The sequence below is a fragment of the Streptomyces sp. NPDC107500 genome (assembly GCF_055582785.1).
Genome location: NZ_JBVJPF010000002.1, coordinates 1,138,872 through 1,253,430 on the forward strand (window position 1 = coordinate 1,138,872; position 114,559 = coordinate 1,253,430).

Annotated in this window: 94 protein-coding genes, 1 tRNA gene, 1 rRNA gene and 1 riboswitch (1 of these 97 running past the window's edge); of the genes, 32 read left to right on the forward strand and 64 right to left on the reverse strand. The window is 71.9% G+C overall.

From position 1 onward, the window contains the following. From ACZ67M_RS11120 to ACZ67M_RS11135, 4 genes are all read right to left on the reverse strand, one after another. A protein-coding gene (locus tag ACZ67M_RS11120; RefSeq protein ID WP_307015492.1) for a GntR family transcriptional regulator crosses the window boundary here: on the reverse strand, positions 1-24 show its 5' portion. It extends 672 nt beyond the left edge of the window; the window shows 24 of its 696 coding nt (coding positions 1-24); it begins with the start codon at positions 22-24; its stop codon lies beyond the left edge, outside the window. A 159-nt stretch (positions 25-183) separates the two neighbouring features. Continuing rightward, positions 184-948, reverse strand: a complete 765-nt coding sequence (locus tag ACZ67M_RS11125; RefSeq protein ID WP_469850611.1) for a M23 family metallopeptidase — start codon at positions 946-948, stop codon at positions 184-186. 12 nt (positions 949-960) lie between these two features. Next, positions 961-1,123: riboswitch (cyclic di-AMP (ydaO/yuaA leader) on the reverse strand. A 191-nt stretch (positions 1,124-1,314) separates the two neighbouring features. Beyond that, the gene (locus ACZ67M_RS11130) at positions 1,315-2,703 is read right to left on the reverse strand and encodes a M16 family metallopeptidase (RefSeq protein ID WP_392012656.1); all 1,389 of its coding nucleotides are present in this window, start codon (positions 2,701-2,703) and stop codon (positions 1,315-1,317) included. Then, positions 2,700-4,052, reverse strand: a complete 1,353-nt coding sequence (locus tag ACZ67M_RS11135; RefSeq protein WP_386935381.1) for a M16 family metallopeptidase — start codon at positions 4,050-4,052, stop codon at positions 2,700-2,702. The genes ACZ67M_RS11130 and ACZ67M_RS11135 overlap by 4 nt, the downstream gene beginning before the upstream one ends. A gap of 312 nt (positions 4,053-4,364) precedes the next feature. Between ACZ67M_RS11135 and ACZ67M_RS11140 the strand changes: the two genes are divergently transcribed. Further along, entirely contained in the window at positions 4,365-6,821 is a 2,457-nt protein-coding gene (locus tag ACZ67M_RS11140) for a DNA gyrase/topoisomerase IV subunit A (protein WP_385798915.1), read from the forward strand. On the opposite strand, the gene ACZ67M_RS11145 is transcribed toward ACZ67M_RS11140, so the two are convergent. Continuing rightward, positions 6,818-7,909 (reverse strand): CobW family GTP-binding protein, encoded by a 1,092-nt coding sequence (locus tag ACZ67M_RS11145; RefSeq protein WP_469850614.1) that lies wholly within the window; start codon positions 7,907-7,909, stop codon positions 6,818-6,820. The genes ACZ67M_RS11140 and ACZ67M_RS11145 overlap by 4 nt on opposite strands. A 318-nt stretch (positions 7,910-8,227) precedes the next feature. Between ACZ67M_RS11145 and ACZ67M_RS11150 the strand changes: the two genes are divergently transcribed. Together ACZ67M_RS11150 and ACZ67M_RS11155 are read left to right on the forward strand one after the other, a co-directional pair. Beyond that, on the forward strand, positions 8,228-8,779 hold the full coding sequence (locus tag ACZ67M_RS11150; protein ID WP_469850616.1) for a DUF6082 family protein: 552 nt from the start codon (positions 8,228-8,230) through the stop codon (positions 8,777-8,779). Positions 8,780-8,901: 122 nt separating this feature from the next. Beyond that, positions 8,902-9,138: a hypothetical protein gene (locus ACZ67M_RS11155; protein WP_122618478.1), complete on the forward strand. Its 237-nt coding sequence runs from the start codon at positions 8,902-8,904 to the stop codon at positions 9,136-9,138. 136 nt (positions 9,139-9,274) lie between these two features. Here the strand turns inward: ACZ67M_RS11155 and ACZ67M_RS11160 are convergent, their stop codons facing one another. Then, complete coding sequence (locus tag ACZ67M_RS11160) at positions 9,275-10,468, reverse strand: citrate synthase/methylcitrate synthase (RefSeq protein WP_469850617.1); 1,194 nt, start codon at positions 10,466-10,468, stop codon at positions 9,275-9,277. Between the two features lie 110 nt (positions 10,469-10,578). Here ACZ67M_RS11160 and ACZ67M_RS11165 point away from each other — a divergent pair, with 110 nt between their 5' ends. The 4 genes from ACZ67M_RS11165 (at position 10,579) to ACZ67M_RS11180 (ending at position 15,318) form a co-directional block, all read left to right on the forward strand. Beyond that, positions 10,579-11,838 (forward strand): citrate synthase, encoded by a 1,260-nt coding sequence (locus ACZ67M_RS11165; protein ID WP_469850618.1) that lies wholly within the window; start codon positions 10,579-10,581, stop codon positions 11,836-11,838. A 54-nt stretch (positions 11,839-11,892) separates the two neighbouring features. Beyond that, positions 11,893-12,837 (forward strand): sucrase ferredoxin, encoded by a 945-nt coding sequence (locus ACZ67M_RS11170; protein WP_469850620.1) that lies wholly within the window; start codon positions 11,893-11,895, stop codon positions 12,835-12,837. Positions 12,838-12,949: 112 nt separating this feature from the next. Beyond that, positions 12,950-14,641 (forward strand): ATP-binding protein, encoded by a 1,692-nt coding sequence (locus ACZ67M_RS11175; RefSeq protein ID WP_469850621.1) that lies wholly within the window; start codon positions 12,950-12,952, stop codon positions 14,639-14,641. Then, entirely contained in the window at positions 14,638-15,318 is a 681-nt protein-coding gene (locus tag ACZ67M_RS11180; protein ID WP_385798928.1) for a response regulator, read from the forward strand. The genes ACZ67M_RS11175 and ACZ67M_RS11180 overlap by 4 nt, the downstream gene beginning before the upstream one ends. A gap of 29 nt (positions 15,319-15,347) precedes the next feature. Here the strand turns inward: ACZ67M_RS11180 and ACZ67M_RS11185 are convergent, their stop codons facing one another. From ACZ67M_RS11185 to ACZ67M_RS11210, 6 genes are all read right to left on the reverse strand, one after another. After that, a complete protein-coding gene (locus tag ACZ67M_RS11185) occupies positions 15,348-16,940 on the reverse strand; it encodes a solute symporter family protein (RefSeq protein ID WP_392012671.1) in 1,593 nt (530 codons plus the stop codon). After that, the gene (locus tag ACZ67M_RS11190) at positions 16,937-17,515 is read right to left on the reverse strand and encodes a DUF485 domain-containing protein (RefSeq protein ID WP_361365724.1); all 579 of its coding nucleotides are present in this window, start codon (positions 17,513-17,515) and stop codon (positions 16,937-16,939) included. The genes ACZ67M_RS11185 and ACZ67M_RS11190 overlap by 4 nt, the downstream gene beginning before the upstream one ends. Positions 17,516-17,584: 69 nt before the next feature. Further along, positions 17,585-18,268, reverse strand: a complete 684-nt coding sequence (locus tag ACZ67M_RS11195; protein ID WP_361365727.1) for a response regulator transcription factor — start codon at positions 18,266-18,268, stop codon at positions 17,585-17,587. Further along, the gene (locus ACZ67M_RS11200) at positions 18,265-19,419 is read right to left on the reverse strand and encodes a sensor histidine kinase (RefSeq protein ID WP_392101294.1); all 1,155 of its coding nucleotides are present in this window, start codon (positions 19,417-19,419) and stop codon (positions 18,265-18,267) included. Before ACZ67M_RS11200 ends, ACZ67M_RS11195 begins: the two co-directional genes overlap by 4 nt. Continuing rightward, a complete protein-coding gene (locus ACZ67M_RS11205; RefSeq protein WP_469850624.1) occupies positions 19,416-19,553 on the reverse strand; it encodes a hypothetical protein in 138 nt (45 codons plus the stop codon). Before ACZ67M_RS11205 ends, ACZ67M_RS11200 begins: the two co-directional genes overlap by 4 nt. A 205-nt stretch (positions 19,554-19,758) precedes the next feature. Continuing rightward, entirely contained in the window at positions 19,759-21,882 is a 2,124-nt protein-coding gene (locus ACZ67M_RS11210; RefSeq protein ID WP_361365737.1) for a DNA gyrase/topoisomerase IV subunit B, read from the reverse strand. Positions 21,883-22,322: 440 nt separating this feature from the next. Between ACZ67M_RS11210 and ACZ67M_RS11215 the strand changes: the two genes are divergently transcribed. Beyond that, positions 22,323-22,553, forward strand: a complete 231-nt coding sequence (locus ACZ67M_RS11215) for a DUF7455 domain-containing protein (protein ID WP_122618489.1) — start codon at positions 22,323-22,325, stop codon at positions 22,551-22,553. A 102-nt stretch (positions 22,554-22,655) separates the two neighbouring features. On the opposite strand, the gene ACZ67M_RS11220 is transcribed toward ACZ67M_RS11215, so the two are convergent. The 6 genes from ACZ67M_RS11220 to ACZ67M_RS11245 form a co-directional block, all read right to left on the reverse strand. Further along, complete coding sequence (locus ACZ67M_RS11220) at positions 22,656-23,534, reverse strand: S1 family peptidase (protein ID WP_392101296.1); 879 nt, start codon at positions 23,532-23,534, stop codon at positions 22,656-22,658. Between the two features lie 133 nt (positions 23,535-23,667). After that, positions 23,668-25,206, reverse strand: coding sequence for an RNA polymerase sigma factor (locus ACZ67M_RS11225; RefSeq protein WP_385798940.1), 1,539 nt, complete (start codon positions 25,204-25,206; stop codon positions 23,668-23,670). A 429-nt stretch (positions 25,207-25,635) separates the two neighbouring features. Further along, complete coding sequence (whiH, locus tag ACZ67M_RS11230) at positions 25,636-26,523, reverse strand: sporulation transcriptional regulator WhiH (RefSeq protein WP_361365746.1); 888 nt, start codon at positions 26,521-26,523, stop codon at positions 25,636-25,638. Positions 26,524-26,684: 161 nt separating this feature from the next. Continuing rightward, entirely contained in the window at positions 26,685-29,105 is a 2,421-nt protein-coding gene (locus ACZ67M_RS11235) for an ABC transporter ATP-binding protein (protein WP_469850628.1), read from the reverse strand. A gap of 68 nt (positions 29,106-29,173) precedes the next feature. Continuing rightward, positions 29,174-29,932: an NUDIX hydrolase gene (locus ACZ67M_RS11240; protein WP_161328819.1), complete on the reverse strand. Its 759-nt coding sequence runs from the start codon at positions 29,930-29,932 to the stop codon at positions 29,174-29,176. 162 nt (positions 29,933-30,094) lie between these two features. Beyond that, the gene (locus ACZ67M_RS11245; RefSeq protein WP_469850630.1) at positions 30,095-31,615 is read right to left on the reverse strand and encodes a DUF4192 domain-containing protein; all 1,521 of its coding nucleotides are present in this window, start codon (positions 31,613-31,615) and stop codon (positions 30,095-30,097) included. A 153-nt stretch (positions 31,616-31,768) separates the two neighbouring features. Here ACZ67M_RS11245 and ACZ67M_RS11250 point away from each other — a divergent pair, with 153 nt between their 5' ends. Together ACZ67M_RS11250 and ACZ67M_RS11255 are read left to right on the forward strand one after the other, a co-directional pair. Further along, positions 31,769-33,934 (forward strand): RecQ family ATP-dependent DNA helicase, encoded by a 2,166-nt coding sequence (locus tag ACZ67M_RS11250; RefSeq protein WP_469850631.1) that lies wholly within the window; start codon positions 31,769-31,771, stop codon positions 33,932-33,934. Positions 33,935-34,183: 249 nt separating this feature from the next. Then, complete coding sequence (locus tag ACZ67M_RS11255; RefSeq protein WP_382809587.1) at positions 34,184-34,798, forward strand: hypothetical protein; 615 nt, start codon at positions 34,184-34,186, stop codon at positions 34,796-34,798. A 201-nt stretch (positions 34,799-34,999) separates the two neighbouring features. Here ACZ67M_RS11255 and ACZ67M_RS11260 read toward each other — a convergent pair whose 3' ends face one another. The 3 genes from ACZ67M_RS11260 to ACZ67M_RS11270 all read right to left on the reverse strand — a co-directional run bounded on the left by ACZ67M_RS11260 (position 35,000) and on the right by ACZ67M_RS11270 (position 37,134). Next, positions 35,000-35,662, reverse strand: coding sequence for a hypothetical protein (locus ACZ67M_RS11260; protein WP_385798948.1), 663 nt, complete (start codon positions 35,660-35,662; stop codon positions 35,000-35,002). A gap of 68 nt (positions 35,663-35,730) precedes the next feature. Then, a complete protein-coding gene (locus tag ACZ67M_RS11265; protein ID WP_355834168.1) occupies positions 35,731-36,432 on the reverse strand; it encodes a ribonuclease HII in 702 nt (233 codons plus the stop codon). Between the two features lie 81 nt (positions 36,433-36,513). Beyond that, the gene (locus ACZ67M_RS11270) at positions 36,514-37,134 is read right to left on the reverse strand and encodes a TetR/AcrR family transcriptional regulator (protein ID WP_361365766.1); all 621 of its coding nucleotides are present in this window, start codon (positions 37,132-37,134) and stop codon (positions 36,514-36,516) included. A gap of 185 nt (positions 37,135-37,319) precedes the next feature. Between ACZ67M_RS11270 and ACZ67M_RS11275 the strand changes: the two genes are divergently transcribed. Next, positions 37,320-38,867 (forward strand): MFS transporter, encoded by a 1,548-nt coding sequence (locus ACZ67M_RS11275; protein WP_469850634.1) that lies wholly within the window; start codon positions 37,320-37,322, stop codon positions 38,865-38,867. 236 nt (positions 38,868-39,103) lie between these two features. On the opposite strand, the gene ACZ67M_RS11280 is transcribed toward ACZ67M_RS11275, so the two are convergent. The 3 genes from ACZ67M_RS11280 to ACZ67M_RS11290 form a co-directional block, all read right to left on the reverse strand. Continuing rightward, a complete protein-coding gene (locus tag ACZ67M_RS11280; RefSeq protein ID WP_469850635.1) occupies positions 39,104-40,009 on the reverse strand; it encodes an ADP-ribosylglycohydrolase family protein in 906 nt (301 codons plus the stop codon). A gap of 12 nt (positions 40,010-40,021) precedes the next feature. Next, on the reverse strand, positions 40,022-40,681 hold the full coding sequence (locus ACZ67M_RS11285) for a histidine phosphatase family protein (RefSeq protein ID WP_125494885.1): 660 nt from the start codon (positions 40,679-40,681) through the stop codon (positions 40,022-40,024). Positions 40,682-40,788: 107 nt separating this feature from the next. Continuing rightward, complete coding sequence (locus ACZ67M_RS11290) at positions 40,789-41,394, reverse strand: YdbC family protein (RefSeq protein ID WP_392012702.1); 606 nt, start codon at positions 41,392-41,394, stop codon at positions 40,789-40,791. 157 nt (positions 41,395-41,551) lie between these two features. Between ACZ67M_RS11290 and ACZ67M_RS11295 the strand changes: the two genes are divergently transcribed. Further along, positions 41,552-42,085, forward strand: a complete 534-nt coding sequence (locus ACZ67M_RS11295; RefSeq protein WP_469850638.1) for a TerD family protein — start codon at positions 41,552-41,554, stop codon at positions 42,083-42,085. 72 nt (positions 42,086-42,157) lie between these two features. Here the strand turns inward: ACZ67M_RS11295 and ACZ67M_RS11300 are convergent, their stop codons facing one another. Together ACZ67M_RS11300 and nrdR are read right to left on the reverse strand one after the other, a co-directional pair. Then, complete coding sequence (locus ACZ67M_RS11300; RefSeq protein WP_469850640.1) at positions 42,158-45,061, reverse strand: vitamin B12-dependent ribonucleotide reductase; 2,904 nt, start codon at positions 45,059-45,061, stop codon at positions 42,158-42,160. 167 nt (positions 45,062-45,228) lie between these two features. Next, a complete protein-coding gene (gene nrdR / locus ACZ67M_RS11305) occupies positions 45,229-45,786 on the reverse strand; it encodes a transcriptional regulator NrdR (protein ID WP_382810219.1) in 558 nt (185 codons plus the stop codon). Between the two features lie 561 nt (positions 45,787-46,347). Between nrdR and lexA the strand changes: the two genes are divergently transcribed. Then, positions 46,348-47,127 carry a transcriptional repressor LexA gene (gene lexA / locus ACZ67M_RS11310; protein WP_122618505.1) on the forward strand — a complete coding sequence of 260 codons (780 nt, stop codon included), beginning with the start codon at positions 46,348-46,350 and terminating at the stop codon, positions 47,125-47,127. A 121-nt stretch (positions 47,128-47,248) separates the two neighbouring features. On the opposite strand, the gene ACZ67M_RS11315 is transcribed toward lexA, so the two are convergent. From ACZ67M_RS11315 to ACZ67M_RS11330, 4 genes are all read right to left on the reverse strand, one after another. After that, on the reverse strand, positions 47,249-49,243 hold the full coding sequence (locus ACZ67M_RS11315) for an ATP-dependent DNA helicase (protein ID WP_361365782.1): 1,995 nt from the start codon (positions 49,241-49,243) through the stop codon (positions 47,249-47,251). 166 nt (positions 49,244-49,409) lie between these two features. Further along, entirely contained in the window at positions 49,410-50,066 is a 657-nt protein-coding gene (locus tag ACZ67M_RS11320) for a GNAT family N-acetyltransferase (RefSeq protein ID WP_385798959.1), read from the reverse strand. 95 nt (positions 50,067-50,161) lie between these two features. Then, positions 50,162-52,171 (reverse strand): IucA/IucC family protein, encoded by a 2,010-nt coding sequence (locus ACZ67M_RS11325; RefSeq protein ID WP_469850641.1) that lies wholly within the window; start codon positions 52,169-52,171, stop codon positions 50,162-50,164. Between the two features lie 45 nt (positions 52,172-52,216). Continuing rightward, positions 52,217-53,539 carry an aminotransferase class III-fold pyridoxal phosphate-dependent enzyme gene (locus ACZ67M_RS11330; protein WP_469850642.1) on the reverse strand — a complete coding sequence of 441 codons (1,323 nt, stop codon included), beginning with the start codon at positions 53,537-53,539 and terminating at the stop codon, positions 52,217-52,219. A gap of 296 nt (positions 53,540-53,835) precedes the next feature. Here ACZ67M_RS11330 and ACZ67M_RS11335 point away from each other — a divergent pair, with 296 nt between their 5' ends. Beyond that, positions 53,836-55,062: a trypsin-like serine peptidase gene (locus ACZ67M_RS11335; RefSeq protein ID WP_469850644.1), complete on the forward strand. Its 1,227-nt coding sequence runs from the start codon at positions 53,836-53,838 to the stop codon at positions 55,060-55,062. Positions 55,063-55,127: 65 nt separating this feature from the next. Then, the gene (locus tag ACZ67M_RS11340; protein ID WP_469850646.1) at positions 55,128-56,330 is read left to right on the forward strand and encodes a trypsin-like serine peptidase; all 1,203 of its coding nucleotides are present in this window, start codon (positions 55,128-55,130) and stop codon (positions 56,328-56,330) included. A gap of 103 nt (positions 56,331-56,433) precedes the next feature. On the opposite strand, the gene hflX is transcribed toward ACZ67M_RS11340, so the two are convergent. The 6 genes from hflX to miaA form a co-directional block, all read right to left on the reverse strand. Beyond that, complete coding sequence (hflX, locus tag ACZ67M_RS11345) at positions 56,434-57,927, reverse strand: GTPase HflX (RefSeq protein ID WP_469850648.1); 1,494 nt, start codon at positions 57,925-57,927, stop codon at positions 56,434-56,436. A 147-nt stretch (positions 57,928-58,074) separates the two neighbouring features. After that, positions 58,075-59,649, reverse strand: coding sequence for a M1 family metallopeptidase (locus ACZ67M_RS11350; protein ID WP_469850650.1), 1,575 nt, complete (start codon positions 59,647-59,649; stop codon positions 58,075-58,077). A 75-nt stretch (positions 59,650-59,724) separates the two neighbouring features. Next, positions 59,725-61,962, reverse strand: coding sequence for a RelA/SpoT family protein (locus ACZ67M_RS11355; RefSeq protein ID WP_361365804.1), 2,238 nt, complete (start codon positions 61,960-61,962; stop codon positions 59,725-59,727). Positions 61,963-62,178: 216 nt separating this feature from the next. Further along, positions 62,179-63,063 (reverse strand): diaminopimelate epimerase, encoded by an 885-nt coding sequence (gene dapF, locus ACZ67M_RS11360; RefSeq protein WP_392012732.1) that lies wholly within the window; start codon positions 63,061-63,063, stop codon positions 62,179-62,181. 69 nt (positions 63,064-63,132) lie between these two features. Then, on the reverse strand, positions 63,133-63,633 hold the full coding sequence (locus ACZ67M_RS11365; RefSeq protein WP_361365820.1) for a hypothetical protein: 501 nt from the start codon (positions 63,631-63,633) through the stop codon (positions 63,133-63,135). A 107-nt stretch (positions 63,634-63,740) separates the two neighbouring features. Then, a complete protein-coding gene (gene miaA / locus ACZ67M_RS11370) occupies positions 63,741-64,679 on the reverse strand; it encodes a tRNA (adenosine(37)-N6)-dimethylallyltransferase MiaA (protein WP_392240038.1) in 939 nt (312 codons plus the stop codon). Between the two features lie 183 nt (positions 64,680-64,862). On the opposite strand from miaA, the gene ACZ67M_RS11375 reads away from it, so the two are divergent. Together ACZ67M_RS11375 and ACZ67M_RS11380 are read left to right on the forward strand one after the other, a co-directional pair. Next, positions 64,863-65,138: a hypothetical protein gene (locus ACZ67M_RS11375; RefSeq protein ID WP_382814676.1), complete on the forward strand. Its 276-nt coding sequence runs from the start codon at positions 64,863-64,865 to the stop codon at positions 65,136-65,138. A 24-nt stretch (positions 65,139-65,162) separates the two neighbouring features. Continuing rightward, entirely contained in the window at positions 65,163-65,453 is a 291-nt protein-coding gene (locus tag ACZ67M_RS11380) for an antitoxin (RefSeq protein ID WP_469850653.1), read from the forward strand. Between the two features lie 109 nt (positions 65,454-65,562). Here the strand turns inward: ACZ67M_RS11380 and ACZ67M_RS11385 are convergent, their stop codons facing one another. From ACZ67M_RS11385 to ACZ67M_RS11400, 4 genes are all read right to left on the reverse strand, one after another. After that, entirely contained in the window at positions 65,563-66,285 is a 723-nt protein-coding gene (locus ACZ67M_RS11385) for a class III extradiol dioxygenase subunit B-like domain-containing protein (protein ID WP_469850655.1), read from the reverse strand. 49 nt (positions 66,286-66,334) lie between these two features. Further along, a complete protein-coding gene (gene miaB / locus ACZ67M_RS11390; protein ID WP_361368044.1) occupies positions 66,335-67,852 on the reverse strand; it encodes a tRNA (N6-isopentenyl adenosine(37)-C2)-methylthiotransferase MiaB in 1,518 nt (505 codons plus the stop codon). 67 nt (positions 67,853-67,919) lie between these two features. Then, the gene (locus tag ACZ67M_RS11395) at positions 67,920-68,579 is read right to left on the reverse strand and encodes a response regulator (RefSeq protein ID WP_469850657.1); all 660 of its coding nucleotides are present in this window, start codon (positions 68,577-68,579) and stop codon (positions 67,920-67,922) included. Then, positions 68,579-69,649 carry a sensor histidine kinase gene (locus tag ACZ67M_RS11400; protein ID WP_392101316.1) on the reverse strand — a complete coding sequence of 357 codons (1,071 nt, stop codon included), beginning with the start codon at positions 69,647-69,649 and terminating at the stop codon, positions 68,579-68,581. Before ACZ67M_RS11400 ends, ACZ67M_RS11395 begins: the two co-directional genes overlap by 1 nt. A 102-nt stretch (positions 69,650-69,751) precedes the next feature. Between ACZ67M_RS11400 and ACZ67M_RS11405 the strand changes: the two genes are divergently transcribed. Together ACZ67M_RS11405 and ACZ67M_RS11410 are read left to right on the forward strand one after the other, a co-directional pair. Further along, the gene (locus tag ACZ67M_RS11405) at positions 69,752-70,237 is read left to right on the forward strand and encodes a cation:proton antiporter regulatory subunit (protein ID WP_307015444.1); all 486 of its coding nucleotides are present in this window, start codon (positions 69,752-69,754) and stop codon (positions 70,235-70,237) included. 4 nt (positions 70,238-70,241) lie between these two features. Next, positions 70,242-71,480 carry a cation:proton antiporter gene (locus tag ACZ67M_RS11410; protein ID WP_392012748.1) on the forward strand — a complete coding sequence of 413 codons (1,239 nt, stop codon included), beginning with the start codon at positions 70,242-70,244 and terminating at the stop codon, positions 71,478-71,480. 35 nt (positions 71,481-71,515) lie between these two features. On the opposite strand, the gene ACZ67M_RS11415 is transcribed toward ACZ67M_RS11410, so the two are convergent. After that, positions 71,516-71,983 carry a pyrophosphohydrolase domain-containing protein gene (locus tag ACZ67M_RS11415; protein WP_392101318.1) on the reverse strand — a complete coding sequence of 156 codons (468 nt, stop codon included), beginning with the start codon at positions 71,981-71,983 and terminating at the stop codon, positions 71,516-71,518. Between the two features lie 105 nt (positions 71,984-72,088). Between ACZ67M_RS11415 and ACZ67M_RS11420 the strand changes: the two genes are divergently transcribed. After that, the gene (locus ACZ67M_RS11420; protein WP_361368029.1) at positions 72,089-73,084 is read left to right on the forward strand and encodes a TAXI family TRAP transporter solute-binding subunit; all 996 of its coding nucleotides are present in this window, start codon (positions 72,089-72,091) and stop codon (positions 73,082-73,084) included. A gap of 12 nt (positions 73,085-73,096) precedes the next feature. On the opposite strand, the gene ACZ67M_RS11425 is transcribed toward ACZ67M_RS11420, so the two are convergent. Then, entirely contained in the window at positions 73,097-74,542 is a 1,446-nt protein-coding gene (locus ACZ67M_RS11425) for a HAMP domain-containing sensor histidine kinase (RefSeq protein WP_392240043.1), read from the reverse strand. Positions 74,543-74,551: 9 nt separating this feature from the next. Beyond that, a complete protein-coding gene (locus tag ACZ67M_RS11430) occupies positions 74,552-75,238 on the reverse strand; it encodes a response regulator transcription factor (protein WP_361368023.1) in 687 nt (228 codons plus the stop codon). A 296-nt stretch (positions 75,239-75,534) separates the two neighbouring features. Here ACZ67M_RS11430 and ACZ67M_RS11435 point away from each other — a divergent pair, with 296 nt between their 5' ends. The 8 genes from ACZ67M_RS11435 (at position 75,535) to ACZ67M_RS11470 (ending at position 81,872) form a co-directional block, all read left to right on the forward strand. Further along, entirely contained in the window at positions 75,535-76,311 is a 777-nt protein-coding gene (locus ACZ67M_RS11435) for an amino acid ABC transporter ATP-binding protein (protein WP_122618525.1), read from the forward strand. A gap of 102 nt (positions 76,312-76,413) precedes the next feature. Then, positions 76,414-77,250, forward strand: coding sequence for a glutamate ABC transporter substrate-binding protein (locus ACZ67M_RS11440; protein WP_392012754.1), 837 nt, complete (start codon positions 76,414-76,416; stop codon positions 77,248-77,250). Between the two features lie 85 nt (positions 77,251-77,335). Next, positions 77,336-78,001, forward strand: coding sequence for an amino acid ABC transporter permease (locus tag ACZ67M_RS11445; protein ID WP_125491808.1), 666 nt, complete (start codon positions 77,336-77,338; stop codon positions 77,999-78,001). Then, on the forward strand, positions 77,998-78,885 hold the full coding sequence (locus ACZ67M_RS11450) for an amino acid ABC transporter permease (protein ID WP_361368017.1): 888 nt from the start codon (positions 77,998-78,000) through the stop codon (positions 78,883-78,885). The genes ACZ67M_RS11445 and ACZ67M_RS11450 overlap by 4 nt, the downstream gene beginning before the upstream one ends. Before the next feature lie 184 nt (positions 78,886-79,069). Then, complete coding sequence (locus ACZ67M_RS11455) at positions 79,070-80,695, forward strand: FAD-dependent monooxygenase (protein WP_469850708.1); 1,626 nt, start codon at positions 79,070-79,072, stop codon at positions 80,693-80,695. Between the two features lie 84 nt (positions 80,696-80,779). Further along, positions 80,780-80,851 carry a putative leader peptide gene (locus ACZ67M_RS11460; RefSeq protein WP_309544753.1) on the forward strand — a complete coding sequence of 24 codons (72 nt, stop codon included), beginning with the start codon at positions 80,780-80,782 and terminating at the stop codon, positions 80,849-80,851. Between the two features lie 86 nt (positions 80,852-80,937). Continuing rightward, positions 80,938-81,477, forward strand: coding sequence for a cupin domain-containing protein (locus tag ACZ67M_RS11465; RefSeq protein WP_240999882.1), 540 nt, complete (start codon positions 80,938-80,940; stop codon positions 81,475-81,477). Further along, positions 81,474-81,872, forward strand: coding sequence for a rhodanese-like domain-containing protein (locus ACZ67M_RS11470; protein ID WP_467320406.1), 399 nt, complete (start codon positions 81,474-81,476; stop codon positions 81,870-81,872). Before ACZ67M_RS11465 ends, ACZ67M_RS11470 begins: the two co-directional genes overlap by 4 nt. A 132-nt stretch (positions 81,873-82,004) precedes the next feature. Here ACZ67M_RS11470 and recX read toward each other — a convergent pair whose 3' ends face one another. The 4 genes from recX to ACZ67M_RS11490 all read right to left on the reverse strand — a co-directional run bounded on the left by recX (position 82,005) and on the right by ACZ67M_RS11490 (position 85,739). Beyond that, positions 82,005-82,781 carry a recombination regulator RecX gene (recX, locus tag ACZ67M_RS11475; protein WP_392012759.1) on the reverse strand — a complete coding sequence of 259 codons (777 nt, stop codon included), beginning with the start codon at positions 82,779-82,781 and terminating at the stop codon, positions 82,005-82,007. 3 nt (positions 82,782-82,784) lie between these two features. Next, on the reverse strand, positions 82,785-83,900 hold the full coding sequence (gene recA / locus ACZ67M_RS11480; RefSeq protein WP_161327263.1) for a recombinase RecA: 1,116 nt from the start codon (positions 83,898-83,900) through the stop codon (positions 82,785-82,787). A gap of 270 nt (positions 83,901-84,170) precedes the next feature. Continuing rightward, the gene (locus tag ACZ67M_RS11485) at positions 84,171-85,454 is read right to left on the reverse strand and encodes an AI-2E family transporter (RefSeq protein ID WP_385798991.1); all 1,284 of its coding nucleotides are present in this window, start codon (positions 85,452-85,454) and stop codon (positions 84,171-84,173) included. Between the two features lie 90 nt (positions 85,455-85,544). Next, positions 85,545-85,739 carry a DUF3046 domain-containing protein gene (locus ACZ67M_RS11490; protein WP_122618534.1) on the reverse strand — a complete coding sequence of 65 codons (195 nt, stop codon included), beginning with the start codon at positions 85,737-85,739 and terminating at the stop codon, positions 85,545-85,547. 81 nt (positions 85,740-85,820) lie between these two features. Here ACZ67M_RS11490 and ACZ67M_RS11495 point away from each other — a divergent pair, with 81 nt between their 5' ends. Beyond that, complete coding sequence (locus ACZ67M_RS11495; protein WP_392012762.1) at positions 85,821-86,786, forward strand: hypothetical protein; 966 nt, start codon at positions 85,821-85,823, stop codon at positions 86,784-86,786. 6 nt (positions 86,787-86,792) lie between these two features. Here ACZ67M_RS11495 and ACZ67M_RS11500 read toward each other — a convergent pair whose 3' ends face one another. From ACZ67M_RS11500 to ACZ67M_RS11510, 3 genes are read right to left on the reverse strand one after another with little or no spacing between them, the layout of a single operon-like run. Beyond that, positions 86,793-87,101 (reverse strand): AzlD domain-containing protein, encoded by a 309-nt coding sequence (locus ACZ67M_RS11500; protein ID WP_361367999.1) that lies wholly within the window; start codon positions 87,099-87,101, stop codon positions 86,793-86,795. Beyond that, positions 87,098-87,862, reverse strand: coding sequence for an AzlC family ABC transporter permease (locus ACZ67M_RS11505; protein WP_392012765.1), 765 nt, complete (start codon positions 87,860-87,862; stop codon positions 87,098-87,100). Before ACZ67M_RS11505 ends, ACZ67M_RS11500 begins: the two co-directional genes overlap by 4 nt. Beyond that, positions 87,859-88,725, reverse strand: a complete 867-nt coding sequence (locus tag ACZ67M_RS11510; RefSeq protein WP_469850663.1) for an AraC family transcriptional regulator — start codon at positions 88,723-88,725, stop codon at positions 87,859-87,861. Before ACZ67M_RS11510 ends, ACZ67M_RS11505 begins: the two co-directional genes overlap by 4 nt. A 151-nt stretch (positions 88,726-88,876) precedes the next feature. On the opposite strand from ACZ67M_RS11510, the gene ACZ67M_RS11515 reads away from it, so the two are divergent. Together ACZ67M_RS11515 and ACZ67M_RS11520 are read left to right on the forward strand one after the other, a co-directional pair. Beyond that, positions 88,877-93,913, forward strand: coding sequence for an ATP-dependent helicase (locus tag ACZ67M_RS11515; protein ID WP_469850665.1), 5,037 nt, complete (start codon positions 88,877-88,879; stop codon positions 93,911-93,913). Between the two features lie 18 nt (positions 93,914-93,931). Then, a complete protein-coding gene (locus ACZ67M_RS11520; RefSeq protein ID WP_392012773.1) occupies positions 93,932-94,804 on the forward strand; it encodes an Fpg/Nei family DNA glycosylase in 873 nt (290 codons plus the stop codon). Here ACZ67M_RS11520 and ACZ67M_RS11525 read toward each other — a convergent pair. The 11 genes from ACZ67M_RS11525 to ACZ67M_RS11575 all read right to left on the reverse strand — a co-directional run bounded on the left by ACZ67M_RS11525 (position 94,734) and on the right by ACZ67M_RS11575 (position 110,161). Continuing rightward, positions 94,734-95,219 (reverse strand): SRPBCC family protein, encoded by a 486-nt coding sequence (locus ACZ67M_RS11525; RefSeq protein ID WP_361367984.1) that lies wholly within the window; start codon positions 95,217-95,219, stop codon positions 94,734-94,736. The two genes, ACZ67M_RS11520 and ACZ67M_RS11525, sit on opposite strands and share 71 nt — an antisense overlap. Positions 95,220-95,267: 48 nt before the next feature. Next, positions 95,268-95,567 carry a hypothetical protein gene (locus tag ACZ67M_RS11530; RefSeq protein WP_392012776.1) on the reverse strand — a complete coding sequence of 100 codons (300 nt, stop codon included), beginning with the start codon at positions 95,565-95,567 and terminating at the stop codon, positions 95,268-95,270. 6 nt (positions 95,568-95,573) lie between these two features. Continuing rightward, positions 95,574-96,044, reverse strand: coding sequence for a Dps family protein (locus tag ACZ67M_RS11535; RefSeq protein ID WP_469850710.1), 471 nt, complete (start codon positions 96,042-96,044; stop codon positions 95,574-95,576). Between the two features lie 170 nt (positions 96,045-96,214). After that, positions 96,215-96,595 (reverse strand): helix-turn-helix domain-containing protein, encoded by a 381-nt coding sequence (locus tag ACZ67M_RS11540; RefSeq protein ID WP_007387871.1) that lies wholly within the window; start codon positions 96,593-96,595, stop codon positions 96,215-96,217. 109 nt (positions 96,596-96,704) lie between these two features. Then, positions 96,705-97,250, reverse strand: coding sequence for a CinA family protein (locus ACZ67M_RS11545; protein WP_469850667.1), 546 nt, complete (start codon positions 97,248-97,250; stop codon positions 96,705-96,707). Beyond that, positions 97,247-98,020, reverse strand: coding sequence for a CDP-diacylglycerol--glycerol-3-phosphate 3-phosphatidyltransferase (gene pgsA, locus ACZ67M_RS11550; RefSeq protein ID WP_469850668.1), 774 nt, complete (start codon positions 98,018-98,020; stop codon positions 97,247-97,249). The genes ACZ67M_RS11545 and pgsA overlap by 4 nt, the downstream gene beginning before the upstream one ends. Further along, positions 98,017-99,498, reverse strand: coding sequence for a 30S ribosomal protein S12 methylthiotransferase RimO (rimO, locus tag ACZ67M_RS11555; RefSeq protein WP_469850670.1), 1,482 nt, complete (start codon positions 99,496-99,498; stop codon positions 98,017-98,019). Before rimO ends, pgsA begins: the two co-directional genes overlap by 4 nt. Positions 99,499-99,589: 91 nt before the next feature. Continuing rightward, entirely contained in the window at positions 99,590-100,453 is an 864-nt protein-coding gene (locus tag ACZ67M_RS11560; protein WP_385799011.1) for a helix-turn-helix domain-containing protein, read from the reverse strand. A 261-nt stretch (positions 100,454-100,714) separates the two neighbouring features. After that, positions 100,715-103,462: a DNA translocase FtsK gene (locus tag ACZ67M_RS11565; protein ID WP_469850673.1), complete on the reverse strand. Its 2,748-nt coding sequence runs from the start codon at positions 103,460-103,462 to the stop codon at positions 100,715-100,717. A gap of 183 nt (positions 103,463-103,645) precedes the next feature. After that, a complete protein-coding gene (locus ACZ67M_RS11570) occupies positions 103,646-104,320 on the reverse strand; it encodes a response regulator (protein ID WP_114529589.1) in 675 nt (224 codons plus the stop codon). Between the two features lie 366 nt (positions 104,321-104,686). Beyond that, positions 104,687-110,161, reverse strand: coding sequence for a HAMP domain-containing protein (locus ACZ67M_RS11575; protein WP_469850675.1), 5,475 nt, complete (start codon positions 110,159-110,161; stop codon positions 104,687-104,689). Positions 110,162-110,553: 392 nt separating this feature from the next. On the opposite strand from ACZ67M_RS11575, the gene ACZ67M_RS11580 reads away from it, so the two are divergent. Continuing rightward, on the forward strand, positions 110,554-113,304 hold the full coding sequence (locus ACZ67M_RS11580) for a SpoIIE family protein phosphatase (protein WP_361367958.1): 2,751 nt from the start codon (positions 110,554-110,556) through the stop codon (positions 113,302-113,304). Between the two features lie 46 nt (positions 113,305-113,350). Here the strand turns inward: ACZ67M_RS11580 and ACZ67M_RS11585 are convergent. The 3 genes from ACZ67M_RS11585 to rrf form a co-directional block, all read right to left on the reverse strand. Continuing rightward, positions 113,351-113,426: transfer RNA gene (locus ACZ67M_RS11585), tRNA-Thr, on the reverse strand. Positions 113,427-113,501: 75 nt separating this feature from the next. Continuing rightward, positions 113,502-114,167: a DegT/DnrJ/EryC1/StrS family aminotransferase gene (locus ACZ67M_RS11590; RefSeq protein WP_361368050.1), complete on the reverse strand. Its 666-nt coding sequence runs from the start codon at positions 114,165-114,167 to the stop codon at positions 113,502-113,504. A gap of 115 nt (positions 114,168-114,282) precedes the next feature. Next, positions 114,283-114,399, reverse strand: a 5S ribosomal RNA gene (gene rrf / locus ACZ67M_RS11595). Positions 114,400-114,559: the final 160 nt, after the last annotated feature.

The following is a 114,559-nucleotide window of genomic DNA, read 5'->3' on the forward strand; positions in this document are numbered from 1 at the left end:
CACCGAATGCGCCGGAATACGCATGACCGACCTCCGCCTTAATCCCCGTGAAACGCCGACGATTGACGTTTCCAGCGACTCTAGGCCAATCAAGCGGATATTCCGACGGCGGAGTGGATTTCATGGATCAAAAGCCCCGGCTCGGACGGCCGGGGCTTTCGGGTGGTGTCGCGGGGTCCGCCGTCAGACGTTCACGCCGTGGGAACGGAGGTAGGCGACGGGGTCCATGTCCGAGCCGTACTCGGGGCTCGTACGGGCCTCGAAGTGCAGGTGGGGCCCGGTGACGTTGCCGGTGGCGCCGGAGAGGCCGATCTGCTGGCCGGGCTCGACCGACTGGCCGACGGAGACGCCGATGGACGACAGGTGCCCGTACTGCGTGTACGTGCCGTCGTGCATCTTGATCACGACCTGGTTGCCGTACGCCCCGCCCCAGCCGGCCTCGACGACGGTGCCGACGCCGACCGCGTGCACGGTCGTACCGCTGGAGGCGTGGAAGTCGATGCCGGTGTGGCTGCCGGAGGACCACAGGGAGCTGCCGGCCTGGTAGGCGGTGGAGACGTAGGACGAGGTGATCGGCGGGACGAAGGTGTTGAGGCGCTTGCGCTCCGCCTCCCGCGCGGCGCGCTCCTTGGCCTCGCGTGCCTCCTTGGCCGCCTCGGCGGCCCGCTCGCGCGCGGCCTCCTGGGCCGCCTCACGGGCGGCGGCGTCCGCGGCGGCCTGCCGCTGTGCCAGGGCCTGGGCGTCGATCTCCTCGGCCAGGGAGTCGCCGATGGTGATGACCGGGGTGAGTCCGCTCCGCTCCACCTCGGGCTCGGCGGCGAGCGCCGGAGCCGCGAGGGTGCCGACGACGCCGGTGGTGGCGAGGGCCGCGACACCCGCCGCGCGGGCGGTACTGCGATGCAACCTGCTGGGACGCCGGTGCTTCCCGGTGGCGCGCGTGAACGCCATGTAGAGGCTGGTCCTTTCCTTCCCTCTCGCCTACCGGGTTAGCTGACGGGTTCGGAGGTGGAAGGTCTCCTACGGACCCCCTCGCTGCGCGCGGGCGTCCGATTCACCCCAGGGACTACGGTGGGTCCCCGGCTCCCCTGGCTCGCGCCGTACGGGGACTCGGCGATGACTGTCCGGTGCCGCGGGTGCGGCGCACTGCCTGACGAACAGCCCGGACGACGCTAAACGCGGCTGTGTTCAATTCTCAAACGCAACAGTGTTTTTGTAGCGCATGCCACAGGGCAGACGGGCAGCCTCTCCCTCAATTCGGACAAACGGCGGCCCCGGTGACACTCCGGTCACCGGGGCCGCACTCCGCGCGTGCCGCTACTCGGCCGCCACCACGGTGACTTCACCGATACCGAGGGCCTCGACGGGCTCCTTGATCTGCGCGGCGTCACCGACGAGGACGGTCACCAGCCGGTCGACCGGGAAGGCGTTCACGACCGCCGCCGTGGCCTCCACGGTGCCCGTGGCGGCCAGTTGACGGTAGAGCGTCGCCTGGTAGTCGTCGGGCAGGTGCTGCTCGACCTGGTCGGCCAGGGTGCTCGCCACGGCCGCGGCCGTCTCGTACTTCAGCGGCGCCACACCCACCAGGTTCTGCACGGCCACGTCGCGCTCGGGGTCGGTGAGCCCCTCCGCGGCGAGCTTGCGCAGTACCGTCCACAGGTCCTCCAGGGCGGGACCGGTGTTCGGGGTGTCGACGGAGCCGCTGATGGCGAGCATGGCGGCGCCGGTGCCGTCCGGCGCGGACCGCAGCACCTGCCCGAACGCCCGTACGCCGTAGGTGTAGCCCTTCTCCTCGCGCAGGACGCGGTCCAGGCGGGAGGTGAGGGTGCCGCCGAGGCAGTAGGTGCCGAGCACCTGTGCGGGCCAGACGCGGTCGTGCCGGTCGGATCCGGTGCGGCCGATCAGCAGCTGCGTCTGGACGGCGCCCGGACGGTCCACGATGACGACGCGGCCCCGGTCGTCGGCGGTCACCGGCGGCACGGGACGGGGTTCGGCGGCGGAGCCGGTCCACGCGCCCAGGGTGTCGCCCAGCAGCGCGTCCAGGTCGAGGCCGGTGAGGTCGCCGACGACCACGGCGGTGGCCGTGGCGGGGCGGACGTGCCTCTCGTAGAAGGCGCGTACGGAGCCGGAGTCGATGGCCTCGACCGTCTCCTCGGTGCCCTGGCGCGGGCGCGACATGCGGCTCCCGGCCGGGAACAGCTCCTTGGAGAGCTCCTTGGCCGCGCGGCGGGCCGGGTTGGCCAGCTCGTGCGGGATCTCGTCGAGGCGGTTGCGGACCAGCCGCTCGACCTCGCTGTCCGCGAAGGCGGGTGCCCTCAGGGCGTCGGCGACGAGGCCGAGCGCCTTGGCGAGGCGCGAGGCGGGCACCTCCAGGCTGAGCCGGACGCCGGGGTGGTCGGCGTGCGCGTCGAGGGTGGCGCCGCAGCGCTCCAGCTCGGCGGCGAAGTCCTCGGCGGAGTGCTTGTCGGTGCCTTCGGAGAAGGCGCGCGCCATGATCGTGGCGACACCGTCGAGGCCGGCCGGCTCGGCGTCCAGGGGCGCGTCGAGGAGCACCTCGACGGCGACGACCTGCTGGCCGGGGCGGTGGCAGCGCAGTACCGTCAGCCCGTTGTCGAGGCGGCCGCGGCCGGGCGCGGGGAACGCCCACGGCTTGGGCTCGCCGGCCTGCGGCTGGGCGTGGAAGTCCATGGTGGCGAGGTCGGTCACTTGGCCGCCTCCTCGTTCTCGTCGGTGGCGTCGTTCTCGTCGGTGGGGGCGGTCGGCTCGTAGACGAGCACCGCGCGGTTGTCGGGGCGCAGGCGGGCCTTGGCGACCTCCTGGACCTCCGCCGCCGTCACCTCGAGCACTCGCTGCACGGCGGTGAGGGCGAGCTGCGGGTCACCGAACAGCACGGCGTACCGGCACAGTTCGTCGGCGCGGCCGGCGACCGTGCCCAGCCGGTCCAGCCACTCGCGCTCCAGCTGGGCCTGGGCGCGCTCCATCTCCTCGGCGGTGGGGCCCTCCTCGGCGAACCGGGCCAGCTCCTCGTCGATGGCGGCCTCGATGACCGGCACCTCGACATCGCCGGACGTCTTCACGTCCAGCCACCCCAGGGAGGGAGCCCCGGCGAGCCGCAGCAGGCCGAACCCGGCGGCGACGGCCGTACGGTCGCGCCGCACCAGCCGGTTGTACAGGCGGGAGGACTCGCCGCCGCCCAGGACGGTGAGCGCCAGGTCGGCCGCGTCGCTCGCGCGCGTGCCGTCCTCCGGGAGGCGGTAGGCCGCCATCAGGGCGCGGGCCGGGACCTCCTCCTCGACGACCTCGCGCAGCTGGCCGCCCATGACGTCGGGCAGCGAGCCGTCCCGGGGGGCCTGCTTGCCGTCGTGCGAGGCGATGGAACCGAAGTACTTCTCGATCCAGGCCAGCGTCTGCTCGGGGTCGATGTCGCCGACGACCGACAGCACCGCGTTGTTCGGCGCGTAGTACGTGCGGAAGAACGCGCGGGCGTCCTCCAGGGTGGCCGCGTCCAGGTCGGCCATGGAGCCGATCGGCGTGTGGTGGTAGGGGTGGCCCTCCGGGTAGGCGAGGGCGGTCAGCTTCTCGAAGGCCGTGCCGTAGGGGACGTTGTCGTAGCGCTGGCGGCGCTCGTTCTTGACGACGTCCCGCTGGTTCTCCATCGACTCCTCGTCGAGGGCGGACAGCAGGGAGCCCATGCGGTCGGCCTCCAGCCAGAGGGCGAGCTCCAGCTGGTGGGCGGGCATGGTCTCGAAGTAGTTGGTCCGCTCGAAGCTGGTGGTGCCGTTGAGCGAGCCGCCGGCGCCCTGCACCAGCTCGAAGTGGCCGTTGCCCTTGACCTGGGCGGAGCCCTGGAACATGAGGTGCTCGAAAAGGTGAGCCAGGCCGGTACGTCCCTTGACCTCGTGGCGGGAACCGACGTCGTACCAGAGGCACACCGCAGCGACCGGGGTCAGGTGGTCCTCGGAGAGCACCACGCGCAGGCCGTTGGCCAGGCGGTGCTCGGTCGCTGTCAGGCCGCCGGAGTCTGCCTGGGCTGTGGCCGTGTGACCCATGGGCATGTACGTCCCTTCGATCGCGGAATCCTTGGTGGAATCACTGGGTGGATCATTGGGCGGAACTGCGGAATTCCGCCGATCCTGCCACTGTATGCAAGCGCGCGGGCCGCCGGTGGAGTTCCCGGGCCTCGTACGCCGAGAGCGAGAACGGGGTTGGCGGCCCGCCGGGAACGAGGGCGCGCGAGTAGGGCGTACCCTGCGGGCAGCGCCGGGCCGGGCAGCCCGTGACGGGTCCTGGTCGGTGGCTGTCAGTGCCGCAGTCCACAATGGACGGCGTCAGATCACCGTTCACGCTTCAGCAAGGAGCCGGCAGCGATGGCCCGCCGTAGCACGAAGACCCCGCCGCCCGACGACTCGTACGAGGAGAAGATCCTCGACATCGACGTCGTCGACGAGATGCAGGGCTCCTTCCTCGAGTACGCGTACTCGGTCATCTACTCCCGCGCGCTGCCGGACGCCCGCGACGGCCTCAAGCCGGTGCACCGCCGGATCGTGTACCAGATGAGCGAGATGGGCCTCAGGCCGGAGCGCGGCTACGTGAAGTGCGCCCGCGTCGTCGGCGAGGTCATGGGCAAGCTGCACCCGCACGGTGACGCGTCCATCTACGACGCGCTGGTGCGCATGGCCCAGTCCTTCTCGATGCGCGTGCCCCTGGTCGACGGCCACGGCAACTTCGGCTCCCTGGGCAACGACGACCCGCCGGCCGCCATGCGGTACACCGAGTGCCGGATGGCCGAGGCCACCAGCCTGATGACGGACTCCATCGACGAGGACACCGTCGACTTCGGGCCCAACTACGACGGCCAGGAGCGGGAGCCGGTGGCCCTGCCCGCCGCCTTCCCGAACCTGCTGGTCAACGGCGCCTCCGGCATCGCGGTCGGCATGGCGACGAACATGCCGCCGCACAATCTGCGCGAGGTCATCGCCGCCGCCCGGCACCTGATCCGGCACCCGAACGCCGATCTCGAAGCCCTGATGAAGCACGTGCCGGGCCCCGACCTGCCCACCGGCGGCCGGATCGTGGGCCTGCCCGGCATCCGGGACGCGTACGAGACGGGCCGCGGCACCTTCAAGATCCGCGCGACGGTGTCCGTGGAGACCGTGACGGCCCGGCGCAAGGGCCTCGTCGTCACCGAGCTGCCCTTCGCGGTCGGCCCCGAGAAGGTCATCGCGAAGATCAAGGACCTGGTGGGCTCGAAGAAGCTCCAGGGCATCGCGGACGTCAAGGACCTCACCGACCGCGAGCACGGACTGCGCCTGGTCATCGAGATCAAGAACGGCTTCGTGCCCGAGGCCGTCCTGGAGCAGCTCTACAAGCTGACGCCGATGGAGGAGTCCTTCGGCATCAACAACGTCGCCCTGGTGGACGGCCAGCCCCTCACCCTGGGCCTCAAGGAGCTGCTGGAGGTCTATCTCGACCACCGCTTCAACGTCGTACGGCGCCGCAGCGAGTTCCGCCGGGGCAAGAAGCGCGACCGCCTGCACCTGGTGGAGGGCCTGCTCACCGCGCTGGTCGACATCGACGAGGTCATCCGCCTCATCCGCTCCAGTGAGAACTCCGCGCAGGCCAAGCAGCGCCTGATCGAGCAGTTCTCACTGAGCGACGTGCAGACCCAGTACATCCTGGACACGCCGCTGCGCCGGCTCACCAAGTACGACCGCATCGAGCTGGAGTCCGAGAAGGAGCGGCTGAACGCGGAGATCGAGGAGCTGTCCCGGATCCTCGACTCGGACGCGGAGCTGCGCAAGCTGGTCTCCGCCGAACTGGCGGCGGTCGCCAAGAAGTTCGGCACCGACCGCCGTACGACGCTGCTGGAGTCGGGCGGCGTCCCGGTGGCCGCCGTGCCGCTCCAGGTGGCGGACGACCCGTGCCGGGTGCTGCTCTCCTCGACGGGCCTGCTGGCCCGCACCGCGAACGCCGATCCCCTGGTCACGGAGGCCGGTGCCAAGCGCGTCAAGCACGACCTGGTCGTCTCGGCGGTGGCGGCCACCGCGCGCGGCGAGGTCGGCGTGGTGACGTCCGCCGGGCGTCTGCTGCGGGTGAACGTCGTGGACCTGCCCCAGCTCCCCGAGTCCATGCCCGCGCCCAACCTGGCGGGCGGTGCGCCACTGGCCGAGTTCGTGTCCCTGGAGGACGACGAGACGGTCGTCTGCCTGACCACCCTGGACGAGTCCTCGCCGGGCCTGGCGCTCGGCACGGAGCAGGGTGTGGTCAAGCGGGTGGTGCCCGACTACCCGTCCCACAAGGACGAGTTGGAGGTCATCACCCTCAAGGAGGGCGACCGCATCGTGGGCGGCATCGAGTTGCGCACCGGTGACGAGGACCTGGTCTTCATCACGGACGACGCGCAGCTCCTGCGCTACCAGGCCTCGCAGGTGCGCGCGCAGGGCCGTCCGGCGGGCGGTGTGGCGGGCATCAAACTCGCCGACGGAGCCAAGGTCATCTCCTTCACGGCGGTGGACCCGGCGGTGGACGCGGTGGTCTTCACGGTGGCCGGTTCGCGCGGCACCCTGGACGACTCCGTGCAGACCACGGCCAAGCTCACGCCGTTCGACCAGTACCCCCGCAAGGGGCGCGCGACGGGTGGCGTGCGCTGCCAGCGGTTCCTGAAGGGCGAGGACTGCCTGGCCTTCGCCTGGGCGGGCCCGACCCCGGCATTGGCCGCCCAGAAGAACGGCACACCGGCCCAGCTCCCGGACATCGACCCGCGCCGCGACGGCTCCGGTGTGTCGCTGCCGAAGACGGTGTCGGTGGTGGCGGGGCCCGCCTAGGCGGCGGGCGGCGGCTCCTCGGCGTCCGGGGATTCGCCGTCCGGGGTTTCACCGTCCGGGGACGGTACGTAGCGCAGGACGCCCCACATGCCGTGCTCGTCGGCGTGCGGGGTGTCGCCGCGGCAGGCGTCGAGTTCCTTGTCGAGGGCGGGCGCGTCGATGCCCGAGCCGATGAGGACGAGTTGGGTGCGCCGGGCGGCGCCGGGCGGCCAGGGCTCCGGATAGAAGCGCAGGAAGCGTCCCACGGCGTGCACGGCGTACCGGTTGCGCGGGTCGTACGCGCCGAAGTCGACGTACCCCTTGATCCGGTACAGGCCCTCGGGCCGGCTGTCGAGGAACCGCATCAGCCGACGCGGGTCGAGCGGCTCGTCGGAGACGAACGAGAGGGTGTCGTACGCCGCGTGCAGGTGCTCGGCGTGGGCGCCGGGCGCGTCGCGGTCGTGCAGGTCGTCGAAGGACAGCTGTCCCACGCGCTCCTCGCTCGGCCGGCACTCGTAGAGGAAGGCGGGGTCGATACGGCCGTAGGTCGCGGGCACGACGGCGGCGCCGTCGCTGAGCGAGCGGACGAGGGCGAGCACGCGCTCGGCGTCCTCGGCCCGGTCGGTCTTGTTGACCACGACCAGGTCGGCGAGGGCAAGGTGCCGGTCGATCTCCGGGTGCCGGGCGCGCGTGTCGTCGAACTCGGCGGCGTCGACGACCTCGACGAGTCCGCCGTAGACGACCTCCGGCTGTTCGCCGGCGAGCACCATGCGCACGAGTTCCTGCGGCTCGGCCAGGCCGCTCGCCTCGATGACGATGACGTCGATGCCGGCCTCGGGCCGGGCGAGCCGCGCCAGGTACCCGTCGAGTTCGCCCACGTCGACGGCGCAGCACAGGCAGCCGTTGCCGAGCGACACGGTGGAGTCGCCGAGGGCGCCGGCGACGGCCATCGCGTCGATCTCGATCGAGCCGAAGTCGTTGACGACGGCGCCGATCCGGTTGCCTCCGCTGCGGTGGAGGAGGTGGTTGAGGAGTGTGGTCTTCCCGGAGCCGAGGAACCCGGCGAGTACGACGACCGGAATCTGCTGCCGTGTCGGGCGCTGCCCCACCGTGCGACCTCTCTCTCACCTACGCGTACGCCGTTGCGCGGCACGTCGCGTACCGCGCGCGGAATGGCCTGCTCAGGATACGAGTCGCCGCGGCCGACGCGGAGTGAACGATTGTTAGCAGCACTCTCGGGGCATGCGTCTGGCAAGGCGCCGGAGTGTGCGACCCTCGCTTCCCTCCGTGCGCCTCCTCTCCGCCTCCCCGCCGATCAGCGCCGCTCGGCACCCTGGAGGTGGCACGCGCCGCCCATCGCTCGCCGGTCCCCGTCAGCCGACCCGCACTCGACGACCGGCGGGCGGTCGCCTGATTCGGGGGTTGACATGGCCACACGCAAGAAGACCACGGGGAGGTTCGGCTCCGCGGCGACCGGGCTCCTGCTCGCCACGGCGGGACTGTCGCTGGCCGCGCGGCAGTGGCGGCTGGAGACGGTGCGCTTGCAGGAGCGAATACTGGAGCTGGAGGAGCTGACCAGTCGGCGGCAGTCGCTCGCGCATCAGCAGCGTATGCACTGGGAGTTGCTCACCCGGGCGATCGACGACCCGTCACTCGCCGAGGTGATCGACACCTTCGACAAGGGCATCCCGGTCGAACGGCGCCGCCAGTTCTTCTACGCGAACGCCTGGTACGTGAACCTCTACCACGTGCATCAGGCAGGACTCCTGGATCAGGAAGGGCTTCAGGGGCGCCTGCGGGAGTTCTTCCAGAGTCCGATCTTCCGTGAGTACTGGGAGGCGTCGAGGAACATGCGCGCCTCCCTCGACGAGCGCTCCGAGGAAGCCCGTCTGGGGCGGGTGGTCGACGCTCTCGTCAGGGACCTGGACGAGGCCGACACGGAAGAGTGGTGGGTCGTGGGCACGCCTCCGAACGACTGAGGCCACCCAACGGAGTTAGCGACGGAGTGTCTCTCGGCGTACCGGCCGACGTGGTCCGCGATCACCCAGTACGGTGTGGCCTCGTCACTCCGCCAGCCCCTGTCTCTAAGGACCGGTACCCCTTGAAAATCGTGCGCCGCATCGGTGTGCCTCCCAGCGCTCGTGGCAGTACCACGGGATCCACCTGCCCGGACGTCTTCGAGCTGAGCGACGGCAACTTCGCCGTCATCGGCACCGAGGCCACCGAGGCGCTGGAGCGTGAACTGCCCGCCGACGCCGCCCGCGCCGACTACGAACGCATCGTCGTCGTGAGCCGGGAGACCCTCATCCGGGCCAAGGCGGACATCCCCGACGCCTGACGGCACCCCGTGTCTCCGGCCGCACCCACCGCCGCCCGCACCGGACACGCCACCGTCGAGGCATCCGGCACCCCGTCCATGCCCGACGCCCCCTCGACCAGGCCTGGCGCCCGAACGGCACCAGGCCGCTCGTCTCTCAGGCCACCGCCGGCACCACGGCCGGCGCTCCCGGCCCCACATACCGCGCCGCCGGACGGATGATCTTCGAGTCCCGCGCCTGTTCCAGGATGTTCGCGCTCCAGCCCACCACCCGCGCCGCCGCGAACGTCGGGGTGAACATCTCGCGCGGCAGACCGCACAGCTCCATGACCACGCCCGCGTAGAACTCGACGTTGGTGTGCAACTCCCGTCCCGGTTTCAGCTCCGCGAGGATCGCCTCGACCCGGCGCTCCACCTCGACGGCGAACTCCACGCGCGGACCACCGAACCCCTGCGCCACCTCACGGAGCATCCTGGAGCGCGGGTCCTCGGTGCGGTAGACGGCGTGGCCGAAGCCCATGATGCGGTCACCGGCGAGCACCCGCTCGCGGATCCAGCCGTCGATGCGTTCCGGTGTGCCGATGGCGTCCAGGGTGTCCAGCGCCCGGCTGGGCGCACCGCCGTGCAAGGGCCCGGACAACGCCGCCACGGCGCCGGTGAGGCCCGCCGCGACGTCCGCGCCCGTCGAGGCGATGACCCGCGCGGTGAACGTTGACGCGTTGAAGCCGTGGTCAATGGTGGAGATCAAGTACTGCTCGATCGCCCGTGTGCGCCGGGCGTCCGGCTCCTCGCCCGTCAGCATGTGGAGGTAGTTCGCCGCGTAGGACAGGTCCTCGCGCGGCTCGACCGGTTCGAGTCCGCGTGCCAGCCGGTGCAGGGCGGTCAGCAGCGTCGGGACGGCGGCCGCGGCCACCAGAGTGTCCTGGCCGCGCTGCTCGGCCGACAGGTCGTACACGGGCCTGAAGCCCCGGGCCGCGCCCAGCAGCGACAGGGCCGTGCGCATGCCGGCGAGAGGGCCGGAGTGCCCGCCGGCCGCCGCGATGGCGGGGAGTGCCGCGCGCACCGCGTCGGGAAGGCTCCGCATCGCCGCGGTCTCGGCGGCGAAGGCCGCCCCGCGCCGCGCGTCCGGGAGTTCCCCGTGCACCAGGAGGTGCCAGACGTCCTCGAAGGGGCGGCTGCGCGCGAGTTCGACGGCCGAGTACTGGCGGTAGTGGTAGAAGCCCTCGAGCCCCCGCACGTCGCCGACCTCGGTCTCGGCCACCACGACACCGGCGAGCCCGCGCGGCACCTCGACGGACACCGCCGGGGACGCCACTGGGGACGGACCGGCCGCGGTTCTGTTGACAGACATGATTGCCTCCTCGAACTTGAGTCAACTGTCTATACTTGACCAAGCTCCTGTCAATATTGATTGAATCAATGTGCGACTGGACGAACCCTCAGGATCGATACGGTGACCCCATGCGCGATCAAGACCCCGGCCGCCCGGACGACGCCGAACGGCGCCTGACCACCAAGGAGGCGGCCGAACTCCTCGGCGTGAAACCCGAGACCGTGTACGCGTACGTCAGCCGCGGGCGGCTCGGCAGCCGGCGCACCCACGACGGCAGGGGCAGCACCTTCGACGCGGAGGAGGTACGCGCCCTCGCCCGGCGCAACCGGCGCGACACCGCCACCCCCACGGCCGCCGGCCAGGAGCTGGCCGTGCGCACCCGCATCACGCTCATCGAGAGCGACCGCTACTACTACCGGGGCGTCGACGCGGTCGAACTCGCCACGCGCCACAGCTACGAAGAGGTCGCCGAATGGCTCTGGACCGGGGAGTTGCGCTCCGGCGCCGCCTTCTCCACGCCCGAGTCCTCCGTGACCGTCGCCCGCCGGGCCGTCGGCGCCCTGCCCGAACACGCCGCCCCCACCGACCGGTTGCGGGTCGCGGCGATCGCCGCCGCGGTCGCGGACCCGCTCCGCTTCGACCTGTCCGAGGGCGCGGTACTGGGCACCGCGCGCATCCTCATCCCCACCCTCGTGGCCGCGCTGCCGCCCGTGGCGGGCGACTGCGACGACCGGGCCCCGCTCGCCCACCGTCTGTGGACCCGGCTCAGCGGGCGTCCCGCCGACGAGCCGGCACTGCACGCCCTGGACACCGCGCTCTCCCTGCTCGTCGACCACGACCTGGCCGCCTCCACGCTCGCCGTGCGCGTGGCGGCGTCGGCCCGGGCGCACGCCTACGCCGCGGTGTCCGCCGGGCTCGGCGTGATCGAGGGGCCGCTGCACGGCGCGGCGGGCGGGCTCGCGCACCGGATGCTGCTGGAGGTGCTCGACCAGGGCAACGCGGCACCCGTGGTCGCCGAGGAGCTGCGGGCCGGCCGGCGCATCCCGGGCCTCGGGCACCGGCTCTACCCCGGTGAGGACCCACGTGCGCGTGCCCTGTTCGCGCTCCTGGAGGACATCCCGCGAGCCGGGCCCGCGCTCGCCGCGGCCCGGGACGTCCAGGCCACCGCCGCCCGCCACACCCCGCTGCACGCCAACGTCGACCTGGCCCTCGCCGTCCTCACCGCCTCCTCCGGGATGGCACCCTCCGCGGCCGAGACGATCTTCGCGGTGGCCCGTACGGCGGGCTGGATCGCGCACGCGCTGGAGGAGTACGGGGAGCGCCCCCTGCGGATGCGGCCGAGTGGGCTCTATACGGGCCCGCGGCCGCCGCAGCCACTGCCGGAGTAGCGTTCCAGCGCGGTGGGAGGTCACCGCGCGGCAAGTCAGGTTAGGCTCACCTCTGTGAGTACGTGCTCAACCGTCTCCCGGGACCTCGACGAGCCCGTTTCGGGCACCGCGCCCACCGCGACGACCTGGCTGCTGCTGGAACAGCCCGGCCCGTGGGGCGCCAAGGCGCTGACGTCGAGCCGCCTGGACCCCGCACTCGGCCGCACCCTGGAAGAGGCGGTGAAGGGTACGGGCGTGCGCGTCGCGCTCATCCGCCGGCCCGGACGGCACGCGGACCGTGGCACTCCGGTCGAACGCAGGGTGTACGCGGCCCACACCGTGCCGGGAAACGTGTGGGTGCACGCCACCACGATCAGGGATCCCCGACGACTGCTCGACCTCGATTTCGCGGCGCTCGGCCGGGGCGATCACCGCGGCTTCGACTCGGCCCTCGGCGGCGGCCCGCATCTGGGCGATCCCCTGGCTCTCGTCTGCACCAACGGCAAGCGGGACCGCTGCTGCGCACTCCTCGGCCGCCCGTTGGCGGCCGAACTCGCCGCCTCCGGGGAGGCGGGCGTCTGGGAGGTCACGCACCTGGGAGGCCACCGCTTCTCGCCGACCGTGCTCGTCCTGCCCCACGGATACGCCTACGGCCGCGTCCAGGCCCACGACGTCAAGGAGATCCTGCACGGCGCCCGGGAGGGCCGGATCGTCGTCCAGGGCTGCCGCGGGAACTCGGCCTGGGAGCGTCCCGGCCAGGCCGCCGAGCTGGCCCTGCGCTCGACCCTGGGCGAGGCCGCGGCCGGGGCGCTCAGCGTCGTACGGACGGACGGCGCCGCACCCCGCTGGGAGGTGACCCTGGCCCACGCGGACGGGCGGCACTGGCGGGTCACCGTCGCCCAGGGCGCGTCGTCGCCGCCGCGCCCGGAGAGCTGCGGGGCCTCGGTCCTCGGCTCACCGGCACGCATGGAGGTCACGGCGGTACGCGCACTGACCGTGACGGCGGCACTCGCTAGCTGACACACCGGCCCGTGCGGACGCATGGACGCACCGGCCCGCCCTGAGCGCGTACGGGAGATCCGCGCCACATCCCACTACGGGATGCCCCCACCTCCCACGTACGGTCATGGGTATGAGCTCCACTCCCCCCGTACGCCGCAGGCGCCTCGGCCTGCCGAGGCGGGTGTTCTCGCAGGTGCTGCTGATGCAGCTGGCGATCGCCGCGGGAGTCGCGGTGCTCGCGACCGGGCTTTTCCTGGCGCCGCTCAGCGACCAGCTGGACGACCAGGCGATGCGACGGGCGCTGGCGATCGCGCAGACCACCGCGCAGCAGCCGCAGGTCGCCGAGGAACTGCGGACCACCCGACCGACGACGGACGGGCCGGTGCAGACGGAGGCGGAGCGGATCCGGAAGGCCACGCAGGCCGAGTACGTCGTCGTGATGGACCGGCAGGGCGTGCGCTGGTCGCACACCGACCCGTCACGGATCGGCGAGGTCGTCTCGACCGACCCCGGGCAGGCGCTGGCCGGGCGTGACGTGATGGAGATCGACGACGGCACCCTGGGACGCTCCGCACGCGGCAAGGTGCCCCTGCGCGACGCCGGCGGCGACATCGTGGGAGCGGTCTCGGTCGGCATCGCCTACGACAGCGTGCGGGCGCGGCTGGTCCACGCCATTCCGGGCCTGTTCGCGTACGCCGGCGGCGCCCTGGCCGTGGGCGCGCTGGCGGCCTGGCTCATCTCGCGCCGGGTGCAGCGGCAGACCCGCGACCTGGCGTTCTCGGACATCGCGGGCCTGCTCGCGGAGCGCGAGGCCATGCTGCACGGCATCCGGGAGGGTGTGGTCGCCCTGGACCGAGGGGGCAGGATGCGGTTGCTCAACGACGAGGCGCAGCGGTTGCTCAACCTCGGCGCCGAGGCCGTCGGCCGCTCCCCCGACGAAGCGCTCGGCTCGGGGCGCACGGCCGATGTCCTGGCGGGCCGGGTGACCGGTACCGATCTACTGACGGTCCGCGGCCAGCGGGTCCTGGTGGCCAACCGGATGCCCACCGACGACGGAGGCGCGGTCGCCACCCTGCGCGACCGCACCGAGCTGGAGCAGCTCGGCCGGGAGCTGGACTCGACGCGCGGTCTGATCGACGCCCTGCGTGCCCAGGACCACGAGCACGCCAACCGCATGCACACCTTGCTGGGGCTGCTCGAACTGGAGATGTACGACGACGCCGTCGAGTTCGTCGGGGAGGTGGTCGGCGATCACCGGGTGACCGCGGAGCAGATCACCGAGCGGATCCAGGACCCGCTGCTGGCCGCCCTGCTGGTCGGCAAGGCGACCGTCGCGGCGGAACGCGGAGTGACCCTCTGGGTGTCCGACCGGACGCTGCTGCCGGACCGGCTGGTCGACCCCAGGGGGCTCGTCACGATCGTCGGCAACCTGGTGGACAACGCCCTCGACGCCACCGCGGGGACGTCGCACGCGCGCGTGGAGGTCGAACTGCGCGCACAGGGGCGCGCCGCCACGCTCCGGGTGCGCGACACCGGGCCCGGGATCCCGGCGGAACACCGCGAGCTGGTGTTCACGGCGGGATGGTCGACCAAGGAGCCGCCGGCACACCGTCGGCGCGGTATCGGGCTGTCGCTGGTGCGCAGGCTGGCCGAACGGCAGGGCGGCAGCGCCACCGTGGACGCGGCGCACGGCGGGGGCGCGGAATTCGTGGTCGTCCTGCCCGAGGCACTGGCGGAGGCGGAGCTGGAACCCGTCCCCGCCGCCCGCGCGGTACCGGCCCCCACCCCCGTGAACACCGCTGCCGAGGAGGAGTCCCGATGATCGAGGTCCTGGTCGTGGACGACGACACGCGGGTCGCGCGGGTCAACGCCGCCTACGTCGAGAAGGTGCCGGGCTTCCACGTCGCGGGCGAGGCGCACAGCGCCGTGGAGGCGCTGCGCAGCGTGGAACGGCTGCCGCGCCTCGACCTGATCCTGCTCGACCACTACCTGCCCGACCGGACCGGTCTGGAGGTCGTCCAGGAGATGCGGCGGCGCGGCCACCAGGCGGACGTGATCATGGTGACGGCCGCCCGGGACGTGTCGACCGTCCAGGCGGCGATGCGGCAGGGAGCCCTCCAGTACCTGGTGAAGCCCTTCGCCTACGCGGGGCTGCGCGCCAAGCTGGAGGCGTACGCGGAGCTGCGGCGCACCCTCGACGGGGGCGGTGAGGCGGAGCAGGCGGAGGTGGACCGGATCTTCGGCGCCCTGTCGGCGCCGTCGGAACCGGGGCTGCCCAAGGGCCACTCCCCCACCACGGCCGAGTCGGTGCGCCAGTGCCTGATGAAGTCCGACGGACCGCTCTCGGCCCAGGAGATCGCCGAACGGACCGGGGTGAGCCGCCAGACCGCGCAGCGCTATCTGAAGCTCCTGGAGCGCACGGGACGGGCCAGGCTGACGCTCAAGTACGGCGACGCGGGCCGCCCGGAACACCGCTACGAGTGGGCGACCCGCCCGTGAACCGGGCGTGTCGCACCCTCACCCGCCCGCTACACGGCCCCCGCCCCGGTCAGTGACCGCACCTCCGTCTCGGCGTGCTTGGCCTCGTCCGGGATTTCGGGCGAGGTGACCGTGCCCAGCCAGCCGGCGAGGAAGCCGAGGGGGACCGAGACCAGACCCGGGTTCTGCAGCGGGAAGTACTGGAAGTCGACGTCCGGGAAGAGCGACTGCGGGCCACCCGACACCACCGGGGACAGCAGCACGAGCACCACCGCCGGGACCAGGCCGCCGTAGACGGCCCAGACCGCTCCGCGCGTGGTGAAGCCGCGCCAGAACAGCGAGTAGAGCAGCACGGGCAGGTTTGCGGAGGCGGCGACGGCAAAGGCGAGCCCCACCAGGAACGCGACGTTGAGATCGCGGGCGAGCAGGCCGAGTCCGATCGCGACGGCGCCGATCCCGACGGCGGCGATCCGCGCCACGGCGACCTCGCTGCGCGGCTGCGTCTCGCGGCGGCGCAGGGACGCGTAGAGGTCGTGGGCCACGGACGCGGAGGACGCCAGGGTGATGCCGGCGACCACCGCGAGGATGGTGGCGAAGGCGATGGCGGCGACGACCGCGAACAGCACCGTCCCGCCGGTGGAGCCCGCGCCGCCGCCCAGGTCGAGGGCGAGCAGCGGGACCGCCGTGTTGCCGGCCGCGTTGGACGCGCGCACGGCGTCCGGTCCCACCAGGGCGGCGGCGCCGAAGCCGAGCACGATCGTCATCAGGTAGAAGCCGCCGATGAGTCCGATCGACCAGACGACGGACCGCCGCGCCGCCCGGGCCGTGGGCACCGTGTAGAAGCGGGACAGGATGTGCGGCAGCCCGGCCGTGCCCAGCACCAGGGCCAGCCCCAGGCTGATGAAGTCGAAGCGGGAGGTCCAGTCCCCGCCGTACGCCAGCCCCGGCGCCAGGAACGCCTCGCCGTGGCCGCTGCGTTCGGCCGCCGTGCGCAGCAGCCGGTCGAAGTCGCCGTGGAAGCGCACCAGGACGAGCGTGGTCAGGGCCACGGTGCCGCCGAGCAGCAGAACCGCCTTCACGATCTGAATCCAGGTGGTGGCGCGCATCCCGCCCAGCGACACGTAGATCACCATCAGGGCGCCGACGCCGATGACGGTCCAGGTCCGCGCCGCCTCGGTGGTACCGCCGAGCAGCAGGGCGACCAGACTGCCCGCACCGACCATCTGCGCCACCAGGTACAGGACGGACACGGTGACCGAGGAGGTCCCCGCCGCTATGCGCACCGGCCGCTCCCGCATCCTGGAGGCCACTACGTCGGCGAGGGTGAACCTGCCGCAGTTGCGCACCAGTTCGGCGACGAGGAACAGCACGACGAGCCAGGCCACGAGAAAGCCCACCGAGTAGAGCATGCCGTCGTAGCCGTAGAGCGCGATCAGCCCCGAGATGCCGAGGAAGGACGCGGCCGACATGTAGTCGCCCGCGATGGCAAAACCATTCTCCATCGGTGAGAAGAGACGGCCGCCCGCGTAGAACTCCTCCGCCGACCCCTGCCGGTGGCGGCTCACCCACGTGGTGATGCCCAGCGTGACGGCGACGAACGTGCTGAACAGCAGCAGTGCCAGCGTCTGGTGGTCGCCGGTCATGACGCGCCACCCCGTACTCCGCGGGTCAGTTCCTGGGTGTCCCAGCGCAGTTCGAGCGCGGCCCGGTCCCTGCGCAGCCGGGCATGCCGGGCGTACGCCCAGGTGAGCAGGAAGGTGGTGAGGAACTGCCCGAGCCCCGCGACCATCGCCACGTTCACCGCTCCCGCCACCGGACGGGCCATCAGCTCGGGCGCCGTGGTGGCGGTCACCACATAGGCGAGGTACCAGACGAGGAAGGCGGCGACCGCCGGCACCACGAACCTCCGGTACCGGCTGCGCACCTCCCGGAAGGCGGGGCTGCGCTGCACCTCCAGGTACACCTCGGCCGCACCCCGGGACGGTTCCCCGGCCGGTTCCCTGCGCATCCCCGGCAGCGCCGGCTCCGGGGGCCCGGCATCCGCGGACTCACCCCAGCCGGAGGCGAGCGCGTCGTACCACGGGTCGTCGTACCGGATGTCGTCGTACCGGTGGGCCGGGGACGTCTCGACGTATGCCCGGTCCGGCACGGCGCGGGGGTCGACCGCGCTTTCGGCACCACTCCCGGCCCCGCGGGAACGGTCATTGCTTGACTGCATGCCCAAGGATGGACAGAACGGGAAGATCCCCGACTCTTCTTCCCTTACCGCTTCACCCCATCAGGTGACTCAACCCCTGGGTGGCGGGACCAGCCCCTTCCCGTAGGCGTAACGCACCGCCTGAGCACGGTCCTTGAGCCCCGTCTTGGCGAACAGGTTGTTGATGTGCGTCTTCACGGTCGCCGTGGAGACGTGCATTCTGCTCGCGATCTGCTGGTTGTTGAGCCCTTCGGCGATCAGGACCAGGACCTCGGTCTCCCGGGCGGTGAGTCCGTCCGGCGGCTCCTGCGGGCCGGCCGGCCGGGACCCGGACTCGGCCAGGTGCTCCAGCAGTCGCCGCTGGATGCCCGGTGAGAGCCCCGCGTCCCCGGACAGGACGCTGTGCACCGCCCGGACGATCTCGTCCCCGCCCGCGTCCTTGGTGAGATAGCCCCGCGCTCCCGCCGTCAACGCCGGGAACAGCGACTCGTCGTCCGCGTACGTCGTAAGCACGACGACCTGGGTCCCGGGATACTCGGCGCGGATTCTGCGGGTCGCCTCGACGCCGTCGCAGCGGGGCATGCGCAGGTCCATCAGCACCACGTCCGGGGCGAGTTCGGCGACCAGGCGCACCGCCTCCTCGCCGTCGCCCGCGGCGCCCACGACCTCGACGCCCGGCAGCAGCCCGAGGAGCATCACGATCCCCTCCCGCACCACGGTCTGATCGTCCGCGACGACCACCCGCGCGGGCGTCGCCCGGGCTTCCTCCGTCATACCGGCACCTTCAACGTCACCACGAACCCCTCCTCGCCCGGACCGGCCCGCAGCGAGCCACCCAGCAGTTCGGCACGCTCCCGCATGCCCAGCAGACCGTACCCACCTCCGGAGGTGGTGAGTTCCCCGGGCGAGCCTCCGGAGTCCCGCACGTCGAGCATCACCTCATGGGCGCCGTAGTCCAGGCGCACCCGCACACCGGCGCCCGGGGCGTGCTTGCGGGCGTTCGTCAGGGCCTCCTGAGCCACTCTGCGCACGGCCTGCGACGCCTCCGCCGGCAGGGGTCTGCGATCCCCCGTAATGGTGACCTCGGCGTCGCTCTCGGTCGTCCGGACGAGGTGGGCCAGGAAGTCCTCCAGCGGGGTCAGCTCACCGCGCAGGGCGGACAGCGCCTGCCGGGTCTCGGTGAGTCCGTCGCGGGCCATGCCGCGCGCCGCCACCACCCGCTCGAGGATCCGCTCCCGGTCGGCTCCCCGCTCGATCAGCAACCGGGCCGCCTCCAGGTGCACCAGTTGTGCGGAGAGGCTGTGCGCCAGTACGTCGTGGATCTCCCGGGCGATGCGGGCCCGCTCGGCGAGCGCGGCGGACTCGGCCTCGGCCGCCCGCGCGGCTCGCTCCTGCGCCAGCAGCCGTATCGTGCCGCCTCTGCCCTCGGCGTCCAGCCGCAGCACGTATCCGGCGAGGGCCAGTCCGGCCGTCGTGGCCAAGGTGGTCAGCCACGGGTCGTCCGCGGCGATGGCGTAGGAGGTCAGGGCCACCGCCGTCATGGGCAGCGCCGTCACGAGGGGCATCCTCTCCATGGCCGCGACGGAGCCGGCGCACCAGATGACCAGGGCGGGCACCCGGAAGCCCCCGCTCTGGGCGGCGACCGCGACCCCCAGCAGCGCCGTGAGGAGCGTCAGGGAGGGCCACAGCCGGTGCGCGAGCGTGGTCCTGGAATAAGCCCATGCCAGGAACACCGCGACCAGCAGTCCGGCGGCCGCCGCGGCCGCGCCCCAGCCGTGCACGTGGCTGCTCGTGAACGCTCCCCACAGCAGCGCCCCGAACACGACCAGACGCGCGAACCAGGCCAGCAGGCGTCGGGTTGTGGAGGCTCCCTCGTGACGGAGCGCCTCCTTGGAGGGCCACCTCGTCCAGACGTTCTCCGTCACGCGGGCTCCTTCCAGGCGGGCCGGGACACGGCCGCACCGTACGCGGGCCCGGCCGCTCCCGCCGCGAGGGCGGAGGTGAGGAGCGGGGCGGAGCTGTCCTTGCGGACTCCGAGGGCGGCGCGCGGCCCGAACATCGTGCCTCCGTGAGCGGGAGAAGGATGCGCCGGCGGCGGATCCCGCCGACGCCTTCGACGTTACGGAAACGGCGAGGCCACGGGATCGGAGCCCGGGTGGATCATGGGTGGAGCCCGGCACGGCCGGGAACTCCACCCACGGGTGGAGAAACCAGTACCGGGCCCGGACGCGAGTCCCGGGCCCGGCTTCAGCGGCTGAGCGTGGTCACGCGTCGATGCGCGACCGGTCCAGCGTCGCCGCCGAGTTGGAGATGAACTCCTTGCGCGGCGCGACGTCATTGCCCATCAGCAGGTCGAAGACCTGCTCGGCGGATTCCAGGTCGGTCAGGTTGATCCGGCGCAGTGTGCGGCGCCGGGGGTCCATGGTCGTCTCCGCGAGCTGGTCGGCGTCCATCTCGCCCAGACCCTTGTACCGCTGGATGGAGTCCTTGTACCGGATGTTCTTGCTCTGGAACTCCATGAGCCTGTCCCGCAGCTCGCGGTCCGAGTACGTGTAGACGTACTTGTCCTGGCCCTTCTTCGGCTGGACCAGCTCGATGCGGTGCAGCGGCGGCACGGCTGCGAAGACCCGGCCGGCCTCCACCATGGGCCGCATGTAGCGGTGGAACAGGGTGAGCAGCAGGGTGCGGATGTGGGAGCCGTCGACATCGGCGTCGGTCATCATGATGATCTTGCCGTAGCGAGCCGCGTCGATGTCGAAGGTGCGGCCGGACCCAGCTCCTATGACCTGGATGATCGCACCGCACTCGGCGTTCTTGAGCATGTCCGTCACGGACGACTTCTGTACGTTGAGGATCTTGCCGCGGATCGGCAGCAGCGCCTGGAACTCCGAGTTCCGGGCGAGCTTCGCCGTACCCAGCGCGGAGTCTCCCTCGACGATGAACAGCTCGCTGCGGTCGACGTCGTCGCTGCGGCAGTCCGCGAGCTTCGCCGGCAGCGAGGAGGACTCCAGGGCCGTCTTACGGCGCTGTGCGTCCTTGTGCTGGCGGGCGGCGATCCGGGTCCGCGCCGCGGCGACGGCCTTCTCCATCACCACGCGGGCCTGCTGCGCGGCGTCCCGCTTGGTGGAGGTCAGGAACGCCTTGAGTTCCTTGGTGATGACGTTGTTCACGATGCGGCGGGCCGCCGAGGTGCCGAGGACCTCCTTGGTCTGGCCCTCGAACTGCGGCTCCGCGAGCCGGACCGTGACGACCGCCGTGAGCCCTTCCAGGGCGTCGTCCTTGACGACGTCGTCCTCGGCGACGCGCAGCATCTTCTTGGTCCGCAGCACCTCGTTCATCGTCCTCGTCACGGCCTGCTCGAAGCCGGCGACGTGGGTGCCGCCCTTCGGGGTGGCGATGATGTTGACGAAGGACCGGAGCGTGGTGTCGTAGCCGGTGCCCCAGCGCATGGCGACGTCGACGCCGAGGTCACGGGTGACCTCCGTGGGCGTCATCTGGCCGTGCTCGTCGAGCACCGGGACCGTCTCCTTGAAGCTGCCCTGACCGCTGAAGCGGAGGACGTCGCAGACGGGCCGGTCGCTGGCCAGGAACTCGCAGAACTCGCTGATGCCGCCGTCGAAGCGGAACGACTCCTCGCCCTTGCTGCCGCCGTCACCGAGGCCGAGCTCGTCGCGGACCACGATGGTCAGTCCGGGCACCAGGAAGGCGGTCTGCCGGGCCCGCTGGTGCAGCGTGTCCAGGGAGAGCTTGGCGTCCTTGAGGAAGATCTGGCGGTCGGCCCAGTAGCGCACGCGCGTGCCGCTGCGGCTCTTGGGGATCTTCTTGGCCTTGCGCAGCCCGTTCTTGGCCTCGAACCTGGCGTCCGCGCCCGCCCCCGCGAAGGCGCCGGGGACGCCGCGCCGGAAGCTGATGGCGTGGGTGTGCCCGTCGCGGTCCACCTCGATGTCCAGGCGGGCGGACAGGGCGTTCACCACGGAGGCACCGACGCCGTGCAGGCCGCCGGAGGCGGCGTACGAGCCGCCGCCGAACTTGCCGCCGGCGTGCAGCTTGGTCATGACGACCTCGACGCCGGAGAGGCCGGTCTTGGGCTCGACGTCGACGGGGATGCCCCGGCCGTTGTCCCGGACCTCCACCGAACCGTCGTCGTGGAGGATCACTTCGATGTGGTCGCAGTAGTCGCCCAGGGCCTCGTCGACGGAGTTGTCGATGATCTCCCACAGGCAGTGCATCAGGCCGCGGCTGTCGGTGGATCCGATGTACATGCCCGGACGCTTGCGTACGGCCTCGAGCCCCTCGAGGACGAGCAGGTGCCGCGCGGTGTAGTTGGATCCGTCCCGGTCTGCTCCTGCCAGCAGCGCAGTGGACGGCACGGATGTCTCGGCGGTCACGCGGTTCGCTCCTCGCTGAATTTCAGATGAGGCCCCGCTGGGTAAGGGCGCGGCTCGGTTCACCGGTCAGAGGGTACCGAGCCCTGGTAGAGCCGTTGCAACGCCACCCTCGTCGCTGTCTCACCCTAGTCCAGAGTCGTATGCCTGTTCGATCCCTCGATGGGGTGAAGTACACATCACGTTCCCTTCGAGGCATGAACCATTTAGGCTCCGGGCACGTCCTCATGAACAAACCGGCAACCCAGCCGGCCGGACCGACACTGACCGACCGCGCGAACCCGTACGACACAGAGACACGCAATACGGCACATTCGCCGCCAATCGGCAACAGCCGGCCCCTCGGAAAGTTTTTTCGAGGAAAAGCCACGAGCGGGAACGTTTTGGGGCTGGTTGGATGTTGACCCTGGTACGACAGCTCGTCGAGCTAGAGAAGAGGCGACGTGACTACTGTTCTGACTTCCGCAAGCCCGCTGACGGCCGCCGATCGCTGCGACCGCTGCGGCGCCCAGGCATACCTGCGCGTCGTCCTGCTGAGCGGCGGAGAACTGCTCTTCTGCGCCCACCACGGGCGCAAGTTCGAGCCGGAACTCAAGAAGATCGCCGCTGAGATACAGGACGAGACGGAGCGGCTCACGGCCGTTCCGGCTTCTTCCCCCGAGGAAGAGCGCTGACACTACGCGCCCGACGACGAGCCGAATCGGCGCTAGGCCGATGAACGGGCGGCCGCCTCCGGAATCCGGAGGCGGCCGCCCGTGCTCGTGCTCCAAGGGCCCTCAGCGGCCGTCAGGCGCCTCGCGCCGTCGCTCGGCGGCGGTCACGGTGGGCTTGTCCCAGCCGAGCGTCCGCAGCATCGAGGAGACGCGCGTGTACACCCCGGGGCTGCCCGGGCGCCCGCAGCCGCTCCCCCAGGACACCAGGCCGATGAGCCTGCCCTGGCCGACCAGCGGCCCCCCGCTGTCCCCCTGGCAGGCGTCCCGCCCGCCGGCGTCCTCGCCCGCGCAGAGCATGCCGCTCGCGAGGTAGCGCCCCTCGTCGCTCCCCGGGTACGCCCGCTGACAGCTCGCGTCGGGGAGTACGCGCACGCGTGCCGCCCGCAGGCCGTTCGCGTAGTCCCCGGCCCCCGAGGCGTCCCCCCAGCCGTACACGAGCGCTCCCGTGTCCGGCGCGTAGGCCGGGTCGCCCTCGGCCGCCATCCCTATGACCGAGCCCGCGGGCACGGCTTCGGAGAGGGTGAGTACCGCGAAGTCGCCGGCGTTGCTGGCGTCGTCGTGCCCCGGGTTGACCCAGACGGCGCGGACCCGGATCTCCTGGCCCTTGTCCGACTGCAGGTCCGTCCGGCCGGCGATGACCTTCAGGTCGTCCACCTCCTCCGGCGGCGAGCCGAGCACTTCCTCCCCCAGGCAGTGGGCGGCCGTGAGCACGGTGGTCGGGCCGACGGCCACTCCCCCGCAGAACTGTCCCGCCCGCGCACCTCCGAACCGGTCACGGCTGGACAGGGCGACGGTCCACGGGCTGTCGGAGGCTTCGACCGGAAAGCCCCCGACGACGATGCTGTCGGCGGACGCGGGGGCGGCTGATCCCAGCGGTATCGCGGTCGCCGCGGCCGCCAGGACCAGCGGCCGGGCCAGTGCCCGGGCAAAGAGGCGACGCATGCAGGCTCCTCACTCCTAGGTGGTCGTGGGACACCCAGAGTGATCCAGTACGCCCGGACACGCACCCGCTGATCAACGCGAAGGCCCGGTTCCGCTGTGCCGGAACCGGGCCTTGTCGCTCGTACGACGAGTCCTAGTCGAGGTAGTCGCGCAGCACCTGGGAGCGCGACGGGTGACGCAGCTTCGACATGGTCTTGGACTCGATCTGGCGGATGCGCTCGCGCGTGACGCCGTACACCTTGCCGATCTCGTCGAGGGTCTTCGGCTGACCGTCGGTGAGACCGAAGCGCATGGAGACGACGCCCGCCTCGCGCTCGGACAGGGTGTCGAGAACGGAGTGCAGCTGCTCCTGCAGGAGGGTGAAGCTGACCGCGTCGGCCGGGACGACCGCCTCGGAGTCCTCGATGAGGTCACCGAACTCGCTGTCGCCGTCCTCGCCCAGCGGGGTGTGCAGCGAGATGGGCTCGCGGCCGTACTTCTGGACCTCGATGACCTTCTCCGGGGTCATGTCGAGTTCCTTCGCCAGCTCCTCCGGGGTGGGCTCGCGGCCCAGGTCCTGGAGCATCTGGCGCTGCACACGGGCCAGCTTGTTGATGACCTCGACCATGTGCACCGGGATACGGATGGTGCGGGCCTGGTCGGCCATCGCGCGGGTGATCGCCTGGCGGATCCACCAGGTGGCGTACGTGGAGAACTTGTAGCCCTTGGTGTAGTCGAACTTCTCCACCGCGCGGATCAGACCGAGGTTGCCCTCCTGGATGAGGTCCAGGAAGAGCATGCCGCGGCCGGTGTAGCGCTTGGCCAGGGAGACCACCAGGCGGAGGTTGGCCTCCAGGAGGTGGTTCTTGGCGCGGCGCCCGTCCTCGGCGATGATCTCCAGCTCGCGCTTGAGCTTGGGCGCGAGCTTGTCGGAGTTGGCGAGCTTGTCCTCGGCGAACAGGCCGGCCTCGATGCGCTTGGCGAGCTCGACCTCCTGCTCGGCGTTGAGCAGGGGGACCTTGCCGATCTGCTTCAGGTAGTCCTTGACCGGGTCGGCGGTGGCACCGGCCGCGGCGACCTGCTGGGCCGGGGCGTCGTCCTCGTCGTCGTCGGACAGCACGAAGCCCGCGTTCTCGGTGCCCTCGGGCTCCTCCGTCGCGGCCTTCGGCTCCTCGATCGCCTCGTCCTCGGGAAGCTCGCCGTCTTCCTTCTTGGCGGTCGCCTTCTTGGCCGCGGTCTTCTTGGCGGTCGTCTTCTTGACCGCCGCCTTCTTGGCGGTGGTCTTCTTGGCCGCCGCCTTCTTGGCGGGCGCCTCCGCCTCTTCGTCGACGCCGGGCTCGGGGGCGGGCGCCGTCGGGGTGGCGGGAGCGGCGGCCTTCCTGCCGGGCACCGCCTTCGCCGCGACCGCCTTCGTGGCGGTGCGCTTGGCGGGGCTCTTCGCTGCGACGCTCTTTCGGGTGCGCTTGGGCTCTGCGGCACTGACCATCAGCGTCACACCCTCTTCCTCGAGGATCTGGTTGAGGCTGCGCAGTACGTTCTTCCACTGAGTGGCCGGAATCTGGTCAGCTTCGAAGGCCCGACGCACGTCGTCGCCGGCGATCTGCCCCTCAGCCTTTCCCCGCTCAATGAGCGCCATGACAGAGACGGACTCGGCGATCTCCGGCGGGAGCGTACGGGATGTGCTGGCCGACACGAACAACCTCTCGGAACGTTGGAAAACGGCTTCCGGCCCCGTCCACGGCGGACTGGAGCCGACCACCGGCTTGGGGATGGGCCGACGGTACGGGCGGCGCCGGGGGAGATGCACAGCGCCGTGAACGGCGCCCGTATTCCCTCCTCGGCTGTCACCTCTTAGGTCATCGTGTTGTTCCCAGGAGCGTTACGCCCAATCCGCGTGGCCCGAGTCACACCCCGTAAGCAATCAAAATCGGTCATACACGGATAAATAAGGCCATCAACTCACACGATTCGACCGAGCGAGGAGGCTCAGCCTCTCATCACACGGTCGGACCCCGTGGCGTCCCGGAGGACTCCACGGGGTCCGACGGTGGCGGCGCTCGTCCGGTCACTGCCACAGGAGGGGTTTGGCGTGCCCGGACCGCGCCGTTCCGGCGGGACGCGGTCAGTGCTCGCGGGGGGCGGGCACCACGCGTTCCACCTCGGGGTGGACGGTCAGAAGCTGGCGCATGGCGGTCTCGGCCGCCGCGCCGTCGCCCGCGGCGAGGGCGTCGACGATCCTGCCGTGCTGGGCCAGGGAGACGTCGTTCGGCCGGTCACAGCCCGTGACCGGACCGCCGGAGACGTGGAGGGCGGCGGAGACGATGCCCGAGAGGTGGTCCAGCATGCGGTTCCCGGCGACCTGGATGAGCAGCGTGTGGAACTCGGCGTCGGCGCGCGAGAAGGTCAGCGCGTCACCCTGTCCCATGGCGTGGCCCATGATCCCGACCATGTCCGACAGACGCTGCTGAACGTCCTCGCGCCCGTGCCCGGCGGCCAGGCGCGCGGCGAGCGGCTCGATCGTCCAGCGCAGCTCGCTCAGCTCGCGGCGCTGGTCGTCGCGCTGCGGCCCGAAGGCGCGCCATTCGATGATGTCGGGGTCGAGGAGGTTCCAGTCGCTCACGGGGCGCACGCGCGTCCCCACGTTCGGGCGCGCACTGACCAGGCCCTTGGCCTCCAGCACCCGGAGGGACTCCCGGACCACGGTGCGGGACACCTCGAAACGCTGGCCGATCTCCTCGGGCACCAGCGGGCGGTCGGCACCGAGGTCACCCGAAACGATCATCTGGCCAAGCTGCTGGACGAGTTGCCCGTGCAGTCCGCGGCCCCGGTTGCCCGCGGTGCGCCGGCCCACGCGCCCCAGCTCGGGTTCCACTCCTTCCCAGGAGGGCGTCCCGACGCGGTCGACGGCGGGCGTCTCCGCGTAGGGGTAGCGGTCGAGTTCGCCCGGGTTCGCGAGGCCGGAGTCGGCGGAGCGGGCGGCGGTCATCATGGTGTGCGCAAGGGTACTCACGCATCCTTTGTCGGCGCCGTTCCCAACTCCCTTGAGGTCTTTGGTGAAAAGCACACGAAAGGGTGATCGCTCACCCCGTCGCAATTGACGCCTTATCGGAAAGAAATGGGCTTTCCCCGGGGACTTGCGCGCAGGGTCGGACCGGAAGAGCGCGACGACCCTCACCGGACCCTGCTGCGCAGGGTCGTGAGCAGGAAGGCGCAGAGCAGAGCGGTCAGCGACAACGTCATTGCCCCGCCGACCGGTTGAACGACGACACGCAGCACCTCTGCCACGTAGCGCTCGCCCCCGAACGGCCATTGCGTCAGGAGGACCTCGCGCACGCGCAACGGAAGTCCGGCCGCGGTCCGTACGTCCGGACCCTCCCAGACCTTCTGTACGAGCGGCACGACGACGACCGGAACGGCGACCACCGCGGCGAGTCCGGCGGTGGCGGAACGGAAGAGACCCGCGGCGAGCACCCCCGCCCAGGCGCACCCGACGACGAGCCCGGCCCAACCGGCCCCCAGCACGGACCAGTCTGCGGGAATTCGCGCGAGTTCTCGCCCGTAGAACAGATGAAGCACCTCGGCGTTGCAGCCGGCCGTCAGGGCGGCCAGCACGAGTGCGACGCCGGCGGACACGAGCAGTTTCGCGGTCAGCAGCCCCAGCCTGCGCGGCACGGTGCCGCGGTCCGCCGCCAGGGCGGGGTGGCGGAACTCGTCACCGAAGGCGAGCGCCCCGAGCAGCCCCGCACCGAGCGCCGCGGGCGGCAGGGGCAGTTCCCGCGGCCACGCCGCCAGGAGCCGCGCCTGGGGGGTGTGGCCGACCCGCGCGAGGACGACGGCCATGACGGCGGACACGACGAGGACCACGGCGCCGACGACGAACCCGGTGCTGATGCCGACCGCGCGCCGGATCTCGTAGCGGAGCGGACGGAGCGGACTGGGGGCGGAGCGCACGGAGATGGGCGGCGGAAGGACGGAGGCCGCGCCGGGGGTGAGGGCGGCGTTCGTGCGCCGGGTGTGCCGGGGTCGGTCGGTGGGGCCGGGGATCGCGGGGGTCGTGGGAGCCGCGGAGGCCGCGGGAGCTTCGACGGCGGTGGACTCGGCGGCTTCGGGGCGCCAGCCCCCTGCGGGGGGCGTCCGGTCGTCGCTGGTGGAGGATGCCTGGTCGCCACTGGTGACGGTGGGGTGGTCGTCCGGGGGCGGCTGTGGGGCGTCGGCGCGGGGAGAGCCGGAGGCGGTGGCCGAGGCCGACGAGGCATCCGTCGGCGGCAGCGCGGTCAGTGGCGGGTCGACCGCCGGTGACTCTGACGCTTGCGGTTCGGTCGCCGGTGACACTGACGCTTGCGGTTCGGTCGCCGCTGTATCTGGCGCATGTGGTTCGGTCGCAGGTCGATCGGTCGCCGCGGGATCAGTCCCCGGCAGCTCGGCCTCCAAGGGTCCGGTCGCCGCGGGATCCGTCGCCGAGGAACCGACCGCCGCAGAATCGACCGCCGACGGCTCGGGCGCCGGTGGAAGGGTGGCGGCGGTCGGGCGCGGTGGGCCCGTGGGTGAAGGCCGGGTGACGGTCGGCCTGCGCGGGGCCGGTGCCCGTTCGCCGTCCGCCGCCCGGTGACGCGCCGGGGGTACGACCGCGCCGGCACCGGCATCCGCACAGACATCGCTGCTGTCGCCGGCTCCACAACCGTCACCAGTTCCGGTACCGGCCCCGGCACCTGCGCCCGGGCCCATGTCGCCCACCTCGTCAGCGAGTTGATGTACGAGGATCCCGTGCCGGAAGGCGGTCTCGCCGATGTCCGCGCATGTGCTGCCGTACACCGCGAGCCGGTTGCCGCCCTCGCGCACGACCTCGACCGAACGGCGTGCCGAGCGGGCCTCTTGGGCCAGCAGGGCGCCGAGGCGCGCGGCGTGCGGGCTGCGGACCGCGACGCGTGGGCGCAGCCGGGTGCGGGAGAAGTCCGCCGCCTCCTGGTCGGCGACCACTCTGCCCTGTTCCAGCGTGACGACGTGGTCGGCGGTACGCGCGGCCTCCTTGGGGTCCGCGGTGCTGAACAGGACGGTGCCGCCCTGGACTGCGTGCGCGCGCAGGGCGCCGTGCAGCCAGCGGGCCTCGCGCACGGAAAGCGCGCCCGCCGGGTCGTCGAACACCAGGGTGTGCGGGTCGGGGACCAGCGCGCAGGCCAGTCCGAGGCGGCGGTCCATGCCCCGGGACAGGGTGCCGAGGCGTTCGTCGCGCAGGCTCACGAGTCCGACCGACTCCATGACTTCGTCCGCCCGCTGGACCGGGACGCCCGCCGCCGCGCACAGCATGCGGAGGTGCCCGCGGACGGTGCGGGCCGGATGGCCTGGAACGTCTCCGAGCAGTACGCCGACCTCGCGCGAGGGGTGGGCGATGCGGTGCAGGGGGCGGCCTCTGAAGTAGGTGAGCCCGCGACCGTGTTGCAGTTCGAGCATCAGTCTGAGTGCTGTCGTCTTGCCGGCGCCCGGCGCTCCGAGCAGGGCGGTGACGCGGCCCGCGCGCACTTCGAAGGAGACGTCGTCGACGGCGGGCGGAAGCTCCTTGCGGGGGTTGCTGGTCAGTCCGAAGGCCTGGATCACCCGCAGCAAGATAGCGTGCCAATTCCGGTTTTTCGGGCACCGCAGGGCCTATCGGGGGCGAGGAACCCTCAGACTTCGGGACGCAGCATCGGGGGGTTGAGGAGCGTGGCGCCGCCCGCCCGGAAGAGTTGGGCGGGGCGGCCGCCCTGGCGGGTGGTCGTGCCGCCGGTGGGGACGAGGAATCCGGGCGTGCCCGTCACCTTGCGGTGGAAGTTGCGCGGGTCGAGGGCCACGCTCCACACCGCCTCGTAGACACGGCGCAGCTCGCCCACGGTGAACTCGGGCGGGCAGAACGCGGTCGCCAGCGAGGAGTACTCGATCTTGGAGCGGGCCCGCTCCACGCCGTCCGCCAGGATCTGGGCGTGGTCGAAGGCGAGCGGCGCCAGAGGTTCGCCCGCGCGGCCGTAGCCGCTCTGTTCCAGCAGTTCCTCGACCGGCGCCCAGCGTGCGTTGCTGGCGTCACCACCCGCGCGCGGTGCGGGCAGGTCCGGGGCGAGCGCGAGGTGGGCGACACTGACCACGCGCATCCGGGGGTCGCGCTCGGGGTCGCCGTACGTGGCGAGCTGCTCCAGGTGGGCACCGTTGTCCTGGGTGGGCGCGGCAGGGTCGTGGACGCACAGCCCCGTCTCCTCGGCCAGCTCGCGCGCCGCCGCCTGCGCCAGATCCTCGTCCTCCCGTACGAAGCCTCCGGGGAGGGCCCAGCGGCCCTGGAACGGCGGCTCCCCCCTGCGCACCGCCAGCGCGCACAGGGAGTGACGGCGCACGGTCAGCACGACCAGGTCCACAGTGACGGCGAAGGGCGGAAAGGCTGACGGGTCGTAGGGCATGCGGCGATCATAGTCGTCTGCCTGACGATAAACACTCCCTTCCCGGACCGCTTCGCACGCTGATCCACATCAGTCCGACGGGCACCTCACCATCTCCTCCCGATCCCCGGGCGGGGCTCCGTCATGCCAGGTCGGACTCGACTTGCGACCTCCGCTCCGTCATCACTCGCCGCCTCCTTCGGCCGGTGTCCCTGGGGTACGCGCACACGTCCGTCCGGTCCGTCCGGCTCCAGAGCGTTCAGCCCTCGACGGGCTGCCGGGGCGCCCGTTCTCCGGCCTCGGTTCGCGGTTCTGCGGCTTCGCACGGCGCCGGGTGCCGTCGGCCGAGGTGAGGGAACGCGCGCGGCGCCGACGGCCGGACGGCGGCCGCGGAGCGGGGGAAGGCTCACCCGGCCCGCGGGACCCGGTCGTGCTCGTCCGCTCGCCCTCGTCGGGGCTGGGGACTTCCGCGCCGCCACCGCCCTCGCGTTCCGCGCCGCCACCCCCCTCGCGTTCCGCGCGCAGGCAGCGGCGGATCGACTCGGGGTCCAGGCCCTCGTTGCACGCCTGGTGCAGGAGCCGGGCGAAGAGGTAGTCGGAATCGGCGCCGAGTGCCATGGCCAGCGCCTCGCGTGCCTCCAGTTCGTCACCGGTGGACCAGGCGACCCAGCCCGCGAGGGTGAGCGGCGCGGCCGCGTGTTCCCCGTACGGTCCGACGCAGCGACGGGCGAGGGCCCGCCAGAGGCGTAGCGCGGGTGCTGCCTCGTCGCCCTCCATCCACCCGGCCGCGCGGTCGCGGGTGGTGCGGTCCTGGAGGCCGAGGATCAGGGCCGCCGCCTCGCCGTGCCCGAGCAGGTGGTCGTCGCGCAGATCCTCGGCCGGCATTCCGGACACCGGCGGGGCGCCGGCGAGTCGTCGCATGACCCGCTCCGCCGTCTCCAGCGTCTCCCGGGCCACCTCGGAGCGGCCGTCGGGGTCGAGGATCCGCGCGACCAGGGTGGTGGCGGCGGAGTCCAGGGCGGCGGTCTGCTCGTCCGCCACCGCGGTCTCCCCCGGCAGCAGCCTGGCGCGCAGGTCGCTCAGCGAGCCGCGCACCTGAATACCGGCGTAGGTGGCCGCCGCGGCCAGTACCGAGGTCCCCGGCAGCCCCATGGGCAGGCCCTCGGCCGGGCAGCATGCCTCGTCGTCGCAGCAGTACGACCAGAAGCGCCCGGCCGAGATGCACAGCGCCTCGACCACGGGCACGTCGAGCGTGCCGCACTCGACGCGCAGCCGCTGGGCGAGTGGTCGCAGCCGCTCCATCACGTCTCGGCCGGTCTCGCCCGGCGCCGGCTCCTGGCAGAGGTAGGCGACCATCTGCTCGGGGCGGACGCCGCGGCGTTCGCTGCCGGTGATCAGGCCGTGGACCAACTGTCCGGCCGCGCACGCCCAGTCGTCCGGACTCGCGGGGATGCCGAGCCGCGCCCGTCCGCCGAAGCGTCCGCGTCCCTCCCTGTCACGCAGGGCGGCCAGGACGATGCTGTCCTCCGGGCGGTAGCCGAGGAGATAGGGCAGGGCGTCGGCCAGTTCGGCGGGCGTGCGCAGAGTGACCTGGTGCTCGTCACCGGGGCCCGCGTACGAGGTCGGGGCCTTTCGGCTCGGCTGCTCGGGGCGCGGGATGTCACCGCTGTCGGAGGGGCCGGTCGTTTCGCTGTGGTTCGTCATGGCCCGACGATCTCGCGGATCGAGACCTTCCGCTTTGCCCTGTGGATAACTTCAATCAGGGACACGTCATCCTCGGACGCCGAGCCGGCCTCGGCGCCGTCCTCCCGTCCACAGCTCGCCCGCTTGTCGGTCCCGTCCTGTTGTATGGAACGCATGGAGCACACGAACAACGCGGATCTGCGGACAGCGGCCGACGCGGTCCTCGCCCGTCTCGTCGGGGACGCCTCCGGCGGCGCCCGGCTGCGGGAGGACCAGTGGCGGGCGATCGAGGCGCTGGTCGCCGAGCGACGCCGGGCCCTGGTGGTCCAGCGCACGGGGTGGGGCAAGTCCGCGGTGTACTTCGTGGCGACCGCTCTGCTCCGTGACCGGGGCGCCGGGCCCACGGTGATCGTCTCCCCACTGCTCGCGCTGATGCGCAACCAGGTCGAGGCCGCGGCCCGGGCCGGCATCCGCGCCCGGACCATCAACTCCTCCAACACCGAGGAGTGGGACACGGTCCAGGACGAGATCGCGGCGGGCGAGGTCGACGTGCTGCTGGTGAGTCCCGAGCGGCTCAACAACCCGGACTTCCGCGACCAGGTACTGCCCAAGCTCTCCGCCGCGACCGGACTGCTCGTGGTGGACGAGGCCCACTGCATCTCCGACTGGGGCCACGACTTCCGCCCCGACTACCGGCGGCTGCGCACCATGCTCACCGACCTCCCGCCCGGTGTCCCCGTCCTGGCGACCACGGCCACGGCCAACGCGCGGGTGACCGCCGACGTGGCGGAGCAGCTCGGCACGGGGGGCACGTCCGACGCCCTGGTGCTGCGCGGCCCGCTGGACCGGGAGAGCCTGAGTCTGGGGGTGCTGCGACTGTCCGACGCCGCGCACCGGATGGCCTGGCTCGCCGACCACCTCGACCGGCTCCCGGGCTCCGGCATCATCTACACGCTCACCGTGGCCGCCGCCGAGGAGGTCACGGCCTTCCTGCGGCAGCGCGGCCACACCGTCGCCTCCTACACCGGCAAGACCGAGAACGCGGACCGGCAACAGGCCGAGGACGACCTGCTCGCCAACCGGGTCAAGGCGCTGGTGGCCACCTCTGCGCTCGGCATGGGCTTCGACAAGCCCGACCTGGGTTTCGTGGTGCACCTGGGTTCGCCGTCCTCCCCCATCGCGTACTACCAGCAGGTCGGCCGCGCGGGGCGCGGTGTCGAGCACGCCGAGGTGCTCCTGCTGCCGGGGAAGGAGGACGAGGCGATCTGGCAGTACTTCGCCTCGCTGGCCTTCCCGTCGGAGGACCTGGTGCGCCGCACGCTCGACGTCCTCGCGCACGCGGAGCGTCCGCTGTCGCTGCCCGCGTTGGAGCCGCTGGTGGAGCTGCGCCGTTCCCGCCTGGAGACCATGCTGAAGGTCCTCGACGTGGACGGGGCGGTCAAGCGGGTCAAGGGGGGCTGGATCGCGACCGGACAGCCCTGGACGTACGACGCGGACCGCTACGACTGGGTCGCACGCCAGCGCAAGGCCGAGCAGCAGTCGATGCGCGACTACGCCGCGACGACCGAGTGCCGGATGGAGTTCCTGCAAAGGCAGTTGGACGACGAGGGCGCGAAGCCCTGCGGCCAGTGCGACAACTGCGCGGGGCCGCGTTTCACCGCCGACACCTCCTCCGACTCCCTCGACGCCGCGCGGGTCGACCTGGGGCGGGCCGGTGTCGAGGTGGAGCCGCGCCGTATGTGGCCGACGGGGCTTCCGGCGATCGGCGTCGATCTCAAGGGCAGGATTCCGGCGGCGGAGCAGGCGGCGCCGGGCAGGGCGCTGGGCCGGCTGTCCGACATCGGCTGGGGCAACCGGCTGCGGCCGATGCTTGCGGCCCAGGCGCCGGACGGTCCGGTGCCGGACGATGTCGCCCAGGCCGTCGTGACGGTGCTGGCCGACTGGGCGAAGGGGCCAGGCGGCTGGGCCTCGGGCGCGGACGACGCCCAGCCACGGCCCGGCGGCGTGGTGACCGTCTCCTCACGCACGCGGCCTCAGCTGATCCACTCCCTCGGTACCCGCATCGCCGAGATCGGCAGGCTGCCGCTGCTCGGTTCGGTCGAGTACACGGGTGAGGCGCACGGCGGCTCCCGCAGCAACAGCGCGCAGCGGCTCAAGGCGCTGGACGGTGCGCTGACGGTGCCGCCCGCCCTCGCCACGACCCTCAGCGGGCTGGACGGCCCGGTTCTCCTCGTGGACGACTGCACCGAGACCGGCTGGACCCTCGCGGTGGCCGCCCGGCTGCTCCGCCGCGCCGGCGCCCAAGGGGTGCTGCCGCTCGTCCTGGCGGTGCAGGGGTGATCGCGCGCGCCGCACGCCTGCCGCGTCCCAGGCGTCACCCCGCGGCACTCCGGGTAGGGATATAGAACGCGCATCAGCAGATAACGGTCGTCGGTCCCAATTGCTCGTTGCCGCATCCAAGTTCGACAGGAAGAATTGAAGTCCGCTCCCCGCACGGCCCGGCCGTGATCCGGCAGGGCTTCACTGCGGTGCGCGCTCCCCGAATCCGACCCCTGCCCGCAGTGTGGGCGCGTAGCCGAAGGGAGGAACGTGACCTTCGGATTCGCTCCGTCCTCCGCCGCCTCGTTTTCCTCGTCCGCCGCTTCCGCCACTCGCCTGCTCGAACCGGCGGAGTGGGCCGCCGCCGGAATCCCGCTGCTGCGCAATCCGCGGGAGGTCGTCAGCGGCCTCCACTCGCGGCACCGTCCCAGGCCGGCGACCGCGATCGTGGCCGTACTCGATCCGGACGAACGGCTGCGCGCCAGCGCCTCGTTCACCAGTCGCCGGGCACCGGCGGACGGCTGGATGTTCCGCAACGCGCTGCTCTCGCAGTTGCGCCGGGTCATCCCGCACGATCTGCGGCGCCGCACACCGGTGCGCACCGCCGTGCTGCTCTACTGCCGTGACGGCGACGCGCGTTGGACGGAGGAGGACGGCGCGTGGATGTGGGGGCTGCGGGACGCCTGCACACTGCACGGGCTGCGCTGCGGCGCGTACATCACGCTGACCCGGGACGGGTGGCAGGTCCTCGGCGAGGGCCGCGGCGGGCGCCGGCCCAACGCCGCGTCGGCGCCGGAGCCCTTCGCCACGTCGGAGACGCCTCCCCCGCCACCCCGCACCGGCGGTGTCGCCTCGGAGGTACTGCGCCGCGCGGCGGCTCGCTGAGCGCGACGGACACACCACGGTGCTCCGGCGGGGGCGCGGCCCCACCGCGGTGACACCACCGCGGTGCGCCGAGCAGGCACACCACGGCGGTCCACACCGAGACAACCCTGGTCGACCCAGGGCCGGAAGCACAGGCGCACGCCGCAGCGACCGCCGTGCCAGTACCCCTGACCCACGTCCGCCGCACGCGGCGGAGACGGCTCAGACGCCCGCGCCCAGCACCGAGTTGATCCGCTGCGGGTCCCCGCAGACGATCAGCAGGGCACCGGCCCGGGTGTGGGCCACGCCGAGGGCGCGGGCGGCAGCCGCTTCGGGGCCGCCGTTGACCGCGACCACGACCACGGCCCGCGTGGCCGCACGCTCCGCGACGGCGGCGTCCGCGTAGAAGACGTCGTCGCCCGCGTCGTGCTGCGCCCAGTAGGCGGCGTCGCCGAAGGACAGTTCGTGGGCGGCCCACGGGTGCGGTTCGCCGGTGGTGAGCACCAGCACGTCACCGGGGGTACGGCCCGAGTCCAGCAGCAGGTCCACGGCCTCTTCGGCGGCGTCGAGCGCGCCGTCGGGGGTGGCCGGGATCAGCTGGATCTGCGGAGCCGCGACGGTGGCCGCGTTCGCCACCGGAGCGGCTTGGGCGGCGGCCGGGGCTGCCGGACCCGGGGGTCCGGGCTTGGTGGTGGTCGTGTCGCGTGGCGCGCGTTGCGCCGGCGCGGTCGGCCGCACCGGGCCGGGACGACCGGGGCGCGGCGGGGCCGCGGGACGGGGGCCGGGTACGGGGCGAGGGGTCGACGCGGTGCGGCCGCTGGCCGGAGTGGCGCGGGGACCCTGGGCCTTCTCGTGAATCTGAGGCTCCTCGGGAATGAGAGGCATGAGCTGATATTTATCAAACGTTGGTGCGGCTCGCGTCGGCGGGTGGCACATGCCTGCGAGCGGGACCGTCAGAAATCGAATCCGAGCTGACCCTCGATTTCCGGAACGCTTCCCTCCACCCAACTGCGGACCTTCTTGAGGTGCCGCCACTGGGGCAGCGCATCAAGATACGCCCACGACAACCGGTGGTACGGGGTGGGCCCCCGCTCCTCCAGTGCGGCCCGGTGCACGGGTGACGGATACCCGGCGTTGTCCGCGAAGGCGAAGTCTGCATGGTCGATGCCCAGTTCGGCCATCATTTTGTCGCGCTGGACCTTGGCCAGGACCGAAGCCGCGGCGACGGCCACACAGGACTGGTCACCCTTGATCACCGTACGGACCCGCCAAGGCGCCCCGAGATAGTCGTGCTTGCCGTCGAGGATGACGGCGTCGGGGCGGACCGGCAGGGTCTCCAGGGCGCGTACCGCCGCCAGTCGCAGCGCGGCGGTCATCCCCATGGCGTCGATCTCCTCGGGAGAGGCGTGCCCCAGGGCGTAGGAGGTGACCCAGGTCCGCAACTCGACGGCGAGTTCGGTGCGTCGCTTGATGGTGAGCAGCTTGGAGTCGGTGAGGCCGGCCGGGGGCCGGCGCAGTCCGGTGATCGCGGCGCAGACGGTCACGGGACCGGCCCACGCACCGCGCCCCACCTCGTCGACACCGGCAATGACCTTCGCTCCGGTCGTGGCGCGAAGGGAGCGCTCGACGGTGTGAGTGGGTGGTTCGTACGGCATGGCGCACCTAGCGTACGCCGCTGGGAACCCGCGGCGACACCCCGGTTCCCCAAACGGGCCCGGGGCCCTCCACGGCGAGGATCAGGCACTGTCGGGCCGCAGCAGCGGGACCATCAACTGGTCGATCATTTCCTCCAGCTCCAGGTCCGGCCATTCACTTGCACAAATCTTGGAGCGGTACATCATCATCGCCGGGATGGCGTCGAAGACGTATCCGTTGGCCGCGTCGCGCCTGACCTCTCCCCGCTCTATTCCACGGTTGATGACCTCGCGGAGCATCTCGAGCGTCGGCTCGACCACGCCCTTGAAGATCACCGTGTGGAAGCGCTCGGCCTGCACGCTGTCGCATTCGTGAATGACCGAGCGAAGGGCGAACCCCGGCCGGGAGTACATCGCGTCGCGCGCCCTGCGGCACAGCGCCAGCAGGTCCTCGCGCACACTCCCGAGGTCGGGCACCGTGTCGAAGCGCGGCAGCCCGGACCGCAGCGCGTCGGCGACGAGGTCCTCCTTGGACGGCCAGCGCCGGTAGACCGCCGCCTTGCCGGTCTGGGCGCCGGCGGCGACGCCCTCCATCGTGAGGCCGTTCCAGCCGACGGTGCCGAGTTGCTCCAGCGCGGCGTCGAGGATCGCGCGTTCGAGGACGGCTCCACGCCGACGCGAGGACGTCTGGGCGGAGGCGGCCGCCCAGTTCGAAGCAACCATGTCGGGGGTCTCCAGTAAGCGGGTGCAGCGGGTTTCGGGGGCGGGGGAAGCGCCGCGCGGCCACAAGGGGGACGGGACACACGACGACGACACAAGTGAACGGTTGCGTTCACTGTCTGGGGTTCACTAACGTTGGCGCAACAGTGAACGCGGGCGTTCACTAAGTGATTCGTGGGGGACACACAGTGACAACCTCATCTCTGATCCGAGACCAGAAGCCGGGAGCGGCCCGCCGGGAGGGGCATCCCGGCATCGCGCTCACCGTCATCGCGGCCTGCCAGCTCATGGTGGTACTCGACGCGACGATTGTGAACATCGCACTCCCGCACATTCAAGACGCGCTCAAGTTCAGCACAACCGACCTCACCTGGGTCGTCAGCGCCTACACGCTCACCTTCGGCGGCCTGCTCCTGCTCGGTGGCCGAGCCGGTGACATCCTCGGCAGGCGCCGGGTCTTCATGACCGGCATCCTGCTGTTCACCTTCGCCTCGCTGCTCGGCGGCTTCGCCCAGGAACCCTGGCAGCTGCTGGCGGCGCGCGTCCTGCAAGGTGTGGGAGGCGCGATCGCCTCGCCCACGTCGCTCGCCCTCATAACCACCACCTTCCCCGAGGGCCCGGAACGCAACCGGGCCTTCGGCGTCTTCGCGGCCGTGTCCGCGGGTGGTGGCGCCATCGGTCTGCTGGCCGGCGGCATGCTCACCGAGTGGCTGGACTGGCGCTGGGTGCTCTTCGTCAACGTGCCGATCGGCGTGCTGATCGCGGTGCTCACCCCGATGTACATCAGCGAGTCCGAGCGGCACTCCGGCCGCTTCGACATCGCCGGGGCGGTGACCTCGACGGCGGGTATGGCCTCCCTCGTCTACGGCTTCATCCGCGCGGCGGACGACGGCTGGCGGGACAGCCTGACCATCGGTTCCTTCGTGGCGGCCGTGGTGCTGCTGCTGTCCTTCGCGTTCATCGAGTCGCGGGCCAAGGAGCCGATCACCCCGCTGCGGATGTTCGCCGACCGCAACCGCTCGGGCACGTACGTGATCATGCTCAGTCTGGCCGCTGCGATGTTCGGCATGTTCTTCTACATCGTGCTGTTCGTCCAGAACGTGCTGGGCTACACCCCCATCGAGGCGGGTCTGGCCTTCCTGCCGGTCACGGTGGTGATCGCGCTCGGCGCGGGGATCTCGCAGCGCTTCCTGCCGGTCCTCGGGCCCAAGCCGTTCATGATCGTGGGCTCGGCGCTCGCCGCGGTGGGACTCGGCTGGCAGGCCCTCATCAGCTCCGACAGCTCCTATGTCGGCGGCGTGCTGGGGCCGATGCTGATCTTCGGCTTCGGCATGGGCCTGAACTTCGTGACGCTGACGCTGACCGCGGTCTCCGGGGTCGCCCAGCACGAGGCGGGCGCGGCCTCCGGTCTGCTCAACGCCATGCAGCAGGTGGGCGGATCGATCGGCCTGGCCATCCTGACCACGGTCTTCGGCACGGCGAGCAGGGACGAGGCGGAGAAGCAGGTGCCGGACTTCCTCGCCAACGGTTCGCCGGAGCAGAAGGCCGAGTTCGCCCAGACGCAGCAGCTGCCGGCGCCGTGGGGGCACGACATCCTGGCACAGGGCATCTCGGCGGCCTTCATCCCGGCCGCGGCGATGGCCGTACTCGCCCTGGCCACGGCATGGCTGGTGATCCGGGTCCGCAAGAGCGACCTGGAGGCCCTGTCCGGCTCGGCGGGCCCGGGGGTCGGCTGACCGCGTGGTCGCGCGGGGGCGGGCATCGGGCGGCGGCAGGACCGCCTCCCGGCGCCCGCCCCGCCGTCGGCGTCCGGCGGTCGGCAGCGCGAGCACGTCCATGTCCCACCCCCTCGTGACTCTCCCGGCCCCGTCCGGGGTCCGGACCGCGCACAGCGGATGTCCGGACAACGCGCGAGCCGTCACGGAGAGTTCCCCTCACACACGGAGAGTTCCCTCCGTGCGTGACGAGTCGACTAGGGCCGCGCCGCCATCCACTCGGGCAGCGCCTCGACCCGTCCCGCCCACTCGGCCGGGGGCGCGCCCGCCTCGCCGGCCGCGATCACTCCGCCCACGATCGCGCAGGTCGTGTCCACGTCCCCGCCGACCTGGGCGGTCGTCCAGAAGGCCGTCTCGTAGTCGCCGAGGGCGCGGGCGGCGGACCAGAGGGCGAAGGGCACCGTGTCGTGCGCGGTCGTACGCCTGCCGCAGCCGAGGACCGCCGCGACCGTGGCCGCGTCGCCGTAGTCCAGCATGTCCCGGGCGCGCCGGAGTCCGGCGCCCACCGCGCTCTTCGGCACCAGGGCGATCACCCCGTCGAGGAGCGCGTGCGCCTTGGGCGGTCCGGCCGGGTCCGCGGCGAGTGCGGCGGCCGCGGCGACCGCCATGGCGCCGACCACAGCCTCGCGGTGCTGATGCGTGGGGTAGGCGGAGATCTCGGCCTGGTGGGTCGCCTGTTCCGGGTCGTCCGCGTACCAGGCGCCCAGCGGGGCGATGCGCATCGCGGCGCCGTTGCCCCACGAGCCCTGGCCGTTGAACAGGGCGGCGGCCAGCTCGCGCCAGTCGCCGCCCTCGCGGACCAGCCGCAGCAGTCGGTTGACCGCGGGGCCGTACCCGCGGTCGAAGTCGTGGTGCCGGGCGAAGGAGAGGGCCAGTGCGTCCTGGTCGACGCGCTGGTGGGTGGCGAGGACGGAGACCACGGAGCAGGCCATCTCCGTGTCGTCCGTCCACTGCCAGACGCCGGGCGGCAGCTCGCGGCGCTTCAGCAGCGGATAGTTCGCGGGCACGAAGAACTGGGAGCCCAGCGCGTCGCCCACCGACAGTCCGCGCAGGCTGGACAGGGCCCGGTCCAGGCGCCCGTCAGGAGATGAATGAGCGGTCATCGCCCTGCCACTCTATCCGGTGATCCCGTACGGTTCCGGATCTCGCCAGCGTTCGAAGGGCCGGTCAAGGGTGTACTTGCCGTCCTCACCGAGAACGAGCATCCGCATCTCGGCGTTCCCGGGGTTCGACAGGGACTCGAACTCCGCGACCGTCCAGTGGAACCACCGCATGCAGAACAGCCTCATGGCCAGTCCGTGGGTCACCAGCAGCACGTTCGGCGGATGGTCGGGGTCCTCGAAGCTGCGGAAGAGGCTCTCCAGGAAGCCGCCGACCCGGTCGTACACGTCGGCGCCGGACTCCCCCTGGGCGAAGCGGTAGAAGAAGTGGCCGTAGGCGTCGCGGTAGGCCTTCTGCAGGCGTACGTCGTCGCGGTCCTGCCAGTTGCCCCAGTCCTGCTCGCGCAGCCGGGGCTCCTCCCGTATCCGTATCAGCCCGGGGTCCAGGTGGAAGGCGCGGAGCGTCTCGTGGGTCCGGCGGTACGGGGAGACGTACACGCTGACCCGCTCGCGGCCGAAGACGTCGCGCAGCTCCTTGCCGGTCTCCTCCGCCTGCACCCGGCCCCGGTCGGTGAGGGCCAGCGCGTGGTCGGGTTCGCGCTCGTACACGGTGTCATCGACGTTTCCGGTCGATTCGCCGTGCCGGACAAGAACGATGCGCCGTGGTCGTGCCATGCCAGCACCCTAGATCGAGTCGGCCGGAACCAAGCACTCGTACGGGCGCCGTACGGCGTACGTCACACAGTTTCCACACGCCGGCGGCGGGACGGCGGGTCCGGATCTCAGATCGTCCAGGTGGGTTCCATCTGGACGACGTCCCCGGTCAGCGCCGCGATGTCGGCCTCCGTCTGAGCGCGCAGGGCGAGACGTTCGACGCGCTCGGTGCGGTACTTGCCGTGCTCGGCCGCCGACCGCCACATGGACAGCACGAGGTACTCGTGGCCCGGGGCCTCGCCGAACAGGCCGCGGATCATGCCGGGCGAGCCGGCCATCGCGGGGTTCCAGACCTTCTCCTGCATGAGGACGTAGTGCTCGGCCCGCTCCTCGTGGACCCGGCAGAGCGCCACCCGCAGCAGGTCGGCGTCGGTGAAGCGCGGTTCGAAGCCCGTCTTCACGTCGAAGCGGTAGTCGAAGAGCCTGACGCGGGCGTCCTTGAAGGTGCCCACCTGGGCGGAGGCCAGCCGGTCGTGGGAACGGGCCATGAAGGAGTCGTAGAAGGCACGGCTCTCCCAGAACGCGAAGACGTGCGCCACGTCCGGATGCCGTCGGCTGAAGCCACCCCCCTGTCCCCGAAATCCCGGCTCCCCCGGAAGCCCCGCCCACTTCCGCTGCCCCCGCTCGAAACCGCGGCGGTCCACCACGGTGCAGCGAATCCACTTGACCAGCACCGCGCCATGGTAAGGCCAGAGAACGTGGCACCGGTCACGCTCCGGCGGACCGCTCGCCCCATCTGCGTCGCTGTGCGTGGCAGGATGGACAACCGGCCGTCAACGTCCGGCAGTTCAGGTCGCCGGGCAGGGCGGGGGACCTGGGAAGGGGAAGTCTGTGAACGGCCTCAGCAAGGGGACCGGCAAGGTCGAGATCGCGCTGCGGTGGGATCCGAGTCCGGCGGGAGAGCCACCCGCCGACCTGGACCTCGTCGCCGGGACGTACGCGGCGGACGATCCGTACGGCGAGCCCTCGTACATCGTGCACTTCGACAGCCGCTCCCCCGACGGCACCATCTATCTCAACCGGGACAGCAAGGACGGCAAGGGCTTCGGCTTCGACGAGGTCATGACGATCGAACTGGAGCGGCTCGACGCCCGGTACGCGCGCGTGGTGGTGGGCGTCGCCATACAGCAGCGCGCCGAGGACCGGACCTTCGCCGACGTGACCAACCCTGGTCTGCGCATCCGCGAGGGCTACACGGACCTGGCCACGGACGACTTCACCGGCGTCCTCGGCGCCACCGCGGCGACGGTCGCGGAGTTCGTCCGGGACGAGACCGGGGCGTGGGAGTTCCGGGACGGGGTGCACGGCTTCGAGGAGGATCCGGCGACGTTCACCCGCACCATGGGTGCGGCGCGCCGTTCCTGACCCCACAGACGCGAGTAAGGGGCGTCCGCCGTGGCGGACGCCCCTTACTCAACCGTGATCAGGCTTCAGTGATCAGCTGCAACCGCTGGTCGAGCCGCAGCCCTCGCAGATGTAGCAGGAACCGGCCCGCTGCATCTTCGTACCGCAGGAGAAGCAGAGCGGGGCGTCCGCCTGGATGCCCAGCTGCATCTCCACCAGCTCGGCGCTGGTGTGCGCCTGCTGCGGGACGGGCTTGACCGCCTCGACCTCGGTCTTCGGCGTGGCGACGGCCTTCAGCTCCTGGGCGCGCGGCGCGGACTGCGCCAGGCCCTCGACGTCGACCTCGTCGTCCGAGGGCTCGTACGAACCCGTCTCCAGGTGGCGCTGACGCTCCTCGGCGGAGTGGATGCCAAGGGCGGAGCGCGTCTCGAAGGGCAGGAAGTCCAGCGCCAGGCGGCGGAAGATGTAGTCGACGATCGACTGCGCCATCCGCACGTCCGGGTCGTCGGTCATGCCGGCCGGCTCGAAGCGCATGTTGGTGAACTTCGAGACGTACGTCTCCAGCGGCACTCCGTACTGGAGGCCGACCGAGACCGCGATGGAGAAGGCGTCCATCATGCCCGCGAGGGTCGAGCCCTGCTTGGACATCTTCAGGAAGACCTCGCCCAGGCCGTCGTCCGGGTAGGAGTTGGCCGTCATGTAGCCCTCGGCGCCGCCGACCGTGAAGGAGGTGGTGATGCCGGGACGACCCTTCGGCAGACGCTTGCGGACCGGGCGGTACTCGATGACCTTCTCGACGGTCGCGCGGATGGCCGCCTCGGTCGTCTCGGTGACGGCGTCGGCCTCGGTCTTCTCCTTCTCCTTGGTCTTGGCGGAGAGGGGCTGACCGACCTTGCAGTTGTCGCGGTAGATGGCGAGCGCCTTGACGCCCATCTTCCAGGCCTCGAAGTAGACCTCCTCGACGTCCTCGACGGTCGCCGACTCCGGCAGGTTCACCGTCTTGGAGAGCGCGCCGGAGATCCACGGCTGGATGGCGGCCATCATGCGGACGTGGCCCATCGCGGAGATGGAGCGCTCGCCCATCGCGCAGTCGAACACCTCGTAGTGCTCGTGGGCGAGACCGGGGGCGTCGATCACGTTGCCGTTGTCGGCGATGTGGGCGACGATCGCCTCGATCTGCTCCTCCTGGTAGCCCAGGCGACGCAGGGCCTGCGGCACGGTGCCGTTGACGATCTGCATCGAGCCGCCGCCGACCAGCTTCTTGAACTTGACCAGCGCGAGGTCGGGCTCCAGGCCGGTGGTGTCGCAGGACATCGCCAGGCCGATGGTACCGGTCGGGGCGATGACGGACGCCTGGGAGTTACGGAAACCGTTCTTCTCGCCGAGGCGCAGCACGTCCTGCCAGGCCTCGGTGGCGGCGGCCCAGACCGGCGTGTCCAGGTCGTCCGTGCGGACGGCCTTGGCGTTCTCGTCGGAGTGCTGCTTCATGACCCGCAGGTGCGGCGCGGCGTTGCGGGCGTAGCCGTCGTACGGGCCGACGACCGCGGCCAGCTCGGCGGAGCGCCGGTACGACGTGCCGGTCATCAGGGAGGTGATGGCGCCGGCCAGGGCGCGGCCGCCGTCGGAGTCGTACGCGTGGCCGGTCGCCATCAGCAGGGCGCCGAGGTTGGCGTAGCCGATGCCGAGCTGGCGGAAGGCGCGGGTGTTCTCGCCGATCTTCTGGGTCGGGAAGTCCGCGAAGCAGATGGAGATGTCCATCGCCGTGATGACCAGCTCGACGACCTTGGCGAAGCGCTCGGCGTCGAAGGACTGGTTGCCCTTGCCGTCGTCCTTCAGGAACTTCATCAGGTTCAGCGAGGCGAGGTTGCAGGACGTGTTGTCCAGGTGCATGTACTCGCTGCACGGGTTCGAGCCGTTGATGCGGCCGGACTCCGGGCAGGTGTGCCAGGCGTTGATGGTGTCGTCGTACTGGATGCCGGGGTCGGCACACGCCCAGGCGGCCTCGGCCATCTTGCGGAAGAGCGCCTTGGCGTCGACCTCCTCGATGACCTCGCCGGTCATGCGGGACGTCAGGCCGAACTTGCCGCCGTCCTGCACGGCCTTCATGAACGTGTCGTTCACGCGGACCGAGTTGTTGGCGTTCTGGTACTGGACGGACGTGATGTCGTCGCCGCCCAGGTCCATGTCGAAGCCCGCGTCGCGCAGGGCGCGGATCTTCTCCTCTTCCTTCACCTTGGTCTGGATGAAGTCCTCGATGTCGGGGTGGTCGACGTCGAGGATGACCATCTTCGCGGCGCGGCGGGTGGCACCGCCGGACTTGATGGTGCCGGCGGAGGCGTCGGCGCCGCGCATGAAGGAGACCGGCCCGGAGGCGTTGCCGCCGGAGGAGAGCAGCTCCTTGGAGGAGCGGATCCGGGAGAGGTTCAGGCCGGCGCCCGAGCCGCCCTTGAAGATCATGCCCTCTTCCTTGTACCAGTCGAGGATCGACTCCATGGAGTCGTCGACGGACAGGATGAAGCAGGCGGAGACCTGCTGCGGCTGGGGCGTGCCCACGTTGAACCAGACGGGGCTGTTGAAGCTGAAGATCTGGTGCAGGAGGGCGTAGGCCAGCTCGTGCTCGAAGATCTCGGCGTCGGCGGGCGAGGCGAAGTACTTGTTGTCCTCGCCGGCCTTCCGGTACGTCTTCACGATGCGGTCGATGAGCTGCCTCAGGCTCACCTCGCGCTGCGGGGTGCCCACGGCACCCCGGAAGTACTTGCTGGTGACGATGTTGACCGCGTTCACCGACCAGAACTCGGGGAACTCGACGCCACGCTGCTCGAAGTTGACCGAGCCGTCGCGCCAGTTGGTCATGACGACGTCACGACGCTCCCAGGCCACCTCGTCGTAGGGGTGGACTCCGGGAGTGGTGTGGACGCGCTCGACGCGGAGTCCCTTGCCCGCCTTGGTGCCCTTGGCGCGGGTACTCCGTGCCGGACCGCTCGCCGTCTCTGTCATGCCGCCTCCCTGTACGGGCGAAAACGCCCTGAAGTGCCGCGTTTGTTCCCGCAGCACGGTGTTTCTGTCTGTTGCCGAGGACATCTCTCACTGCGTCCCCGGCAGGTCTTTGTGACGCGCCGCCGTCCGGCCGGGCCCTGGCGCCGAAACCGGGTCCGGCCGACCGGTCAGTCGGCGGCGCCCGCGGGCTCGGGGACCTGTGCGGCCCCCGTGGACCCGCGGTCCTTCTCGTTCTCCCGGCTCCCCTCGACGGCCCCGTCGCCGTCGTCGCCGGGCTGCCCCGTCGCCTCCCTCAGTTCCGCGATCGCGGCCTCGAAGTCGTCGAGCGAGTTGAACGCCCGGTAGACGGAGGCGAATCGCAGATAGGCGACGAGGTCGAGCTCCTGCAACGGGCCGAGTATGGCCAGCCCGACGTCGTGGGTGGTCAGCTCGGCGCTTCCCGTGGCCCGCACCGCCTCCTCGACCCGCTGGCCGAGCTGGGCGAGCGCGTCCTCGGTGACGGGCCGGCCCTGACAGGCCTTGCGCACACCGTTGATGATCTTGGTGCGGCTGAACGGTTCGGTAACCCCGGACCGCTTCACCACCATGAGCGAGCACGTCTCCACGGTCGTGAACCGACGGGAGCAGTCAGGGCACTGGCGGCGCCTGCGGATCGACGTGCCGTCGTCGGTCGTACGGCTGTCGACGACACGGCTGTCGGGGTGCCTGCAGAAGGGACAGTGCATGGCTTCCGAACCCTCCTCACAGCAGACTCCATAGCCTCGAAAGGCCCTTCAGGCCCCTCGAAGCAGCCCCCAGCATAGGCGATCTCGGCGGGCCCGAAGACCCGGGGGACCACAACTTATGGGCTGCTGTTGCAATCCAACCACTAGATGTGGGGATTGGCGCATACAAACACGCCCCGCACGCATGTCGTCTCCCTACGCACAGGCCCGCCCGCGCCCCGCGCACCCGTACGGCCGTATCGCCGGGAGGCATGCGGAGATAGCGTGGGCACCGCGCGGAGGGGACGTGGGACTACCGCAACAGATGCGGGCCCCACCCCGTCGAACGGGCTGCCGGATGGCAGACTGGGGCGACATCGCCGAGGTTGTCACCACGGCGGTGAAGAGTACAGCAATGTGCCCTTTTGTTGCGTTTTTGCCCGTAGGCCACCGCGGTAGCCATACACCCAGACACGCAGGACGAGCGAGCGATTCGCGTTTTTTCACTCGAACGTGTGTTTGGCGCAACCTTTCGAAAGCTACTACCGTTGTGCAGCAGGGAGACCATCGAGAGGGGCCGACGTGACCACCACCGCCGACAGTGCCACCATCACTGGCCAGGACCGCCCCCAGGGCCGACCTGAGCCGGCGCACGCGATGAGCGACGCCGCGAACCCCGAGGGACACAAGCGCTCCCTACCGGGCCGACCTCCCGGCATCCGGGCGGACAGCTCGGGGCTCACCGACCGCCAGCGCCGGGTGATCGAGGTCATCCGCGACTCCGTGCAGCGTCGTGGATACCCGCCGTCGATGCGGGAGATCGGGCAGGCCGTCGGCCTCTCCAGCACCTCCTCCGTCGCGCACCAGCTGATGGCACTGGAGCGCAAGGGCTTCCTGCGCCGCGACCCGCACCGCCCGCGCGCCTACGAGGTGCGCGGCTCCGACCAGGCCGCCAGCGTGCAGCCGACGGACACCGCGGGGAAGCCGGCCGCGTCGTACGTCCCGCTCGTCGGCCGCATCGCCGCCGGTGGCCCGATCCTCGCCGAGGAGTCCGTCGAGGACGTCTTCCCGCTCCCCCGGCAGCTGGTCGGTGACGGCGAGCTGTTCGTCCTCAAGGTCGTCGGCGACTCGATGATCGAGGCCGCCATCTGCGACGGCGACTGGGTCACGGTCCGCCGCCAGCCGGTCGCCGAGAACGGCGACATCGTCGCCGCGATGCTCGACGGCGAGGCCACCGTCAAGCGCTTCAAGCGCGAGGACGGCCACGTCTGGCTGCTCCCGCACAACTCGGCCTACGAGCCGATCCCCGGTGACGACGCGACCATCCTCGGCAAGGTGGTGGCCGTACTGCGTCGCGTCTGAGCGCCACGGCGGGCGGGCACACCGGGACGGTGGCCCGCCGACCCGACCGGGCCCCGGAACCTCTGCGCCGGTTCCGGGGCCCAGCGCTGTGCGGGACCCGCGCGCTGTGCGAGGCCGGTGCTCAGGCGCCCTCCGTCTCCTGAGCGCCCTCCGTCTCGCGTGCCTTCGCGTCGATGGCGGCGAGGGACCTGCGGACCTGATTGCGGTCGGTGGTGAACCAGAAGTCGGGCAGGGACGCCTTCAGATAGCTTCCGTACCGGGCCGTCGCCAGCCGCTGGTCCAGTACGGCGACCACGCCGCGATCGCCCGACGCCCGCACGAGCCGGCCCGCGCCCTGCGCCATCAGCAGGGCGGCGTGGGTGGCGGCGACCGCCATGAAGCCGTTGCCCCCGGCCTCCTCCACCGCCTTCTGGCGCGCGCTCATCAGCGGGTCGTCCGGACGCGGGAAGGGGATCTTGTCCATGACGACCAGCTGGCAGCTGGGGCCGGGCACGTCGACGCCCTGCCACAGCGACAGGGTGCCGAACAGGCAGGTCGCGGGGTCGGCCGCGAAGTTCTTGATCAGCTCGCCCAGGGTCTCCTCGCCCTGGAGGAGGATCGGGTACTCCGGAATGCGGGAGCGCAGTTCCTCGGCGGCCAGCTGGGCGGCGCGCATCGAGGAGAACAGGCCCAGGGTGCGGCCGCCCGCGGCCTGGATCAGCTCCGTCAGCTCGTCGAGCATGTCGCCCCGGTCGCCGTCGCGCGCGGGGCGGGCCAGGTGCTTGGCGACGTAGAGGATGCCCTGCTTGCGGTAGTCGAAGGGCGAGCCGACGTCGACGCCCTTCCACTGGGGCACGTCGTCGCCCTCGGTGCCCTCGGGTGCGAGGCCGAGGGAGGCCCCGACCCCGTTGAAGTCCCCGCCCAGCTTCAGGGTCGCCGAAGTCAGGACGACCGAGCGGTCGGTGAAGAGCTTCTCGCGCAGCAGGCCCGCGACCGACATCGGCGCGACCCGCAGCGAGGCCCCGAACCTGTCGTGCCGCTCGTACCAGACGACGTCCCACTCGGAGCCGTTCGTAATGCGCTCCGCGACGTCGTGCACGGCCTCGACCGAGGCCAGGGCCTGCTTGCGGACCGCGTCCTCGTCCTGCACGGACTTGTCGCGGGTGGCGCCGATGGCCGAGATGACCGTGCGGCAGGCGTCACGCAGTGCCATCAGGGCGTAGCCGAGGTCCTCCGGGATCTCCTCCAGGCGGCCCGGCAGTGCCAGCTCCATCAGCCGCTCGAAGCCCTCGGCGGCCGTCTGGAGCTGGTCGGCGGCCTTCTCGTTGGCCAGCTTCGCGGCGCGGCGCACGGCTCGGTTGACCTGGCCGGGGGTCAGCTCGCCGGTGGCGACGCCGGTGACGCGGGAGACCAGCTCGTGCGCCTCGTCGACGATCAGCACCTCGTGCTGCGGCAGGACGGGGGCACCCTCGATGGCGTCGATCGCGAGCAGGGCGTGATTGGTGACGACGACGTCGGAGAGCTTGGCACGCTCGCGGGCCATCTCGGCGAAGCACTCGGCGCCGTAGGCGCACTTCGTGGCGCCCAGACACTCCCGGGAGGAGACCGACACCTGCGACCAGGCCCGGTCGGAGACGCCCGGCGTGAGGTTGTCGCGGTCGCCGGTCTCGGTCTCGTCGGCCCAGTCGCGCATCCGCAGCAGGTCCTGGCCCAGCTTGCTGGTGGGGGCGGCGGCCTCGAACTGGTCGAAGAGGCCCTCCTCCTCGTCCTGCGGGGCGCCCTCGTGCAGCCGGTGCAGGCACAGGTAGTTCGACCGGCCCTTGAGCATCGCGAACTCCGGGCGGCGGCGCAGCTGGGGGTGGAGCGCGTCGACCGTGCGGGGCAGGTCGCGCTCGACCAGCTGGCGCTGGAGGGCCAGCGTCGCGGTGGCCACGACGACCCGCTCCCCGTGCGCCAGCGCGGGCACCAGGTAGCCCAGGGACTTTCCGGTGCCGGTGCCGGCCTGGACCAGCAGATGATCGCCGCTGTCGATGGCTTCCTCGACGGCTTCGGCCATGGCCACCTGGCCGGGACGCTCCGTGCCGCCGACGGCGGTGACGGCGGCGTGCAGGAGTTCGGGGAGTGAGGGCTTCGTCATAGCGCGACCACCCTACGACCCGGCACTGACAATCGGGCGGGCAAGGCGGGTTCGAGGGACGGGAGAGGCGATGCAGGGGACTGGGGGGACGGATGGGGCAAGAGTGTCTCCGGGACGGACGACTGGCCGACGGGGGGATGCGGCCCCAGGGGGGCGGGTCCGCGCTTCACGGTGCCACGCGCGGCTCCCGTTCGCGGATCATGAGGGCGGCCCGCTTGGCGGGCAGGTCGACCTCGGCGGAGTACCGGTACCCGGCGCCGAGGAACGCCGCGACGGAGGGCGCGTTGCGGACGTCGGGTTCGGCGAGGACCCGCGTGCAGGCGGGCCGTGCGGCGAGGACGAGGTCGGTGACGGCCCGGATGAGCGTGGTCCCGATGCCCTGCCCGCGGTCGGCGCCGTCGCCGATCAGGAGGTGGAGGCCGGTGTCCTGCGGCCGGACGGGACAGTGCCGGGCCAGCGGATCGAGGTCGGCCCGGTAGATCTCCCAGTAGCTCATCGGCACACCGTCGAGCACGCCCAGGCACGGGACGCTGCGTCCGTCGCCGGTGAGCTGTGCCCTCACGTGGTCCTCCGTCACGCTCGGCGGCCCGGTCAGTTCCCAGTACGCGGCGACGGCGGGGTCGTTCATCCAGCGGGCGATGAGCGGAACGTCCCGCTCGGCGTGGACGGGCTCCAGGTGGAACACGCCCGCGGGCGTGTCGGCCGGGCCCCAGTCGGCGACCCGGCCGAGCAGGTCGTCCCCCGGCCTCCCGTAGAGGGCGACGAACTCCGCGGGAAGGTGCAGGTCGAGGGTGTCCTCGGCGCTCGCGTCGGTGGAAACCAAGGGTTCGCTCCTTCGGGGACGGAGGGGACGGAGGGGACGGAAGGGACGGATGGGCTGGATGGGCTGGAGGGCTGGAGTCGGGAACGGCGCCCCGCTCAGGCGCGCAGCGGGTTGGCGATGGTGACGTAGACGGACTGGGTGTCCACCGGGCCGACGAGTTCGTCGAGTCCGCGCAGCCGGGTCAGGAGGTTCGCCTTGCAGCGCAGGACCGGCGAGTCGAGCAGCCGCGCCGGAAGTGAGCCGCCCGGCGGGGCGGAACCCGCGGCCGACCCGCTCAGGAACCGTCGGAAGGCCGCGAGCAGCAGTGACTCGTCGGCGAGGCGCTGGGAGCCGAAGGCACCGATGAGCCCGAACACGTTGTTCACCGCGAGGTAGTACGCGAACCGTTCGTCGGTGACGGCGTCGGCGACGAACGTGTCGCTCCGCTCGCCGATGCCGGGCAGCCGGGCGTCGAGTGCCGCGCGGTGGGACTCCCGGAAGTAGTAACCCTGGTTGTCGCGGTAGCGGCCGCCGGCGGGCCAGCCGTCGGCGTCCAGCAGCAGGAGCGTGTTCTGCTGGTGCGCCTCCAGGGCGATCCCCGCGTGCGCGTCCAGCCACAGGACGGGACGTACGACGTGGTGGAGGTAGCGCAGGAACCACTCGGCGGCGACGGCCCCGCGCGTGCGGCCGGTCCGCCGGGCGAGTCGGGTGACGAGACCGGCAAGCCGGGAGCCGGGGGCGTCGGCGTCGTTGTCCTCCGGCCCGCCGGAACCGTCCACCCGCGCGTGCGGCCGCGGCGCGACGAGGCCGGCCACGCAGGCCACGTCGTCCGAGGCCCGGAAGGGGTTGTGCCGCACGACCACGTCGAGTCCGCGCTCGGGACCGCCGTCCGGTCCGTCGACGGCGAGCCAGGCCGGGTCACGGACGATGTCGAAGTCCGGGTGGACGGCCTGCCACTGGCGGGACAGTCCGCCACGCAGCAGCCGGTGGACCTCGACGCCGCGGTGGAGTTCCTTGCGGAGGTTCTCGCGCCGGGAGTTGGTGACGTGCAGGGCCAGCGAGAGCTTCAGCATGGCGGGCGCGCCGGTGCGGTGGACGGTCCGCAGCGAGGATGTGGGATGCCAGGGAGCACCCCCGGCACCGAGGTCCCTGAGCAGCCCGGCGTCCAGCAGCGCGGCGGTCCCGGGGCGGTGCTGTACGGCGCGGAACTGCCAGGGGTGCAGGGGCAGGAGCGCGTATCCGTCCGGCGGCACCGGCCCGTCCCCCGCCAGGCGGGCGGTGAGGTCGGGCGCCGTGACCCGGCGGCCGCGCTCGGTCCAGGCCGAGTCGGTGGCGAGGAGGGACGGGGCGACGGCCACCCAGTGCAAGGGGAAGGAGCCGCGCAGCTCGGGTGAGTACCGCCGGGCCTCCGCCTCGGTGAGGCCCTCACGGCTCTTGGGGGTGGGATGGAGCGGGTGCCCCAGGAGGAGCGCCTGCTCGGCGGCGAGGAACAGGTCGGGGCCGGCTTCGGCCGGAGAGCCGCCGTCGGGGCGTGCCTCGCGGTCGCGGAGGAATACGGCGGTGCGGCGGACGGAGTCGGCCACGCGCGCGACGAGGTCGGTGCCGTCGGGTCCGGGGTCGCCGGACGACTCCCGCGCGAGCAGCGCGGCGAGCGCGACCGCGTCCACGGGCGGCGCCGAGGCCGGGGCGCCGGCCGGCCGCGGGAGACCGAAGCGGTGGTGTCCGGTGGGGGACCGGTAGCGGACGGGAACGGCCAGGGCGGAGCCGGAGGCGGGGAGCGGGATGTGGAGGACGCCGTCGTCCGGAACCTCCAGGCCGGCCTCGCGGACCCAGCAGCGGAGCAGGTTCTCGACGGTGGCCGCCTGGGCCACGGCGTGGTCGCCCGGCAGCGGGACATCAGGCGCTGTCGGCACACCACGCGCGGGCGGCACATCAGGCGTTGCCGGCACACCAGGCGTCGGCGGCACACCAGGCGCTTGCACAACAGGCGTTGGCACAACAGCAGGCGCCGCCGGAACCGCGGCGGTCGCCGGTCTCGGAGCGGGGACCGTCCTCGCGGCGAGGGCCGTCGGTGCGGTGGCGCGCGGGCGGGTGCCGGTCGGCTCGGGTGTGGGGGTGGTGTGCAACGCGGTCCTCGTGACGTACGGGAGTGGGTGCGGACGGTCTCGGTCTCAGCGCGCCTCGCGCGGCCGGTGGGGCGGGCCGTGGTCGCCACGGCCCCGTTCCACCGTCTGCACGGCGTCGGCGAGGCGCTCCAGGACCGCCGACGTCTGCTCCTCGGTGACGATCAGGGGCGGGAGCAGTCGTACGACGTTCCTGGCCGGACCGGTCAGGTCCACGATCAACCCGCGGCGCAGGCACTCCCGTTGAACGGCGGCGGCGAGTTCGCCGGCGGCGTCCCGGCGCCCGTCGCGGCCGGGTGTCTCGCGCCCACCGCCCGGCGCCGTCAGTTCCATGCCGATCATGAGTCCGCGCCCGCGCACGGCCCCGACGCACGCGAACTCCTCGGCCAGGACGCGCAGTCGGGACAGTATCCGGTCCCCCAGGGCGGCGGCGTGCGCGGCGAGGCGGTGCTCGCGGACATGGGCGAGGGTGGCCGCGCCCGCGGCCAGGGCGAGTTGGTTGCCGCGGAAGGCGGCGGCCCCGGGTCCCGGGGCGTGTGCGCCGTCCAGGTCGGCCCGGTGGACCACCGCGGCCAGCGGCAGGCTGCCACCGATCGCCTTGGAGAGGACCAGCACGTCGGGGGTGACTCCGCTGTGCTCCACCGCCCAGAAGGCACCGGTCCGGCCGACGCCCGTCTCGGTCTCGTCGGCGATGAGCGGCACGGACCCTTCGGCCGTGATCCGCCGCAGGTCGCGCAGCCAGGGGTCGGGGGCGGGCAGGACGCCGTCCTCGCCACGTACCGGTTCGAGGAGTACTCCGGCGGGCGATTCACCGGCGTCGGCCGGGCAGCATGCCGTGGCGTCCGCCGCGTGGTGGGCGCCGGTGAGGGTGAGGACGCGGGTCCGGCCGGTGGCGGTGCGGACGAGGTCGACGGCGGTGGCGACCGGGTCGGTTCCGCCCGGACCGCAGAAGCGCACGCGCGCGTAGTCGGCGAGGCCGGGCGGCAGGGTGCGCAGCAGTTCGGTGACGAAGGCGTCCTCGACCGGGGTGGTGAGGCCCATGACCTGCAAGGGCGCGCCCGAGTCGAGAACCCTGCGGATCGCCTCCAGCACGACGGGATGGTTGTGCCCGAGGGCCAGCGACCCCGCTCCCGAGGAACAGTCGAGGTAGCGGCGGCCGTCGGCGTCCTCGATGGTCAGCCCCCGGGCCCGCACGGGCACCACCGGCAGGGCGCGCGCATAGGTACGCGCCGCGGTCTCGCGCGCCGGCTGACGCCTCGGAGCGCCCCCGCCCCAGCCCCAGCCCCCGATTCCGCCCCCTTCCGCGGACCGGGCACACGAGCGCACGGCGCTGCCGCCGCCGGCCGCGCTCACCTCGTACGCGGAACCCATCACGGCCTCCCCCACCTCCCGCTGTCCGGACGCGATCCGTCGACGGCGGACCCCCACCGCTAGCAACCGCGGCGCGTGCCGGGGGTTACGGGTTGCCCGAAGATCCTTGCCGGCCGGGCGGCTGTGTCCGAACCGTTGCCGTTCCGTCGGAACTCCCCCACAGGCGGCGCATAGTGTGTGGTCCCGTTCCAGGTCGCCGCCGCTCCGCGGAGTTCGGGAGGTCCGGGAGACCGGGCCGGGGCAGCGGGGCGACCGGCGCGGCACCACGTTCGTTCACAGCAGGGGGAGTCGACACCATGCGATCCATACGTCCGTCGTTCAGCATGCGCGGAAAGGGGCGCGGACGGCGCGGGAGCTCCTCCGCGGCCGCCGTGGCGCTCGTCTCCGCGCTCGCGCTCACCGCCACGGCGTGCGAGTCCGGGGACCCGGAGGCGGGCGGCGACGCCTCCGCCTCCGCGACGGCCGCGGAGGACGGCAACGGCGGGATCCGGATCCCGGACCACATCAAGGACAAGCTCAAGGAACGCGGGATCGACGTCGACGACTGGAAGAACGGCGCCTGGCGGGACTGGAGCAAGGACGACTGGCTGCGCGAGGCGCAGGACTACGTCAACCCGATCATCGCGGGCCTGTGGGACCCGGACCGCATGCGGGACGCCGAGGAGCCGGGCAAGGAGGTCGACGAGAACGACCTCTCGGGTGACCAGGGCGTCACCGACCCGGAGCCGGCGCCCGTCGAGGCGCGGGCCGTCGAGCCCAAGTACCACGACAACGCCGCCACCGCGGGCAAGGTGCTCTTCGACTCCCCCCAGGGCTCCATGGTCTGCTCGGCGACCGTGGTCGAGGACCCGGCCAACCCCGGCAAGTCCAACCTGGTCTGGACGGCGGGCCACTGTGTGCACGCCGGCAAGAAGGGCGGCTGGTACCGCAACATCGCCTTCGTGCCGTCGTACAACGACGCCGGCAAGTCGGCCGAGCAGCTGCAGAACGCCACCAAGGAGGAGGTCGCTCCGTACGGCGTCTGGTGGGGCGACTGGGCGCAGACCTCGGACCAGTGGATCGAGCAGGGCGGTGCGACGGGCGGTGACGGGGCCCCGTACGACTACGCCGTCATCCATGTGACGCCGGAGAAGGGCAGCGGCGGCAAGTCGCTGGAGGAGACGGTCGGCGCGGCGCTGCCGGTCGACTTCGACGCGCCCGCGGTGCCCGAGGTCGAGAGCATCGAGGCGACCGGCTACCCGGCCGCGCCGCCGTACGACGGCCAGAAGCTGTACCAGTGCCAGGACAAGCCCGGGCGGCTGTCCATCAACGCCGCCGACCCGACGATGTACCGCATCGGCTGCACCATGACCGGCGGCTCGTCCGGCGGCGGCTGGGTCGCGACCGGCTCCGACGGCAAGCCGGCGCTGGTGTCCAACACCTCGATCGGTCCGGTGACGGCGGGCTGGCTGGCCGGTCCGCGGCTGGACAAGGGCGCCAAGGGCGTGCTCGACGCGGTGAGCGGCAAGTTCGCCGGCCAGTGAGCGCCGCCCGTACACCGCGCTGAATCAAGTTCACTCACACACGTTCCAACGGGGGTCGTCCCAGCATGCGTTCCACACCCAGGTCCGCCGCGCCACGTCGCGCGCGGCGCACCGCACTCGTCGCCGCCGGTCTCGTCACCGCGCTGACACTCACCGCCTGTGGCGGCTCGGAGAAGGACAAGGCCGACGCCGAACCCGCCGGTGGCGCGTCCCAGGCCGCCGACGCCGGTGGCGGCGAGGGCGGTCTGCCCGCCGGTGTCGCGGACCGGCTCAAGGAGCAGGGCATCGACGTCGACCGGTGGAAGGACGGCGGCTGGAAGAACTGGGACAGGGACAAGTGGCTCACCGAGGCCAAGGACTTCGTCAATCCGATGATCGAGGGCCTGTGGAAGCCTGACCGGATGAAGTCGGCGAAGGAGGCCGACAAGACGGTCACCACCAAGGACGCCTCCGCCGACCAGGGCGCCACCGATCCCGAGCCGGCCCCGGTGGAGGCCGTCGCCGAGAAGACGCCGTACCACGACAACGCCGCCCCGGTGGGCAAGGTCTTCTTCGACTCGCCCGAGGGTTCGATGGTCTGCTCGGGCACCGTCATCAAGGACGTCAACCACCCGGGCAAGTCCAACCTGGTGTGGACGGCGGGCCACTGCGTGCACGCCGGCGGCAGCGGCGGCTGGTACCGCAACATCGCCTTCGTGCCGTCCTACAACGACCTCGGCAAGTCCGAGGCGCAGCTGGCCGACGCGACCACCACCGAGATGGCGCCGTACGGCACCTGGTGGGCGAACTGGGCGTCGACCTCGAACCAGTGGATCCAGGGTGGTTCGGAGAACGGCGGCGACGGGGCCGCGTACGACTACTCCGTGCTGCACGTGAAGCCCGAGCAGGGGAGCAAGTCCCTGGAGGAGACGGTCGGTGCCGCGCTGGAGGTGGACTTCTCCGCCCCCTCCGCGACCGAGGTTCCCAGCATGGGGGCCTGGGGCTACCCGGCCGCGGCGCCGTACAACGGGCTGAAGATGTTCAAGTGCCTCGACCGGCCCGGCCGGCTCTCGCTGAGCCCGTCGCTGCCGACGATGTACCGCATCGGCTGCACCATGACCGGCGGTTCGTCGGGCGGCGGCTGGTTCCGGGTGGTGGACGGCGAGACCAAGCTGGTCTCGAACACCTCGATCGGCCCGCTGGAGAACACCTGGCTGGCGGGTCCGCAGCTGGGCCCGGAGGCCCAGTCGATGTACCAGAACATGAGCAAGACGTACGGCGGCCAGTGACCGCGCGGCCTGCCGTGGGCTGTGCTCCCGGCAGGCCGAAGGCCCGCCCCCGCGATGTGCGGGGGCGGGCCTTCTCGCGCTTGCGGGCGCTGGGGCGCTCGGCTCAGAGCGCGGGCGCCGGAGCGTACGGCGTCAGTTCCGCCGCCAGCTCCTCGTGCACCCGCACCTTGAGCAGGGTGCCCTCCGCGGTGTGCTCCTCGGAGATCACCTCGCCCTCGTCATGGGCGCGGGCGACCAGCTTGCCGTGGGTGTACGGCACGAGCGCCTCGATCTCGACCGAGGGACGCGGCAGCTCGTTGTCGATCAACGCGATCAGCTGGTCGATGTTCCGGCCGGTGCGTGCCGAGACGGCGATGGCCCGCTTCTCGACCCGCAGCAGCCGCTGGAGCACCAGCGGGTCGGCCATGTCGGCCTTGTTGACCACGACGATCTCGGGTACGTCGGTGGCGCCGACGTCCCTGATCACCTCGCGCACGGCGGCCAGCTGCTCCTCCGGGGCCGGGTGCGAACCGTCGACCACGTGGAGGATCAGGTCGGAGTCGCCGACCTCCTCCATCGTGGAGCGGAACGCCTCGACCAGGTGGTGCGGCAGGTGCCGGACGAAGCCGACGGTGTCGGCCAGCGTGTACAGCCGGCCGCTCGGCGTCTCCGCGCGGCGCACGGTCGGGTCAAGGGTGGCGAACAGGGCGTTCTCCACCAGCACGCCCGCGCCCGTGAGGCGGTTGAGCAGCGAGGACTTGCCGGCGTTGGTGTAGCCCGCGATGGCGACGGAGGGCACCTTGTGGCGCTTGCGCTCCTGGCGCTTGATCTCGCGGCCGGTCTTCATCTCCGCGATCTCCCGGCGCATCTTCGCCATCTTCTCGCGGATCCGGCGCCGGTCCGTCTCGATCTTGGTCTCACCGGGGCCACGGGTGGCGAGGCCGCCGCCCTTGCCGCCGCCCATCTGACGGGACAGCGACTGACCCCAGCCGCGCAGCCTGGGCAGCATGTACTGCATCTGCGCGAGCGCCACCTGCGCCTTGCCCTCTCGGGACTTGGCGTGCTGGGCGAAGATGTCCAGGATCAGGGCCGTACGGTCGATGACCTTGACCTTGACGACGTCCTCGAGGTGGATCAGCTGTCCGGGGCTCAGCTCACCGTCGCAGATGACGGTGTCGGCGCCGGTGTGGAGGACGACGTCGCGCAGCTCCTCGGCCTTGCCGGAGCCGATGTACGTCGCGGCGTCGGGCTTGTCGCGGCGCTGGATCACGCCGTCGAGCACGAGCGCGCCGGCGGTCTCGGCGAGGGCGGCCAGCTCGGCGAGCGAGTTCTCCGCGTCCTGCACGGTGCCCGAGGTCCACACGCCGACGAGGACGACCCGCTCCAGGCGGAGCTGGCGGTACTCGACCTCGGTGACGTCCTCGAGCTCGGTGGACAGGCCGGCGACGCGGCGCAGTGCCGCGCGGTCGGAACGGTCGAACTGCTCACCGTCCCACTGCGAGCCGGTCTCGTGGTTCCAGGCGACGTCCTCTTCCATCAGGGCATCGGCCCGGAGGCCCTCGGGATAGGTCTGCGCGAGACGCTTGGTGTCCTGGGAGGGGGAAGAAGAGGAGGTCATTGGATCCTTACGTGGCTGGGATGGGAATCGCGCGGCACTTCGGCCGCGACATTCTGCACAACGCGCGAGCCGCCGGGGAGATTCCCGCGGGCCCGTACCGCGCCGTCCCGAAGATGGTCGCACGGCACGGGCCGTCTCGTCACCGGCTTATTCGCCGTGCGCCTTCTGGGACCCATGGGCCTTGTGGGACCCGTGGGCCTTCTGGGACGCGGGCGCCTTGGCGGCGGCCGTCGGCTTCCAGTCCGGGTGGCCGGGCATCGGCGGGGTCTTCTCCCCGTACAGCCAGCCCTCGAAGAAGGCGCCGAGGTCGCGGCCGGAGATCTCGGAGGCGAGCCGGACGAAGTCCGCGGTGGTGGCGTTGGCGTCCCGGTGGCGGTCGACCCAGACGGACTCCAGGCGCTCGAAGGCGGTCCGGCCGATCTCCTCGCGCAGCGCGTAGAGCACCAGCGCGGCACCGTCGTAGACGTTGGCGCGGAAGATGCCGGTCTTGCTGCCGGAGGCGGGCGGCTTGGGGGCGGCCGGGGGCCCTCCCTTGGCGCGCCAGCCGTCGGAGGCGCCGTAGGCGGCCTTCATGCGCGCCGCCATGGACTTGTCCGCGGTCTCCTCCGCGTACAGCGCCTCGTACCAGGTGGCGTGCCCCTCGTTGAGCCACAGGTCGGACCAGGTGCCCGGGCTGACGCTGTTGCCGAACCACTGGTGGGCCAGCTCGTGGACCATGATCGACTCGACGTACCACGCGGGGTAGCCGGGCTCCGTGAACAGTTCGCGCTCGAAGAGGGAGAGCGTCTGGGTCTCCAGCTCGAAGCCGGTGGTGGCGTCGGCCATGAGGAGGCCGTAGGTCTCGAAGGGGTAGCGCCCGACCTTCTTCTCCATCCAGGCGATCTGGTCCGGCGTCTTCCGCAGCCACGGTTCGAGCGCCGCGCGGTGCTTGGTCGGCACGACGTCCCGTACCGGCAGTCCGTGCGGGCCGGTGCGGTGCAGCACCGTGGACCGGCCGATGGACACCTGGGCCAGCTCGGTCGCCATGGGGTGCTGGGTCCGGTAGGTCCAGGTGGTCGAGGAGCCGGTGCGCTCGACGCCCGCCGGCAGGCCGTTGGCGACGGCGGTGAGGCCGTCGGGCGCGGTGACGCGGAAGGTGAAGCTCGCCTTGTCGGAGGGGTGGTCGTTGCAGGGGAAGACCAGGTGGGCGACGTCGGCCTGGTTGGCCATGGCGAGGCCGTCGACGGTGCGCACCCAGCCGCCCGGGCGGTCCTCGGCGTACACGGGATCGCTGCTGTGCCGCACGGTGATCCGCGTCCACTCGCCCTCGTCCAGGGCGTCCGCGGGCGTGACGACCAGGTCCTCGCCGGCCGTCGCGAAGTCCGCGGGCTCGCCGTCGACCTCGACCGAGTCGACCTTGCCGTGGGCGAAGTCGAGGTTGACCCGGTCCAGGTCGGCCGTCGTCCGGGCGTCGATCGTGGTGACGGCCTTCAGCGGCTTGGTGTTGCTGCCCGAGTAGGTGAAGGAGAGGTCGTACGCCGCGACGTCGTAGCCGGGGTTTCCCAGGTGCGGGTAGAGGCGGTCGCCGACGCCGAGCGGGGCCGGCGGGGCGCTCGCGGCGACCAGGCAGACGGAGACGGCGCAGGCGAGCAGCGCCGCCGCCCTGAGCCTGCGGCGGGAGCGTACGCGGGGCCGTGGACGCGGGGGCTGGACGGCGCGAGGGGCGTGAGGGGTGTACGGCATCCCTCACGGCTATCAGCGCGCGCGTGCCCCGCGGCGACGACGCGCGCCCGGGGCACCCGAACGGGTACGTCCCGCTCAGGCCCCGGTGGGCTGCGGCTGGGACCGGCTGACGTCGTACACCCCGGCCACGTCGCGCATCGCGCGCATCAGGGCGGGCAGCCGGGCCGCGTCCGGGAGCAGCACGGTGTAGGTGTGGCGGACCCGCTGGCGGTCCGGGGGCTCGACGGTCGCCGAGACGATCTCGGCGCCTTCGAGGGCCATGGCCTCGGTGAGGTCGGCCAGGAGGTGCGGGCGGCCGAACGATTCGGCGAGCAGCGTGACCCGGCACTCGGTGCTGTCGCCCCAGCCCACACCGACCTCGGGACGCCCCGCGCTCGTCATGCGGGCCACGGCGGGGCACTCCGCGCGGTGCACGGTCACCACTCCCCCGCGGACGGCGAAGCCGGTGATCCGGTCCGGCGGCACGGGCGTGCAACAGCCGGCCAGGCGGACCGTCGCGCCCGGCAGGTCGACCAGTACGTCGGGGGAACCGGCTCCGGAGCCGGGACGGACCTCCGGCGTGTCGGCCGCCGGGCGCGGGGCGGGCGCGGGGGCGTCGTCGGCCGGAGCGGCGCCGCGGGCCTGGTTCCGGACCGCCGCCTCTGCCACTGCCGCCGCCTCGGTCTCCGGGTCGGTCTCCGGGTCGGCGGACGTGGGCGCCGGACGCGCGGCGAGGCGCCGCTGGATGGCGATCCGCGCGGCGGGCGTGTGGGCGTGCTCCAGCCAGTCGCTGGAGGGCTCGGAGGCGGGGTCCTGGCCCATCAGGAGCTGCACGCCGTCGCCGTCGCGCAGCACCGTGCTCATGGTGGCCAGGCGGCCGTTCACCCGGGCGCCCATGCAGGCGTGCGCGTCCTCGCCGTACTGGGCGTAGGCGGCGTCGACGCAGGTGGCGCCCTCGGGGAGGCCGAGGGTGCCGCCGTCGGGGCGGAAGACGGTGATCTCGCGGTCCTGGGCGAGGTCCTCGCGCAGGGTGGACCAGAAGGTGTCGGGGTCGGGTGCGCCGCGCTGCCAGTCGAGCAGCCGGGAGAGCCAGCCGGGGCGCGTCGGGTCGACGCGTTCGCCGTCGCCCGCGGTCTGCTCCTCCGGCGGCGTGGCGTACGGGTTGCCGAGCGCGACGACGCCCGCCTCGGCGACCTTGTGCATCTGGTGGGTGCGGATGAGGACTTCGACGACCTGGCCGTCCTGCGCGCGGGCCACCGCGGTGTGCAGCGACTGGTACAGGTTGAACTTCGGGACGGCGATGAAGTCCTTGAACTCCGAGACGACGGGCGTCATACAGGTGTGCAGTTCACCGAGGACGGCGTAGCAGTCGGCGTCCTCCTGCACGAGCACCAGGAGGCGGCCGAAGTCGGCGCCGCGGAGTGGATCGCGTTTGCGGGAGACGCGGTGCAGGGAGACGAAGTGGCGGGGCCGGATGAGGACTTCGGCGTTGATGTCGGCCTCGCGCAGCACCTTGCGGACGTCCTCGGCGACCTCGGCCAGCGGGTCGTCCGCGCGGGCGGCGTTCTCGTCGACCAGTTCGCGCGTGTGCTCGTACTCCTCGGGGTGCATGACCGCGAAGACGAGGTCCTCCAGCTCGGACTTGAGCGCCTGGACGCCGAGCCGTTCGGCGAGCGGGATGAGCACGTCCCGGGTCACCTTGGCGATGCGCTCCTGTTTCTCGCGGCGCATCACGCCGAGGGTGCGCATGTTGTGCAGCCGGTCGGCGAGTTTGATCGACATCACGCGGACGTCGTTGCCGGTGGCGAGGAGCATCTTGCGGAAGGTCTCGGGCTCGGCGGCGGCGCCGTAGTCGACCTTCTCCAGCTTGGTGACGCCGTCGACGAGGTAGCGGACCTCGGCGCCGAACTCCTCGCCGACCTGATCGAGCGTCACGTCGGTGTCCTCGACGGTGTCGTGCAGGAGCGAGGCGGTCAGGGTGGTGGTCTCCGCGCCGAGTTCGGCGAGGATCAGGGTCACCGCGAGGGGGTGGGTGATGTACGGCTCGCCGCTCTTGCGCATCTGGCCGCGGTGCGAGGACTCGGCCAGCACGTAGGCGCGGCGCAGCGGGTCGAGGTCGGCGTCGGGGTGGTGGGCGCGGTGGGCCTCGACGACGTGGCCGATGGCGTCGGGCAGCCGGCCGCGGGCGGTGGAGCCGAGCAGCGCGGCGCGGCCGAGGCGGCGCAGATCGATCCGGGGGCGGGCCTTTCTGCGGGCCGCCGCGGGCGCGACGGGGCCGACGCTCGCGGGCGTCACGGGGCCGGGGCTCGCTGGATTCACGGCCTCCGCGTTCATGGGCACCTCCGGCTGCGTAAACCGGCGGACGGGGTATCCCAGAGCGGACACGGCTCAGGGGATGGTGTCGGTCCCCCGTCCGGGCCGGTGCTTGATGCTATCGAGCCCACCACGTGCGGCCGACCGCCTCTCGCCGAGCGTGAAACGGATCACCCATTCGAGCGATGAGCCGAGGGTTTACGTTTTCGTACTGAGTGTCATGGACCGGGCTGTGGTTCACCCGGCCGTCGTGCCGGCGAGTACCCCTTCCAGCCAGGCGGAGTCGAACTCTCCCTCCGCGACGATCACTGCCGGACCGGTCATCTCGATCTCGCCGTCGGGGCGCTCGGTGATCACCAGGGTGCCGCCGGGCAGGTCCACGGTGTAGGTCGCCGGAGTGCCGGTGACCGCCGGGTCGGCGCCGTCCCTGCGCGCGGTGGCGACGGCGACGGCACACGCGCCGGTGCCGCAGGAGCGGGTCTCCCCGGAGCCGCGCTCGTGCACCCGCATCGCGACGTGGCCAGGGCCCCGGTCGACGACGAACTCGACGTTGACCCCGTCCGGGTAGGCGGCGGCCGGCCCGACGGGCGGCGCGGTGTACAGGTCGCCCGCGTGGTCGAGGTCGGCGACGAAGGCGACGGCGTGCGGGTTGCCCATGTTCACGTTCCGCGCGGGCCAGTGGCGCTCGCCGACGCTCACCTCGACGTCGCCCTCGGGGAGCAGCGCGCGGCCCATGCCGACGGTGACGTCACCGTTCTTGGCGAGGTGCACGGTCTTCACGCCCCCGCGCGTGGCGACGGCGAGGTCTCCCTCGGTGACGTGCCCGGCGCGCTGGAGGTAGCGCGCGAAGACCCGCACGCCGTTGCCGCACATCTCCGCGACCGAGCCGTCGCCGTTGCGGTAGTCCATGAACCACTCCGCCTCGGCCGCCATGTCCCGGGCGTCGGGGTGCGCCGCGGACCGCACCACGTGCAGGAGTCCGTCACCGCCGATGCCCGCGCGGCGGTCGCACAGGACGGCGACGGCGGCGGGGGGCAGGTCGACGGTGTTCTGCGGGTCCGGGACGATCACGAAGTCGTTCTCGGTGCCGTGACCCTTGAGGAAGGCGATCCGCGTGCTCATTCCTCGATCGTACGGGTTGCGTACGACGAGCCGGGGACGGAAGCGCGGAGGTGCGTGCGGGCGGGGGTCTCAGCCCCGCAGACGGGCCACCCGCCACACGGCCAGGACGACGATCGCGGCGACCGCCAGGGCGTACACGATGATCATCCGCCAGTCGGCACGGCGCCCGGATCCGCGCTGCGGGAGGCCGGGCCAGGTGTAGCCGACGCGGCGGGCGGCCATCATGCCCCACCCGGCGGCGCACGAGCAGATCAGCAGCCCAAGCATGGCGATCACGGCGCCGCTGTCACCGAAGTCGAAGGCGAGCGGGAAGGCGAACATCAGGGAGCCGACGGCGGCCAGGCAGACGATGGGCGCGAGCTGCCAGATCCGCAGCCGCCGCTGGGGCCGCAGCTCGACCTCGACCTCGTCGCCGTACATCTCGTCCGGCTCGGGGCCGTCGGCCGCCACACCCTGCGGGGTCTGGTCGGGGCCGTCGGGGCTCAGGGCGGGTCCGTCCGGCTCCGGGCCACCGGGGCCGGCGGTGCCGTGCTCGGTGCTCGGTGCGGTGTCGCGAGGGCCGGCCTCCATCGCCACGCGCCCTCCCAACTAGGACTCACTCGGTCGATCGAAGCTCGATGATGGCACGCCGTCGGAGGCCGGGATGACGGCCGGGGCGTCCCGATGCCATCACGTGATCAGGCTGTAACCGGTCGTTCGACCAACGACAGGGCGAGCCGCGGAAGTTCCGTGCGATCCGCCACACCCCCACTCAACCAGTGCACCCGCGGGTCGCGCCTGAACCATGAATCCTGACGGCGCGCGAAGCGCTTGGTGGCACGGACGGTCTCCGCGCGCGCCTCGTCGAGCGTGCAGTCACCGGCGAGCGCCGTGAGCACCTGCTGGTAGCCGAGCGCGCGCGACGCCGTACGCCCCTCGCGCAACCCGCGCGCCTCGAGTGCGCGCACTTCCTCGACCAGTCCCGCCTCCCACATCCGGTCGACGCGGCGGGCGATGCGCTCGTCCAGTTCGGGGCGTGCCACGTCGACGCCGATCTGCACGGTGTCGTAGACGGAGTCGTGACCGGGGAGGTTGGCGGTGAAGGGGCGGCCGGTGATCTCGATCACCTCGAGCGCCCGCACGATCCGGCGGCCGTTGCCGGGGAGGATGGCCCGCGCGGCCTCCGGGTCGGCGGCGGCGAGCCGGCTGTGCAGCGCTCCCGGGCCCAGCTCGGCGAGTTCCTCCTCCAGCCGGGCCCTGATCTCGGGGTCGGTGCCGGGGAACTCCAGGTTGTCGACGGCGCCGCGGACGTAGAGGCCGGAGCCGCCGACGAGGACGGGCCAGCGTCCCTCGGCGAGCAGGGCGTCGATCCGCTCCCGGGCCAGCCGCTGGTACTCGGCGACGGACGCCGCGACCGTCACGTCCCAGATGTCCAGGAGGTGGTGCGGGACGCCGCCGCGTTCCCCGGGTGTCAGTTTGGCGGTGCCGATGTCCATCCCACGGTAGAGCTGCATGGAGTCGGCGTTGACGACCTCGCCGCCCAGCCGCTGGGCGAGGAAGACGCCCAGATCGGACTTTCCGGCCGCGGTGGGTCCGACTACGGCGATGACACGGGGGGCGGAGGGTGCGCTGCTCACCGCACCAGTCTCGCAAACCCCGCACCTCGCCCTCGAACGAGTTACGTGACGGTCCGCGGCCGGGGTCGTTGCCCGTTGCGAGGTTCCCGCTCCCCGGACGGCCGGGGCGATGGCCCCGGCCACGCGGTCGGACGCACCGGATGCCGCGGGATTTCGCCCGCACGAGTAACGTATGGAGTTGAAATGGGCGTTTTTGCACGGCTTCTTCGGAAGTCGAAGAACACCGAGGAGGCGTCGGCCGCCGCGACCGGGGCCGACGGCACGGAGACGGAGCGGGCCGCAGAGGAGACCACGGCGGAGGCCGCGGAGACGGCCGAGTCCGGCCCTCGGAACACCGCGGAGACCGACGAGGCCGCCCCGGCCCCCGAGGCCGCCGACTCGGACGGTGTCGGCATCCCCAAGCAGCAGTCCGCCGGGGAGGCCGTCGACAACGAGGCCGACAAGGGCGCCCGCACCTGACCGCCCCGTGAGGGAAGGCGAACCATGGGTCTCCTGGACAACTTGAAGGCCAAACTCGGACCGGCGAAGGGCAAGGTCTCCGACCTCGCGCAGCAGCACGAGGACAAGATCGATCGCGGCCTCGACAAGATGGCGCGGACCGTCGACGAGAAGACCAAGGGCAAGTACAGCGACCGGATCCAGACCGGCACGGGCAAGGCCAAGGGTGCCGTGGACCGTCTCGCTCACAAGGACGAGGGAACGGGCGGAGGCGACGGTACGCCGGGCAGCGCCCCGGGCGGTCCGCCGCCGGCCGGACCCCCTCCGGCCTCCTGACCCGTCACACCGGCGGGTCGCCTCCGCGTCGGCGGACGGTCACGGAGCGGATCAGCGCGTCGGCTGACCGGCTCCGTGGCCGTCCGCCGACGCGCTGCCTCGACTACGACTACGACCACGCGGCCGCGACGTACCCCACCCCGTACGGAGCGTCCTCGTACAGCAGCGTGCCCGACAGGCCCGTTCCCCCGGCCGCGCCCGCGAGGACCTGCCAGGGAGCCCGGCCGGACACCTTCAGCTCACGGGCGAGGGCGACGTCCAGCCCGGCGAGGGCGGTCACGTCCGCCGCGCCCAGCGCGCGCCCCGCCGCCGCGTCGAAGGGCGCCGCCCGCTCGTCGAGGTAGCCCGGCGCCTTGAGCGTGCGGCACGCACTGGCGTCGCCCAGCACCAGCAGCGCCACCCGCCCGGCCCGCCCGGCGAGGTCCCGGCCGACGGCGGCGCACCGCTCGGCGGGAAGATCCTCCCCCACTCCGACGCCCTCGACGGGCGCGTGGGACCAGCCGGTACGCGCGAGCAGCCAGGCCCCGACGGCGAAGCCGTACGGCAGTTCACTCCCGGCCGCCGGCGTGGCCGCCCCGGTGTCCGGGCCCAGCCGCACGTCCAGGTCCACACCGAAGCCGCGGAACGAGCCCGGCGTCCCCTGCGGGTAGATCTCCGGCCCGGCCGAGTCCGCGGGTCCGACCACCACGAGGCGGTCGGGCCGGGCGGCGGCGAGCACGCCCAGCGCGTCCGTGCACGCCGCGCGGGCGGCGTCCAGCTCGGGTGCGGCGCCCGCGGCGACCTCCGGGACGAGGAGCGGCGGGCAGGGGCAGACGGCGGCGGCGACAAGCATGATCGGCAGCGTAACCCCGCGCCCCGCCCGGGGTCGCACTCCCCCGCGGTCAGTCGCAGCCGCAGCCGCTCGCCACCGCCGGCTGGGGCTCGGGCACGCCGATCTTCGGCAGGCCGAGCATCACGCCCGCGGGCTTGTCCTGGTCGGCCGCGTTGCGCTTCTCCCAGGCGTCGCCCGCGCGGGTGCGGCGCACGTCGAGGACCGCGCCCTCGGCGAGGAGGTGGTGGGGGGCGGCGTAGGTGATCTCGACCGTCACCACGTCGCCCGGCCGGACCTCCTGGCCGGGCTTGGTGAAGTGCACCAGACGGTTGTCGGGGGCGCGGCCGGAGAGCCGGTGGGTGGTGCCGTCCTTCCGGCCCTCGCCCTCGGCGACCATCAGCTCCAGGGTGCGGCCGACCTGCTTCTTGTTCTCCTCCCAGGAGATCTCCTCCTGGAGGGCGACGAGGCGCTCGTAGCGCTCCTGGACGACCGCCTTGGGGATCTGGCCGTCCATCTCGGCGGCCGGGGTGCCGGGCCGCTTGGAGTACTGGAAGGTGTACGCCTGGGCGAACCGGGCCTCGCGCACCACGTGCAGGGTCTGCTCGAAGTCCTCCTCGGTCTCGCCGGGGAAGCCCACAATGATGTCGGTGGTGATCGCCGCGTGCGGGATGGCGGCCCGCACCTTCTCGATGATCCCCAGGTAGCGCTCCTGCCGGTAGGAGCGGCGCATCGCCTTCAGCACCGGGTCGGAGCCGGACTGGAGCGGCATGTGCAGCTGCGGCATGGCGTTCGGCGTCTCGGCCATGGCGGCGATGACGTCGTCGGTGAAGTCGCGCGGGTGCGGGGAGGTGAAGCGGACGCGCTCCAGGCCGTCGATGCCCCCGCAGGCGCGCAGCAGCTTGCTGAACGCCTCGCGGTCGCCGATGTCGGAGCCGTAGGCGTTGACGTTCTGTCCGAGGAGGGTGATCTCCGAGACGCCCTCGGCGACCAGGGCCTCGACCTCGGCGAGGATGTCGCCGGGACGGCGGTCCTTCTCCTTGCCGCGCAGCGCCGGGACGATGCAGAAGGTACAGGTGTTGTTGCAGCCGACGGAGATGGAGACCCAGGCCGCGTAGGCGCTCTCGCGCCGGGTCGGCAGCGTGGACGGGAACGCCTCCAGGGACTCGGCGATCTCGACCTGCGCCTCCTCCTGCACGCGGGCGCGCTCCAGCAGGACCGGGAGCTTGCCGATGTTGTGCGTGCCGAAGACGACGTCCACCCAGGGGGCGCGCTTGACGATGGTGTCGCGGTCCTTCTGCGCGAGGCAGCCGCCGACCGCGATCTGCATCCCGGGGCGGCTCGCCTTCTTCGGGGCGAGGTGGCCGAGGTTGCCGTACAGCTTGTTGTCGGCGTTCTCCCGGACGGCGCAGGTGTTGAAGACGACGACGTCCGCGTCGCCGTCGGCGCCCTCGGCGGCGCGGACGTACCCCGCGTCCTCCAGCAGGCCGGACAATCGCTCGGAGTCGTGGACGTTCATCTGGCACCCGTAGGTGCGTACTTCGTAGGTGCGCGTGCCGCCCACTGTCTGGCTCCGGTCGATGCTGCTCATGGCAATAAGGGTAGGCGGTCGGCGGCGATGGCCCGGGCCGCCTGTGGACAACCCGGATCGGGGCTGGTCAGGGCTCGATCAGGCCCGCGCGGATCGCGTACCGGGTCAGCTCCAGGCGGTCGCGGACGCCCAGCTTCTGGAGCAGGTTGGCGCGGTGGCGTTCGACGGTCTTGGCGCTGATGAAGAGCAGTTCGCCGATCTCCTTGGAGGTGTGCCCCTCGGCGACGAGCTTGAGGATCTCCTCCTCGCGTTCTGTGATGGGCCGCTCCGGCAGGTCGCCGCCGCGGTCCATGCGGTCCAGGTAAGAGCGGACGAGGGCCCGTTCGGCACCGGGGTAGATGAACGGTTCGTCGCGCACGGCGGCCCGGCACGCCTCGACCAGGTCGCGGTCGGCGACGGACTTGAGGACGTATCCGCAGGCGCCGGCCTTGAGTGCCTCGAAGAAGTACTGCTCGTTGTCGTACATGGTCAGGATCAGGATGCGCAGCCCGGGCAGCCGGCGGGAGAGTTCGCGGGCCGCCTGGAGGCCGGTCATGCGGGGCATCGCGACGTCCAGGACGGCCAGGTCGACGTCGGTGGCCCGGGCCGCCGCGACCGCCTCGGCACCGTCACCGGCCTCGGCGACCACCGTGAGGTCGGGTTCGCCGTCCAGGATGAGGCGTACCCCGCGGCGTACGAGGGTGTGGTCGTCGGCGAGCAGGACGCGGATCGGGGGCCGTGCGGACATCAGGGGCTGTCTCCGGTTCGGTCTGCGGGACGCTCCCCGGGCGGGGCGGGGACGCGCAGGCGTACGTCGGTGCCCCCTCCGGGGGCGGGTTCGAAGTGGATCTCGGCGCCGATCAGCAGGGCCCGCTCACGCATGCCCCGGATCCCGGCGCCCTCCGCGGCCGTGCCGAGACCGGTGCCGTTGTCGCGGACGAGCAGTTCGACACCGTGGGCCAGCGGACGCAGGCTGAGCGCCGCGTGGTCGGCGGCGGCGTGCCGGGCGGTGTTGGTCAGGCCCTCCTGGGCGACCCGGTAGAGCACCAGTTCCGCCTCCGGGGCGAGCGGAGGCAGGTCGCCGGGGACGTGGTGCTCGACGGAGAGCCCGTGGTGGGTGAACTCGGCGGCGAGGGAGCGCAGCGCGCTGGGCAGGCCGAGCTCCTCCAGGACACCGGGGCGCAGCCGGCGGGCGATGCGGCGGATCTCGTCGAGGCCGGACCGGGTGGCCTCCTGCGCCAGCGACACCTCTTCGCGCAGCTCGCCGGGGACCCGGTCGGCGACCCTCTTGAGCTGGAGGAGGACGGCGGTGAGGGTCTGGCCGACCTCGTCGTGCAGTTCGCGGGCGATGCGCTGTCGTTCGCGTTCCTGGGCCTGGAGCGCGCGGCCGGCACCGGCCGCCCGTTCGGCCTGGAGCCGGTCCAGCATCGTGTTGTACGTGGCGATCAGCTGGGCCGCCTCGGCAGGCCCGGCGACCGCCGGGCGGGCGCCGGGCACCAGCAGGTCGGCGGTGGCCATGGCGCGGCCGAGCCGGTGCAGGGGGTTCAGGCCGATGCGCAGGACGACCGCGTTTCCGGCGAGCAGCGCCGCGAGGCCCACGAGCAGGATCAGCGCCTCGCCGGGCAGGACCGGCGTCGAGACGGTGAGCGGTCCCAGGAGCAGCGCGGTGGCGACGAACAGGCCCGCGGCGTTGAGCGAGAAGATCCGCCAGAAGAGCGACACGGTCCTCTTTCCGCTCCTCCCGGCTTCCGCGCACGACACCGCCGCGGCCACTCTGCGCGCCCGCGACCGGCTGCGTATATCCGTCACGACACCCATATCGCCACCGTACGTGCGGATGACAGCATGGCGGGGCCGTGAGCACGTCACGCAGTGCGGGAAGTGCGGCAAAGGAAAGCAAGACGAATGAGGGGACAGCTCGTGTCAGCACCACGCCTGAGGGCGACGCCGCTGCCGGGTATCGGGGTCCAGTACGACCTGGTGACCCGGGAACACCGCCACCTGTCGGTGGTGGCACACCGCGACGGCGCCCGCACGGTGAACGTCTACCGGGCCGACGACCCCGACTCGTGCGCCCACTCGCTGCGGCTGAGCGGTCCCGAGGCGGGCGCGCTGATCGACGCGCTGAAGCCCTCGCACCACAGCGCCAACCTGCTCTACACCACGGACCTGGGCCTGGTCGCCGAGCGGATCGAGGTCTCCGCCACCTCCCGCTGGAACGGGCGGCTGCTGGGCGAGACGTGCATGCGGACCGAGACCGGCGCGTCGATCGTGGCGGTGCTGCGGCGGGCCGAGGCGATTCCCTCACCGGCGCCGGACTTCCGGCTCGTGGGTGGTGACACCTTGATCGTCATCGGCACCCGTGAGGGCGTCGACGCGGCCGCGGCGATACTCGGGCAGGAGTGAGCCGGTGCACTCCGCGGTCCTCCTGATCGAGTTCGGTTCCATCATCCTGGGGCTGGGGCTGCTCGGCCGGTTCGCCGGGCGCTACCGGCTCTCCCCCATCCCGCTGTACCTGCTGGCCGGTCTGGCCTTCGGCGAGGGCGGGCTGCTCCCGCTCGGCGCGAGCGAGGAGTTCGTCGCCACCGGCGCCGAGATCGGTGTCATCCTCCTGCTGCTGATGCTGGGCCTGGAGTACACGGCCAGCGACCTGGTCACGAACCTCAAGTCCCACTACCCGGCCGGCCTCGTCGACTGCGCGCTCAACGCGGTGCCGGGCGCGGTTGCCGCACTGCTGATGGGCTGGGGGCCGGTGGCGGCCGTCGTCCTCGCCGGCGTCACGTGGATCTCCTCGTCCGGTGTCATCGCCAAGGTGCTGGGCGACCTCGGCCGGGTCGGCAACCGCGAGACGCCGGTGATCTTGAGCGTGCTGGTCCTGGAGGACCTGGCGATGGCGGTGTACCTGCCGATCGTCACCGCGCTGGTCGCGGGTGCCGGGCTGATGACCGGCAGCATCACGCTGGCGGTCGCGCTGGCCGCGGCGGGGCTGGTGCTCTTCGTGGCGCTGCGCTACGGACGGCTCATCTCGCGGTTCGTCTCCAGCGACGACCCGGAGAAGCTGCTGCTGGTGGTGCTCGGCCTGACGATCCTGGTCGCGGGTGTGGCGCAGCAGCTCCAGGTGTCGGCCGCGGTGGGCGCCTTCCTGGTGGGCATCGCGCTGTCCGGGGAGGTCGCGGAGGGCGCGCACACGCTGCTGAGCCCGCTGCGGGACCTCTTCGCCGCCGTGTTCTTCGTCTTCTTCGGCCTGCACACGGACCCGGCCAGCATTCCGCCGGTCCTGCTGCCGGCCCTCGCGCTGGCCCTGCTCACGGCGGTGACGAAGATCGCCACCGGGTACTGGGCGGCAAGGCGCGCCGGGATCTCCGCCAAGGGCCGCTGGCGTGCGGGCGGGGCGCTGGTGGCGCGCGGCGAGTTCTCGATCGTCATCGCCGGTCTCGCGGTCTCGGCCGGCATCGAGCCGTCCCTGGGCCCGCTGGCCACGGCCTACGTCCTCATCCTGGTCGTCCTCGGCCCCCTCACCGCCCGCTTCACCGAGCCGCTGGGGATGCGCCTGTTCGGCCGCCGCGACCGTCCCGGCCACCCGGGCGGCGGCGCCCCCGACGGGGCGTCCCGGACGGCTACGGGGGCGGAGGCGACGGTCGGCGACTGACGGCGCGCTCGGCCGCGCGGGTATCCGCCAGGACCTCAGCCGCGCGGCGCCTCCGTCGTGTCCGGTGTCCGCGGTGTCTGCGGCGCCCCCGCCGCGTCCGGCGTCCGTGGCGTCCACCCCTGGCGGCGCAGGACGGCGGCGACGTCCGGTGCCTCGTAGTGGTCGCCCTTGAGGACCTTGCCGTCGGCGCGGCGGCTGACGCTGCCGTCGGGGCCGAGCTTGGTCATGTTGGAGCGGTGGATCTCGGCGATCACCTCGTCCAGGTCGATGCCGTGGACGAGGGCCGTGCCGTAGGCGACGTAGACGACGTCGGCCAGTTCGTGCGCGAGCCGGTCGAGGGGTCCCGTCACCGACACCTCCGCGACCTCGGCGGCCTCCTCGGCGAGCAGCTCGCCTCTGTGCGCCGCCAGGCCGGGCGGGACCTCGGTCGGGGCGCTGCGGGCGTCCAGCCCGAAGGCGAGGTGGAAGGCGTGGACCAGGTCGGCGGGCGAGGTGTCACTCATGCCGAGGACTCTAGCGACCGCCACCGACAACGCTGCCGCGCTCTTGGGGCCGCGGTGTGAGTTCGGCCCTGGTCAGTGCCGGTGCGGGCTGGCAGGATCGGCCCCATGTCCACGCTGCTCTCCCGTATCGGCGGGCGCCGGGCCGCCCAGGGCGCGGTCGCCGGTGCCGTCGTGCTCGGGCTGCTGCTGTGGTGGCTGCTGCCGCTGGGTGAGAAGCCGCCGGGCGGGAGCATCACGTTCAGCACGGGCACCCGCGCGGGCGTCTACCAGAAGTACGGCGAACTGCTGCGCTCCGAGCTGCGCAAGGACATGCCTGGTCTGGACGTGCGGCTGATGACCAGCGCGGGCTCGCAGGAGAACGTCGAGCGGGTCGCGTCCGGAGAGGCCGACTTCACGATCGCCGCGGCCGACGCGGTGGAGACGTACAAGCTGGCCGGCCGTCCCGGGGCCGAGGCGCTGCGGGGGGTCACCCGCCTCTACGACGACTACGTGCAGCTCGTGGTGCCGACCGACTCGGACATCCAGTCGGTCGCCGACCTGCGGGGCAAGCGGGTCGCGATAGGGCTGCCCAACTCGGGCGTGCGGCTGATCGCCACCCGGCTCCTGAAGGCCGCCGGCATCGATCCGGAGACGGACATCACGCCCCGCGCGGACGGCATCGACACCGGTCCCGGGCGGCTCGGGGGCGAACTGGACGCGTTCTTCTGGTCGGGCGGCGTGCCGACCGACGGGCTCAGGCAGATCGCGGAGACGTCCGCCTTCCGGTTCGTGCCGATCGGCGACGACCTCGTCACCGAGCTGCACGAGTCGGGCGGCGCGACCCGCTACTACCGCACCACCAACATGCCGGAGTCGGCCTACCCCACCGTCCAGAACGGCGCCGTGGTGCCCACCATGGCGGTGTCCAACCTGCTGGTGACCCGCGCGGACGTCGATCCGCGGCTCACCGAGTGGCTGACCCGGACCGTGCTGGACAGCCGCGACGGCATCGGGGCGCACGTCCACTCCGCGCAGCTGGTGGATCTGCGTACCGCGATATACACCGACCCGCTGGAGCTGCACGAGGGCGCCCGGCGCTACTACCGGTCGGTCAAGCCGTAGGCACCCTGCCGCCTACCGGCCACCGGAGCCGTAGGGCCGCTCGGGCTCCTTGGGCGCCGTGCCCGTCCTCGGCACCGTGACGGTGACCTCCAGGCCGTGCGGCGTGTGGTGGCCGAAGGAGATCGAGCCGTCGCCCGCCGCGAGCAGCGCCCGGCAGATGGACAGGCCGAGCCCCGACCCCTTGATGTTCTGGTGCCGGCCGCTGCGCCAGAAACGGTCGCCCACGCGCGCGAGTTCCTCGTCGGTGAGCCCGGGGCCGTTGTCGGTGACGACGACGGTGGCGGCGTCCCCGGTGGAGGCGACCTCGACCCGGACGGTCTCCTCGGGCGGCGTGAACTTCACCGCGTTGTCGATGACCGCGTCCAGGGCACTGGAGAGGGCCACCGGGTCGGCCCAGCCCGTCGTCGGCGGGCACTCCCCCACCAGGCGTACGCCCTTGGCCTCGGCCGTCGGCGCCCAGGCCGCCACCCGCTCGGCGGCCAGCGCACCGACGTCGGTGACCTTCAGGTCGGCCTGGCTGTGCTCGGCCAGCGCCAGGTCGAGCAGGTCGTCCAGGACCCGGGCCAGGCGTTTACCCTCGGTCTGGACGGAGGCGATCTCCTCGTTGCCCTCCGGCAGTTCCAGGGCGAGCAGTTCGATGCGCAGCAGCAGGGCCGCGAGCGGGTTGCGCAACTGGTGCGAGGCGTCGGCGACGAAGGCGCGCTGCTGCTCCAGCACGTCCTCCACGTGGTCGGCCATCTCGTTGAACGACCCGGCGAGGCGCCTCAGCTCCGGCGGCCCGCCGGCCGGCGCGACGCGGGACTTGAGCCGCCCGGTGGCGATGTCGTGGGTGGTGGCGTCGAGGACCCGCACCGGCTTGAGCACCCAGCCCGTCAGCCGGAGCGCGGCGCCGACGGCGAGCAGCATCGCGGCGATCTCACCGGCGCCGATCACCAGCCAGCCGCGCAGGGTGCTCGACCGCATCGAGTCGGTCGGCGACTCCGTCACGACGACCGCGACCACGTCGCCGTCCCGGATGACGGGCGAGGCCACCACCAGCTGTCCGTCCTGCCACGGCCACACCTGCCGCGGGTCGTGGCTGCGACGGCTCAGCAGCGCCTCGTCGAAGGAGTCGCGCACCTCTCCGGTCTGCGGCAGGAACCAGGTGGTCGGGGCGTTGGCCATCGGGATGTGGTTGCGGTAGAAGACGCCCGCCTTGATGCCGTAGACCTCGTAATAGCTGGTCAGCTCGGTCTGGAGGGTCTCCAGGCGTTCGTCCGTGCTGGTCGGGCGGGAACCGCCCGGCGCGTCCTCGGTGACGAACTGGGCGAGCGCGGCGAAGCGTGCGGTGTCGTCTATGCGGTCGATGACGACCTTCTGCTGCTCCGCGCGTGCGACGCTCACGCCGAGCGGAACGCCGAGCGCGAGCAGTACGGCCGCCATCAGGACGATGAGCAGCGGGAGCAGGCGTGTGCTCACCCGGCCCCGCTATCCGTTGGGCGCGACGAGGCGGTAGCCGACGCCGCGGACGGTCTCGATGAGCGCGGGCATGCGCAGCTTGGCGCGCAGGGAGGCGACGTGCACCTCCAGGGTGCGGCCGGTCCCCTCCCAGCTGGTCCGCCAGACCTCGCTGATGATCTGCTCACGGCGGAACACCACGCCGGGACGCTGCGCGAGCAGCGCGAGGAGGTCGAACTCCTTGCGGGTGAGCTGGACGACCGCTCCGTCCACGCTCACCTGGCGCGTCGGCAGCTCGATGCGCAGCGCGCCGAGGCGCACCACCGTCTCGGTGCTCCCGGTGGCGTCCTCCTGGGCGGTGCGCCGGCTGACGGCGTGGATCCGGGCGAGCAGCTCCCCGGTGTCGTACGGCTTGACCACGTAGTCGTCGGCGCCGAGGTTGAGGCCGTGGATCCGGGAGCGGACGTCGGAGCGGGCGGTGACCATGATGACCGGCGTGCTGGTGCGCTTGCGGATCTTGCCGCAGACCTCGTAGCCGTCCTGGTCGGGCAGGCCGAGGTCGAGAAGGACGACGCCGAAGCCGTCGACCTCCGGGACGAGCGCCTGGAGCGCCTCCTCGCCACTGCGCGCGTGGGTGACGTCGAAGCCGTGCCGTGCCAGGATCGCGGACAGGGCAGCGGCCACGTGGTTGTCGTCCTCGACGAGCAGCAGTCTCATCCGGGCTCCCTTCGGTTCATCGGCCGTACGCTCAGGACGCGTAGAAAGTGCGAAAGACGCGTGCACGCGCGTGCGCGCCCTGTGCAGTGACGCTGATGCGGAGGGACCGCGTCAAGAGGTCTCCGGTCGCGGCCGCTCGAAGTTATCCGGCCGATATGCGCCCTGCTCACAAGTGCTACGACTCGTGTCCGATTGCTATCGGATCGTGATGCTCAGATCTCCCTCAGATGTAGAGACGCAGAGTGTCCCGGGTCACTACTGTCCTCCGAAACCGAGGAGGACGGAGCCCGAGAGCGATGACCGAAGTATCGGTGGCCAAGGAAGACAAGGCCGCGACCGACGAACTGGTCGTCCTGAAGAGTGTCAACAAGCACTTCGGCGCGTTGCACGTGCTCCAGGACATCGACCTGACGATCACCCGCGGCGAAGTCGTCGTGGTCATCGGACCCTCCGGGTCCGGCAAGTCCACCCTGTGCCGCACCATCAACCGTCTGGAGACCATCGACTCGGGGTCGATCGCGATCGACGGCAAGCCGCTTCCCGCGGAGGGCAAGGAACTGGCCAGGCTCCGTGCCGACGTCGGCATGGTCTTCCAGTCCTTCAACCTCTTCGCGCACAAGACGGTGCTGGAGAACGTGACCCTGGGCCAGGTCAAGGTCCGCAAGGTCGACGCGAAGAAGGCCGAGGAGAAGGCCCGCGCGCTGCTCGACCGGGTCGGCGTGGGCGCCCAGGCGGACAAGTACCCCGCTCAGCTCTCCGGCGGCCAGCAGCAGCGCGTCGCCATCGCGCGGGCGCTGGCCATGGACCCGAAGGTCATGCTCTTCGACGAGCCGACGTCGGCTCTCGACCCCGAGATGATCAACGAGGTCCTGGAGGTCATGAAGCAGCTCGCGCGTGACGGCATGACCATGGTCGTGGTCACGCACGAGATGGGCTTCGCCCGCTCGGCGGCCAACCGCGTGGTGTTCATGGCCGACGGCCGCATCGTCGAAGAGGCGACGCCGGACCAGTTCTTCAGCAACCCGCGCAGCGACCGTGCCAAGGACTTCCTGTCGAAGATCCTGCACCACTGAGACTCCGGGGACGGGCCGGCGTCCGCGGCTCCCGCGCACCGGCCGGTCCGTCTCCCGCGCCTGATCGTCTGATCGTCTGATCACAGCCAAAGGATGTTCACCATGAAGCTTCGCAAGGTCTCCGCCGCCTCGGCCGCCGTACTCGCCCTCGCCCTGACCGCCACCGCGTGCGGCGGCGACGACAAGGACAGCGGCTCCTCCGGCGGTGACGGCAAGAAGATCACCATCGGCATCAAGTTCGACCAGCCCGGCCTCGGCCAGAAGACCCCGGACGGCTACGCCGGCTTCGACGTGGACGTCGCCACGTACGTCGCCAAGAAGCTCGGCTACACCGAGGACCAGATCGAGTGGAAGGAGTCGAAGAGCGCCGACCGCGAGACCATGCTCCAGCGCGGCGACGTCGACTTCATCGCCGCGACGTACTCGATCACCCCGGAGCGCCAGGACAAGGTCGACTTCGCCGGCCCGTACCTGCTCGCCCACCAGGACGTCCTGATCCGCGCCGACGACGACAAGATCAAGTCGCCGGAGGACCTGAACGCCGCGAAGCTCTGCTCGGTCACCGGGTCGACCTCGGCGCAGAACGTCAAGGACAAGCTGGCGCCCAAGGCCCAGCTCCAGCCGTACCCGACGTACTCGGCCTGCCTGCCCGGCCTGCAGAACGGTGCCATCGACGCGCTGACCACCGACGACTCGATCCTCGCCGGTTACGCCGCCCAGTCGCAGTTCAAGGGCAAGTTCAAGCTCGGCGGCTTCAAGCTGACGAACGAGAACTACGGCATCGGCGTCAAGAAGGGCAGCGACCTCAAGGACAAGATCAACACGGCCCTCGAGGAGATGGTCTCCGACAAGTCCTGGGACAAGGCCGTCGAGGACAACTTCGGCCCGGCGAACTACAAGAACGAGCCGGCGCCGAAGATCGGCGACATCAAGAGCTGAGGCCAGCGCCTGACGGGGTGCGCTGCCCCGAGGAGGGGCGGCGCACCGGGGGCGGGCATCCCTACACGCGGAAGCGCGGGAGATCGTGTTCGACTTTGTTAAGGATTACGACCTACTGGGAGCCTTCTGGACGACGGTGCAGCTCGCTGTGCTCTCGGCCGTCGGCTCCCTGATCTGGGGCACCGCACTGGCTGCCATGCGCGTCGGGCCGGTGCCGCTGATGCGCGGCTTCGGGACCGCGTACGTGAACACCGTGCGGAACATCCCGCTGACCGTCATCATCCTGTTCACGTCGCTGGGCCTGAACCAGACGCTGAGTATCTCCCTCGGCGCGGACGACGTCGAGACGATCAACTTCCGGCTCGCCGTGCTCGGCCTGATCCTCTACACCTCGTCCTTCGTGTGCGAGGCCCTGCGCTCCGGCATCAACACGGTGCCGGTCGGCCAGGCGGAGGCGGCCCGGGCGATCGGGCTCAGCTTCGGACAGGTGCTGCGCCACGTGGTGCTGCCCCAGGCCTTCCGTTCCTCCGTCGTCCCCATGGCGAACGTACTGATCGCTCTCATCAAGAACACCACGGTGGCTGCCGCCATCGGTGTCGCCGAGGCGGCGCTCCTCATGAAGGAGATGATCGAGAACGAGGCACAGCTGCTGCTGATCTCCGCGGTCATCGCCTTCGGTTTCGTGGTCCTGACCCTGCCGACCGGCCTGTTCCTCGGTTGGCTGGGCAAGAAGGTGGCGGTGAAGCGATGAGTTCCGTTCTCTACGACGCCCAGGGCCCTCGTGCCAAGCGGCGCAACATCGTCTTCACGGCGGTCTTCATAGTTGCCCTCGCGGCCCTGCTGTGGTGGGTGTTCAGCACCCTCAACGACAAGGGCCAGCTGGAATGGGCCCTGTGGAAGCCGTTCTTCTCCGGCACCGAGGCCTGGACCACGTACATCTGGCCGGGCCTGGAGAACACCCTCAAGGCCGCCGCCCTCGCAGTGATCATCGCCCTCCCGCTCGGCGCGGTCCTCGGTATCGCCCGCCTGTCGGACCACGTGTGGGTGCGGGTCCCGGCGACGGTCGTGGTCGAGTTCTTCCGGTCCATCCCCGTGCTGGTCCTGATGATCTTCGGCCTCGCCCTGTTCGCCGAGTACACCAACGTCAGCTCGGACGACCGTCCGCTGTACGCCGTGGTCACGGGCCTGGTGCTGTACAACGCCTCCGTCCTCGCGGAGATCGTCCGGGCGGGCATCCTGGCTCTGCCCAAGGGCCAGTCCGAGGCGGCCATGGCGATCGGCCTGCGCAAGGGCCAGCTGATGCGGACCATCCTGCTGCCGCAGGCGGTCACCACGATGCTGCCGGCGATCGTCAGCCAGCTCGTCGTCATCCTGAAGGACACCGCACTCGGCGGCGCGGTCCTCACCTTCCCCGAGCTGCTCGCCTCGGCCAACACGATGAGCGGCTACTACGGCGCCAACGTGATCGCGAGCTTCACCGTGGTCGCGGTCATCTACATCGCGCTCAACTTCATCCTCACGAGCTTCGCGAGCTGGCTGGAGCGCCGGCTGCGCCGGGCCAAGAAGTCGACCGGTGCCGTGCTCAAGGCGGACGACACGGAGGCCGTGGGAACCGGAACCGGCCGCACGACCTGACCCGCGAGGCGGTTGATCACTTCGTACGACCATCACGGAGGCCGTGGCATGATCGCCACGGCCTCCGTCACTTGACGCAAGCAGCGGCAATAGGTTGCATACGTTCTGTGACCGTGCACCCTGCTCCAACGTCCTGTTCACCTACGTCCCCCGGGACACCGCCACGGGCAGGGGGCGCCGCACCGTGGACCCGGTGATCATCACCGGAGCGGGGCCCGTCGGGCTCACGCTCGCCCTGGCGCTGGCGCGGCAGGAGGTGCCCTGTGTCGTCCTCGACGAAGGGCCCGGCAAGGACGAACCACGCCCCGCCCGCACCGTCGTCCTGCGCGCGGACGCCGTCGCGCTCGTCGAGCGGCTGACCGGCGCATCCGTGACGGGGCTGGGATCCCGTTGGGCCGGATGGCGGTCCGTGCGGCGCAAGCAGGTGATCCGCGAGGTCGAGTTCGGCGACGCCGAGCCGCCGCCGCTGCACCTCGCCCAGCACGAGCTGACCGAGGCCCTGCGCACGGCACTCGCCCGCGAGTCGTTGGTCAAGGTCGCGGTGGACAGCCGTCTGGACGGCATCGAGCAGGAGAAGTCGGGCGTCACGGCGCACACCCGCGGCCCCGCCGGCACCTGGTGGCGCGGCAGCTACCTGGTCGGCTGCGACGGCCCCCGCTCGACCGTCCGCAAGCTCCAGGACATCCGCTTCCCCGGCCGTACGGCGGTGGAACGATACGCCGTCGCCGCGCTGCGCACCGAACTCCCCTGGTCCGACCGGGCGTTGCTGCACCGGATGCCGCCGTGGCGGACATCCGGCCCGTCGGCCGGTGAGGTCGTGGCCCGCCCCCTGCCGGACGGCGTCTGGCGTCTGGACTGGCTGCTGCCACCCGGCAAGGACCTGGTCACGCCCGAGCTGCTGGTGAACCGCGTCCGCGAGACCCTGACCGGCTGGTCCGACGGCGCACCCGCGGCGTACGAGCTGCTCGACACCGGCGTCCACACCGTCCACCACAGGCTGGCCCGGCGCTGGCGGGTGGGCCGCGTGCTGCTCGCCGGGGACGCCGCCCACCTGCTGGGCGCCCTGGGCACACAGGGCCTGGAGGAAGGGTTGCTGGACGCCGACAACCTCGCCTGGAAACTCGCCCTGGCCTGGCATCACGGGCCGCGCGAGGCACTGCTCGACAGCTACCAGACCGAGCGGCGCACGGCGATCGCCGCGCGGCTGCGCGCCGCCGACCAGGTACTTCCGTTGCTGCGCGGGGGCGGCGGACTGCGTGCGTACGTCCCCGGATCGTCCCGCGGCCACGACACGCTGCTCGCCGACGGTCACCTGGGGCGCGGTGCGCTGGGCGCGCCGGGAACGTACGCCGACTCGCCCCTCGCCCCCGCGGACCTGGCCGGAGCGGCGGAGGTCGGCACGGCGCCCGGGTCGCCCGTCACCGATGTGCGGGTCACGGCGGAGGACGGCACCTTCGTACAGCTGCGCGACCGGCTCGGGCGCGGGGCGCTCCTGGTGGTGCTGATCGCGCCGGGCACGGGGGTGTGGGAGCGCAAGCACTGGGTGTCGGCCGGGATCATGCCCCGGCTGGCGGCGGCGGTGACGGCGCTGCCCCACCGGGCCGAGCTGCTGGTCGCCGAGAGCTATCCCGGTGCCGCCGCGCACTCGGTGCTGCTGGTGCGGCCGGACGGTCACCTGGTCACGGCCCTGACCGGGGTGCGCCCGGCCGATCTGTACGCGGCCGCGGAGGCGACGCTGGGCGGGCCGACGGTCACATCGGGTGCCGCGGCGGAGGAGAAGGGAGCGGGAGCTTCGGCCGGTTCCCGCTGAGCGGGCGGTCGTTGTCCGCATGTTGACGGTGAGTTGACCGGTCCGCACCGTCATGGTCTACTCCGGATCGTGACCGACACCCGTGTGCGCCTGTGGCGGAGGGTCCATATGGACCTCGTCCGCTATGCGGGCTGCGTGTGTCGGCCGTCCTGCTGATTCGCTTCCCTCTTCTTCGCGCGCCGCGTCCGTCGCCTGCCGACGGCTCGCCGCGCGCGCCCTCGCGAACTCCCAGGACGGTATCCGTGTCTGTCTCCTCCCCTGCCGCGGCCTCCCGCGCCGCGGCTCCGGCCGCTCCCACGCAGGCCGAACTCCTCGACTTCGCCCGGCGCACCGCCGCCGACGCCGCACTGATCGCCTCCCTGCCGCTCGACCCCGAGGGCCGCACCTGGGTGCGGCTGGAAGGGCCCGGTGGCAGCGAGGCGTGGCTGATCGGCTGGCCGCCCGGCACGGGCACCGGCTGGCACGACCACGCCGAGTCCGTGGGCGCCTTCGTGACCGCCGCGGGCGAGCTCAAGGAGAACGCGCTCGCCGCCCGCCTGCCCACCGACGGCTGGAAGACCCTGGAACTCGCCGACGACGTGGACCGGGAACGCCGGCTCCCGGCCGGCAAGGGGCGTGCCTTCGGCCGGCACCACGTGCACGAGGTGCTCAACGAGTCGCCCGACCGGCACGCGGTCTCCGTGCACGCCTACTACCCTCCCCTGCCGCAGATCCGCCGCTACAGCCGAGGTGGGCAGACCCTGCGCCTGGAGCAGGTCGAGCGCCCGGAGGACTGGCAGTGAGCGAGCCGACCGGGGTGGACGAGCTGCTGGAGCGGGTGCGCTCCGGGTATCGGCGGATCGCTCCGCGCGAGGCGTACGACGCCGCCGAGGCCGGTACGGCGCTGCTGGTGGACATCCGGTACGCCGCCCTGCGGGAGCGGGACGGCGTGATCCCCGGCGCCCTGGTCGTCGAGCGGAACGAGCTGGAGTGGCGGCTGGACCCGCGAGGCAGCCACCGGCTCCCCGAGGCCACGGACCACGACGTGCGGGTCGTCGTGGTGTGCAACGAGGGCTACGCCTCCAGCCTGGCGGCGGAGTCGCTGCACCGGCTCGGACTGCACCGGGCCACCGATCTGGTCGGCGGCTTCCAGGCCTGGCGCGCGGCGGGGCTGCCGGTGACCGGGGTGGTTCAGTAGTCGACGGGGCAGTAGAGGGGGCCGTGTCCGCGTTGCCCTCGGTGACGAGGCGGATCGGCGTGCGGCCGGCCTTCTCCGCCGCCCTGCCTCGCAGCGGGGTGCGCCCGGCAGGTCGGCGGCGACCGTGACGCGTCAGAAACCGTCCTCGCCGAGGAACTCCGTGTCCTCGCCCTCTTCCTCCAGTGCCTGGCGGACCACCCGCAGGGCCATGCCCTCGGGGTAGCCCTTGCGGGCCAGCATGCCCGCGAGGCGGCGCAGCCTCTTGTCGCGGTCGAGCCCTCGGGTGGCGCGCAGCTTCCGGGCGACCAGCTCGCGTGCGGTCTCCTCCTCCTGCTCGGAGTCCAGCCGGGAGACCGCGGCGTCGATGAGTGTGCCGTCGACGCCCTTGGTCCGCAGCTCCCTGGCGAGGGCGCGCCGGGCCAGGCCGCGACCGTGGTGCCGGGACTCCACCCAGGCTTCCGCGAAGGCGCTGTCGTTGATCAGGCCGACCTCCTCGAACCTGGACAGCACCTCTTCGGCGGCCTCGTCGGGGATCTCCCGCTTGCGCAGGGCGTCGGCGAGCTGGCTGCGGGTGCGCGGGGTCCCGGTCAGCAGGCGCAGGCAGATCGCCCGTGCCTGCTCGACCGGGTCCCGCGGAGGCTCCCCCTTCTCGGCCCTCGACGAGGAAGTGGCACCTCCGTCCTCGGTGAACGGCTCCGCACGCCCGCGCCGCCGGCGCGTGCCGCCCTTCGCACCGGCTCGTCCGCCTCTGCGGCGCGCCTCGCCGTCACCTTGGCGCTCCTGGCCGCCGTCGGGTGGGCCGACGGCGGTCTGTTCCGTCTCGTACGGGGCCGCGGTCGCCCCGTACGCGCCGTCGCTCGTCCCGGCGGGGCCGTTGGCGTACTCGGCCCAGTCGGTTCGTCGTGTCACGGGTCAGCTCTTGGCTGCCGCGGCCTTGGACTTGGTGGCCTTGGCGGTCGCGGGGGCGGGCACCGCCGGTGCGGCGTCGGCCGGGGCGGCGTCCGTACCCGGCTCGGCGGCAGGCTCCTCGGGACGCACGCCGACGCCCAGCTTCTCCTTGATCTTCTTCTCGATCTCGTTGGCCAGGTCGGGGTTGTCCTTGAGGAAGTTGCGCGCGTTCTCCTTGCCCTGCCCGAGCTGGTCGCCCTCGTACGTGTACCAGGCGCCGGCCTTGCGGACGAAGCCGTGCTCCACGCCCATGTCGATCAGGCCGCCCTCGCGGCTGATGCCCTGGCCGTAGAGGATGTCGAACTCGGCCTGCTTGAAGGGCGGCGCGACCTTGTTCTTGACGACCTTGCAGCGGGTGCGGTTGCCGACGGCGTCCGTGCCGTCCTTCAGCGTCTCGATGCGGCGGATGTCGATGCGCACGGAGGCGTAGAACTTCAGCGCCCGGCCACCGGTCGTGGTCTCCGGGGAGCCGAACATGACGCCGATCTTCTCGCGGAGCTGGTTGATGAAGATCGCGGTGGTCTTGGACTGGTTGAGCGCGCTGGTGATCTTCCGCAGGGCCTGGCTCATCAGCCGGGCCTGCAGACCGACGTGGCTGTCGCCCATCTCGCCCTCGATCTCCGCGCGCGGTACGAGCGCGGCGACGGAGTCGATGACGATGAGGTCGAGGGCGCCGGAGCGGACCAGCATGTCCACGATCTCCAGGGCCTGCTCGCCGTTGTCCGGCTGGGAGAGGATCAGGTTGTCGATGTCGACGCCGAGCTTCTTCGCGTACTCGGGGTCGAGGGCGTGCTCCGCGTCCACGAACGCGACCTGGCCGCCCGCCTTCTGCGCGTTCGCCACCGCGTGCAGGGTCAGGGTCGTCTTGCCCGAGGACTCGGGGCCGTAGACCTCCACGACCCGGCCGCGCGGGAGGCCGCCGACACCGAGGGCCACGTCGAGCGCGGTCGATCCGGTGGGGATGACCTCGATGGGCTCGTTCGGCCGCTCGCCCATGCGCATGACCGCGCCCTTGCCGAATTGCCGTTCAATCTGTGCGAGCGCGGCATCCAGGGCCTTCTCGCGGTCGGTTCCTGCCATGGGTTCCACCCGGTTTGCTTGATTCGATCGCTTCACGTCGAAGACGCTAATGCCTGCCACTGACAATGCCCCGCGCCGCGGGTCCGGCCTGTGGATAACTCGGGCGCTTCTCCGTCCAAACCATGTCGAATCACCCGTCATGAGCCTTGCCGGAGCCTCCATGAGAATGGATGTTCGATTTTCGTGTCAAGCGCACCACTCGGCACTTCCGAGCGTACGTCCGCCGCACCGGCGGGGGCCCGAACCGGCCGCGCAGACCGGGGTGGACGCTCAGGCGGAGGGGCCGCTGCCGGTCCCTTCCGGTCCGGGACGTCCCAGTTCCCGCCGCCGCGTCCACAGCTTGCGCATGCGCGTGAGGCCACCGGGCCCGGACGGACGGTTCCGGCGCCCGTGGACGCGGGGGTCGTCGGTGACGTCGTAGCGCTTGACGTACGCGCCGAGGAACGCCTGGAGCGTGGCGATCGCCGGGATGGCGATCAGTGCGCCGACGGCGCCGAGCAGCGCGGTGCCCGCGACGACCGAGCCGAACGCGACCGCCGGGTGGATGTCCACGGTCTTGGAGGTCAGCTTCGGCTGCAGCACGTAGTTCTCGAACTGCTGGTAGATCACCACGAAGATCAGGACCCACAGCGCGTACCAGGGGTTGACCGTGAAGGCGATCAGCATGGGCAGCGCGCCCGCGAGATAGGTGCCGATGGTGGGGATGAACTGCGACACCAGGCCCACCCAGACGGCGAGCGCGGGGGCGTAGGGCACCTCCAGGATCTCCAGCAGGACGTAGTGCGCCACACCGGAGATCAGCGCCATCAGGCCGCGCGAGTACAGGTACCCGCCGGTCTTGTCCACGGCGATCTCCCACGCGCGCAGGACCTCGGCCTGCCGGGCGGGCGGCAGGACGGAGCAGAGCCCGCGGCGCAGCCGGGGGCCGTCGGCGGCGAAGTAGAACGAGAAGAGCAGGACCGTCAGCAACTGGAAGAGCCCGCCCAGGACCTGGGTCGACACGTCCAGGACACCCGTGGCGCTGTTCTGCACGTAGTTGCGCAGCCAGTCGGAGCGGAGCAGCCCCTCCTGGATGTCGACCCGCCGCAGCTCGGTGTGGAAGTGGCCGTTGACCCAGCTGATCACCGAGTCGAGGTACTCCGGGAAGTCCTCGACCATCTTGACGATCTGGCCCGCGAGCATGGACCCGAGCAGCGTGACGAACCCGGCGGCGGCGACCAGCACGGCGAGGAAGACGAGGAAGGTGGCGAACCCCCGGCGCAGGCCGCGCCCGGCCATCCAGCTCACCGCGGGTTCGATGGCGAGCGCCAGGAAGAACGCGATGAGGATGTTGATCAGCAGGCCGGTGAGCTGGTGGAAGGCCCAGCTGCCGAGCTGGAAGGCGGCGATCAGCGCGAGGGCCAGCACCATGGCGCGCGGCAGCCAGCGCGGCATGCGGGAGCCCGGACCCGCGGGCCCCGCGGCGCCGTCGGCCGGAGGGCCGGAGGGCGGCGTCGGGCCGGGCGGGGGAGCGTGCTGCCGGGGCGTCTGCCCGGCCTCGTCAGTCGATGCCACGGAGCAAGTCTCGCCCACGCCACGCACCCCGGATGACCGTCCGGTGGTCTTCCGTGCCCCGGACGACCGTCCGGTGGTCTTCGCGCACCGTCACCGCTGTTCCCGCGGCACGTCCATGACGGTGCAGACCACCCGCCACACCTCCTTGGCGTCCCAGCCCGCGTCCAGCGCCCCGTTCACCGTGCGCCCGCCCAGCTCCGCCATCACGTGATCGCGCGCGAAGGTGTCGGCGTACCCCGGACCGAAGTGATCCGCCATCCGCTCCCAGAAGACCGTCAACCGCATGACACCAGTATCCCGCCCCTGAGAGTGGGCCCTGAGCCGGGACGGGGTACGGGGACCGCTTTCCGGCCTACGGTCTGTGCCATGGCCGAATCCGGAGCTTCCGCACTCACCCCGACCTCGCGCACGCCCGCGCACGCGCCCCCGCCGCGCTCGTCGCTCGCCCGCGCGGAGCAGTTCGTCTGGCTCACGGCGCGCGTGCTTGAGCAGCGCCTCTTCGCGTACCACTTCCGCGGTGGCGACGCCGGTCCGGTGGAGACCGCGCTGGACGCCTACCGCAACGAGGACGGCGGGTACGGCCACGGGCTGGAGCCCGACCTGCGCGGCCCCGTCAGCCGCCCGCCGCACACCGCGCGTGCGCTGCGTGTCCTGGACGCGCTCGGACGCTGCGGCGGACAGCGCGTGGAGCGGATGTGCCGCTATCTGACCTCCGCGTCCACGCCGGACGGCGCCCTGCCCGCGGCTCCGCCCGAAGGGGACGGGTATCCGGCCGCGCCCTCCGGGCCGGTCGTGGACCGCCCTCCGGGCGAGCTGCTCGCCACCGGCCCGGTGGTCGGCCTGCTGCACCGCAACGAGGTCTGGCACGCCTGGCTGTTCCGCGCCACGGACTTCTGCTGGCGGGCGGCCGAGTCGCTTCAGACCCCTCGCCCGTACGAGGTCGAGGCCGCCGTGGCCTTCCTGGACACCGTCCCCGACCGCCCGCGCGCGGAGGCGGCGGCGGGCCGGCTGGGCCGCCTGGTGCGCGATCAGCGGCTCGCCGTGCTGGACCCGGACGGTCTCGGCGCGCACCCGGTCTCCCCCGGCCGCACCCCGCGCGAGCACCACTTCCCGCACGACTACGCGAGGCACCCGCACTCCCTCGCGCGCGCGTGGTTCACGGACGCCGAGATGACCCGCTCCCTCGACTTCCTCGCGGCGGAGCAGGAGGACGACGGCGGCTGGCCCCTCCGCCGGCCCCGCCGGGCGCCCGCCCCGGCGCTCGAGGCGCGCCCCGCGGAGACGCTGGAGGCCTTGCGCACGCTCCGCGCGTACGGCCGTGCCCTCAACTGACCCCGGTCAGCCGCCCAGGGCCCGTACGCCCGCGGTGACCACCACGGCGGCCGCGACCACGACGAGGAACGGCGCACGCAGCACCAGTGCCACCGCGGCCGCGGCGACTCCCGCGGCCCGTGCGTCCAGGACGAGCGTCTGGCCGTCGGCGAAGGTCTGCTGGGCGGTGAGCGCCGCGAGGAGGGCGACGGGCAGCAGGGCGGCGAGTTTGCGGACCAGTGGCCGCTCCAGGGCTCCGGCGGGCACGAGCAGTCCGGCGAGCTTGACGACGTAGCAGCCCACCGCGGTCCCGATGATCGCGATCCAGACGTTCACCGCTCTCCCTCCGCCGCGGACGCCTCGCGGTCGTCGCGGTTCTCGACAGCCCCTCCCGCGCGGCGTCCGCGCGCCCACAGGACGAGCGGTGCGGCCAGCGCGGCCACCAGGACGGGCACACCGGCCGGCAGCACCGGCAGCAGGCCGAGGCCCAGGAGTACGGCCAGGGCCGCGACGGTGCGCTCGGTGGTGCTCTTCAGCATCGGCGCGAGCAACGCCAGGAAGACCGCGGGTCCGGCCGCGTCGAGCCCCCACGCGGCGGTGTCCCCGATGGCCTCCGCGCCCAGCGCGCCGAGCAGCGTGGTGAGGTTCCACAGCAGGTAGAGGGTGAGCCCGGTGACCGTGAACCCGATCCGTACACCGCGCCGCGTGGGCTGGGCCAGGGCCACGGCGGTCGTCTCGTCGATGACCCATTGCGCCGCGAACGGCCGCACCGCGCGCGGGAGGGCCAGCAACTGGGAGAGACGCAGCCCGTAGAAGGCGTTGCGCACGCCCAGGAAGAAGGCGCCCGCCGCCGCCGTGAGCGGGTTGCCGCCGGCCGCGAGCGCCCCGACGAGCGCGAACTGGGACGCTCCGGTGAACACGAGAAGGCTGAGCGCGCAGGTCTGGGCCAGGGTCAGTCCGCTGCCGGCCGAGGTCACCCCGAAGGCGAACCCGGACAGTCCGACGGCGACGCCGACTCCGAGGGCGTCCCGTACGACGGCGGCGTCGGGCTTGCCCTCGACGGCTCCGGTCCCGGGAAGGGCTGTCTGTTCTGTCACGCCTCGGACGCTAGGAGCAGACGGCGCCGCGCGTCTTGTACGTTCTTGCGCTCCCGCTGGTAGGCGCCGGGCGGCACGCCCACGATCCGCGCGAAGTGCCGGTTCAGGTGCGGCTGGTCGGTGAACCCCACGGCGACGGCGGCCTCGGCCGGTGAGGTACCGGCGTCGAGCAGCCGCCGCGCGCGGCGCACCCGGGCGTCCGTCAGCCAGGTGTGGGGCGGCATGCCATAGGCGTCCCTGAAGGCCCGCAGCAGTGCGAACGGGCTGGTGCCCAGCTCCCCGGCGAGCCGCTCCAGGCTCGGCGGTTCGGCCATCCGCTCCTCCAGCGCGGCACGCGCGCGTGCCGCGACCCCGCCCCCGGCCGTCGGCACCTCCCGGCGGGGCAGCGGCCCGCCGTTCAGCCTCAGCAGCCGCGTCACGGCGACTCTGAGCAGGGTGTCGGCGGCGAGCGCGTTCCCCTCGTCGGCGGCCCGCAGCACGCGGTGCACCAGCTCGACGGCGTACGGGTCGTCGAGGACCGGCCGGACGAACCCGGGCGTCCCGCGCAGCGTCGTCGTCTCCGCCGCGATCCCGGCCACCAGTTCCGGCGCCGGGTAGACCGCGCCGTACCGCCACCCCTCCGGCACCCCGGCCCGGCCCGTGTGCGGCGTGTCCGGGTTGACCAGGGCCAGTGACCCCGCCCCGGCGTACTGGTCGCCTCCGCCGTGGTGGAAGACCTCCACTCCGTCGGCTATGGCCGCGATGACGAAGTGCTCGTGCGTGTGGCGTACGAAGGTCTTCCGTATGTACTGGGCCCGCAGCAGGTCGACGTCGGGGAGCTCCGCGTACTGCCAGTGCCGTGCCCGCTCGCCCTTTCCCGCCATGCTCCCATTCTCCGTCACCGGGCCGCGGCCTCCACCGACGGCCCCGCACCGGCCCGCCGTCCCGGCCGCTCCGCCCCGCCGTCCGGGCCCGTCCACGCGGCCCTCCGCCCGGCTCGGGCCGATTGTCAGTGGCGGGGTGCACGATGGATCCATGGTCAGCTCCGCGCACCGAGCCCTGGACGGCTTCTCCCCCGCGACCCGCGGTTGGTTCACGGGTGCCTTCTCCGCGCCCACCGCCGCACAGGCGGGGGCGTGGCAGGCGATCTCCGCGGGCTCGGACGTCCTGGTGGTCGCCCCCACCGGCTCCGGCAAGACGCTGGCCGCGTTCCTCGCCGCCCTGGACCAGCTCGCCTCGACGCCCCCGCCCGCCGACCCCAAGAAGCGCTGTCGCGTCCTGTACGTCTCCCCGCTCAAGGCGCTGGCCGTCGACGTCGAGCGCAATCTCCGCAGTCCGCTGACCGGCATCCGCCAGGAGTCCGTCCGCCTCGGCCTGCCCGAGCCCGAGATCAAGGTCGGCATCCGCTCGGGCGACACCCCGGCCGCCGAGCGCCGCGCCCTGTCCACCCGGCCGCCGGACATCCTGATCACCACCCCGGAGTCCCTGTTCCTGATGCTGACGTCGGCCACGCGCGAGGCGCTGACCGGCATCGAGACGGTGATCCTGGACGAGGTGCACGCGGTCGCGGGGACCAAGCGCGGCGCGCACCTGGCGCTCACCCTGGAGCGGCTGGACGAGCTGCTCCCGAAACCGGCCCGCCGCATCGGTCTGTCGGCGACGGTCCGCCCCGTGGACGAGGTAGCCCGGTTCCTCGCCCCGCGCGGCCGGGTGGAGATCGTCCAGCCGGACTCGGGCAAGGAGTTCGACCTTTCCGTCGTCGTCCCGGTCGAGGACCTGGGCGAGCTGGGCGGCTCATCGGTCGCGGACAAGGAAGAGGGCGCCGAGCGGCCGTCGATCTGGCCGCACGTCGAGGAGCGGATCACCGACCTGGTCCAGTCGCACCGCTCCACGATCGTCTTCGCGAACTCCCGGCGCCTCGCCGAGCGCCTGTGCAACAGACTCAACGAGATCGCGTACGAGCGCGCGACCGGCGAGCCCCTGGACGAGCACCACTCCCCCGCCGAGCTGATGGGCGGCTCGGGAGCCGCCCAGGGTGCCCCGGCCGTCATCGCCCGCGCCCACCACGGCTCGGTCTCCAAGGAGCAGCGCGCGCTCGTCGAGGAGGACCTCAAGGCCGGCCGGCTGCCCGCCGTGGTGGCCACCTCCAGTCTGGAGCTGGGCATCGACATGGGCGCGGTCGACCTCGTCGTCCAGGTCGAGTCGCCGCCCTCCGTCGCCTCCGGACTCCAGCGCGTCGGCCGCGCGGGACACCAGGTCGGCGCGGTCTCCACCGGCGTGGTCTTCCCCAAGTACCGCGGCGACCTCGTGCAGTCGGCCGTGGTGACCGAGCGGATGCGCAGCGGCGAGATCGAGGCCCTCAGGATCCCGGCCAATCCGCTGGACGTCCTCGCCCAGCAGCTCGTCGCGATGACCGCGCTCGACACCTGGCAGGTCGACGACCTCCTCACCACCGTCCGCCGGGCCGCCCCGTTCGCCTCGCTCCCGGAGTCGGCGTTCACCGCCGTCCTGGACATGCTCGCGGGCCGCTATCCCTCCGACGCCTTCGCCGAGCTGCGCCCGCGCGTGGTGTGGGACCGGGTCGCCGGCACGGTCACCGGCCGTCCGGGCGCGCAGCGCCTCGCCGTCACGTCCGGGGGCACGATTCCCGACCGCGGGCTCTTCGGGGTGTTCCTGGCGGGCGCCGACCCCAAGAAGGGCGGCGGCCGGGTCGGCGAGCTGGACGAGGAGATGGTCTACGAGTCCCGCGTGGGCGACGTCTTCACGCTCGGCACCAGTTCCTGGCGGATCGAGGACATCACGCGCGACCGGGTGCTGGTCTCGCCGGCCCCGGGCGTCCCGGGCAGGCTGCCGTTCTGGAAGGGCGACCAGCTGGGCCGCCCGCTGGAGCTGGGACGCGCGCTGGGCGCCTTCCTGCGCGAGGTCGGCTCCCTCTCCAAGGAGGACGCGCGGCTGCGCCTGGTCACCGCCGGCCTGGACGCCTGGGCCGCGGACAACGTCCTCGCCTACCTCGACGAACAGCGCGAGGCCTGCGGTCACGTCCCCGACGACCGCACCATCGTCGTGGAGCGTTTCCGCGACGAGCTGGGCGACTGGCGCGTCGTGGTGCACTCCCCCTTCGGCGCCCAGGTGCACGCCCCCTGGGCCCTCGCCCTCGGCGCCCGCCTGACCGAGCGGTACGGCATGGACGCCCAGGTGATGCACGCCGACGACGGCATCGTCCTGCGCCTGCCGGACGCCGACCTGATGAGCCTGGACCTCCTCGACCAGGAGCCTTCGAAGCCGGGCCTGGAGTACGACGCGGAGCAGGCACCCGTGGGCGCGGCCGACGTCGTCTTCGACAAGGGCGAGGTCGACCGGGTCGTCACCGACCAGGTGGGCGGCTCGGCGCTGTTCGCCTCCCGCTTCCGCGAGTGCGCCGCCCGCGCGCTGCTGCTGCCGCGCCGCAGCCCCGGCAGGCGGACCCCGCTGTGGCAGCAGCGCCAGCGCGCCGCGCAACTGCTGGAAGTGGCGAGCGAGTACGGCTCGTTCCCGATCGTCCTGGAAGCGGTCCGCGAGTGCCTCCAGGACGTCTTCGACGTACCCGGCCTGGTCGAGCTGATGGGCGACCTGGAAGCCCGCAAGGTGCGCCTGGTCGAGGTCACCACCCCGGAGGCGTCCCCGTTCGCCCGGTCCCTGCTCTTCGGTTACGTCGCCCAGTTCCTGTACGAGGGCGACTCACCCCTCGCCGAGCGCCGGGCCGCGGCGCTCTCGCTGGACTCGCGGCTGCTGGCCGAGCTGCTCGGCCAGGCGGAGCTGCGGGAGCTGCTCGACGCGGAGGTACTCACCGAGCTGGAGCGCGAGCTCCAGTGGCTGACCGAGGACCGGCGCGTCAAGGACGCGGAGGGCGTCGCGGACCTGCTGCGGCTGCTCGGGCCGCTCACCGACGCCGAGCTGGCCGAGCGGGGCGCCGAGCCGCAGTGGGCGCCGGAGCTGGCCGGGGCCCGCCGCGCGATCAGTGTGCGGATCGCGGGCGCCGACCACTGGGCCGCGATCGAGGACGCGGGCCGGCTGCGCGACGCGCTGGGCACGGCGCTGCCCGTCGGGGTGCCCGAGGCCTTCACCGAGCCGGTCAAGGACCCCCTGGGCGACCTCCTCGCGCGGCACGCGCGTACCCACGGCCCGTTCACGTCGGTCACCGCGGCGGCCCGCTTCGGACTGGGCGTGGCGGTCACCGAGGGCGCGCTTCAGCGGCTCGCCGGGGCGGGCCGGGTCGTGCAGGGCGAGTTCCATCCGGCCGGCATCGGCCAGGAGTGGTGCGACGCGACCGTGCTGCGCAGGCTGCGCCGTCGTTCCCTGGCCGCGCTCCGGCACGAGCTGGAGCCGGTGCCGCCGGCCGCGCTCGGGCAGTTCCTGCCCCAGTGGCAGCACATCGGCAAGGGGCACGCGCTGCGCGGCCTCGACGGCCTGGTGCGCGCGGTCGAGCAGTTGCAGGGCGCCTCCGTGCCCGCGTCCGCCCTGGAGAAGCTGGTCCTGCCCTCCCGTGTGGCGGACTACAACCCCGCGATGCTGGACGAGCTGACGGCCGCCGGCGAGGTGGTGTGGGCCGGCGCGGGGTCGCTCCCCGGCAAGGACGGCTGGGTCTCGCTGTACCTGGCGGACGCCGCGCCACTGCTGCTGCCTCCTGCCCATCCGCTGGAGACGACCGCCCTGCACGAGTCCGTGCTGAGCGCCCTCTCGGGCGGGTACGGCCTGTTCTTCCGCCAGATCGGCGACCAGGTCCGCGCTACCACCCATCCGGACGCCACCGATCCGCAGCTCGCCGACGCCCTGTGGGACCTGGCGTGGTCCGGACGGCTGACGAACGACACCCTGGCACCCCTGCGCTCGCTGCTCGGCTCCGGTCGCACCGCGGGCTCCACCGCCCATCGCGCCAAGCGAGCGGTGCCCCGGGGCCGGTACGGCTCGCTGACCACCGCCGCCCGCCCGGCCTCCCGCACCGGTCCGCCGACCGTCGCGGGCCGCTGGTCCCTGCTGCCGGCCCGCGAGGCGGACGGCACCGTGCGTGCCCACGCCCTGGCCCGCACGCTCCTCGACCGGCACGGCGTGGTGACCCGCGGCGCCGTCGCGGCGGAGGGCGTCGAAGGCGGCTTCTCGGCGGTGTACCGGATTCTGGCCGCCTTCGAGGAGAGCGGCCAGGCCCGGCGCGGCTACGTCGTGGAGGGGCTCGGCGCGGCGCAGTTCGCCATGGAGGGCGCCGTGGACCGGCTGCGCGCGGTGGCGAACGCCCGCGAGCGCGGCGACGGCTCACCCGGGCCGACGGCGCCCGCTCCGGCCGACGTCCCGCCCTTCGCCGACTTCCCGGACTTCCCCGACTTCGCCCCCTCCGGCGACCGCGCCTCCGACGGTCGGGGCGAGCCCGGCGCACTCAGCCCCGACGACGATGTCTTCGCGGACCCCGACCGGCTGGGCCGCTCGCCCTCCCGGGGCAACTACATCTCCCCCCGCGACTACGCCGAGCCGGGCGCCGGAGGCCCGCGCGGGGGCGGCGCGCAGCGCGGCTCCGGCGGCCCGCGCGGCCAGTACGGCAACGGCCAGTACGGCAACGGATCGTACGGCGCCGTCCCCTACGGAACGGGCCCGTACGACAACGCCTCGTACGACACCGGCTTCCCCGGCCGTCGCGACCGCCCCGCCCCCGGACCGCGGGCCGTCGTCCTGGCCGCCGCCGATCCGGCGAACGCGTACGGCGCCGCCCTCACCTGGCCCGAGCCACCGGCCGGCGCCACGCACAAGCCCGGCCGCAAGGCGGGCTCCCTGGTGGTGCTCGTCGAGGGCGAACCGGCGCTGTACATGGAACGCGGCGGCAAGACGCTCCTGCTCTGGCCCTCCGAGCCGGACGCCCGGCCCACCGACGACGCGCGTCTGCACGCGGCCGCGGAGGCGCTGGCCGGCGCCGCCCGCGCCGGCTCCCTGGGCACGGTCACGGTGGAGCGGGTCAACGGGGAGGCGGCCCTGACATCGCCCTTCGGCCCGCTCCTGGAGGAGGCGGGGTTCATCGCCACCCCGCGCGGTCTGCGGATCAGAGCGTGAGCCTGCCACCCTTGTCCCATGCCCGAAGGTGACACGGTCTGGCAGGCGGCGCGACGGCTGCACGACGCCCTCGCGGGCAAGGTGCTGACCCGCAGCGACTTCCGCGTGCCCCGGTACGCGCTGGTCGACCTCACCGGCCGTGCGGTCCTCGACGTCACCCCGCGCGGCAAGCACCTGCTCACCCACGTCGAGGGCGGCCTGACGGTCCACTCGCACCTGCGGATGGACGGTGCCTGGAAGATCTTCGCGCCCGGTCAGCGCTGGAGCGGCGGCCCGGCGCACCAGATCCGCGTCATCCTCGGCACCGCCGACCGCACGGCCGTGGGCTACCGCCTGCCGGTGCTGGACATCCTGCGCACCGCCGACGACCAGCGCGCCGTCGGCCATCTCGGCCCCGACCTGCTGGGCCCCGACTGGGACCCCGATCTGGCGATGGCCAACCTGAGCGCGGACCCTGCCCGCCCCCTCGGCGAGGCCCTGCTCGACCAGCGCAATCTCGCGGGTGTGGGCAATGTCTACAAGAGCGAGATCTGCTTCCTGCTGGGCGTCACGCCCTGGCTCCCGGTCGGCGAGCTGCCCGCCGACCGGGCCGGGTACCTGCCCGCGCTGGCGCAGAAGCTCCTGGAGGCCAATCGCGACCGGCCGGTGCGCCGTACGACGGGTCTGCTGCGCGGCCACGACCTCTTCGTGTACGGCCGCGCGTCGCGCCCCTGCCTGCGCTGCGGCACGCCGGTCCGGGTGGCCGACCAGGGCGACGGCTCGAGCGAACGCCCCACGTACTGGTGTCCGGCCTGCCAGAGCGGACCCGCGCCGCGGCGGCTCAGCCGGCGAGGAGACCGTCCATCTGGCCGACCGCCTCCCGCAGCCCCTCCTCCATCCCCATGGTCATGAGCTGGTCCATCTGCTCCCGGGTGTCGAAGACCGCACGCATCTCCATCCGCGTGCCGCCGTCGCGCTCGGTGAGCGTGACCCGGTTCGTGGTCGTCGGCATGGCGGCGTTGGGCACCCCGTCAGCGTCGGCGAACCCGTCGGTGAACTCCAGCGAAGCGGGCGCGTCGACCGTCGCCACCCGCCACCAGCCGCGGTACTTGTCACCCTCCGGGCCGGTCATGAAGTACGCGACGTCTCCGCCCGGGGTCAGGTCGTGCTCCTCGACCGTCGCCGGGTACGTCGGCGGGCCCCACCAGCGCTCCAGCTGCCGGGGGTCGGCCCACAGCTGCCACACGCGCGCCGCGGGAGCGGCGAAGTCGGCGATCAGGGTGAGGGTCAGGTTGTCGAGATCCTTGTCCAGGCTGGTGACACTCATCGGCTCCGTGTCCTTCCGTCGGTTCGGGGTGACCCGCTCACAACCCGCTCACGCCCCACCCGACCCGGCCGCCGTGCCCGGCCCCGCCCCCTCGCCCGGCCCGGACGCCCCAGGCCCACGCACCGCGGTACGCAGCGCCCGCCGCCACCGCCCCGCCTCCAGCGCCCCCGCGGCCCGGCGTCGCGGCGCGCAGTGCACCGGCAGCACGCTCAGCCCCCAGCCGCCGACCGCAACCGCCCCTTCGAACACCCCCGCGCCGGGCTCCAGCGCCAGACGCAGCACGGCCCACCACCACAGCCCGCCGAGGCCCAGCGCGGCCGCCCGGCGAGCAGCCCGCGCCGGCGCCATCGCGCGTCATCCGTTTTCGGCCTGGAACATCCAGTGCTGTTTCTCGAGATCGGCCGTGATCTGGATGAAGATGTCCTGGCTCACCGGATCCGGGTCACCGGTCGACGTGATCCGCTCGCGCATCCGCCCGATCACCGCGCCGAGGGCGTCCACCATGGTCTGCACGGCGGTGGTGTCGTCGACCCAGCCCTCAGGGGTCACGTCGATGCCGCTGCCCACGGCCACCGTCGCGGCCCGTCCGTCCGGGGACACTCCGAGCGCGGAGGCCCTCTCGGCCACGGTGTCGGAGTGGGCGCGCGCGATGCCGACGAGTTCGTCGAGCTGGAGATGTACGGAGCGGAACCGGGGGCCGACCACGTTCCAGTGGATCTGCTTCGCCACCAGACCCAGGTCCACGAGGTCGACGAGGGCGCCCTGCAGCGCCTCGGAGACGATCTTCAGGTCCGCGTCGGACAACGGACTCTTCACGACGTACATCCACACCTCCGGCGGTTCGCCCCCGGCCATCTCCCTCCACGATGACCGCACCGCCACGGACCGGCAACCGGCGGCCGGTCACCCCGGGCACGCGAAAACCCCGGCCGCACCCCTCCGGTCTCCCGGAGAGGCCCCGGCCGGGGTCTCACACGCACATGTTCCGCGGGTGCTCAGGCGGCGACGACGTCCACTGCCTCGGCGGGTGCCTTGATGGTCACCCGTTCCGGTGGCACGCCGGTCACCGAGACGGAACCCAGCATCGGGCGCACCGGTGCCGGCACGGTCTCGCTGGGCGTCGCCGCAGCGGACTGGGCCAGCTCGGCGAGAGCGAGTTCGTCACTCACTTCCCGCATGAGTTCGGACATCCGTACGTCCAGCGCGTCGCAGATGGCGGAGAGCAGCTCGGAAGAAGCCTCCTTCTGCCCCCGCTCCACCTCGGAGAGATAGCCGAGTGAGACTCGGGCGGACGAGGAGACTTCGCGCAGAGTACGGCCCTGGCGTTGGCGCTGCCGACGCAGCACGTCACCCAGCAGGCGACGGAGCAGAATCATCGGTGGCTCCCTCCTCGGACCGTGTAACCGCATCCTTCACGCCCCACCGTACCGCCTCGCGCCGCGGCCGTGCGGGGAGCGATGTCGTGTTCACTCAGGGCTGCAAACATCAAAACCCCCCGTTCCGTTCCGTATCCTGTGCCCGCTCATTCCCAGTCTGTTCGCCCGCAAGCTCCCTCAGAAGGAGTGCGAGTACGCTCCGTACACTCTCCATACGAATTTCCGCACGGTCGCCGTTCAACCGCAGCGCCTCCACTTTTCCGCCACAGGCGGAACCGTCATCGGCTCCCGAAGGCCCGTCGACGGCCACGAAGACCGTCCCCACGGGCTGCCCGTCCTGCGCGTCCGGACCGGCTACGCCGGTCGTGGCGATGCCCCAGTCGGCGCCGAGAATTTTCCGGGCTCCCGCCGCCATCTCGGCCGCGACCTGCGCGTCCACCGCTCCGCGGGACGCGAGCAGTGAGGCGTCGACGCCGAGGATCTCCCGCTTCAGCTGCGTCGCGTAGGCGGTGACCGATCCCCGGAAGGCCTTGGACGCCCCGGCCACCGACGTGATCTCGGACGCCACCATTCCGCCGGTCAAGGACTCGGCGACCGCGAGGGTCTCTCCCCTCACGGTGAGTAGTCGCACCACGTCGGCGGCAGTGGAACTCAAGCTTCCGTTCCCTTCAACGCCGCCCGGCGCTCGGCGATTCCCCGGCGGCGCAGCACAATGGCCTGCTTCACATAGTCCAGCCCGGTCACGACGGTCAGGACGACCGCCGCGGCCATCACCCAGAACCTCAGGGTGGCCAGGGGCCCCGTCAGCGCCAGGACGTACATCCCCACGGCGATGCCCTGGGTGAGCGTCTTGAGCTTGCCGCCGCGGCTGGCCGGGATGACGCCGTACCGGATGACCACGAAACGCAGCACGGTGATCCCGAGTTCCCGGCCGAGGATCACGGCCGTCACCCACCACGGCAGATCGCCGAGCGCGGACAGGCAGATGAGCGCCGCCCCCATGATCGCCTTGTCGGCGATCGGGTCGGCGATCTTCCCGAAGTCGGTGACGAGGTTGTAGGCCCGTGCCAGATGCCCGTCGAAGAGGTCGGTGATCATGGCGATGGCGAAGGCGGCCCAGGCGAAGGAGCGCCAGGCCGGGTCGTAGCCGCCGTTGCCGAGCATCAGCGCGACGAAGGCCGGGACCAGCAGCAGCCGGAGCATCGTCAGGAGGTTGGCGACGTTCCAGACGCTCGCCTGGTTGACGGCCGCGGCCACGACCTTGCCGCCCCGCAGCGCGGCTGTGCCTTCGGTCGCTCCCCGCTCCGAGGTGGCTCCCGGGGCCGTCCGCCCGCCCGGTTCCTGCGTGGCGCCGGAGGAGGCGCGCGGGCCGGTCCTGCGCGCGCCGGAGGGGCCACCCGCCGCGGACGCCGGGACTCCGGTCATCTGCCGGCCTCCTCACTACATTCGGACGAACCCGGCAGCGGTTCGGCCACCAGGTCGACACCCTCCGTACCGACCACCTTCGCGTCGACCATACGACCGACACTCAGGCCTTCGCCGCTCGTGAGGAGCACCTGGCCGTCCGTCTCGGGCGCCTGGTGCTCCGCGCGGCCACGGACACCGTCTCCGTCGTCGGCGGACCCCATGGACTCGACGAGTACCCGCACCGTCGCGCCGACGCGCTCCTCGGCCCGCTGCGAGACGAGTTCCTCGGCCAGGCGGGAGACACGTGCCAACCGCTCGGCGACGACGTCCTCGTCCAGCTTGTTCTCGTAGATGGCCGCCTCGGTGCCCTCCTCGTCGGAGTAGCCGAAGACGCCGATGGCGTCGAGCCGCGCGTGGTTCAGGAAGCGCTCCAGCTCGGCGAGGTCGGCGGCGGACTCGCCGGGGAAGCCCACGATGAAGTTGGAGCGCACGCCCGCCTCGGGGGCCTTGCTCCGGATGGTGTCCAGCAGTTCCAGGAAGCGGTCGGTGTCGCCGAAGCGGCGCATCGCGCGCAGCACGTTCGGCGCGGAGTGCTGGAAGGAGAGGTCGAAGTAGGGCACGACCTTCGGGGTGGAGGTCAGTACGTCGATGAGGCCGGGGCGCATCTCGGCCGGCTGGAGGTAGCTGACGCGCACACGCTCGATGCCGTCGACGTCGGCGAGGTTGGGCAGCAGGGACTCCAGCAGGCGGATGTCGCCGAGGTCCTTGCCGTAGGAGGTGTTGTTCTCGGAGACCAGCATGATCTCCTTGACGCCCTGCTCGGCCAGCCACCGCGTCTCGTTCAGCACGTCGCTCGGGCGGCGGGAGATGAAGGAGCCGCGGAAGGACGGGATGGCGCAGAAGGAGCAGCGCCGGTCGCAGCCGGAGGCGAGCTTCACCGAGGCGACCGGGGAGCCGTCCAGGCGCCGGCGCAGGGGGGCGCGGGGTCCGGAGGCGGGGGCGACGCCCTCGGGGAGATCGGTCGGGCCGTGCCCCGGCAGGGCGACGGCGGCACCGGCCTCCTGGCGCTCGGCGGGGCTGATCGGGAGCAGCTTGCGCCGGTCGCGCGGGGTGTGCGCGGCGTGGATGCCGCCGCCGAGGATGGTCTGGAGCCGGTCGGAGATGTCGGCGTAGTCGTCGAAGCCGAGCACGCCGTCGGCCTCGGGGAGGGCTTCGGCGAGGTCCTTGCCGTACCGCTCGGCCATGCAGCCCACCGCCACGACGGCCTGCGTTCTTCCGTGCCCCTTGAGGTCGTTGGCCTCCAGGAGGGCGTCCACGGAGTCCTTCTTGGCGGCCTCGACGAAGCCGCAGGTGTTCACGACGGCGACGTCCGCTTCCTCGGCGTTCTCGACGAGCTTCCAGCCGTCCGCCTCCAGACGGCCTGCGAGCTCCTCCGAGTCCACCTCGTTACGGGCGCAGCCAAGGGTGACGAGTGCGACGGTACGGCTTTCAGGCATGGGCTCAAGACTACTTCGTCCCGCCGACAGCCCATGTCGACGGGGTTGGCCGTTCCCGGCCAACCCCGTACCGACTCGTTCCCGGGGTCCCCTATCCGACCTGCGGGTCGCCCTTCGTGTAGGTCAGGCGCTCCACGGAGCCCGGCCGGAAGTCGTCCTCGATCTTCTTGCCGTTGACGTACAGCTCAATGACGCCGGCGTCGCCGAGGACGAGGTTGACCTTCTCGTTGTCCTGGAAGGTCTTGGAGTCGCCCTCTTCGAGGAGTCCGTCGAAGAGGAGCCGGCCGTTGTGGTCCTTCGCAGAGATCCAGCTGCGTCCCCCGGGGGCGCTGACCTTGACGGTCACCTTGTCGCGGGGCGCGGCGGCGATGGCGCTGTCGGAGGGTTCCGGCTTGGGTTCGGCCGGCTTCTTCGGTTTGGCGCCGGCCGAGGCGGAGCCGCCGGTCGAGGGCTGGGCGCCCTCGGCGACGCTCGCCTCGTTGCCGCCGTCGTCGCCGCCCTTGACGAACGTGAACCCGACGAAGCCGATCACCGCGACGATCGCGGCGACCATGGCGGCGGTCCAGTTGGGTCCGCGGCGCTCCGGACGGATACGTTCCGCCTCGAAGAGGGGGGCGGCGGGGGTCGGCTCCGGGCGGCCGCCGTGCGCGTCGTCGAACTGCGCGAGCAGCTCGGCCGGGTCGAGCCCGACGGCCTTGGCCAGGGTGCGGATGTGCCCGCGCGCGTAGACGTCGCCGCCGCAGGGCGCGAAGTCGTCCGCCTCGATGGCGTGCACGATGGCGATCCGGACGCGGGTGGCGGTGGTGATGTCGTCGACGGTCAACCCGGCGGCGATCCGCGCCTGCTGGAGGGCACGGCCGACGGAGGGGCGGGTTTCCTCGGAGACGTGTTCAGTAACGTCTGGGGAAACGTCTTCGATCGGACGCTCGTCTTCAGGGGAGTTGCCGTTGGACACGGGGGCGCCTTTCGAGCGTTTAGCCGCCTGTGCTGGACTTCAGTCTAGGGGGGTTGCGAACGGGTCGGGCAACCGGGCGGTACGACCTTTTACGCCATCCGAATGGCCCGGCATCCCGATGGTGGACTACCTGTTGTCACTTCCCTCAAGTTGACGTACGCCATGGGGAAACGGTTGCTCAATGATCCCTAACGGGTGAGTCACGATCGGCCGTCCGGCCGTCCCGGCCCTCCGTCGGCGTAATCCTTGGCCCACGCCTTCCTACCCTTCAGACTCCCCCCGGATCACGGCGAGCACTCCGTCCAGCTCATCAGGCTTCACAAGAACGTCACGAGCCTTTGAGCCTTCGCTCGGTCCGACGATGCTCCGCGACTCCATCAGGTCCATCAGCCGCCCCGCCTTGGCGAAGCCGACGCGCAGCTTGCGCTGGAGCATGGAGGTCGACCCGAACTGGGTGGAGACGACCAGCTCGGCCGCCTGGCACAGCAGGTCGAGGTCGTCGCCGATGTCCTCGTCGATCTCCTTCTTCTGCTTGGTCCCCACGGTGACGTCGTCCCGGAAGACGGGCGCCATCTGCTCCTTGCAGTGCTGGACGACGGCCGCGACCTCCTCCTCGGTCACGAACGCGCCCTGCATACGGGTGGGCTTGTTCGCGCCCATCGGCAGGAAGAGGCCGTCGCCCTTGCCGATCAGCTTCTCGGCGCCGGGCTGGTCGAGGATGACCCGCGAGTCGGCGAGCGAGGAGGTGGCGAAGGCCAGCCGGGAGGGCACGTTGGCCTTGATCAGGCCGGTGACGACGTCCACGGAGGGCCGCTGGGTGGCGAGCACCAGGTGGATGCCGGCCGCCCGGGCGAGCTGCGTGATCCGCACGATCGCGTCCTCGACGTCGCGCGGCGCCACCATCATCAGGTCGGCCAGCTCGTCCACGATCACCAGCAGGTACGGATAGGGCTGGAGTTCGCGCTCGCTGCCCTCGGGCGGCTTGGCCCTGCCCTCGCGCACCGCGCGGTTGAAGTCGTCGATGTGCCGGTAGCCGTAGGCGGCGAGGTCGTCGTAGCGCAGGTCCATCTCGCGGACGACCCACTGGAGGGCCTCGGCGGCGCGCTTGGGGTTGGTGATGATCGGCGTGATCAGGTGCGGGATGCCCTCGTACGCGGTCAGCTCGACGCGCTTGGGGTCGACCAGGATCATGCGGACGTCCTCCGGAGTCGCCCGCATCATGATCGAGGTGATCAGGCAGTTGATGCAGGACGACTTGCCGGAGCCGGTGGCGCCCGCGACGAGCATGTGCGGCATCTTCGCCAGCGAGTGCATGACGTAGCCGCCCTCGACGTCCTTGCCGAAGGCGACCAGCATCGGGTCGTCGTCCTCGGCGGACTCGGCCAGGCGCAGGACGTCGCCGAGGTTGACCATCTCCCGGTCGGTGTTGGGGATCTCGATGCCGACCGCGGACTTGCCGGGGATCGGGCTGATGATCCGCACATCGGGGCTGGCGACGGCGTACGCGATGTTCTTGGTCAGCGCGGTGATCCGCTCGACCTTGACGGCGGGGCCCAGCTCGACCTCGTAGCGAGTCACCGTCGGGCCGCGGGTGAAGCCGGTGACCCGGGCGTCGACCTTGAACTCGGTGAAGACGGTGGTCAGCGAGTCCACTATGGCGTCGTTGGCGGCGCTGCGCGCCTTGCCGGGACCACCGCGCGTGAGGGAGTCCAGGGACGGCAGGGAGTACGTGATGTCGCCGGAGAGCTGGAGCTGCTCGGCGCGCGGCGGCAGGTCGCGCTCCTGCGGCAAAGGCGTCTTGGTGAGGTCGGGGACGGCGCCCGGCGTCGCCGGCTCGGCGGACGTGGCGGGGTCCTTCTTGAGCTTGCCCGGCTGTGGGCGCGCGGCCGGCACGGGCGTCGGAGTCGGCGTGGTCGACTCGCGGTCCCCGGGGCTGACGCCCTGGGTGAGGTCGGCGACCAGCGGCGACGGCGGCATCCCGTGCAGGACGGCGCCGTCGAGCGCGGCGGCGGCGGCCGCGGCGACGTCCACGGCGTCCATCGGCCGGTTCATCTCGGGCTGCGGCACGGCGGACCGGCGGGGCCTGCCGCGGCGCCTGCTCAGCGCCTCCTGCTCGGCCGCGTCCGGGTCGTACGGCTCGGCGGGCGCTCCCCCGCGCCTGCGGGTCCGCTCGGGCAGCGCCTCGCGCCACTGGTCGTCGTACCGCTCGTCGTCGTCGCTGTACGCGTCCGCGTCGGGGTCGTCGACCACGCCGAGCCGCACGCCGAGCTGGCGCAGCCGCTGCGGGATGGCGTTCACCGGTGTGGCGGTGACGACCAGCAGCCCGAAGACGGTGAGCAGCGCGAGCAGCGGCACCGCAAGGACGTCCGTCATCGTGTACGACAGCGGGGTGGCCGCGCCCCAGCCGATGAGGCCGCCGGCGTCCCTTATGGCCTGCATGCCCTCGCCGCGGGCCGGTGAGCCGCACGCGATGTGCACCTGGCCGAGCACGCCGACGACGAGCGCGGACAGGCCGATCACGATCCGTCCGTTGGCCTCGGGCTTCTCGGGGTGCCGGATCAGGCGCACGGCGATGGCGCCGAGCAGGATCGGCACGAGCAGGTCCAGCCGGCCGAAGGCGCCGGTCACCAGGATTTCGACGAGGTCGCCGACGGGGCCCTTGAGGTCGGCCCAGGTGCCCGCGGCGACGATCAGGGCGACGGCGAGCAGCAGCAGCGCGGAGCCGTCCTTGCGGTGGGCGGGGTCGAGGTTCTTGGCGCCCTGCCCTATGCCGCGGAAGACGGCACCGACCCCATGCGCCAGGCCGAGCCAGAGCGCGCGCACCAAGCGGTAGACACCGCTGGTGGGGCTCGGGGCCGGTTTGGGCGCGGGCTTCTTCGCGACGGCCTTCTTGGCGGGCGCCTTCTTCGGGGGTGCCTTCTTGGCAGCGGCCTTCTTGACCGGCCCCTTCGCGGGAGCGGCCGCCTTCTTCGCGGGCTGCTTCTTGGCTGCGGAGGGACGTGAGGCCATAGGTGTGAGGTTACCGGGGGAGGCGGCGGTCGACACGTGCGCCTACCGCTTCACCCGTTCGTGTCGTCCGGAGCCAGTTGCGGAACTGACGCCTCCGGTACAGCTCCTGACAAGTCCTCACAGACCGGACCAAGGGGCTCGCGAGCCGCCCGGCAGCGGACCCGCAGGGGCCCACGACGGGCCTCAGTTGACGGCGGGCTGACCGCCGGACGTGCCGGGCTCCAGCGCGTCCAGGGCCCTGCGCAGCCCGGTGAGCTTACGCTCCAGGTGCGCCGCGGTGGCCACCGCGGCCGCGTCCGTGGACTCGTCGCCCAACTGCTTGGACAGCGCCTCCGCCTGCTCCTCCACGGCCGCCAGCCGGGCCGACAGCTCGGCGAGCAGCCCCGCCGGCTCCTTGGCCTCGCCGGCCGCGGCCTTGTCGCCACCCTCCAACTGGAGCCGCAGCAGGGCCGCCTGCTCACGCAGCTGGCAGTTCTTCATGTACAGCTCGACGAAGACCGAGACCTTCGCGCGCAGCACCCACGGGTCGAACGGCTTGGAGATGTAGTCCACCGCGCCCGCCGCGTACCCGCGGAAGGTGTGGTGCGGACCGTGGTTGATCGCGGTGAGGAAGATGATCGGGATGTCCCGGGTCCGCTCCCGTCGCTTGATGTGCGCGGCGGTCTCGAAACCGTCCATGCCCGGCATCTGGACGTCCAGCAGAATGACCGCGAAGTCGTCCGTGAGCAGTGCTTTGAGCGCTTCCTCCCCGGACGATGCCCGCACCAGCGTCTGATCGAGCGCCGAGAGGATCGCCTCCAGCGCCAGCAGATTCTCCGGCCGGTCATCGACCAGGAGGATCTTGGCCTTCTGCACCATGGCCCGCCCTCCTCGCCCCGGCGTGGGGCCTCCCCTGTCCGCAGGACTTGGCGCGGCACCGGCGGGTGCCACCCCGGGGGACGACTCCCTTGCGTCGCCCGTCCTTGTGCCGGTCATCGTAGCCGCACCCCGCCTGTCGCCACACCCTGTCACCGTGATGTCACTGTGCACATAGCAGAAACGCAGCGGGGGACCAGAAGGTTCCCCGAATCCCGTGCTTCTACACGGCTCCGGGCACGCTCAGTCAGCGACTGAGCGCGGGTCCCGGAGGTTCCCGCCGTTCTCGCACACCCCACGTTCGCACACTGTCCGGACGCGGCGCACGGAAGGTGCCCCTCCGTACCACCAGCACGGTGCCCGAACGTACTACTCCTCGCGCATCCACTGCTGCATCACCGTCAACAGGTGATCGGGGTCCACCGGCTTCGTCACGTAGTCGGAGGCGCCCGACTCGATCGCCTTCTCCCGGTCGCCCTTCATCGCCTTGGCGGTCAGCGCGATGATCGGCAGCCCGGCGAACTGCGGCATCCGACGGATCGCCGTGGTCGTCGCGTACCCGTCCATCTCGGGCATCATGATGTCCATCAGGACCACCGCCACGTCCTCGTGCTGCTCCAGCACCTCGATGCCCTCGCGCCCGTTCTCCGCGTACAGCACCGACAGCCCGTGCTGCTCCAGGACACTGGTCAGCGCGAACACGTTGCGGATGTCGTCGTCGACGATCAGCACCTTCTGCCCGCCGAACCGGATCCCGCGGCTGGACTGCGTCGTCTCCTGCCCGGGGCCCGGCTGCTGCCGCTCCCGCACCGCGGGCAGTTCCTCGGTCTCCGCCGAGCGGCGACGCCGCCGGAACAGCGCCGCGGCACCGCTCTGCGAGTCCTGGTACGACCGCACCTCGGCCGGCGTCTCGGCCTCCGTCTCCGGCCGCTCGTCCGTCGCCCCGGAGCCCGCCGGCAGCTCGCCTCCCCCGGCGGGCGGCAGGGGCTGCGGGTAGCCGTGCGAGGGCAGCTCGCTCGGGCGCAGCGGCAGGTAGAGCGTGAACGTCGAGCCACGGCCCGTCTCGCTCTGCGCGTGGATCTCACCGCCCAGCAACTGCGCGATCTCCCGCGAGATGGACAACCCGAGGCCCGTGCCGCCGTACTTGCGGCTGGTGGTGCCGTCGGCCTGCTTGAACGCCTCGAAGATCACCCGCATCTTGCTGGCCGCGATCCCGATCCCGGTGTCGCTCACGGAGAACGCGATCAGCTCGGCGTCCGGGTCGGTCATCGAACCCGCCTCCAGCAACTGCTCCCGGATGCCCTGCGGAACGTCGTCCCGGGCCGGCCTGATGACCAGCTCGACCGCTCCCGAGTCGGTGAACTTCACCGCGTTGGACAGCAGGTTGCGCAGCACCTGGAGCAGCCGCTGCTCGTCGGTGTGCAGCGTGGCGGGCAGCTCGGGCGACACCCGCACCGACAGGTCCAGGCCCTTCTCCGCGGTCAGCGGCCGGAAGGTGGCCTCCACGTAGTCGACGAGCTGGACGAGCGCGATGCGCGTCGGGGAGACGTCCATCTTGCCCGCCTCGACCTTCGACAGGTCGAGGATGTCGTTGATGAGCTGGAGCAGGTCGGAACCGGCCCCGTGGATGGTCTCGGCGAACTCGACCTGCTTGGGCGACAGGTTCGCGTCGGCGTTGTCGGCGAGCAGCTTGGCCAGGATCAGCAGCGAGTTGAGCGGCGTACGCAGCTCGTGCGACATGTTGGCGAGGAACTCGCTCTTGTAGCGCATCGAGACCGCCAGTTGCTCGGCGCGCTCCTCCAGGACCTGCCGCGCCTCCTCGATCTCGGTGTTCTTCACCTCGATGTCGCGGTTCTGCTGCGCCAGCAGCTCGGCCTTCTCCTCCAGTTCGGCGTTGGACGACTGCAGCGCCTTCTGTCGCTGCTCCAACTCCTCGGACCGCTCCCGCAGTTGCTCGGTCAGCTCCTGCGACTGGCTCAGCAGCACCTCCGTCTTGGTGTTGACGGAGATGGTGTTGACGCTGGTCGCGATCATCTCGGCGATCTGGTTCAGGAAGTCCTTCTGGATCTGCGTGAACGGCGTGAAGGACGCCAGCTCGATCACGCCGAGCACCTGCCCCTCGAACAGCACCGGCAGGACGATCACCTGGGCGGGCGGGGCCTCCCCGAGCCCGGAGGAGATCTTCAGGTAGCCGCTCGGCGCGTTCTCCACGAGGATCGTGCGCTTCTCCTCGGCGGCCGTGCCGACCAGCGCCTCCCCGGGCCGGAAGGACGTGGGCATCGACCCCATCGAGTAGCCGTACGACCCCAGCATGCGCAGTTCGTACTGGTCCTCCGGGGCGCCCGCCTGATCCTGGCCGTCGACGACCAGGGGCATCGCGAGGAAGAAGGCCCCGTGCTGCGCGGAGACCACCGGGGTCAGCTCGCTCATGATGAGCGAGGCGACGTCCTGGAGGTCCCGGCGGCCCTGCATCAGGCCCGAGATGCGGGCCAGGTTGCCCTTGAGCCAGTCCTGCTCCTTGTTGGCGATCGTGGTGTCGCGGAGGTTGGCGATCATCTTGTTGATGTAGTCCTGAAGCTCGGAGATCTCGCCGGAGGCGTCCACGTCGATCTTCAGGTTCAGGTCGCCGCGCGTCACCGCGGTCGCCACGCGCGCGATGGCGCGCACCTGCCGGGTCAGGTTCCCGGCCATCTCGTTCACCGACTCCGTCAGGTCCCGCCAGGTGCCGTCGACGTCCCGCACGCGCGCCTGACCGCCCAGCTGCCCCTCCGTGCCCACCTCGCGGGCCACGCGGGTGACCTCCTCGGCGAAGGACGACAGCTGGTCGACCATCGTGTTGATGGTCGTCTTCAGCTCCAGGATCTCGCCGCGCGCGTCGATGTCGATCTTCTTGGTCAGGTCGCCCTTGGCGATGGCGGTGGTGACCATGGCGATGTTGCGCACCTGACCGGTCAGGTTGGACGCCATCTGGTTCACCGACTCGGTGAGGTCCTTCCACGTACCCGACACGCCAGGCACGTGCGCCTGCCCGCCGAGGATGCCGTCCGTGCCCACCTCACGGGCCACCTTGGTGACCTGTTCGGCGAACGAACTCAGCGTCTTCACCATGGTGTTGAACGTCTCGGCCAGCTGGTGGACCTCACCGCGCGCCTCGATCGTCACCGTCCGCGTCAGGTCGCCGTTGGCGACGGCGGCGGCCACCTGGGAGATGTTCCGCACCTGGACGGTGAGGTTCTTCGCCATCAGGTTGACGTTGTCGCTGAGGTCCTTCCAGATGCCCACGACACCCGGCACGTGCGCCTGGCCGCCGAGAATGCCCTCCGTGCCCACCTCGCGGGCCACGCGCGTGACCTGCTCCGCGAAGGACGACAACTGGTCGACCATCGTGTTGACGGTGGTGACGAGTTCGAGGATCTCGCCCTTGGCGTCGACGGTGATCTTCTTCGACAGGTCGCCCTTGGCCACGGCCGTGGTGACCTCGGCGATGTTGCGGACCTGCATGGTCAGGTTGTTGGCCATGCCGTTCACCGACTGGGTGAGGTCCTTCCAGGTGCCGGAGACACCCTGCACCTCCGCCTGGCCGCCGAGGATGCCCTCGGTGCCCACCTCGCGCGCGACGCGGGTGACCTCCTGGGCGAACGACGACAGCTGGTCCACCATCGTGTTCAGCGTGTTCTTCAGCTCCAGGATCTCCCCGCGCGCGTCCACGGTGATCTTCTGGGACAGGTCACCGCGCGCCACCGCCGTGGCGACCTGCGCGATGTTGCGGACCTGCGCGGTGAGGTTGCCGGCCATGCCGTTCACCGAGTCGGTCAGATCCCGCCACACGCCGGCGACGCCGGGTACCTGCGCCTGGCCGCCGAGGCGACCCTCGGTGCCCACCTCGCGGGCCACCCGTGTGACCTGCTCCGCGAAGGACGACAGCTGGTCCACCATCGTGTTGATGGTGTTCTTCAGCTCCAGGATCTCCCCGCGCGCGTCCACGGTGATCTTCTGGGACAGGTCACCGCGCGCCACCGCCGTCGTCACCTGGGCGATGTTGCGCACCTGGGAGGTCAGGTTCCCCGCCATCGAGTTGACGGAGTCCGTCAGCTCCTTCCAGGTCCCCGACACGCCGTCGACCCGGGCCTGACCGCCGAGGCGGCCCTCCGTGCCCACGTCCCGGGCCATCCGGGTCACCTGGTCGGCGAAGCTGGAGAGCTGGTCGACCATGGTGTTGACGGTGTTCTTCAACTGGAGCATCTCGCCGGAGACGTCCACGGTGACCTTCTGCGACAGGTCGCCGTTGGCCACCGCCGTCGTCACCTGGGCGATGTTGCGCACCTGGCCGGTGAGGTTGCGGAACGCGGTGTTCACCGAGTCCGTGAGGTCCTTCCACGTCCCCGCCGCGCCCGGCACCTGCGCCTGACCGCCCAGCTCGCCCTCGACCCCGACCTCGCGGGCCACCCGGGTCACCTCGGCGCCGAAGCTGGAGAGCTGGTCCACCATCGTGTTGACGGTGTTCTTCAGCTCCAGCATCTCGCCGGCCACGTCCACGGTGACCTTCTGCGACAGGTCACCACTGGCCACCGCCGTCGTCACCGCGGCGATGTCGCGCACCTGAGTGGTCAGGTTCCGGAAGACGGTGTTGACCGAGTCCGTCAGGTCCTTCCAGATCCCCGCCGCGCCCGGCACGTTCGCCTGGCCGCCCAGCTGGCCCTCGCCACCGGTCTCGTTGGCCACGCGCGTGACCTCGTCCGCGAAGATCCGCAGCGTCTCGGTCATCTGGTTGATCGTCTCGGCGAGCTGCGCGACCTCGCCCCGGGCCGGCACCGTCACCTTCTTCGACAGGTCGCCGTTGGCCACCGCCGTCGTCACGTGCGAGATCTCACGCACCTGGGCCGTCAGGTTCCCGGCCATGGTGTTGACGGAGTCGGTCAGCTCCTTCCACACCCCGGCCACGCCCGGCACCTGCGCCTGCCCGCCCAGGGCACCCTCGGTGCCCACCTCACGGGCCACGCGCGTCACCTCGGAGGAGAACGCCGAGAGCTGGTCGACCATCGTGTTGACGGTGTTCTTCAGCTCCAGCATCTCGCCGGCCACGTGCACCGTGACCTTCCGCGACAGGTCGCCCTTGGCCACCGCCGTCGTCACCAGCGCGATGTCCCGCACCTGAGCGGTGAGCCGGTACGCCATGGTGTTGACGGAGTCCGTGAGGTCCTTCCACGAACCGGACATTCCGCGCACCCGGGCCTGTCCGCCCAGCTTGCCCTCGGTACCGACCTCGCTGGCCACCCGCGTGACCTCGTCCGTGAAGGTCGACAACTGGTCGACCAGGTTGTTCACGGTCCGTCCGACCTTGAGGAACTCACCGCGCAGCGGCTGCCCGGCCCCTTCCTCCACCTGCGTCCGCAGCTCCATGCGCGGCGACAGATCACCGTCCGCCACCGCCGACAGCACCCGGCTGACCTCGGAGACGGGCCGTACGAGATCGTCGACCAGCGCGTTCGAGTTGTCGATCGCGGTCGCCCAGGCACCGTCGCAGGCCCCGGTCTCCAGCCGCTCGGTGAGTTTTCCCTCACGTCCGACCACGCGCCGCACCCGCGCCAGCTCACCCGTGAGGTGCAGGTTGCGGTCGGCCACCTCGTTGAAGACCGCCGCGATCTCGGACATCACGCCGTCGCCGGACACCGTCAGCCGTTTGCGGAAGTTTCCCTCACGCATGGAGACGAGCGCCGCGAGCAGACGATTCAGCGCGGCCGTGTCCACCGTCGTGGTGCCGCCCCGCGGTTTGCCCTTGTTACTCAGGGACTGTCCGCCTTTCGCGCGCGTCTTCGTGGCCCGCGTCGCTGCGCCAGACTCCACTGTGTCCCTCCCGCAGGGGTCGACCGATACTGCTGTGCCCGGCCGCCCACACTCGGCGGACCGGTTACTGCCGCGTACTTCCCATGATGCCGAGCGATCCGGCCCGGCTCACCGGACCCGCTCCAGAGGCTGCTGCCCAAACCGCTCGGCGCGCATTCACCTGCCCGGACCTCAGAAGAAGCCTGCCCAGTGTTTCACCCCGGCCGAACCAGGCCATAACAGTTCGGCAGCTTCGCACATCGTCCGCACACCCTCTGGGCGGAAACACTGCAGACCGGCATCCGCATGGGCGGCGAAGGTAAGTAACCTTGCATGCGGCTGTCCAGCCAAGCCGGTGCGTCCGGTCTGGGCGGTGGCACGGAGACGAAGCGGGCATCGGAGGGGCGGCCGGAATGACCACCGGACTGATCCCGGGGGAGCAGCCCCCGGATCCCGGGCCGACGGGTGGACTGCCGCAGCAGCGGCACGACCGGGTCGGCCATGAGGCCGTGCCCGGGGAGAGAGGGTCGAGGAGTTCTGTGATCACCGCGCGCGCGGCCGCCAGCTTCGAGCCCGTCGGACGGTCCGTGGCGAGTGCCCGGTCCTTCGTCCGCGACACACTGCAGGGCTGGGGCCATGCCGACATCGTCGACGACGCCGTGGTGCTGACCAGCGAACTGGTGACCAACGCGGTGGTGCACGCCGGCACCACCGCGGACGTCGAGTGCATGCGCAGCGACGACGGTGTACGGATCGAGGTCGCCGACCACTATCCGGAGCGCGAGGTCCCGCTCCAGGGCTCCCCCGCCAACATGGGCAGCCCCGACCGCGAGGGCGGCCGCGGCCTCCAGCTGTGCGCGGCCCTGGCCGACCGCTGGGGTGTCGAGTACACGCCCACCCACAAGAACGTCTGGTTCCACCTCCACCTGCCGGAGCGCCCGGTCGGCACTCGCGCCGCCGGCCCCTCGCTCCCCGCCGACCTGCTGCCGCTCGCCGACGGCCGGGTCCGCGTCGCCGTCGTCCAGATCGACCGCACCGGCTCCGTCACGTCCTGGAGCGAGGACGCCGAGGAGCTCTTCGGCTACCCGGCCGAGCAGGTCACCGGCAAGCCCCTCACCGACTTCGCCGCCTGGCCGCACACTCCGGGCACCAGCACCGGCATCGCCGAGGCGCTCCAGCTCTCCCGCTGGGAGGGCAGCTACGGCATCAGGGGCGCCAACGGCCGCGTCACCCCCGTGTACGCCTCCCACCTGCGCGTCCGCGACGCCGGCGGCGAGCCGTCCACGGTCTGCCTCCTCGTCCGGGACCACGAGCGCGCGGTCCTGCAGACCCCGATGCGCGTACCGGCCGCCGACTCCTCGTCCTCCGAGGGCCAGAGCACCGACCCCTTCGAGGTGTTCATCGGCTCCCCCGCCCCTGACGACCTCGACGGCCTCCTCCAGCGCACGGTCGAACGCGCCCGCGACATGCTCGACGCCGACGCCGCCTTCCTGCTGCTGGCCACCGACGACGAGACGGAGCTGGAGGTCCGCGCCTCCACCGGCCTGCCCTCCGCCCGCCAGCGCTTCGCCCGCGTCCCCGTGGAGGCCGGCCCCGGCCGCTACGGCTCCGCGCGCATGCCCGCCGTCCACGACGACCTCGCGGCCGTCCCCGGCGCCGTTCCGCTGCTGAACGGCACCGGCATGCGCTCGGTCGTCACGGTCCCCCTCAAGGTCGAGGGCCGCCTCACCGGCTCCCTCGGAGTCGCCGCCGAGGCCGCGGGCCGGTACTCCAACGAGGAGGCGCTTCGCCTCCAGTTCGCCGCCGACCGCATCGCCCTGGCCGTCGAGTCGGCCCGCCTGGGCGAGCTGGAGCGGCTGCGCCGCGGGTCGCTCAGCTTCCTCGTCGAGGCCTCCGACCTCCTCGCCGGCACCCTGGACCGGGACCAGACGCTGGCCCTGATGGCCCAGATGACGGTCCCCACCCTCGCCACCTGGTGCGCCGTCTACACCATCGCCGACCAGGCCTCCGAGCCGTACCTCTCCTACGTCCTGCACGAGGACGAGGAACTCATCGACGGCATCAAGTCGCTGCTGTCGAAGATCCCGCCGCCCGACCCGGTACCCACCCCGGGCGCCCGCGTCTGGACGACCCCCGCCGACATGGCCCACCAGGCCGCGCTGCGCACCTCCATGCGCGACCTCGGCCTGAGCGGTGGCCCGGCGCACCAGTTGAGCACCGGCATCGGCCCGACCCTCGCCACCGCGTCCGCGGTGGGCGGCGAGACCGTGGTCCTGCCGCTGGTCGCCCGCAACCGCGTCATCGGCATGCTGACCCTGGGCAAGCCCACCGACGACCACTTCCGCCAGGAGATCCTCGAACTCGCCGAGGACCTGTCCCGCCGAGCCGCCCTGGCCCTGGACAACGCCCGCCTGTACTCGGAGCGCACGGCCATCAGCCAGTCCCTCCAGCGCAGCCTCCTGCCGCCCGAACTGCCCCTCATCGACGGCGTCGAGGTCGAGGTCATCTACCGCGCGGCCGGCGAGGGCAACGAGGTCGGCGGAGACTTCTACGACCTCTTCCCGATCAGCGACGGCGCCTACGGCTTCGCCATCGGCGACGTCTGCGGTACGGGCCCGAACGCGGCCGCCGTGACGGGTCTGGCCCGGCACGCCCTGCGCCTGCTCGCCCGCGAGGGTCTCAGCGGCCCGGCGGTCCTGGAGCGCCTCAACTCGGCCATCCTCGACGAGGGCGCCCGCAGCCGCTTCCTCACGCTGCTGTACGGCGAGATGCGCCCGCAGGACGACGGCAGCGCGGAGTTGAAGGTGGTCTGCGCCGGCCATCCGCTCCCGCTCCGGCTGCGCCAGGACGGCTCGGTCGAACCCGCCGCCGAACCCCAGCCGCTCCTCGGCGTGATCGAGGACCTGGAGCTCTACGAGCAGACGGTCACCCTCGACCCGGGCGACGTCCTGCTCTGTGTCACGGACGGCGTCACCGAACGCCGCGAGGGCACCCGCATGCTGGGCGACGACGGCCTCGCCGACGTCCTCACGTCGTGCACGGGTCTGACGGCGGGTGCGGTGGCCGCGCGCATCATGCGCGCGGTGGAGCGCTTCGCCTCTGACGCCCCGTCCGACGACATGGCGATCCTCGCGATGCGCGTCCCGGAGCCGCACGCGGACTGACCAGGGCAAGCGAAAGGCCCCGCCCAATTGGGCGGGGCCTTTGCGGTGGAGCCCCCAAACGGAATCGAACCGTTGACCTTCTCCTTACCATGGAGACGCTCTGCCGACTGAGCTATGGGGGCCTGTCGCTTTCGGGTTTCCCCGCGGCAACGGAATAGATCATACCCCGAACAGGCCGGTGCTCCCAACCACGGAGTTCATCCGAACGCGGGTTGCAGAAGCCCGCCCAGGGCGTTGCACGCGGACACGATCCGCTGCATGTCCCGCCTGGTCAACGATGCCTCGACCGGCAGCGCGAGGGTCTCGTCGACGGCCCGCTCGGTCTCGGGCAACGACACGCATCGCCGGAATCCCGGCAGCCGGTGCACGGGGGTCTTCACCGGCACCCTGCAGTCGACGCCCCGTCCCCGCACGGCACGCGCGAACGCGTCCCGGTCCGGCCGCCCGTTCCCCGGCACCCGTACGACGTACTGCTGGTAGGTGTGCCCGTCGCCCCAGTCGGGGGTCCGCACTCCCCTCAGCTTCCCGTCGAGGTAGGCAGCCCGCTCCCTGCGCCGCGCTATCTCGTCGTACGGCGCCTCGGACTCCCCCTGCTCCAGCACGAGCAGCCCGTGCCGCTGTCCGATCCCGTGCAGCGGACCCATGTCCGCCGGGTGTCCGAACCGGTGCACGGCGATGATGGCCGCGGTCCGCGACGTCAACGATGCCTCCACCGCGGCGGCGTCGAGGCAGTACGTCCCCGGATCTATGTCGGCGAACACCGGCAGCGCGCCGGCGAGGGCCACGGCCTCGGCGACTTCCACGTTCCCGAAGGCAGGTACGACGACCTCGTCGCCGACGCCTACGCCGGCGGCCCTGAGCATTGCTGAGGTACCCATACGAACGATGGTCGTAGCGCAACGTGAACTTCAAGTGACGGCAAACAAAAAAGGGTTGGCCCCAGAACCGAAGTTCTGGGGCCAACCCTTTTCAATGATTGTTCGGCGGCGTCCTACTCTCCCACAGGGTCCCCCCTGCAGTACCATCGGCGCTGTAAGGCTTAGCTTCCGGGTTCGGAATGTAACCGGGCGTTTCCCCTACGCTATGACCACCGAAACACTATGAAACAGACAACCAACCCGGTGACCAACACAGGTCTGATTGTTCGTGGTTTCAGAACCAACACAGTGGACGCGAGCAACTGAGGACAAGCCCTCGGCCTATTAGTACCGGTCACCTCCACACCTTGCGGTGCTTCCAGATCCGGCCTATCAAC

What these genes read in the sequence shown, in the direction of transcription:
- ACZ67M_RS11125 (WP_469850611.1), bottom strand. Translation starts at nt 948, where the DNA reads ATGGCGTTCACGCGCGCCACCGGGAAGCACCGGCGTCCCAGCAGGTTG.
- ACZ67M_RS11135 (WP_386935381.1), bottom strand. Translation starts at nt 4,052, where the DNA reads ATGCCCATGGGTCACACGGCCACAGCCCAGGCAGACTCCGGCGGCCTG.
- ACZ67M_RS11140 (WP_385798915.1), top strand. Translation starts at nt 4,365, where the DNA reads ATGGCCCGCCGTAGCACGAAGACCCCGCCGCCCGACGACTCGTACGAG.
- ACZ67M_RS11150 (WP_469850616.1), top strand. Translation starts at nt 8,228, where the DNA reads ATGGCCACACGCAAGAAGACCACGGGGAGGTTCGGCTCCGCGGCGACC.
- ACZ67M_RS11160 (WP_469850617.1), bottom strand. Translation starts at nt 10,468, where the DNA reads ATGTCTGTCAACAGAACCGCGGCCGGTCCGTCCCCAGTGGCGTCCCCG.
- ACZ67M_RS11165 (WP_469850618.1), top strand. Translation starts at nt 10,579, where the DNA reads ATGCGCGATCAAGACCCCGGCCGCCCGGACGACGCCGAACGGCGCCTG.
- ACZ67M_RS11175 (WP_469850621.1), top strand. Translation starts at nt 12,950, where the DNA reads ATGAGCTCCACTCCCCCCGTACGCCGCAGGCGCCTCGGCCTGCCGAGG.
- ACZ67M_RS11180 (WP_385798928.1), top strand. Translation starts at nt 14,638, where the DNA reads ATGATCGAGGTCCTGGTCGTGGACGACGACACGCGGGTCGCGCGGGTC.
- ACZ67M_RS11185 (WP_392012671.1), bottom strand. Translation starts at nt 16,940, where the DNA reads ATGACCGGCGACCACCAGACGCTGGCACTGCTGCTGTTCAGCACGTTC.
- ACZ67M_RS11190 (WP_361365724.1), bottom strand. Translation starts at nt 17,515, where the DNA reads ATGCAGTCAAGCAATGACCGTTCCCGCGGGGCCGGGAGTGGTGCCGAA.
- ACZ67M_RS11195 (WP_361365727.1), bottom strand. Translation starts at nt 18,268, where the DNA reads ATGACGGAGGAAGCCCGGGCGACGCCCGCGCGGGTGGTCGTCGCGGAC.
- ACZ67M_RS11205 (WP_469850624.1), bottom strand. Translation starts at nt 19,553, where the DNA reads ATGTTCGGGCCGCGCGCCGCCCTCGGAGTCCGCAAGGACAGCTCCGCC.
- ACZ67M_RS11220 (WP_392101296.1), bottom strand. Translation starts at nt 23,534, where the DNA reads ATGCGTCGCCTCTTTGCCCGGGCACTGGCCCGGCCGCTGGTCCTGGCG.
- ACZ67M_RS11240 (WP_161328819.1), bottom strand. Translation starts at nt 29,932, where the DNA reads ATGCCCTACGACCCGTCAGCCTTTCCGCCCTTCGCCGTCACTGTGGAC.
- ACZ67M_RS11245 (WP_469850630.1), bottom strand. Translation starts at nt 31,615, where the DNA reads ATGACGAACCACAGCGAAACGACCGGCCCCTCCGACAGCGGTGACATC.
- ACZ67M_RS11250 (WP_469850631.1), top strand. Translation starts at nt 31,769, where the DNA reads ATGGAGCACACGAACAACGCGGATCTGCGGACAGCGGCCGACGCGGTC.
- ACZ67M_RS11260 (WP_385798948.1), bottom strand. Translation starts at nt 35,662, where the DNA reads ATGCCTCTCATTCCCGAGGAGCCTCAGATTCACGAGAAGGCCCAGGGT.
- ACZ67M_RS11265 (WP_355834168.1), bottom strand. Translation starts at nt 36,432, where the DNA reads ATGCCGTACGAACCACCCACTCACACCGTCGAGCGCTCCCTTCGCGCC.
- ACZ67M_RS11270 (WP_361365766.1), bottom strand. Translation starts at nt 37,134, where the DNA reads ATGGTTGCTTCGAACTGGGCGGCCGCCTCCGCCCAGACGTCCTCGCGT.
- ACZ67M_RS11280 (WP_469850635.1), bottom strand. Translation starts at nt 40,009, where the DNA reads ATGACCGCTCATTCATCTCCTGACGGGCGCCTGGACCGGGCCCTGTCC.
- ACZ67M_RS11285 (WP_125494885.1), bottom strand. Translation starts at nt 40,681, where the DNA reads ATGGCACGACCACGGCGCATCGTTCTTGTCCGGCACGGCGAATCGACC.
- ACZ67M_RS11300 (WP_469850640.1), bottom strand. Translation starts at nt 45,061, where the DNA reads ATGACAGAGACGGCGAGCGGTCCGGCACGGAGTACCCGCGCCAAGGGC.
- nrdR (WP_382810219.1), bottom strand. Translation starts at nt 45,786, where the DNA reads ATGCACTGTCCCTTCTGCAGGCACCCCGACAGCCGTGTCGTCGACAGC.
- ACZ67M_RS11315 (WP_361365782.1), bottom strand. Translation starts at nt 49,243, where the DNA reads ATGACGAAGCCCTCACTCCCCGAACTCCTGCACGCCGCCGTCACCGCC.
- ACZ67M_RS11330 (WP_469850642.1), bottom strand. Translation starts at nt 53,539, where the DNA reads ATGGGTTCCGCGTACGAGGTGAGCGCGGCCGGCGGCGGCAGCGCCGTG.
- ACZ67M_RS11335 (WP_469850644.1), top strand. Translation starts at nt 53,836, where the DNA reads ATGCGATCCATACGTCCGTCGTTCAGCATGCGCGGAAAGGGGCGCGGA.
- ACZ67M_RS11340 (WP_469850646.1), top strand. Translation starts at nt 55,128, where the DNA reads ATGCGTTCCACACCCAGGTCCGCCGCGCCACGTCGCGCGCGGCGCACC.
- hflX (WP_469850648.1), bottom strand. Translation starts at nt 57,927, where the DNA reads ATGACCTCCTCTTCTTCCCCCTCCCAGGACACCAAGCGTCTCGCGCAG.
- ACZ67M_RS11350 (WP_469850650.1), bottom strand. Translation starts at nt 59,649, where the DNA reads ATGCCGTACACCCCTCACGCCCCTCGCGCCGTCCAGCCCCCGCGTCCA.
- ACZ67M_RS11355 (WP_361365804.1), bottom strand. Translation starts at nt 61,962, where the DNA reads ATGAACGCGGAGGCCGTGAATCCAGCGAGCCCCGGCCCCGTGACGCCC.
- dapF (WP_392012732.1), bottom strand. Translation starts at nt 63,063, where the DNA reads ATGAGCACGCGGATCGCCTTCCTCAAGGGTCACGGCACCGAGAACGAC.
- ACZ67M_RS11365 (WP_361365820.1), bottom strand. Translation starts at nt 63,633, where the DNA reads ATGGAGGCCGGCCCTCGCGACACCGCACCGAGCACCGAGCACGGCACC.
- ACZ67M_RS11375 (WP_382814676.1), top strand. Translation starts at nt 64,863, where the DNA reads ATGGGCGTTTTTGCACGGCTTCTTCGGAAGTCGAAGAACACCGAGGAG.
- ACZ67M_RS11380 (WP_469850653.1), top strand. Translation starts at nt 65,163, where the DNA reads ATGGGTCTCCTGGACAACTTGAAGGCCAAACTCGGACCGGCGAAGGGC.
- ACZ67M_RS11385 (WP_469850655.1), bottom strand. Translation starts at nt 66,285, where the DNA reads ATGCTTGTCGCCGCCGCCGTCTGCCCCTGCCCGCCGCTCCTCGTCCCG.
- miaB (WP_361368044.1), bottom strand. Translation starts at nt 67,852, where the DNA reads ATGAGCAGCATCGACCGGAGCCAGACAGTGGGCGGCACGCGCACCTAC.
- ACZ67M_RS11395 (WP_469850657.1), bottom strand. Translation starts at nt 68,579, where the DNA reads ATGTCCGCACGGCCCCCGATCCGCGTCCTGCTCGCCGACGACCACACC.
- ACZ67M_RS11400 (WP_392101316.1), bottom strand. Translation starts at nt 69,649, where the DNA reads ATGGGTGTCGTGACGGATATACGCAGCCGGTCGCGGGCGCGCAGAGTG.
- ACZ67M_RS11415 (WP_392101318.1), bottom strand. Translation starts at nt 71,983, where the DNA reads ATGAGTGACACCTCGCCCGCCGACCTGGTCCACGCCTTCCACCTCGCC.
- ACZ67M_RS11420 (WP_361368029.1), top strand. Translation starts at nt 72,089, where the DNA reads ATGTCCACGCTGCTCTCCCGTATCGGCGGGCGCCGGGCCGCCCAGGGC.
- ACZ67M_RS11430 (WP_361368023.1), bottom strand. Translation starts at nt 75,238, where the DNA reads ATGAGACTGCTGCTCGTCGAGGACGACAACCACGTGGCCGCTGCCCTG.
- ACZ67M_RS11435 (WP_122618525.1), top strand. Translation starts at nt 75,535, where the DNA reads ATGACCGAAGTATCGGTGGCCAAGGAAGACAAGGCCGCGACCGACGAA.
- ACZ67M_RS11440 (WP_392012754.1), top strand. Translation starts at nt 76,414, where the DNA reads ATGAAGCTTCGCAAGGTCTCCGCCGCCTCGGCCGCCGTACTCGCCCTC.
- ACZ67M_RS11450 (WP_361368017.1), top strand. Translation starts at nt 77,998, where the DNA reads ATGAGTTCCGTTCTCTACGACGCCCAGGGCCCTCGTGCCAAGCGGCGC.
- recA (WP_161327263.1), bottom strand. Translation starts at nt 83,900, where the DNA reads ATGGCAGGAACCGACCGCGAGAAGGCCCTGGATGCCGCGCTCGCACAG.
- ACZ67M_RS11490 (WP_122618534.1), bottom strand. Translation starts at nt 85,739, where the DNA reads ATGCGGTTGACGGTCTTCTGGGAGCGGATGGCGGATCACTTCGGTCCG.
- ACZ67M_RS11495 (WP_392012762.1), top strand. Translation starts at nt 85,821, where the DNA reads ATGGCCGAATCCGGAGCTTCCGCACTCACCCCGACCTCGCGCACGCCC.
- ACZ67M_RS11510 (WP_469850663.1), bottom strand. Translation starts at nt 88,725, where the DNA reads ATGGCGGGAAAGGGCGAGCGGGCACGGCACTGGCAGTACGCGGAGCTC.
- ACZ67M_RS11515 (WP_469850665.1), top strand. Translation starts at nt 88,877, where the DNA reads ATGGTCAGCTCCGCGCACCGAGCCCTGGACGGCTTCTCCCCCGCGACC.
- ACZ67M_RS11520 (WP_392012773.1), top strand. Translation starts at nt 93,932, where the DNA reads ATGCCCGAAGGTGACACGGTCTGGCAGGCGGCGCGACGGCTGCACGAC.
- ACZ67M_RS11525 (WP_361367984.1), bottom strand. Translation starts at nt 95,219, where the DNA reads ATGAGTGTCACCAGCCTGGACAAGGATCTCGACAACCTGACCCTCACC.
- ACZ67M_RS11530 (WP_392012776.1), bottom strand. Translation starts at nt 95,567, where the DNA reads ATGGCGCCGGCGCGGGCTGCTCGCCGGGCGGCCGCGCTGGGCCTCGGC.
- ACZ67M_RS11535 (WP_469850710.1), bottom strand. Translation starts at nt 96,044, where the DNA reads ATGTACGTCGTGAAGAGTCCGTTGTCCGACGCGGACCTGAAGATCGTC.
- ACZ67M_RS11540 (WP_007387871.1), bottom strand. Translation starts at nt 96,595, where the DNA reads ATGATTCTGCTCCGTCGCCTGCTGGGTGACGTGCTGCGTCGGCAGCGC.
- pgsA (WP_469850668.1), bottom strand. Translation starts at nt 98,020, where the DNA reads ATGACCGGAGTCCCGGCGTCCGCGGCGGGTGGCCCCTCCGGCGCGCGC.
- rimO (WP_469850670.1), bottom strand. Translation starts at nt 99,498, where the DNA reads ATGCCTGAAAGCCGTACCGTCGCACTCGTCACCCTTGGCTGCGCCCGT.
- ACZ67M_RS11565 (WP_469850673.1), bottom strand. Translation starts at nt 103,462, where the DNA reads ATGGCCTCACGTCCCTCCGCAGCCAAGAAGCAGCCCGCGAAGAAGGCG.
- ACZ67M_RS11570 (WP_114529589.1), bottom strand. Translation starts at nt 104,320, where the DNA reads ATGGTGCAGAAGGCCAAGATCCTCCTGGTCGATGACCGGCCGGAGAAT.
- ACZ67M_RS11580 (WP_361367958.1), top strand. Translation starts at nt 110,554, where the DNA reads ATGACCACCGGACTGATCCCGGGGGAGCAGCCCCCGGATCCCGGGCCG.
- ACZ67M_RS11590 (WP_361368050.1), bottom strand. Translation starts at nt 114,167, where the DNA reads ATGCTCAGGGCCGCCGGCGTAGGCGTCGGCGACGAGGTCGTCGTACCT.